A 115343-nucleotide genomic window follows, 5' to 3' on the forward strand; every position below is an offset into this window, starting at 1 on the left:
ACCCAGGGCCTGGACGCCACCCGGCTGGCCGTGGCCGGTGACTCGGTCGGCGGCAACATGAGCGCCGCCCTCACCCTCATGGCCAAGGAACGCGGCGACGTGCCCCTCGTCCAGCAGGTGCTGTTCTACCCCGTCACCGACGCGAGCTTCGACACGCCGTCCTACCACCAGTTCGCCACCGGCTACTTCCTGCGCCGCGACGCCATGCAGTGGTTCTGGGACCAGTACACCACCGACGAGGCCGAACGCGCCGAGATCACCGCCTCCCCGCTGCGCGCCACCGTCGAGCAGCTCACCGGCCTGCCCCCGGCCCTGGTCATCACCGGCGAGGCCGACGTCCTGCGCGACGAGGGCGAGGCCTACGCCAACAAGCTCCGCACAGCCGGCGTCCCCGTCACCGCCGTCCGCTACCAGGGCGTCATCCACGACTTCGTCATGCTCAACGCCCTGCGCGAGACCCACGCCGCCGAAGCCGCCATCACCCAGGCCGTCACCACCCTGCGCACCGCGCTCCACGGCTGATCCCACAAGGAGAACCGCACATGTCCACCACTCCCACCGTCCTCCTCGTACATGGCGCCTTCGCGGACGCCGGCAGCTGGTCCGGGGTCATCGAGGAACTCCAGAAGCACGGCGTCCCCGTGCTCGCGCCGCCCAACCCGCTGCGCGGCCTCGCCTCGGACGCCGCGTACATCGCCTCCGTGGCGGCACAGATCGACGGCCCCGTCGTCCTCGTCGGCCACTCCTACGGCGGTGCGCTGATCACCGTGGCCGGGGTCACGGAGAACGTGGTCGGTCTGGTCTACGTGGCGGCCTACGCCCTCGAACAGGGCGAGAGCCTCGGTGAGTTGCAGGGACGCTTCCCGCTCTCCCCGCTCGTCAGCAACCTGAAGGAGTGGACGTACCCGATCCCGGGTGCCGAGCCGGGCGTCGAGGTCACCATCGCCGAGGACGCCTTCCCGTCGGTGTTCGCCGCCGACGTGCCCGCGGAGGTCACGAAGGTCCTCGCGGCGGCCCAACGCCCGCTCGCCGCCTCGGCGTTCGAGGAGACGGCGCAGGCCGCCGCGTGGCGGACCAAGCCGTCCTGGGCGCTGGTCGCCGGCGCGGACGAGGCGATCAACCCCGAGGTCGAGCGCTTCGGCGCCGAGCGGGCCGGCGCGACGATCGTCGAACTCGCAGGCGCCTCGCACGCGGTGGCGGTCTCCCGCCCCCGGGAGGTCGCCGACCTCATCCGTGACGCGGTCCGCGCCACGAGCTGACCCGGCACGAACGAGGCACGGCGTGGCCTGGCACCCGTACGGGGGTCAGGCCACGCCGTCGTCCGTCCAGCGTCCGAACCGCTCAGGTGCAGGAGGCGGTCGGGCAGCGGCCGCGCGCTAACGCTTGACCCGGTGGCGGAGGTAGACGACGCCCGAACCGAAGGTACGGGTCTCGACGAGCTCGAGATCCACCCGGCGCTCCTCCCGGGGGAAGTACGGGGTACCGCCGCCGACCAGGACCGGGTGGACCACCATCCGGTACTCGTCGATCAGGTCCGCCGCGGCCGCCTCGGCGGCGAGCATCGCACCGCCGATCGCGATGTCGCCCTCCCCCGGCTCTGCCCGCAGCCGCTCGATCTCCTCCGCCACACTGCCGGAGGCCAGGCGGGCACGACCGCGCACCTCCGACAGCGTGGTCGAGAACACCACCTTGGGCAGCGGGTTCCAGAGGGCGATCCACTCGAGCTCCGCGTCGTCGGGCTCGCCCTCATCCTCGGCCGTCTCCCAGTACAGCATCGTCTCGTACAGGCGCCGCCCCAGCAGGTGGACGTCGACCTTCCGGATCTCCTCGATCCAGAATCGGAAGACCTCCTTGTCCGGTGCGGACCAGTTGAACCCGCCGTCCGGCCCGACGATGTATCCGTCGAGGGAACAGCCCATCGAATAGGTCACGCTGCGCATCAGAAAGCCTCCTCGGTACCGGGTTCGACAGTAGGACCGCCGAGGTCCACGGAAGTCATCGCGACGCGCGCAGACGGATCGCTTCTTCCGCGGATTGCTGCCGACTGGCGGATCAGACTCTCACCGAGCTGAGCGGGCCGTCAGGAGTCCTGCACGCCCCGGGGGCTGTCGAGTGCCTGGACCCAAGCCAGCAGTTCGGGAGCGTCCAGCGCCTGGGCCCAGCCGTCGGCCCGGGTGGCGCCGTCCCCCGGTGGCCGGGGACCGACGCCCAGGACCCGTAGGCCGGCCCGGCGCGCCGCTTCCACACCGGTCAGGGTGTCCTCCACCGCCAGCGCCCGGTGCGGGGGTACACCGCAGAGCCGTGCCGCGACGGCGTACACGTCCGGGTGCGGTTTGGGGCGCACTCCGTCCCCGGGGTCGGGGACGACGAGGTGCTGGAAGTGCCCGAGCAGTCCGGCCCGTTCCAGGCTGCCTTCGACGACGACCCTCGGGCAGTTGCTGGCCACCGCCAGGGGTAACCGGCCGGAGAGCTGTCGGACGAGCCGGACGGCGCCCGGCATGGTCACCGGTTCCTCGGTGACGAGTTCCAGGAAGTGGTCGAGAAGCGCGGCCGTCAGGTCCTCGGCCAGTTCGGGTTTCTGCACGGTCTGCGCCATGAGCCGGCCGCAGTCCTCGTAATGCCGGCCCAGGGCCTGCTCCGCGAACCCGGGCGGTGGCTGGAGGCCGTACTCCTGGAAGGCGCGGCTGCGCGCCTCCTGCCAGTGGCGTTCGCTGTCCACGAGGGTGCCGTCGCAGTCGAAGACGACGGCGTCGGGCGACCAGTTGAGCACATTGCGGTCCGAGGTGGTCATGGGAGCCTCTCCTGCCTCTGCCTGTACGCATGCGCCACTTCCGACAGGAAGTGGAAAGGTGGATTCCGCTACGTTATTCCGCCCGGGCAATTCGGCCAATTCCCCTTTTCGGTGACTCGACAGGCGCTCACAGCAGGCGTATGCCGAGCAGCCGGACGAACGAGAACCGGCCCGCCTCCCCGGCCACCCCACCCGGACGGCCCAGCACGGCATGCCCCGCTCAGCAGGACAGTCCACGCTGAAGCGGTGACCATGTGCTTCCACACGCCGAGAGGAACCTCAGGGCCGACCGCGCCGGTGACGGTGCGGTCCTCTCCCCGGTGAAGCCCATGTGAGCGGGTAGCCACCGGACGACGAGAGGCTGATCGATGACTGACACGGACGTACTGGTGGTCGGCGCAGGACCCGTGGGGCTGACACTCGCGGCCGAACTGCGCAGGCACGGCGTGGACTGCCGCATCGTCGACCGGCTGGCCGTTCCCCAGCCCCACGCCAAGGCGATCGGCATCGTGCCCCGCACCCTGGAGGTGTGGGACAGCATGGGTCTGGTGGACAGGGTGCTGGACGAGGCCGTGCCGCACCTGGGCCAGATCGTCCACGTCGACGGCAAGGCACGCCCCCCGGTCGAGCTGGCCCTGCCGCCCGAGGTCCCCTACCCCTTCGCGACGCTGCCCCAGTGCACGACGGAGCGTCTGCTCACCGAGCACCTCGCCCGTCACGGAACGGAAGTCGAACGGCCCGTCGAGCTGCAAGCAGTGGACGTACGTCCGGACGCGGTCGACGCCGTCCTCGCGCACCCCGACGGCCGGACCGAGCGAGTGTCCGCCCGCTACGTCGTGGGCTGCGACGGCGCGCACAGCTTCGTCCGCAAGGCAGCCGGTCTCACCTTCGACGGCGACGCCCTCCCCGAGCTCTACATGATCGGCGACGTCGAACTCGACTGGGAACTGCCCGCCGGCTACAGCGTGCGCTCGGTCAGCCTGGACCGGAACGGCGAGATGGACGACATGCTCGTCTGCATCCCGATGGGCGCGAGACGCTACTGGCTGTCCATGCTGCGCCCCGACTCCCCGGTCGCCCCCGCAGCCACGGCCACCGGCACAGCGCCCACCGCCGTCCCCGCCGTCGCCGCCCTCGATGACGACCCCACCACGCCGGACGACACCGCCCTGGGCTCGGGCAGCGGGAAGGGACCCGACCTCGAGCAGATCCAGGCCGTGCTCGACCGGTTGGCGCCGGAGGTGACGACCGCCTCCACCTTGCGCTGGTCGTCCGCCTTCCGTACCAGTCACCGGCTGGTGGACCGCTACCGCAACGGCCGCCTCTTCGTCGCCGGGGACGCCGCGCACATCAACCCGCCGATCGGCGGCCAGGGCCTCAACACCGGTGTGCAGGACGCGCACAACCTCGCCTGGAAGCTGGCCCTGGTCGTTCGCGGTCTCGCCGAGGAAGGCCTGCTCGACACCTACCACGCCGAACGCCACCCGGTCGCGCAGGAGATGGTCGACCGCACCGTCCAACACGCCCGCAACGTCCGGCAGGTCGGTTCCGGTCCCCTCAACGGCGGGGACCAGGCGCAGACGATGCTGTGGCGTCAGGCCCAGCTGCTCGTCTCCTACCCGGACAGCCCGTTGACCACGGCGGAGGTGGGGAACCTCGGCGCGGAAGCCGGTCCCGCCGCCGGTCACCGCGCGCCGGACTGCCGCGGTCTGGTCAGCGACCTCGCCGCCTACCCGCGACGGCTGTTCGACCTGCTCCGTACGCCGCGGCACGTGCTGCTGTTGTTCGCGGGGCCCGAGCACGCCTCGGGCCAGGGGGCCGCACAGTTCGAGGCGTGCGCCTCCGCGGCGCAGCGGGCCGCGCACGGTCTGCTCGACGCCTACTTCGTCACCGCCGCCGACGTACCGCAGGACGCCCGTCCGGTCGGTCTGCGCCCGTCGCGCGTGCGGGACACGGCCGGCGAGTTCCGTGACGCCTACGCCCCGCGGGACGGCGAGGCCATCCTCATCCGCCCGGACGGCTACGTCTCCGGGCGCTTCCACCCTGCCACACCCGAGCGTCTCGTGGCACACCTGGGTCGCACCTTCGTCTGACCGGACCTGCGGCGACGGCCCGGCGGGCGTTCGGCCGCCGGGCGCAGGCCATACGGGGGAGGTAGCGGTGTCGGCGGGCAGGCCGGCGACGTGGGTGGTTATGCATCCCTCGTCCACGTCCCCCGTCGGAGGTCGCAGTGAACCGCAGAAGGGCCCTGGCCGCGTTGGCCTGCGCGGCCGTGGGTGTCGGAGTGCTGGGTACCGCCGGGTGCGAGCGGGAGGCGGCGGACCCGGCCGTACCCGCCGCGCCGGGGTCCCCGGCCCGCCCCGCTCCCCCGCGCCCCGTCGTCCGTACGCTGCCGGGCATCGGGCCGGCCGTGCTCGGCCGTATCCCGGCGACCGCCCGTCAGGTGCTGGTCGTCACCGGCCGGACGGCCGACACCAACGAGGCCCGGGTCATGCTGTACCAGTGGGAGCCGGACGCGGGCTGGATGCCCGTCGCGGGTCCGTGGCCGGCCCGCAACGGACTGCGCGGGTGGACCGACGACCACGACGAGAACGACCTGCGCACCCCCATCGGCGTCTTCCCGCTCAGCGACGCCGGGGGGCTGCTGCCCGACCCGGGCACCCGGCTGCCGTACCACCAGGACGAGGGCTTCACCGCCTCCGGCACCGGACACCTGGGCGAGCCGCTGGACGGTGCCTTCGACTACGTCATCGCCATCGACTACAACCGGGTGCCGGGCAGCAGCCCGTTGGACGAGACCCGGCCGCTGGGCGACGGCGAGGGCGGCGGCGTGTGGCTCCACGTGGACCACGGCGGGCCGACCAACGCCTGCATCGCCCTGAACAAGGCGCACATGCTCGCGCTGCTGCGGGTCCTGGACGCGGCCCGTCACCCGGTCGTGGTGATGGGGCCCGAGGCGGCACTCCGGGCGTGATCGCGGGGAGTGCCAGGGCCGGTGCCCCGCCGAACGGCAGGGGCGTTCAGGTCACAGGGCCCCGGCGCGTCGCAGTTCGCCGAGGCGGTCGTCGACCTCGATGACCTCGTCGCGGGTGAGGGGCCGGGCCGTCCACTGGCGGGCGGCGCCGTGGGTGAGGAACTCCTCGGGCAGCGCGACCCCGTAGTGTTCGACGTAGTCGGCGGCGTCGAGCCGCCAGAAGAAGCGGCCGTCGCTCATGATGGCCGTGCCGCCGGAGCGGGTGAACTTCTTTCCCAGAATGTCCTCCGAGAAGCCCATCAGAGCGATGACGGGCGTGCCGGAGCGGAGGTATTCGGCGATCCTTCCGCGCTCCTCCTCGGGAATCACGCCGGCCTGCCGGCGGAGTTCTTCCGCGTTCTGCGCGAAGGCCGACTGGCTCGCGATCCTGCCGAATATTCCGAGGGGGACGACGTTCGTCATGGGAGGCTTTTCCAGACAGTAGGCGCGACCCGCGTGGCGGGGGGGGGGGACGGGAGGTGGGTGTGTCCCGGCTCTCCGATTTTCCCTCAGAAGCGGTGGCGGTTGACGTCCCTTTTCGCTCGGTGACCGCTTGGCCCCGGCCTTGAGACCCGTGGTACCAACTAGGTACCATCACGGCTATGCCGTCACTCAACGTGTCCTTCTCCGACGAGGAAATGGAAGGCGTCCGCGCCGCCGCCGCCGCCGAGGGCAAGAGTCTCAAGCAGTACCTGCACGACCTGGGCGTGCGCGAGATGCACCGCAAGCAGTTCGTCGCCGGGGCCACGGCGTGGGCCGACCGGCTGCGCCAGGAGTTCGACGAGGCCTTTCCCGACGAGGTGCCGTCGGCCCGGCGCGGCGGGGTCGCGGCCGCCTGATGGTCCTGCACATCGACGTCTCCTGGCTGCTCGACGTCCAGGAGGCCGCCCTCGGGCACGAGGACGTCTCCGTCACCGACTACTCCGCGCTGGTCGCGGCCGTCGCCCGGCACAAGACCCGGATGCCGACGCTGGAGGCCTCCGACCCGGACACCGCCTGGCGCGCGGCCGCGCTCCTGCACACGGTCGTCCGGCTGGAGCCCCTCCCCCACCGCAACAGCCTGTTCGCCGCCTTCGTGGCCGCCCAGTACATGGACCAGTGCGGTGAGGGCATCGACCCGCCGTACGGGGCCCTGTCGGATCTCGTCAGGAAGGTGCGCGACAGTCGGCTGGGCATCTACGCCGTCGCGGAGGCGCTGCGGTCCTGGCGCATCTGAGCGACGGGCGTCTCCGGTTCCGGCCGGCGGGGCGCACGCCTGGTCAGGGCCGCCCGCGGCGCACCGCGGCCCGTCTGCGAGGATGTCCGGCGGCCGTCCGCACCGGGTCCGCCGTGCTGCGCGGGACCCGGGGACGCGCAGGCGGCGACAGGCGGGCGGGGGCGGGTCCAGCGGCCCCGCGGGTGGGAGAGCGGAGTGGTGCGGGACGTGCCGGCATATCCGGAGTACCTTGCCGCGGCGGTGTTCGCCGCGGGCGGCCTCGTGCATGCCGTGCTGGCGCCGCACCGGTTCTCCACCGCGGTCCTGTTCTGCCTCGCGGTGACCTCTGCCGGACTCGGCGTATCCGCCCGCAGCGCGGAAGCCCACCACACCGTCGCCGCCGTGCTCGCCGTCCTCGCCCTCCTTGGGGCGCTCGCGCTGGGCCTGCTCCTGCTGGTCGACGCCGTCCTCCTGGTCCGGCGCTACGGGCCGCAGACGCCGTTGCTCGCCACCGGCGCCGCCGGCTGCGCGGTGCTGGCGGTGCTCGGCCTCGACGCTGTCCTCTACGCGGTCGGCGGGGAGGTGGCGGGTGGGCTCATGGTCGCGGTGAGCGCGGCCGCGGGGTACCTCTCGCTGCTCTTCCTCGTCTTCACCGGTTACGTGGTCGTCCGGGGTCGCAGCAGCCCGCCGCCGGGGACCACCCACGTCGTCGTGCTGGGCGCCGGGCTCGACGGGGACCGGCCCGGACCGTTGCTGCGGCGCAGGCTGGAGCGGGCCCTCGCGGTCGACGCCCCCGACGTACCGGACACGGATTCCCTGACGTTCGTCGTCTCGGGCGGGCAGGGTGACGACGAGGTCGTCTCCGAAGCGGACGCCATGGCCGACTACCTGCGCGCCCGCGGCGTGCCCTCCGACCGGATCGTGCGGGAGGACCGCTCCGTCAACACCCGGCAGAACCTGCGCTTCAGCGGGGCCCTCATGGAGCGCGCCGGTCCCGGTCACCGGGCCACGGTGGTCACCAGCGGCTTCCACGTCTACCGCACCACCCTGCTGGCCCGTCGCGCCGGCGTCCCCGTCGACGTCATCGGCGCGCCGACCTCCCCCGCGTACTGGCTCTCCGCGACCCTGCGCGAGTTCGCCGCCGTGCTGTGGCTGGACCGGCTCCCGCTGGTCGGGCTCAGCCTGCTGCTGGCCGTGCCGGTGGCGACGGCGGTCTTCGCGCACTGAGCGAGTCCTCGCGCCCTTCGCCGACGCTCTTCTCGGCGTGCCGGTGCGATGAGTTGGCCGGTCGTCGGCAGTCTCCCCCTACACGCACCTGGCGTCGGCCGAGCAGGGCCGCGGAACCGGTGGCGAGGCGGAGCGAGGGAGTCCACGATGTCCCACCCGATTCGGCTGTACATGTCGATGTCGCTCGACGGGTTCATCGCCGGGCCGGACGACCGGCCAGGCCAGGAGCTGGGGCGGGGCGGCGGACGGCTCTTCGACTGGCTCGACGACCGGGAGTCCGACGGGCCGAGCGGCCAGGTCTACCGCGAGGCGCTGGCGACGGGCGCGCTGATCTCCGGCCGGCGGACCTTCGAGCTCGCCCGGCGCTGGCAGGGCGACCATCACGACGGCGTGCTCATCCTGGTCCTGACCCACCACGCGGACGACGGGGACGAGCCACCCGGCCATGCGCGGTTCGTCACCGACGTCGACGAGTGTGCCCGGCTGGCGCGCGCCGCCGCCGGGGACCGGCCGGTCATGGTGCACGGCGCGGGGGCGGCCCAGGCGCTGCTGCGGGCCGGGCAGCTGGACGAGATGGAGATCCACCTGGTGCCGGTCCTCCTCGGGGGCGGCCGACGGCTGTTCGACCACCTCGGTGGTGAGCGCACCGAGCTCGAACTCGTCCGACGGCTCGACGACCGGGGCGTCACCCACCTCCGCTACCGGGTGCTCCGGACCGGGGAGGCGGCATGAGGACGCTCTTCGTCTCGTACCGCGTCACCGGTCTGGAGCGCTCCCTGCGCTTCTACACCGCCCTTGGCTACGGCGTGCTGGGCCGGGTCGGGACGGGCGACGGGAGCCGCCTCGTCGTCCTGAAGTTCCCCGAGGAGACGGCGGCTTCGCTGGAGCTGGTCCACCGTCCCGCCGACGGACCCGTCGACGTGGGCAGCGGGGTCGACCACCTCGCGATCCAGGTGGACGGCCTGGCCGGCACCCTGGAGGCGCTGGCCGAGGCCGGTCTGGACCCGGGGCCCGTCCAGCGTCCGGGCGGCCCCGCGGGTCCGAGGACCGCTGGCTCACGGACCCGGACGGGTACCGGATCGAACTGGTGGAGTGGCCGGCCGGACACGCCGACGGGATGACCGCGGCGGACTTCTCCTGATGAGGTGGGCGGTCCCGCCCCGGCCCTGGCGGCCGTCGCGGCCGGGTCCGCCGCCGCACCGCCGCCCCGGTCAGTCCGGTTCCGTCGTCGCGATCACCAACAGCTTCGTCACCTTGCCGTCGTCGTCGACCACGTCGCGCACGGGGCGGAAGCCCAGGCGGCGGCACATGGCCAGGCTGGCGGCGTTGTCGGCACCGACCATGCCGTAGGCCTCCTTCAGGCCGAGGTTGTCGGCGGCGTGGCGCAGCAGGCCGCGGACCACCTCGGTGCCCAGGCCGCGGCCCCAGTAGGGCGGGGCGAGCGCGGCGACCAGTTCGTGTCCGTCGACGTTGCCGGTCTTCTTGACCTCCGCGTGGCCGACGAACTGCTCCTCCTGCCATAGCCCCCACACGTCGAACAGCTGCTGGGGGTAGACGTCGGTGAGGATGGCGCGGAACAGGGTGCGGATGTCCGGCTCGGGCACGCGGTCCTGGCCCATCCAGCGGCAGACCTCCTCGTCGCGCAGGAGCTGCACGAAGTGGTCCTCGTCCTCAGGTCGGTAGGGGCGGAAGGTGAGTCGTTCGGTGTGCAGGACGGGTGTCATGCGGGCTCCTCGGGTGGTGCGGGCCAGGCGGGCGGCACCGGGCCGGGGCGCGTCGTCGCTGGGTGCGCCCCGGCCCGGTCCCGCGCAGGTGCGTCAGGCTTCGGCGTTCTCCATGCGCTCCCGCAGGCTGCGCGGGCGCATGTCGGTCCAGACCTCGTCGACGTAGGCGGAGCACTCGGTCTCGGTGCCCTCCTTGCCGACGGGCTGCCAGCCGGCGGGCACCTCGATGTCGGCGGGCCACAGCGAGTACTGGTCCTCGTCGTTGCGCAGCACCTGGTAGCGGGTGTTCTCGTCCATGTCTGTCGGTCTCGCTCTCTGGGTCGTGACGGGTGGGTGGTTCCGGTGTGCCGTGGGTCGGGTCGTGCGGTGCGGTGGTGGGGCGCGGCCCACGGGGCGGCGGGTCACCGGCGCTCGCGGGCGTGGTGGGCGATGTGGCGCAGGGCCCGGGCGAAGTCCTCGGCGGCCCGGCGCACGGTGTCGGTGGCGTGCAGGGCGGGCCGGTGGTGCCAGGTGAAGGACAGCCGGCCGCGCTGGACGGCGCCGACGATCTCCAGCGGGTGGGAGCCGCTGTCGCGCGGGTCGTGGTGGCGGCCGAACGAGCCGTGTTCGGCGCGGACCAGGCCGTCCCCGGGGTTCTCGGGGCGGGAGTCCCACTGTCCGAGGTAGTTGAAGACGACCTGTCCGTGGGCGGCGCGTCCCAGGCGCTCGCGCACCTCGGGGGGTCCGAAGGTGCGCAGGGCGCCGAAGCCGAGGCCGTTGCCGGGTACGGCGCGCAGCTGGCGGCGTACGGACTTCACCAGGGTGCGCCAGTCGCGGTCGGGGCCGAGGTCGGCGGGTTCGGGGACCTGGAGGGCGACGGGGTGGACGGTGGTGAACCAGCCGACCGTGCGGGTCAGGTCGACGTCGTCGAGGACGTCCTCGCGGCCGTGTCCCTCCAGGTCCAGGCGGACGTCCTCGTGGCCGGTCCAGCGCGCCAGGGCGAGGGCGAGGGCGGCGAGGAGCACGTCGTTGACGCGGGTGCGGTAGGCGGTCGGTGCGGCGCGCAGCAACGCCTCGGTGTCGGCCTCGTCCAGTTCGACGGTGAGCGTGTCGACGGTGCCGGTGTCGGCGCCCTCCGGTGTCTCGGACGGGAGCGGCTCGGTGTCCACGGCGCGTTCCCAGTAGGGCAGTTCGTGGTCGAGGGCGCCGGAGGCGACGTGTGCGGCGAGGCCGCGGGCCCAGTCGCGGAAGGAGGTGCTGCGTTCGCCGAGCGCCACGGGTTCGCCCTGGGCCGCCTGCCGGTAGGCGGCCTCCAGGTCGTCGCGCAGGATGCGCCAGGAGACGGCGTCCACGACCAGGTGGTGGCCGATCAGGAGGAGGAAGTCGGGCCGGTCGGCGGCGCCGGTGAACAGGGCCGCCCGCAGCAGCGGGCCGCGTGCGAGGTCGAAGCCGGTGTGCAGGTCGTCGGCGGCCTTCTCCATCGCCGTGTCGGCGTCGGTGGCGGTGAGGCCGCCGAGGTCGTGGCGGGTCAGGAGCCCGTCGCGGTCGGTGTCGTCCGCGGGCGGGTTGTACTGGCGCCAGCCGTCCCGGTCGGCGGTGAAGCGCATGCGCAGGGCGTCGTGGTGGTCGAGCAGGGCGTTGAGGGCGGTCTCCAGGGCGCCGGCGTCGACGCCGGGGGCGAGTTCCACCAGCAGGGACTGGTTGAAGTGGGCGTGGCTGGCGCGCTGTCCGGTCAGGAACCACTCCTGGATCGGGGTGAGGGGCACGTCCCCGCTCACCGCTTCCTCCCCGGTGTGCCGGGGGGCGGTGGTGACGACGCCGGCCAGCTCGGCGACGGTCTGGTGGGTGAACAGGTCGCGGGTGGTCACGTGCAGCCCGTCGCGCCGCAGCCGGGAGACGACCTGCATGCTGAGGACGGAGTCGCCGCCGAGGTGGAAGAAGTTGTCGTGCGCCCCGACGTCGGCGACGCCGAGGACGTCGCCCCAGATGCGGGCGACGCGGCGTTCGGTGTCGGTGCGCGGCGGCGTGTGCGGGCCGGTGGCGGTGTGCGCGGGCCCGGGTTCGGGGAGCGCGTTGCGGTCGGTCTTGCCGTTCGGGGTGAGCGGCAGCCGGTCCAGCGGCACGAACGCCGAGGGGATCATGTGCGCCGGGAGCAGTCCGGCGAGGTGGTCGCGCAGTTCGGGTACGGGCAGGGTGTCCGGGGCGCCGTCGGCGGGGACGACGTGGGCGACGAGCCGTGCGCCGGAGCGGCCGTCCGGGTCGCCGGCGCCGGCGCGTACGGTGACCACCGCGTCGCGCACCAGGGGGCTGCCGCGCAGCGCGCTCTCGATCTCTCCGGGTTCGATGCGGAAGCCGCGCAGTTTGAGCTGGGCGTCGGCGCGTCCGGCGAAGCGCAGGTCGCCGTTCGCGTCCCAGCGGGCGCGGTCGCCGGTGCGGTACATGCGCTCCCCGGGGGCGCCGAACGGGTCGGCGACGAAGCGGGACGCGGTCAGTCCCGGCCGGTGGAGGTAGCCGCGGGCGAGGCCGGGTCCGGAGACGTAGAGGTCGCCGGTGACGCCGGGCGGGACGGGGCGCAGGGCGGCGTCGAGGACGTGGACGCGGGTCGCGCCGGCCGGGCGTCCGATGGGCGGGGCGCCCGCGGCCGGGGTGAGCGGGCCGGTCCAGGTGGCGACGACGGTGGCCTCGGTCGGGCCGTACGAGTTGATCATCCGCCGGCCGGGGGCCCACCGTTCGACGAGGTGGGCGGGGCAGGCCTCGGCGCCGACGATGAGGGTGCGCAGGTGCGGCAGGGCGTCGGCGGTGCCCGGGTCGACCGTGGCCAGGGCGGCCGGCGGGATGAGGGTGTGGCTGACGCGCCGACCGGCGAGGACCTCGGCGAGGCGCTCGCCGACGAGGGGTCCTTCCTCCCCGGTGAGCAGGGTGGCGCCGCTGAGCAGCGACACGCACAGTTCCAGCACCGAGGCGTCGAAGCTGGGTGAGGCGAACTGCAGGACGCGGTCGCCGGGGCCCGCGTCGTAGCGGTCGGCGGCTCCCGCCGCGAAGGCGGCGAGGCCGCGGTGCGTCACGGTGACGCCCTTGGGGGTGCCGGTGGAGCCGGACGTGTAGATCACGTACGCCGGGTGGTCGACGGTCAGCGGCGAGGTGCGGTCGGCGTCCGTGGGCGCGGTGTCCGGGCCGTCGGCGTCCCACACGGCGGCGGGGTCGTCCAGGACGAGCCAGGCGCCGGCGTCGCGGAGCATGAACTCCCGGCGCTGCTCGGGGTAGTCGGGGTCGACGGGGAGGAAGGCGCCGCCGGCCTTGGTGACGGCGAGCTGCGCCACGACCGTCGCGGCGCCGCGGGGCAGGGCCAGCGCCACGATCCGCTCGGGGCCCACGCCCCGGGCGATGAGGCGGTGCGCCAGCCGGTTGGCGGCGCGTTCGACGTGGGCGTACGTCAGCTCCCGGCCGTCCGCGTCGGCCAGGGCGACGGTGTCGGGGGTGCGGGCGGCCTGCCGTTCGAACAGCTCGGGCAGGGTGGCCGGCGGGACCGGGCGGGCGGTGGCGCGGCCCTGGTCGAGTACGGCCTTGAGCGTCTCGTCGGTGGCCAGGGGCAGGGCGCCGAGCGGCCGGTCGGGGTCCTCGGCGACGGCGGTCAGGAGGGTGCCGAGCTGGTCGGCCATGCGTTCGGCGGTGGCCGCGTCGAAGAGGTCGGTGTTGTAGGTGAGGACGCCGTGCAGTTCGCCGGTGCCGGTCTCGGCGAACTCGAGGGTGAGGTCGAACGCGGCGTGCCGCAGCTCGGTGTCGACGTCGCTGACCTCGAGGCCGGGCAGGTCGAGGGCGCCGGCCGGGGCGTTCTGGAGGACCACCATGACCTGGAACAGCGGGGTGCGGCTGGTGTCGCGGACCGGCTGGACCTCGTCCACGACCTGCTCGAACGGCGCCTCCTGGTGGGCGAAGGCGTCCAGGACGGTCTCGCGGACGTCGCCGAGGAACTCGGGGAACGGGCGGTCGGGTGCGACGCGGGAGCGCAGCACGAGGGTGTTGACGAAGAACCCGACGAGGTGCTGGACCTCGGCGCGGTCACGGCCGGAGGTGACCGTGCCGACGGTGATGTCCTCGCCGCCGGTCAGGCGGGCCAGGTAGGCCTGGGCGGCGGCGACCAGGGTGGTGAACAGGGTGGCCTGCCGGTCGCGGCCCACCCGGGCGAGGCGACGGGTCGTCTCGCGGGGCAGGGAGAGCCGTACGGAGGCGCCGTGGTGGGTGCGCACCGCGGGGCGGGGCCGGTCGGTGGGCAGGTCCAGCGTCTCCAGCCCGGCCAGGTGCTCCTTCCAGTACGCGAGGTGGTCGTCGGTGCCGCGCCCGCGCTGCCAGTGGGCGTAGTCGGCGTACTGCACCGGCAGCGGCGGCAACGTGCCGGTCTCCGTGCCGAGTTCGGTGCGGTAGTAGTGGGCGAGGTCGCCGGTGAGCACGCCGGTGGACCAGCCGTCGGTGACGATGTGGTGCAGGGTCAGCGTCAAGATGTGCTCGTCGTCCGCGAGCCTGATCAGGCCCGTGTGCAGGAGGGGGCCGCGCCGCAGGTCGAAGGTGCGGGCGCGTTCGGCGTCCAGCAGGTCCGCGAGCCGGGCGTCGCGTGCGCCGCCGGAGAGCTGCGACAGGTCGTGCAGGGTCAGCGGCACGTCCCCGGCCGGGTGGACGACCTGCACGCCGTGGCCGTCGACGGCGTCGAAAGTGGTGCGCAGCGCCTCGTGCCGCTCGACCAGGGCGCGCAGGGCCGCGGTGAGGGCGGGCACGTCGAGCCGGCCGCGCAGCCGCAGGGCCAGCGCGGTGACGTACTCGCCGCTGCCGGGCGCGAACTCCTCGAGGAACCACAGGCGTTGCTGGGCGTACGACATCGGGGCGGGCGTGTCGCGGGTGACCGGGGCGATCGTCGCGGGCGCGGTGTCGCCGGGGCGTTCCTCGGTGAGGAGGGCGGCGAGGGCCTCGGGGGTGGGGTGGGTGAACACCGCGCGCGGGGAGAGCTCGGTGCCGAACGCCTCGGAGAGGCGGACGGCGAGGCGGATGCTGAGGATGGAGTCGCCGCCGAGCTGGAAGAAGTCGTCCCGTACGCCGGGGCGCGGCACGGACAGGACGTCGGCGAAGACCTCCAGGGTGCGGCGCTCGGCGTCGGTGCGCGGCTCGGCCGGCGTGTCCTGTGCGCCGCTGGCGGGTTCCGGCGCGGGCAGGGCAGCCCGGTCGACCTTGCCGTTGCGGCTGAGCGGCAGCGAGGGCAGGACGACGAACGCCGACGGCACGAGGTAGTCGGGCAGGGCGGTGCGGGCGAACTCCCGCAGGGAGGTGACGTCTTCGGCGCCGACCACGTAGGCCACCAGGCGGCGGCTGCCGGGCCGGTCCTCGCGGGCGAGCACGGTCACGTCGGTGACGCCGGGGTGGCCCGCGAGGACCGCCTCGACCTCGCCGGGTTCGACGCGGAAGCCGCGGATCTTCACCTGGTCGTCGGCGCGGCCCAGGAACTCCACGGTGCCGTCGGGGCGGCGGCGGGCCAGGTCGCCGGTGCGGTACATGCGGCTGCCGGGCGGGCCGGCCGGGTCGGCCAGGAAGCGGGCCGCGGTGTCGCCGGGGCGGCCGAGGTAGCCGCGGGCGACGCCCTCGCCGGCGAGGTACAGCTCGCCCGGGCAGCCCGGCGGCACGGGCCGCAGCCGGCCGTCGAGGACGTGGACGCGCATCTCGTCGAGCGGGTGGCCGATGGGCACGGTGTCGGGGACGGTGGCCGCGTCGGTGAGCGGGAACGACGTGGCGAACGTCGTCGTCTCGGTGGGGCCGTAGCCGTCGACGACGGCCAGCCCCGGGCAGGCGGCCAGGACGCGGCGCACGGCCGCGGCGGGCACGACGTCGCCGCCGGTCCACACCTGGCGCAGGCCGGTGAAGCAGTCCGGCGCGTCCTGCGCGAGCAGCCGGAACAGGCCGGCGGTCAGCCACAGCGCGCTCAGGCCGGTGTCGCGGACCAGCTGCCGCAGCAGCGCGGCGTCCAGCGGCCGTTCGGGAGCGACGACGACGCAGCCGCCGGTGAGCAGCGGCGCCCACACCTCGAAGGTGGCGGCGTCGAAGGCCACCGGGGAGTGCAGCAGCACCCGGTCGCACACGCCGCCGGTGAAGCGGCCGTCGGTGGCGAGGGCGGCCACGTCGCGGTGGCGTACGGCGACCGCCTTCGGCTCGCCCGTCGATCCGGAGGTGAACATCACGTAGGCGAGCCGGTCGGGGTCCGCGGGTGCGGCGGCGGGCGCGTCCGGCACGGGGGTGCGGGCGGCGGTGACGTCCTCGGCGGACAACTGGACGGTCGCACCGGCGCGTTCGATCAGCGTGCGGCGCCGGTCCTCGGGGGCGCGGGCGTCCACGGGCACGTAGGCGCCGCCCGCCTTGAGGACGGCGAGCTGGGCGACGACGAGGGCGGCGCAGCGGTCCATCAGCAGGGCCACCCGGTCCTCGGCGCGCAGTCCGCCGCCGAGCAGCCGGGAGGCCACCGCGTCGGACCACTCGTTGAGCTGACGGTACGTCAGGTACGTGTCGCCGTCGCGCAGGGCGGGCGCCTCGGGGGTGCGGTGGGCCTGCTCGGCGAACAGGGCGACGGGGCTGCTCGGTGCGGTCCGGCGGGCGGTGGTGTTCCACCGCTCCAGCAGGGCAAGGTCGTCCTCGGTCAGCGCCTCCAGGCCGGTGACGTCCGCGTCGGACTCCAGGGCGTCGGCGAGGGCGCGCAGGACGACGGTGAGGCGGTTCGCGAGGCGGTCGGCGGTGTCCGCGTCGAACAGGCCGGCGTCGTAGGCGAGGTCGAGGCCGAGGCGGTCGCCGAGGTGGGCGCGCAGGCACAGCGGGAAGGTGGGCGCGTCCTCGGCGCGCACCTCCTCGACCTGGACGCCCGTGCGGGCGGTGGCGGACTCGTCGACGGGGTAGTTCTCGAACACCACCATGCTGTCGAACAGCGCCTCGCCGGCCGGGACCTCGCTCAGCGCCTGGATGCGGGGCAGCGCGAGGTGGTCGTAGCGCCGGGTGTCGCTCTGGTGCTCCTGCACCGCGCGCAACCAGGACGCCGCTCCCCCGCCCGCGACCCGGACGCGAGTGGGCACGGTGTTGATGAACATGCCGATCATCGACTCCACGCCGGGCAGTTCGGCCGGGCGCCCGGAGACGGTGGTGCCGAACACGACGTCGTCGCGGCCGCTGTGGCGGGCCAGGAGCAGGGCCCAGGCGCCCTCGATGACGGTGTTCACCGTGAGCCCGGCCCGGGCGGCGCCCTGCCGCAGCCGCGCCGAGAGGTCCTCGTCCAGCCGCCGGCTGGTGAGGGCGGCGGCGCGGGCGCGGTGCTCCTCGGCCGGCGTGCGGTCGTAGGGCAGCGGGGTGCGGGCCGGGAACCCGGCGAGGGTGTCGGTCCAGTGGGCCTCGGCGGCGGCCTCGTCCTGGTCGTGCAGCCAGCGCAGGAAGTCGGCGTAGGGGCGCCTGACCGGTGCGGGGGCCGCCCGGCCGCCGGTGAGGGCGGCGTAGCGCTCGCACACCTCGGTGAGGAGCTGTCCGGAGCTCCAGCCGTCCAGGATCAGGTGGTGGGAGGACCACAGCAGCAGGACCTCGTCGCCGGGCAGTGCGGCCAGGGTGATGCGGGTGAGGGGTGCGGTGGTCAGGTCCATGCCGGTGGCGCGGTCGGCGGCCAGCAGGTCCTCGGTGGACGCCGTACGTTCCTCGGGCGTGAGCCGGCGCCAGTCCAGGTGGGTGACGGGCAGCTCCACGTGCCGGTGCACGACCTGGACGGGGTGCGGCAGGCCCTGCCAGTGGACGCTGGTGCGCAGGGCCTCGGTGCGGTCGGCGACCTGCTGCCAGGCGGCGGCGAAGCGCCGCGGGTCGCTCACCCCGGACAGGCGGACGGCCACGCGGTCGGAGTAGGCGCCCGCCGTGTCGACGAGGCCGTGGAAGAGCATGCCGGCCTGCAGCGGGGTCAGCGGCAGGACGTCGGCCACGTGCCGGCCGTCGCCGACGAGGCGGTCCAGCTCCGGCTGGCCGAGCCCGGCCAGCGGGAAGTCGGACGGGGTGCGGCCGCCCGCGTCGGGGCGGGCGCAGTGGGCCGCGATCTCGCGCAGCGCCGCGCACATCTCCTCGGCGAGGGTGCGGACGGTGGCCTCGTCGTAGACGGCCGGCGGGTAGGTCCACCCCAGTTCGAGCCGGCCGTCCTGCACCACGCCGGTGATGTCCAGCAGGTAGGGCCGGGGGGCGTCCGGGTCGGTGTCGGAGCCGGCCGGGGGCAGGGCGGCGGCGTACAGGCCGCTGCCGCTCGCGTCGGCGTCCCACCGGCCGTGGTAGTTGAAGCCGACCCATGGTGCCGGGGCGCCGGCCAGCGGGCTGTCGGGCAGCAGGTGGCGCAGGGCGCCGTGGCTCAGGCCGTGCAGGGGCACCGCGCGCAGCTGTTCCTTGACCGAGCGGAGGGTGTCGTGCCAGCCGGCGTCGGGGGCGACGGTCAGCGCGAGCGGGAACTCGGCGGTGAACCAGCCGACCGTCCGGGACAGGTCCAGGTCGTCGAAGAGGTCCTCGCGGCCGTGGCCCTCGATGCCGACCAGCACGCCGTCACGTCCGCACCAGCGGGCCAGGGTGCGGCCGAGGGCGCTGAGCAGGACGTCGTTGACCTGGGTGCGGTAGACCTCGGGGACCTGGCGCAGCAGGGCCTCGGTGGTCTCCGGCTCCAGTTCCACGGTGACCGTGGCGGCGGTGCCGTGGGTGTTGGGGCCGGGGCGGCCCGCGGGCAGGTCGGCGGGGGCCTCGGCGGTGCGCCGCCAGTGGTCGAGGTCGCCGTCCAGGGCGCCGGAGCGGGTGTGGTCCTCCAGCCGGGCCGCCCAGTGGCCGTAGGCGGTGGTGGCCGGGGGCAGCTCGACGGGGTGTCCGGCGGCGGCCTGCCGGTGGGCGGTCTCCAGGTCGGCCAGCAGGATGCGCCAGGAGACGCCGTCGACGGCCAAGTGGTGGACGGTGAAGAGCAGTTGGGCGTGGGCGTGCGGGCCCCGGTCGAGGAGGAGGACGCGCGCCACCCGGCCCTCGGTGGGGTCGAGGGCGGCGCGGGCCTCGTCCGCGAGGCGGGCCGCCTCGGTCTCCAGGGCGGGGCCGTCGAGGCCGGTCACGTCGTGCAGGGTGACGGTGCCGTCCGGGGCGCCGGGCAGGACCTCCTGGCGCCAGCCGTCCTCGGTGCGGCGGAAGCGGGTGCGCAGCGCCGGGTGGTGGCCCACCAGGGCGTCCACGGCGGTGCGCAGGGCCGACAGGTCGGTGCCGGGGGCGAGTTCGAGGCGCTGCGACATGGTGAAGCGCAGCGGGTCGCCGGGGCCGCGGCCGTCGAGGTACCAGTGCTGGATGGGGGTGAGCGGGGCCTCGGCGGGGGCGGTGGTGTCGGTGGTGACCGGTGCCGACTCGGTGACGCGCAGGGCGAGTTCGGCGACGGTCTGGTGGCGGAAGACGTCCTTGGTGGTCAGTGCGAGACCGGCCTGGCGGGCCCGGGAGACGATCTGGATGCTGAGGATGGAGTCGCCGCCGAGCGCGAAGAAGTTGTCACGTGCGCCCACCCGTTCGACGCGCAGGACGTCGGCCCAGATCGTGGCCAGCGTCTGTTCGGTGCCGGGGCGGGGCGCCACGTGGCCGGCCGCGGTGTCGGGCTGCGCGGGCGGGGCGGGCAGGGCGCGCCGGTCGGTCTTGCCGCTGGTGGTGCGCGGGATCCGGGTCAGCGGCACGAAGGCGGCCGGCACCATGTGGTCCGGCAGGGTGCGGCGCAGCGCGAGGCGCAGCGCGTCGGCGTCCGGGGCGGTGTCCCCGGCGGGCACCAGGTACGCCACGAGCATGAGGCGGCCCGCGTGGTCGCGTGCCGTGACGACGGCGTCGGCGACGTCCGGGTGGGCGAGCAGCGCGGCCTCGATCTCGCCGGGTTCGATGCGGAAGCCGCGGATCTTGATCTGTTCGTCGGCGCGGCCCAGGAACTCCAGCAGCCCCTGTGCGTCGCGGCGGGCACGGTCGCCGGTGCGGTACATCCGCTCCCCCGGCGCGCCGAAGGGGTCGGCGAGGAACCGCGCGGCGGTCAGCCCGGGGCGGCCCAGGTAGCCGCGGGCGACCTGGGCGCCGGCGAGGTACAGCTCGCCGGGCGTGCCGGGCGGCACCGGGCGCAGGGCGCCGTCGAGGACGTAGGCGCGCAGGTTGGCGCCGGGCCGGCCGATGACCGGCCGGTCGGGGCGGTCGGTGACGCGGCCGTAGGTGGCGTCGACGGTGCACTCGGTGGGGCCGTACATGTTGTAGGCGGTGACGCCGAGTTCGGCGGCGGCGCACAGGTCGCGCCAGGTGTCGGGGCCGGTCGCCTCGCCGCCGACGAGCAGGACGCGGGGGTGGTGGCGGCCGGGGGCGAGGAGGCCGGCGGCGAGGAGTTCACGCAGGAAGGACGGAGTGACGTTGACCAGGTCCAGGTTCCGGTCGGCGATCTGCGCGCAGAACGCCTCGGGGTCCAGGCGCACGTCCTCGTCGATGAGGTGCACCTCCTGGCCGAGGGCGAGCAGCAGCGGGCCCTCCCAGGAGGTGTCGAAGGAGAACGAGGCGCTGAGCGCGGCGCGCAGCCGCCGCCCGTCCGCGGTGTGCGGGGCGACGAGCCCGTCGCGGTGGTCGTGGACGAGGTTGACCAGGTGGCGGTGTTCCACGACGACGCCCTTGGGGCGGCCGGTGGAGCCTGAGGTGTAGATCATGTAGGCGGCGTGCTGCGGGAGCAGCGGGGCCGGGCGGTCGCGGTCGGTGGGGTCGTGGGCGGGCAGCCGGTCCCAGGGGGTGGTGCGCAGCGCGTCGGCGGTGAGCACGACGCGCGGGGCGGCGTCCTCGAGGAGCCCGGCGGCGCGTTCGGCGGGCAGGTCGGGGTCGAGGTGGAGCAGGGTGCCGCCGGCCTTGGCGACGGCGAGCACCGCCACCACCAGCTCGGAGGTGCGCGGCAGCCGGACGGCCACCACCCGCTCGGGTCCGGCGCCCAGCGCCAGCAGGTGGTGGGCGAGCCGGTTCGCGCGGTCGTTCAGGGCGGCGAAGTCGAGGGTGGCGTCCCGGGCGACCAGCGCGGTGGCGTGCGGGGTGCGGGCGGCCTGCGCCTCGAAGAGGGCGGGGAAGGTGGTGCCCGGGACGGTGAGGCGAGTCCCCTGCCCGTCGTGCAGCACCCGCCGCCGTTCGTCGGCGGTCATCAGTTCCAGCGCCCGTACGTCGCGGTCCGGTTCCCGCACCGCCGCCTCCAGCAGCAGGCGCAGGCGGGCGGCCAGGCCGCGGACGGTGTCCTCGTCGAACAGGCCGGTGTCGTACTCCAGGTGACCGGTGACGCCGTCGTCGCCCTCGACGAAGTCGAAGGCCAGGTCGAAGGTGGCGTGCCGGACCGGCGGCAGGAGCGGCTCGGCGTCCAGGCCGGGCAGTTCGGGTGCCTCGACGCCCAGGTTGTGCAGGGCGACCATGACCTGGAACAGGGGGGTGCGGCTGGTGTCGCGTTCGGGCTGGAGGGCGTCCACCAGTCGCTCGAACGGCACGTCCTGGTGGGCGAAGGCGTCCAGGACGGTGCCGCGCACCTGCTCCAGCAGCGCACGGAACGACGTGCCGGGCCGTACCTGGTTGCGCAGCACCAGCGTGTTCACGAACATGCCGACGACGTCGTGCAGTTCGGGGCGCTCGCGGCCGGCGGTGACGGTGCCGACGGCGAAGTCGTCCTGGCCGGCCCAGCGGGACAGCAGGACCGTGCAGCCGGCGAGCAGGGTCATGTAGAGGGTGGCGTCGGCCTCCCGGCCCCGCTCGCGCAGCCGGTCGGTCAGTTCGGCGGGCAGCGTGAAGGTCACGAGCGCGCCGTCGCGGGTGCGGACGGCGGGACGCGGCCGGTCGGTCGGCAGCTCCAGCGGCGGTACGCCGGCCAGTCGCTCGCGCCAGTGGGCGAGTTGCCGCTCGACCTGGTCGGTGCGGGCGCGCTGCCAGGTGGCGTGGTCGGCGTAGCGCACGGGCAGGCCGGGGAGTTCGGGGTCGCGGCCCTCGTGGGCGGCCGCGTACAGCTCGCCGAGGTCGCGGCCGAGGACGCCGAGGGACCAGCCGTCGGTGACGATGTGGTGGACGGCGAGGGCCAGGACGTGCTCGTCGTCCGCGGTGCGGGCCAGGCGGGCGCGCAGCAGCGGCCCGATCGCCAGGTCGAAGGGAGTGGTGGCCTCGCGCTCCAGCAGGTCCTCCAGGGCGGCCGTCGGGTCGGCGGCGGTGGTGAGGTCGACCACGGTCAGGGCGGCCGGGTGCGGCGGGTGCACCACCTGCCGGGGCTGCCCGTCGTGTTCGGCGAAGGTGGTGCGCAGGGACTCGTGGCGGGCGACGAGGCCGTCCAGGGCGGTGCGCAGGGCTCGTTCGTCGAGCGGGCCGCGCAGGCGCAGCACAGACAGCGTCGTGTACTCGGTGCTGCCGGGCTCGAACCGGTCGAGGAACCACAGGCGTTGCTGGGCGTACGACAGCGGCGCCGGGGTCTCGGGGGCGGTCGCGGGGATCGCGTCGGCGGGCGCGGCGGAGGTGTCGCCCACGGGGTCGCCGAGTTCGGCGGCGAGCGCGGACACGGTGCTGTGGGTGAACAGCACGCGCGGGGACACGTCGGGGCCGAACGCGGCGCGCAGCCGGGCGGTGACGCGGACGGCGAGGATGGAGTCGCCGCCGAGGGCGAAGAAGTCGTCGCCGGCGGACACCTCCTGGACCCCGAGGACGTCCGACCAGGCGGCGGCGACGGCCCGTTCGGCGGGGGTGCGCGGTGCGGTGCGGTCGGTGTCGGCGGCGTAGCCGTCCGCCGTCGGGGCGGGCAGGGCGCGCCGGTCGAGCTTGCCGTTGACGGTGAGCGGGAGGGCGTCCATCGGGACGTAGGCGGCGGGCACCATGTGGGCGGGCAGCAGCCGCTCCAGGTGGGCGCGCAGCTCGGCCGCCGGGGGTGTCGCGCCGCCGGTGCCGACGACGTGGGCCACCAGGCGGCGGGTGCCGGAGGTGTCCTCGAACACGCCGACGGCGGTGTCGGCGACACCGGGGTGGGCGTGCAGGGCGGCCTCGATCTCGCCGGGCTCGATGCGGTAGCCGCGGATCTTCACCTGGGCGTCCGCGCGGCCGAGGTACTCCAGGGTGCCGTCGGGCCGCCACTTCGCGCGGTCGCCGGTGCGGTACATGCGGCTGCCGGCCGGTCCGAACGGGTCGGCGAGGAAGCGGGTCGCGGTCAGACCGGGGCGGCCCAGGTAGCCGCGGGCCAGGCCCTCCCCCGCGACGTACAGCTCGCCCGTCGCGCCCGGCGGCAGGGGGGCCAGGTCCGCGTCGAGCACGTAGACCCGGAGGTCGGGTATCGCGACGCCGATGGGGCTGGCGGGACCGTGCGCGGCGGCGGCGGGGTCCAGCGGGGCGTGGGTGACGTGCACGGTGGTCTCGGTGATGCCGTACATGTTGACCAGGCGGGGGGTGTCGGCCGGGTGGCGAGCCCACCAGTCGGTGAGCCTGCCGACGTCGAGGGCCTCACCGCCGAAGACCACCGTGCGCAGGGCGAGGCGGGCACCGGTGTCGGGGTGTTCGGCGTCCGCGCGCACCAGCGGGTAGAACGCGGACGGCGTCTGGTTGAGGACGGTGACCCCTTCGTCGGCCAGCAGCCGCAGGAAGTCCTCCGGGGAGCGGGCGGTCTCGTCGGGCACGACGACGAGCCGGCCGCCGTGCAGCAGCGGGCCCCACAGCTCCCACACGGAGAAGTCGAACGCGTAGGAGTGGAACAGCGTCCACACGTCGTCCGGGCCGAAGTCGAACCACGGGCGGGTTTGGGTGAACAGCCGCACCACGTTGGCGTGCGGGATCACCACGCCCTTGGGGCGGCCGGTGGAGCCGGAGGTGTAGATGGCGTAGGCGGGGCTCTCCGGCAGGGGACGGCGGGCCGGCTCGGGGCCGGTGGCCGGGCGCCGGGCGAGGCCGGCTCCCTCGTCCGGGGCGTCGAGCAGGACGACGGGCACACCGGTGCCGTCGACGCGGGCCGCGGTGCCGGTGGTGGTCACCAGGGTGACGGGGGTGGCGTCGGTGAGGAGGTCGGCGATGCGTTCGGCGGGCGAGTTCGGGTCGATCGGCAGGTAGGCGGCGCCGGCCTTCAGCACGGCCAGGACCGCGACGACCTGGTCGGTGGAGCGGGGCAGGGCGAGTGCGACGAACCGCTCGGGTCCGGCGCCGAGTTCGGCGAGCCGGTGGGCGAGGCGGCCGGCGCGGGCGTCCAGGGTCGCGTAGTCCAGGTGCTCGGTCCCGCAGGTGACGGCGACGGCGCCGGGGGTGCGGGCGGCCTGCGCCTCGAACAGGTCCACCAGGGTCTCGGCGGGGCGGCCGGACGCGGTGCCGTTCCAGTCGGTGAGGATGCGGTGGCGTTCCTCGGCCGTCGTCCAGGCCAGGGTGCGCAGCGGCCGGTCGGTGCCGTCGGCGAGCCCGGTCAGGAGCAGGCAGAGCCGGCCGGCGAGGGCATGGACGGTCGCCGCGTCGAACAGGTCCGGGTCGTAGGCGAGGTCGAAGCCGAGGCGTTCGCCGTGGTAGGCGCGCAGCACGAGCGGGTAGTTGGTGGCGTCGCGGGAGGAAACGTCGACCAGGCGGATCCCGGAGCCGGCCGTGCGGGCCTCGTCGAAGGGGTAGTTCTCGAAGGCGACCATGCTGTGGAAGAGCGGGCTGCCGGACGGCACGTCGCCGAGCTGGGTCAGCTCGGCGAGCGAGGCGGCGGCGAAGCGTCTCGACTCGGCCTGGGCGTCCTGGAGTTCGCGCAGCCAGTCCCCGGCGGGGCGGGCCTGGTCGACGCGGACGCGGGTGGGCACGGTGTTGATGAACATGCCGACCATCGACTCGACGCCGGGCAGGTCGTCGGGCCGTCCGGAGACGGTAGTGCCGAACAGCACGTCGTCCTGGGCGGCGTAGCGGGCGAGCAGCAGCGCCCAGGCGCCCTGGACGACCGTGTTGAGGGTGAGGCCGGCCTCACGGGCCGTGCGCGCGAGGCGGGCCGACGTCTCCGCGTCCAGACCGGCCGTGTGCAGGGCGGCGGAGCGGGCCTGGTGGGCCTCGCGCAGGGGGCGGTCGGCGGGCAGCGGGGTGGGTTCGGCGAACCCGGCGAGGACGCCCTGCCAGTGGGCGCGGGCGGCGTCGGGGTCCTGGTCGGCGAGCCAGCGCACGTAGTCGCCGAACGGGCGGCGCAGCGGCGGGCGGGACTCGGTGCCCGCGGTGAGCGCGGCGTACTCCTCGCACACCTCGGTCAGCACCTGGGCGAGGCTCCAGCCGTCGAGGATGAGGTGGTGGGAGGTCCACAGCAGGTGCAGCCGGGCGTCGGGCAGCCGGACCAGGGTGAGCCGCATCAGCGGTGCCGCGGCGAGGTCGATGCCCCGGGCCAGGTCGCCGGCGCGCAGCCGGGTCAGGCGCTCGGCGCGTTCCACCTCGTCCAGCTCGCGCCAGTCGAGGTGGGTGACCGGAACCCGGACGTCGCGGCGCACGACCTGGAGGGGGACGGGCACGTCCTCCCAGACGACGCAGGTGCGCAGGGCCGGCGTGCGGTCGGTGACGCGCTGCCAGGCGACGGCGAAGGCGTGCGGGTCGGCGACGCCGTCGAGGAGCAGGCCGGCCTGGTCGACGTAGACGTCGTCGGGGCCGCCGACCAGCCGGTGGAAGAGCATGCCCTCCTGGAGCGGGGTGAGCGGCAGCACGTCCTCCACGTCGCGGCCGTCACCCACGAGGCGGTCCAGGCGGTCCTGGTCGAGGCGGGCCAGCGGGAAGTCGGACGGGGTGCGGCCGCCCGCGCCGGGCCGGGCGCAGTGCTCGGTGATCGCGGCGAGCGCGGCGGTCATGCCGTCGGCGAGGGCGCGGACGGTGGCCTCGTCGTGCACCTGGTCGCTGTAGTGCCAGGTGAGGTGGAGTTCCCCGTCGGTGACCACGGCGGAGACGTCCAGCAGGTGGTCCAGGGGGGTGTCCGGGGCGATGTCGCGGCCGGGCGTCCGGCCCGCCGGGGCGAAGTCGCCGCCGTCGCCGGCCTCCCACTGGCCGTGGTAGTTGAAGCTGATCTGCGGCAGCGGTACGTCTCTGAGGGCACGGGCGGCCGGGTCGGGCGAGCCGAGGCGGGCCAGGGCCTCGTACGTCAGGCCGTGCCGGGGCACGGACCGCAGCCGCTCCTTGACCGCCTTGAGGGTGGCGCCCCAGTCGGGCGCACCGGACGGTCCGGCGGGCGCGAGGGTGACGGGGTACTGGGCGGTGAACCAGCCCACCGTGCGGGACAGGTCCAGCGTGTCGTCCTCGCGGCCGTGCCCCTCGAGGAGGACGGTCACCCGCTCGGCGCCGGTCCAGTCGGCGAGGACCCGGCTCAGCGCGCCGAGCAGCACGTCGTTGACCTGGGTGCGGTAGACGGCGGGCACGCGGCGCAGCAGCGCCTCGGTGGTGGCGCGGTCCACGCGGGCGTCGAGGGTGCGGACCGAGCCGGCCGTCGGGGTGCCGGGGCGGTCCACGGGCAGCGGGGTGCGGGGCTCGGCGGCCTCGGCCGTCCAGTGCGGCAGGTCGGCGTCGAGCTCGCCGTCGCGGACCCGGCGCGCCAGGTGCGCGGCCCAGTCGGTGAACGGTGTGGCGACGGGCTCCAGGCGGACCGCCCCTCCCCCGGCCGCCTGCCGGTAGGCCTCGGCGAGGTCGCCGAGCAGGATCCGCCACGAGACGCTGTCCACCGCCAAGTGGTGTGCGGTGACGAAGAGTTGCGGCCGCTCGCCGGAGCGGGTGAACAGGGCGGCGCGCAGCAGGGCGCCGGTCTCCGGGTCGAGGGCGGAGCGCGCGGCCCCGGCGGCCCGCTCGCGCTCCGCCGCCGGGTCGGCGGGCCCGGACAGGTCGTGGCGGGTGAGCAGCCCGGTGGCCGGGCCCTCGCCGGGGTGCTGGCGCCAGGTGTCGCCCGAGCGGGCGAACCGGGTGCGCAGCGCCGGGTGGTGGGCGGCCAGTGCCTCCAGGGCGCGCTCCAGCGCCGGGGCGTCGAGGTCGTACGGCAGGTCCAGCAGCATCGACATGCTGAAGTGCTCGAGCGGTCCGTGGGTGGCGAAGAACCACTCCTGCACGGGGGTCAGCGGTGCCGGGCCCTCCTCGGCGGTGCGCCGGGGCGCGGGCACCTGCGCGGTGCGCACGGACGCGGCGGCGGCGAGGTCGGCGACGGTCTGGTGGCGGAAGACGTCCCGTGAGGTCAGGTGCAGCCCGGCCGCGCGGGCGCGGGAGACGGCCTGGATGCTGAGGATGGAGTCGCCGCCCAGCTCGAAGAAGTTGTCCGTCACACCGACCCGGCGCGCGCCCAGCACCTCGGCCCAGATGCGGGCGAGGGTCTCCTCCTCGGGGGTGCGCGGGGCGACGAACTCCCGCTCCTGCTCGCCGCCTTCGAAGTCGGGCACGGGCAGGGCACGCCGGTCGACCTTGCCGCTGACGGTCATCGGCAGGGCGTCGAGCACGGTGAAGGAGGACGGCACCATGTGGTCGGGCAGCACCTGTCGCAGGGCGGCCCGCACCTCGCCCGCGGCGGGCGGGGCGCCCGGGTCGGCGGGGACGAGGTGGGCGGCGAGCCTGACGTGGCCGTGCGGGTCGGTGACGGCGACGACCGCGGCGGCGGCGACCTCGGGCAGGTCGGTGAGGGCCGCCTCGACCTCGCCGGGCTCGATGCGGTGGCCGCGCACCTTCACCTGGTCGTCGGCGCGGCCCAGGTAGTCCAGGCGTCCGTCGGCGCTCCAGCGGGCCAGGTCGCCGGTGCGGTACATACGGGCGCCGGGCGGGCCGAACGGGTCGGGCAGGAACCGCGCGGCCGTCAGTCCGGGCCGCCCGCTGTAGCCGCGGGCCAGTTGCACACCGGCCAGGTACAGCTCGCCGCCGACGCCGGGCGGCACGGGGCGCAGCCGGTCGTCGAGGACGTAGGCGCGCACGTTGGGCAGCGGCCGGCCCACGGTGGGCCGGCCGTCGCCGGCTATCCGGCAGGCCAGCGCGTCGACGGTGCACTCGGTGGGGCCGTAGAAGTTGTACGCGGCCACGTCGCGCCGCGCCGCCAGCTCCCGCCACAGGGCGGGTCCGACGGCCTCGCCGCCGAGCATGAGGACGCGCGGGTGGTGGCGGGGGTCGGTGAGCAGCCCGGCGGGCAGCAGCTGGCGCAGGTAGGTGGGGGTGAGGTCGAGGAAGTCGATGCGGTGCTCGACGACGTACTCGACCAGGGCGGCGGCGTCCAGCCGGGTCGTCTCGTCGACCAGGTGCAGCGGGTGGCCGTCGGCCATCAGCAGCACGCCCTCCAGGGAGGTGTCGAAGGAGAACGACGCCGTGAGCGCCACCCGCAGCGGCCCGCCGCCCGCCTCGGCGACGAAGCCCTCGCGGTGGCCGGCGAGGAGGTTCGCCAGCGACCGGTGGGCCACGGCGACGCCCTTGGGGCGGCCGGTGGAGCCGGAGGTGTAGATGACGTAGGCGGTGGTGTCGGGGTGCGGGGGCGCCAACGGGGCGTCGGCGACCGCGTCCTGAGCGTCGTCCCCCTCCCCCAGCGCGGTCTCGTCGGCGATGGCGCCTTGTGCGTCGTGCGCCTCCCGCAACGCGGCCTCGTCGAGGACGAGCGCGGGGCGGGCGTCGTCGAGCAGGAACCGCACCCGGTCCTCGGGCAGCGCCGGGTCCAGGGGCAGGTAGCCGGCGCCTGCCTTCCAGACGGCGAGGATCGCCACGATCATGTCGGCGGTGCGCGGGAGCCGGAGGGCGACCAGGCGTTCGGGGCCCGCACCGCGCGCCACGAGGTGACGGGCGACGCGGTCGGCGCGCGCGTCGAGCCTCGCGTAGTCCAGGCGGACGTCCCCGGCGACGAGGGCGGTGGCGTCCGGGGTGCGGGCCGCCTGCTGAGCGAACAGCTCGGGCAGGGTCTCCTCGGGGACCGCGAGCGCGGTGGCGTTCCAGTCGTGCGTGACCTGCCGCTCCTGCTCGGGCGAGAGCAGGGGCAGGGCGCCGAGCGGACGGTCGGGCTCGGCGGCGGCGCCGTCCAGGGTGCGCAGCAGCTGGTCCGCCATGCGTGCGGCGGTGCCCGCGTCGAACAGGTCGGTGCGGTACTCCAGCAGGCCGGTCAGCCCGTCGCCATCGGGCACGAACTCGACGCTCAGGTCGAAGGTGGCGGCCCGCCGGGGCACGGCGACCGGGGAGGCGGACAGGCCGTGCGGGTCGGGCGCGGTGGGCGGTGCCGGGTGCAGCAGGACCATCACGTCGAACAAGGGGTTGCGGCCGGCTTCGCGGGTCGCGCCGACGGCCTCGACCAGCCGCTCGAACGGCGTGTCACCGTGCGCGAAGGCGTCGTTGACGGTGTCGGCGGCCGCGGTGAGCAGGTCCCGGAAGGAGCCGCCGGTCTCGACGCGGGTGCGCAGCGCGACGGTGTTCACGAAGAACCCGACGGCCCGCTCCAGGTCGGTGCGGCCGCGCCCGGGGGTGAGCGAGCCGACGGTGATGTCGTCCTGCCCGGACCAGCGGGCCAGCAGGGTCTGGCAGGCGGCGACCAGGGCGGTGAACAGGGTGGTGTGCCGGTCGGCCGCGAGCTGCTTCAGCCGGGCGGTGGTGGCGGCGGGGACGGTGAAGGTGTGCACGGCGCCCGCGCCGGACTCCTCGCCGCGGCGGGGCCGGTCCAGCGGCAGTTCGGGGGCGACCGCCCCGGACAGCTGCTCCTTCCAGTACGCCAGGTGGCGTTCCAGCCGGGCGCCGGACAGCTGCTCGCGCTGCCAGACGGCGAAGTCCGGGTACTGGGTGGCCACCGGCGCCGGGGCGGGGCTCTCGCCCCGGGCGAGGGCGTCGTAGGCGGTGATCAGCTCGTCGAGCACGACGCCCATGGACCAGCCGTCGGTGACGATGTGGTGGGCCGTCAGCAGCAGGACGTGCGCCTCGGGGGCCTCGCGCAGGAGCAGGGCGCGCAGCAGCGGCCCGGCCTCCAGGTCGAAGGGGCGCTCGTACTCGGCCAGCAGCGCCGCCTCCAGGCCGTCGCCGGTCCCTTCCGTGAGGTCGTGGACGGGCAGCGGGAGCGGCCCGGCGGGGTGCACCCGCTGCGCGGGGGTGCCGTCGTGCTCCTCGAACGTGGTGCGCAGCGCCTCGTGCCGCGCCACCACGTGCTCCAGTGCGGCGGCCAGGGCGGTGTGGTCGAGGACGCCGGTCAGGCGCAGCGCGACGGCGCTGTTGTAGCGCGGGTCGCCGGGGCGCAGCCGGTCCAGGAACCACAGGCGCTGCTGGGCGAAGGACAGCGGCAGCGGGCGGGTGCGGTCGGCGCGCGGGATGGCCTGCCGGGCGGTGCCGGGGGCGCCGGCGGCGGCCCGTCCGGCCAGGCGGCGGCGGAGTGCTTCCTGGAGGTCCTGCGGGAGGGCCTCGGCACGGTTTCGCTTCGAAGACGTCATGGTCGTCCGGTCCTCACCGTTCTTCGTGGTCGCTGTCGCCGCGTGCGGCGTCTTCGAGTTCGCTCAGCACCTGTTCCTCCACCAGGTCCGCCAGGGCGGCGACGGTGCGGCCCACCAGGACGTCCCGGGGCGTGAGGTGCACGCCGAAGGTGTCGTTGGCGCGGGAGGCGATGAGCAGGGCGCGCAGGGAGTCGCCGCCCAGGGCGAAGAAGTCGTCCTCGGCGCCCACGGTGGTCTCCAGGGCCTCCTCCCACAGGGCGGCGACGGCCTCCTCGGTGGGGGTGCGGGGCGGTACGTGCGCGGCGTCGGGCTGCCGCGTCTCCGGGCCGGGGGCGGGCAGCGCGGCCCGGTCGGTCTTGCCGTTCTCCGTGAGCGGGAAGCGGTCCATCGTCACGAACGCCGAGGGCACCATGGGCGCGGGCAGGGTGCGGGCGGCCAGGGCCCGCAGCTCGGCGGCGGCGGGTGGTTCGGCGCCGGGGGCGACGAGCACGTGGGCGACCAGGCGCGGCAGTCCCGGTTCGTCCTCCCGCACGCTCACCACGGCGTCCAGGACCGCGGGGTGGCGCACCAGGGTCGCCTCCACCTCGCCGGCCTCGATGCGGTGGCCGCGCAGCTTGAGCTGGTGGTCGGTGCGGCCCAGGTAGTGCAGTTCGCCGCGGGCGTCGCGGCGGACCAGGTCGCCGGTGCGGTACATGCGGGCGCCGGGCGGGCCGAACGGGTCGGCGGTGAAGCGCGTCGCCGTCAGGCCGGGGCGACCCAGGTAGCCGCGGGCCAGGGCCGGTCCGGCGAGCCACAGTTCGCCGGGCACGCCGTCGGGGACGGGGCGCAGGTGGGCGTCGAGGACGTAGGTGGCGGTGACGGGCAGGGCGCGGCCGATGGGCGGTGCCCCGCCGTCCGGTGCGAGCGGGTCGGACCAGGTGGCGACGACGGTGGCCTCGGTGGGCCCGTAGGAGTTGATCATGCGGTGGTGGGGGGCCCAGCGGGCGACCAGTTCGGCTCGGCAGGCGTCCGCGCCGACGATCAGGGTGTGCAGGTCGGGCAGGGTGCCGGGGGTGTCCGGCGGGAGGGTGGCGAGCGCGGCGGGCGGCAGCAGGGTGTGCGTGATGCGCGCGTCGCGCAGGACGCGGGCGAGTTCGTCGCCGAGCAGCGGTCCGGGCGGTGGTACGACGAGGGCCGCGCCGTGCGGCAGGGACATGCACAGCTCCAGTACGGAGGCGTCGAAGCTGGGCGTGGCGAAGGCCAGGACGCGGTCCCCGGCGCCCACCTGGTAGTGCGCGGCCTCGGCGGCGGCGAACGCGGCGAGGCCCCGGTGGGTGACGACGACGCCCTTGGGGGTGCCGGTGGAGCCGGAGGTGTAGATGACGTACGCCGGGTCGTCGAGGTGCAGCGGGCGGACGCGGTCGGGGTCGGCGGGCCGGTGGCCCGGCGTGCCGTCGGGCGGTGCGGCGAGCAGGTCGGCGACCTCCTCGGCGGTCAGGGTGACGGCGGGGCGCGCGTCGCGCAGCATCAGCGCGACCCGCTCGGCCGGGTAGCCGGGGTCCACCGGGAGGAACGCGGCGCCCGCCTTGGCGACGGCGAGCTGGGCGAGGACCATGTCCGCCGAGCGCGGCAGGACCAGCGCGACGATGTCGCCGGGCCCCGCTCCGCGGGCGATGAGCCGGTGCGCCAGCCGGTTGGCGCGGGCCTCCGCCTGCGCGAAGGTGAGGGTCGACTCCCCCGCTTCGAGGGCGGGTTCGCCGGGCCGACGGTCGACGGCGGCCTCGATCAGCGCGGGCAGCATCGCCGGGGGCGGCGGTGCCTGGTGCGGGCGGGCGGGTCCGTGCAGCAGCCGGTGGCGTTCGGCCGGCGGCAGTACGTCCACCGTCCGCAGCGGCGCCTCGTCGCCGGAGGCGGCCAGGGCGGTCAGGGTGTGCATCAGCCGCGCGGCCAGGGCGTCGGCGGTGGACTCGTCGAAGTACCGCGGGTCGTAGCCGAGTTCCACGGTCAGCTCGTCGCCGGGCGAGATCACCACGGTGAGCGGGTAGTTGGTCGCCTCGCGGGCGTCCAGTCCGTGCACGTGCACGCCGTGCGCTCCGGCGGTGGCGTCGCCGACCGGATAGTTCTCGAACACCAGCAGGCTGTCGAACAGGGCCGTGCCGGCGGGCAGTTCGCTCCACTGGTGGAGGTCGGTGAGCGGTACGTGGTCGAAGCGCCGGTCCTCGGCGCGGGCGGCCTGCACCTCCCGGAGCCAGGCGGGGCACGGCGTGGACTCGTCCACGGCGACCCGCGCGGGCAGGGTGGTGATGAACAGGCCGGTGATGGTGTCCGCGCCCGGCAGGTCGGCGGGCCGCCCGGAGACCGTGGTGCCGAAGCACACGTCCCGCCCGCCGCCGGAGCGCGCCAGCAGCAACGCCCAGGCGCCCTGGACGAGGGTGTTGAGGGTGAGCCGGTGGCGGCGGGCGAAGTCGGTCAGGCGGGCGGTGCCGGCCGCGTCGAGCCGCTGCGACAGCCAGGTGCCCGACCGGGCGGCGGCGCCCGGGGCGGGCCTGCGGTCGTACGGCAGCGGGGTCGGTGCGGCGTACCCGGCGAGGGCGGCCTTCCAGTGTTCCTCGGCGGCGGCGTCGTCCCGGTCGGCCAGCCAGGCGGCGTAGTCCGCGAACGGACGCCGGGCCGGGAGGCGGGGCTCGGTGCCGGCGGCGAGCGCGGCGTGCACCTGGAGGACGTCCGACAGGACGTGGAAGACGCTCCAGCCGTCCAGCAGGACGTGGTGGAAGGTCCACACCACGCGCACCTCGTCCGGGCCGAGCCGGATCAGGGTGACGCGCAGCAGCGGGGCGCGGCCCAGGTCGATGCCGCGGGCGCGGTCCTCGTCGAGCAGCCGGCGCAGTGCGTCCTCCTGCTCCGCCGCGCCGAGGCCGCTCCAGTCGAGCCGGGTGACGGGCAGCGGGACGTGGCGGTGCACGGTCTGCAGCGGCACCGGGACCCCGGTGAGGGCGACGGCGGTGCGCAGCACGGGCGTGGCGTCCACGACGTGCTGCCAGGCCCGCGCGAGCAGCGCGGGGTCGCGCACGCCGTCGGCGACGAAGGTGATCTGCTCGACGTAGAGGCCCTCGCCGGGCTCGTCCATGCCGTGCACGACCATGCCGGTCTGGGTGGGGGTGAGCGGGTAGACGTCCGTCACGTCCCGGCCGTCGCCGACGAGCCGGTCGACGGCGGCCTGGTCCAGGGCGGCCAGCGGGAAGTCGGACGGGGTCCGGCCACCCGCGCCGGGCCCGGCGCAGTGCGCGACGATCCGGCGCAGTTCCTCCGCCGTCTCCTCGGCGAGGCGGGCGACGGTCTCCGCACGGTGCACCGCGCGGGAGTACGACCAGGTGAACTCCAGGCGCCGGTCGGTGACCCGGCCGAGCACGTCGATGAGGTGGGGCCGCTCCGCCGAGCGGTCCATGCCGCCGGTCAGGCCCTCGTGGGGCGCCCGCAGCAGGCCGTCCCCGCCGGCGTCGCGGTCCTGCTGGCCGAGGTAGTTGAAGGCGATCTGCGGCAGGGCGGGCAGCCCGGCCCCCGCCGTCGGGTGCAGGTGGCGCAGCGCGCCGTAGCCCACTCCCCCGCGCGGTACGGCGCGCAGGTTCTCCTTGACGGTCTTGAGCGCGGTGCCGAGGTCGGCGTCGCGCGGCACGTCGAGGCCGACGGGGAACATGGTGGTGAACCAGCCGACGGTGCGGGAAAGGTCCACGCCGTCGAAGAGGTCCTCGCGGCCGTGGCCCTCCAGGGCGACCACCACCCGGTCCTCCCGCGTCCAGCGGGCGAGGACCCGGCCGAGGGCGGTCAGCAGCACGTCGTTGACGCGGGTGCGGTAGGCGTCGGGGACCTCCGTCAGCAGGCGCCGGGTCTCCTCGGCACCGAGCCCGACGGTGACGGTCCCCTCGTCGGCGGCGGTGTTGCCGCCGGGGAGGTCGGCCGGCAGGCCGGTGGGGTGCAGGGCGCTCCAGTGGGCGACCTCGTCGTCGAAGCCGCCGTCGGCGGTGTGCGCGGCCAGGCGCCGGGCCCAGTCCCGGAACGACGTGGTCTTCGCGCCCAGGCCGGGGGTCTCGCCGGCGCTCAGCGCCCGGTGGGCGGCCTCGAGGTCTTCGAGGATCACCCGCCAGGACACCGCGTCGACGACCAGGTGGTGGGCGGCCAGCAGCAGCACGGGCGGCCGGTCGCCGTCCCGGTGACACAGGGCGGCCTTCAGCAGGGGGCCGTCCGCGAGGTCGAACCCGGAGCACAACCCGGCGGCCACGTCGGCCGGTTCCTCGGGGGCGCGGTGCACCTCCAGGTGCGGTGCGGCGCCGGGCGCGGTGCCCACCTGCCGCCACCGGCCGTCGCCCGCGCGCTCGTACCGCATGCGCAGCGCGTCGTGCTGCTCCAGGACGGCGGCGAGGGCGGCGCGCAGCAGCGCCTCGTCGGTGTCGGGCGCGACCTCGAAGGAGACCGCCTGGGTGAAGCGGGCCGGGTCGCCGGTGAGGACGTCGAACAGCCAGTGCTGCACGGGCGTGAGGGGGACGTCGCCGACGACCGGACCCTGGTCGGCCGTGGCGGTCGCGGGGCCGGCCGGTGCGGTGTCCACCGCGGCGGCGAGCTCGGCGATCGTCTGGTGGGCGAAGAGATGACGGGGCGTCAGGGTCAGTCCGGCGCGGCGGGCCGCGGAGACGATCTGGATGCCGAGGATGGAGTCGCCGCCGAGCGCGAAGTAGTTGTCGGTGGCGCCCACGTCGGGCACGCCGAGCACCTGCGCCCAGATCGCGGCGAGGGTCCGCTCGGTCGCGGTGCTCGGCGGACGGGTGTCCTGCGGGGTGGCGGCGGACCACACCGGTTCGGGCAGGGCGCGCCGGTCCAGCTTGCCGGTGGCGCCCAGCGGCAGCCGCTCCAGGGGCACCACGGCCGCCGGGACCAGGTGGTCGGGCAGGGTGCGGGCGAGGAACGCGCGCAGTTCGGCCGGCGCCGGGAGGTCGCCGGCGCGGGGCACGGCGTAGCCGACGAGGCGCTTGTGGCCGTCGTGCTCCACGACCCGGGCGGCGGCCGCGGCGACCTGCGGGTGCCGGGCCAACGCGGCCTCCAGCTCGCCGAGTTCGATGCGGAAGCCGCGCACCTTCACCTGGTCGTCGCTGCGGCCCAGGTACAGCAGGTCGCCGTCGGCGCTCCAGCGGACCAGGTCGCCGGTGCGGTACATGCGGCTGCCGGGCGGGCCGAAGGGGTCGGCGAGGAAGCGACCGGCGGTCAGGCCGGGCCGGTTGAGGTAGCCGCGGGCCACCCCGGTCCCGGCGAGGTACAGCTCGCCGGGCGCCCCGACGGGCACGGGCCGCATGCGGGCGTCGAGGACGTAGGCGCGGGCGCCGCCGACGGGCCGGCCGATGGGCGGTACCCGGTCGGGGTCGGCCGGGTCGCAGGTGAAGGCGGTGGCGTAGACGGTGGCCTCGGTGGGGCCGTAGATGTTCATCACCCGGCAGCCGGGGACCGCCGCGCGCACCTGCCGCACGGCGCGGGCGGGCAGCGCCTCGCCGGCCAGGACGACGGTGTCGGCGCCCACGCGCACGGTGTCCTCGGCCAGCAGCCGGCCGAGGGCGGACGGGACCGCGCTGAGCAGCCCGGCCCGCCACGGTTCGGACCGCTCGGCGAGGGCCAGCAGGTCGCGGACGACCTCCACCCGGCCGCCGGCCAGCAGCGGCGAGAAGATCTCGAACACCGACACGTCGAAGTTGAGCGAGGTGGACGCCACGACGTGGGCGAGCCCGCGGCCGGTGAACTCGGCGGCGGCCCAGTCGGTCAGCGCCACCACGGAGGCGTGCGGGACGACGACGCCCTTGGGCCGGCCGGTGGAGCCGGAGGTGTGGATGACGTAGGCCGGGTGCTCCGGCAGCAGCCTGCCGCGCCGCTCACCGTCGCCGACGGGCGCGGCGGAGGCGTCGGCGAGCCGGGCGGTGCAGTCGGGGTCGTCCAGGGTGATCCGTGTGTACGGGCCCTTCGGCAGCCGTGCGGAGGTCTCCGCGCTGGTGATGACCGCGTCGGGGCGTACGTCCTCGAAGAGGAACGCGATGCGCTCCGCCGGATGGCCGGGGTCGACCGGCAGGTAGGCGGCGCCGCTCTTGAGGACCGCGAGGAGCGCCACGACGAGGTCGGCGGTGCGGGGCAGGGCCAGGGCGACGAACCGCTCCGGTCCGGCTCCGGCCTCGATCAGGAGGCGGGCGACGCGGTTGGCGCGCTCGTCGAGCTGACGGTACGTCAACTCCTCGCCGCCGTGGCGGACGGCGGGCGCGTCGGGGGTGCGGGCGACCTGGTCCGCGAAGGCGTCCGGGAGGGTGCGCCGCGGGAGGCGCGCCCCGGGTCCGGCGAGGCGGTCCAGCAGGCGCCGCCCTTCGCCCGGTTCGAGGGGGCTCAGGTCGGCGAGGCAGCGGTCGGCGTCGGCGGCGAACTGCGCCAGCAGGGTGCGCAGGCTGGCGCCGATCCCCTCGACGGTGGCCGCGTCGAAGGCGGCCGGGTCGTAGTCGAGGCTCACGGTGACGTCGTCACCGGGGGCGACGACCACGCTGAGCGCGTAGCTGGTCGGCTCGACGTCGCGTTCCTGCTCGACGGCGAGTCCGTGCCGGGCCAGGGCGCCCGCGTCGAACGGGTAGTTCTCGAAGACGACGATGCTGTCGAACAGGCCGGTGCCGCCGGGTACTTCGCTCCATGACTGGAGCTGGGCGAGGGACACGAAGTCGTGGCGGCGCGACTCGGACTGGGCGGCCTGCAGTTCGCGCAGCCACTCCAGCAGGGGGCGGCGCCGGTCGACGCGCAGCCGGGTGGGCAGGGTGTTGATGAACAGGCCCACCATCGAGGTGACGCCGGGCAGTTCGGCCGGGCGGCCGGACACGGTCGTGCCGAAGACGACGTCGTCGCCGCCGCCGTAGTGATGCAGCAGCAGGCCCCAGGCGCCCTGGAGCACGGTGTTGACGGTCAGGCCGGCCCGCTGGGCGGTGTCCCTGAGCCGGGCCGAGACCTCCTTGCCGAGGGCCACCCGCACGGTGCCCGACGAGGACGCGCCGTGGGTGTCGGCGGCGCGCCGGTCGCGGGGCAGCTCGGTGGGCACGGCGAATCCGGCCAGGGTGTCGCGCCAGTGCCTTTCCGCGCGGGCGGTGTCCTGGCCGGCCAGCCACTCCAGGTAGCGGGCGAAGGGGGCCCGGTCGGGCACCTGCGGGCGGCGGCCACCGGTGCGGGCCGCGTACCGCTCGCAGACCTCGTCGAAGACCTGGGCCGCGCTCCAGCCGTCGAGCAGCACGTGGTGGAACGTCCACACCATGCGCACCCGGTCGGGGGCCAGCCGGATCAGCGCGAGCCGCATCAGCGGCGCCGCGCCGAGGTCGATGCCGGCCTCACGGTCCGCGGCAAGCAGGGCGTCCGTCTCCTGCGCGCGGCGCTCGGCGCTCCAGCCGGTCCAGTCGTGGTGGGTGACGGGCACGGCGGCCCGCTTCTCCACCACCTGGAGGGGTTCGGCGGTCTCCTGCCAGACCAGGCGGGTGCGCAGGATCGCGTTGGCGTCCGCCGTGTCCTGCCAGGCCGCGGCGAGGGCGTGCGGGTCGGTGACGCCGTGCAGGACGACCTGCACCTGGTTGACGTAGGTGCGGCCCTGCGGGTCCATCAGGCTGTGGAACAGCATGCCCGCCTGCATCGGGGTCAGCGGGTACACGTCCTCGACGCCGCGGCCGTCGCCCACGACCCGGTCCACGGCCGCCTGGTCGAGCCGGGCGAGCGGGAAGTCCGAGGGGGTGCGGCCGCCGGCCCGCGGGGCGGCGCAGTGCGCGACGATCTCCTCCAGGGCGCGCAGCATGCCCCCGGCGAGGGAGGCGACGGTCTCCTCGCGGTGGCGGCCGCCGCTGTAGTGCCAGGTGATCTCCAGCCGGTCGTCCTCGACGCGGGCCACCACGTCCAGCAGGTGCGGCCGGGGCGCGCCGGGGTCCTCCGCGCCGTCCAGGCCGCCGGGCACGGCCCGGACCAGCTCGGCGTCGGCGGTGGACCAGTCGAACCGGCCGAGGTAGTTGAAGCTGATGCCGGGCAGGGGTGCCCCGGTGAGGTGTCCGTCGCCCGCGAGGTGGCGCAGGGCGCCGTAGCCGATCCCGCGGTCGGGCACGGCCCGCAGCTGTTCCTTCACGGCCTTCAGCGCCGCGCCCCAGTCGCCGTCGGGCAGGTCGAGGGCGACCGGGAAGAGGCTGGTGAACCAGCCGACGGTGCGGGACAGGTCGAGGTCGTCGAAGTGCTGGTCCTCGCGCCCGTGGCCCTCCAGCCCCACGGCGACGGTGTGCCAGCCGGTCCAGTCGGCCAGGACGCGGCCGAGGGCGGTCAGCAGGACGTCGTCGACGCGGGTGCGGTACACGCCGGGGACCTTGCGCAGGAGGTCCTCGGTGCGCTGCCGGTCCAGGCGTACGGTCACGGCGCGCAGGTCGGCGGCGGTGTTGCCGCCGTCCAGGTCCACCGGCAGGGGTGCGGCGCAGTGCCGGGAGACCTCTGCCCAGTGGGCGCGCTGCGCGGCGAGGTCCGCGTCGCCGGTGCGGGCGGTGAGGCGCCGCACCCATTCCCGCACGGAGGTGGTGCGCTGCGGCAGCCGGACCGGCTCGCCGCTCCTGGCCTGCCGGTAGGCGGTCTCCAGGTCCTCCAGGAGGACGCGCCAGGAGACGCCGTCGACGATCAGGTGGTGGGCCGTGAGCAGCAGGCGCGGGGGCCGGCCGTCGCCGGTGAAGAGGCGTGCGGCGATCAGCGGTCCGGTGTCCAGCCGGAAGCCGGTGTGGGCCTCGTGGGTGAGGCGGGCCTCGGCCCGTGCGGCGGCCTCGGTGTCCTGGCCGCCCAGGTCGTGTGTGCGCAGCAGCTCCGGTACGTCGGTGTCCGCGGCGGTGTACTCCTGGTGCCAGGTGCCGTCGGACGCGCGGGTGAAGCGGGCGCGCAGGGCGTCGTGGTGGGTCCACAGCGCGGCCAGGGCGGTGTGCAGGGCGGCGGGGTCGACGTCCTCGCCGGTCTCGACGACCACCGACTGGTTGAAGTACTCCGGGCGCGGCGGCTCGGCGTCGAGGAACCAGTGCTGGATCGGGGTGAGGGGCACCTCGCCGGTGACCGTGCCGGTGCCCGCGACGGTCGCGGCCGCGCCGGTCGAGGCGGCGGCCAGGTCGGCGAGCGTGGGGTGGCGGAACAGGTCCCTGGGGGTCAGCGCGAGCCCGGCGGTGCGGGCCCGGGAGACGACCTGGATGCTGACGATCGAGTCGCCGCCGAGCATGAAGAAGTGGTCGTCGAGGCCGACGCGTTCGACGCCCAGCAGGTCGGCCCAGATGCCGGCGAGCACCTGCTCGGCCTCGGTGCGCGGCGCGCGGTAGGCGCTGTCGGCGGCCGCCGACCACTCGGGGGCGGGCAGCCGGCGCCGGTCGACCTTGCCGTTCGCGGTCAGGGGCAGCTCGGCGAGGGGCACGAACGCGGCCGGGACCATGTAGTCGGGCAGTTCCGCGGCCACGTGGGCGCGCAGCTCGGCCGTCTGCGGCACGGTGGCGCCGGGGGCCGGCACCAGGTGGGCGACCAGGCGCTTGCGGCCCTCGTGCCGGGACACCGACACCACCGCCTCGGCGACCGCCGGGTGCGCGGTGAGCCGGGCCTCGATCTCGGCGGGCTCGACGCGGAAGCCGCGGATCTTGATCTGGTCGTCGGCGCGGCCCACGAAGTGCAGGTCGCCGTCGGCGCTCCAGCGCACGATGTCGCCGGTGCGGTACATCCGTCCGCCGGGCGGTCCGTAGGGGTCGGGCAGGTAGCGGGCGGCGGTGGCGCCGGGGCGGCCGGTGTAGCCGCGGGCCAGTCCTGCGCCGGCGAGGTACAACTCGCCGGGCACACCCGGTGGTTGGGGCTGGAGGGCGCCGTCCAGGACGTAGGCGCGCGTGTCGTCGAGGGGGCGGCCGATGGGGAGCGCCGCGGACAGGGTGTCACCGGCGCGGAAGGGCCGGCGGGTGGCGAAGGTGGTGGTCTCGGTGGGGCCGTAGACGTCGACGACGGTGAGGTCGGGGCAGGCGTCCAGCACGCGCCGTACGGCGGCGCCGGGCACGGCCTCGCCGCCGGTCCACACCTCGCGGGCGCCGCGCAGGCAGGCGGGGTCCTCCTGGGCGAACAGGCGGAACAGACCGATCGTCAGGAACACGCAGCTGACGCCCTGTTCGGTGATGGCGTGGCGTACGGCGGCGGCGTCCAGCTCCCCGGGCGGGGCGAGGACGGCCGTGCCGCCGCGCAGCAGGGGCACCCACAGCTCGTAGGTGGACGCGTCGAAGGCGTGCGGGGAGTGCACGAGGACGCGGTCGTGGTGCGCGAAGGCGCGGTCGAGGGCGAGCGCGGCGACGTCCCGCTGCCGGGCGGCCACGCCCTTGGGGTTGCCGGTGGAGCCGGAGGTGAACATGAGGTACTGGACGTTGTCCGGGTGCACGCGCGGCACGGTGGCGAGGTCCGCGGTGGGCCCGTCGGTGTCCAGGTCCGGGCGCAGGACGTGTCCTGCGGGGAGGAGGTCCGCGGCCGTCGTGTGCCACTCGGCGTCCGTGAGGAGCAGGTCGGCGCCGGCCTCGGTGAGCATGGTGCGCAGCCGGTCCGCCGGGGCCCGCCCGTCGAGCGGGACGTACACGCCGCCGAGGCGGGCGAGGGCGAGCTGGGCGACGACGAGGGCGGGCGAGCGGTCCATGAGCACGCCGACGGCGACCTCCGGGCGCACCCCGAGCGCGGCCAGGCGGCCGGCCAGGGCACTCGCCCGGGCGTCGAGGTCGCGGTAGGTCAGCCGCTCGTCGCCGGCCAGCAGGGCGACGGCGTCCGGGGTGCGTTCCACCTGGGCGGCGAAGAGGTCCGCGGTGGTGGTGACGGGCGCGTCGGTGGCCGTGTCGTTCCAGGTGTGCAGCACCTGCTCGCGGCGGGCGGCCGTCAGCAGGGACAGCCGGGCGGGGGTGGACCGCGGGGTGGCGGCGAAGCCCTCCAGCAGGACGGTGAGGTACTCGGCCAGCCGCTCGACGGTGGCGGTGTCGAACAGGTCCGGGTCGTAGCCGAGGCGCAGGGTGAGCTCCGGGCCGGGGTAGGCGACCAGGCTGAGCGGGTAGTTGGTGGTCTCGATCCCCTCCAGGCCGCTCAGCCCGAGGCCGTGGGCGGCGGCGAGGTCGTCGTCCACGGGGTAGTTCTCGAACACGACGATGCTGTCGAACAGGGCGGCCCGCTCGGGCAGGTCGGTGTACGCCGTCATCCGGTGCAGCGGCACGTGGTCGTGGCGGCGGTCCTCGCTCTGCTCCTGCTGGAGCCGGGCCAGCCAGGTGAGCAGCGGTTCGTCGCGCGGCACCCGCACCCGGGTGGGCAGGGTGGCGATGAACAGGCCGGTGATGGCGTCGGATCCGGGCAGCTCGGGCGGCCGCCCGGAGACGGTGGTGCCGAACACCACTTCTTCGCGGCCCGCCTGACGGCTCATCAGCAGCGCCCAGGCGCCCTGGACGAGGGTGTTGACCGTCAGGCCCGCCGTCCTGGCCACGTCCAGCAGAGACTTGGTGACGGCCTCGGGCACCGTGACGCGCACCGCCGCCGTGGACTCCGCGCGGTGGCTCTCGCGGGGCTCGCGGTCGAAGGGCAGCGCGGTGGTCTCGGCCAGGCCGTCCAGGCGGGCACGCCAGTGCCGTTCGCCCTCGGTGCCGTCGGTGTGCTCACGCAGCCAGGCGACGTAGTCGCGGAACGGGCGGCGCTCGGGCAGCGTCATCGGGGCGGTGCCGGACAGGCCCGCGTGGCAGGCGAAGACGTCGGACAGCACCTGGAACAGGCTCCAGCCGTCCAGGACCAGGTGGTCGAAGGACCACACGACGCGCACCGCGGCGTCGGAGACCCGGGCGAGGACCAGGCGCTGGAGCGGGGCGCGGGTCAGGTCGACGCCCCGGGCGCGGTCGCGGTCGAGCAGGTCGCGCAGCCGCTCGTCCTGCTCGGCGGCGGTCAGGCCGCGCCAGTCGGCGGTCTCCACCGGTACGGCGGCCCGGCGCTGCACCACGAGCAGCGGCTCGGGCACGTCCTCCCACACCACCCGCGCGCGCAGCACCGGGGTGCGGTCGGTGACCCGCTGCCAGGCGTCGGCCAGCACGGCCGGGTCGGGCACGCCGTCCAGGACGAACGTCAACTGCTGGAAGTACACGCCGCGGTCGGCCTGGGAGAGCCGGTGGAAGAGCATGCCGGCCTGGGTGGGCGTGAGCGGGTGGACGTCCTCCAGACCAGCCGGGTCCTCCCCCGCGATCCGGTCGACGTGGCTCTGGTCGAGCCGGGCCAGCGGGAAGTCCGAGGGGGTGCGTCCGGCGGCGCCGGGACGGGCCGCGTGCCGGGCGAGGCCGGCCAGCGCGTCGGCGTAGCGTTCCGCGAGGTCCGCGACGGTCTCCGGGCGGTGCAGCCGGTCGGAGTAGAACCAGGTGAACTCCAGGCTGTCGCCGTCGAGCCGCCCCACCACCTCCAGGGGGTGGGGGCGCGTCGAGGCGGGGTCGGCGTCCAGCTCCAGCGGGCGGGCCAGCCCGCGGAACAGGCCCTCCTCGGACGTCTCGGACAGGCCGAACCGGCCGAGGTAGTTGAAGCTGATGTGCGCGCTGGTCGCCGGGAGCGGTGCGCGGTCGTGGCCCGGCAGGGTCAGCGCGCCGTGGCCGATGCCGTGCCGGGGCACCGCGCGCAGATGTTCCTTGACCTGCTTGAGCACGCCGTCCCAGCCGACCCCGGGCGGGACGGCCAGGGCGACGGGGTGGCGGGTGGTGAACCAGCCGACGGTGCGGCTGGTGTCGACGTCGGCGAACAGGTCCTCGCGGCCGTGCCCTTCGACGTCGACCAGGACCCGCTCGTGCCCGCTCCAGCCGCACAGCACCCGGCCGAGCGCGGCGAGCAGGACGTCGTTGACCCGGGTGCGGTACGTCTCCGGCAGGGTCCGCAGCAGCAGGTCGGTGTCCTCGGGACCGATCCGCACCGTCACCGAGCGCTGGGAGGCGTAGGTGTTGGTGCCCTCCCGGTCCGCGGGCAGCGCCGCCCGGGCGCCTTCGGTCTCCCGGGTCCAGTAGGCCTTCTCGGCGGCGAAGCCGCCGGCGGCGGTGTGCGCGGCCAGCCGCTCGGCCCACTGCCGCAGCGGGGAGGACTTGCGGGGCAGCGCGGCCGCGCCGTCGCGGCCCTCGCGGCGGGCGTGGTAGGCGAGTTCGAGGTCCTCCAGGAGCAGGCGCCAGGAGACACCGTCCACGACGAGGTGGTGCACCGACAGGTGCAGGACCGGCGGCCGTCCGTCGCCCCGGTCGTGCAGGACGGCGCGCAGCAGGGGGCCGTGGTCCAGGTCGTACGGGCCGAGGTGCGGGGCGTCGGTGTCCGGGCCGGTGTGGCGGGTGAGGCGGCAGCGCGCGGCCGGCCGGTCGATCAGCCACCGTACGCCCGCTCCGTCGGCGAGGAACCGGGACCGCAGTGCGTCGTGGTGGGCGACCACGTCGTCCAGGGCGGCCTGGAGGGCGCCCTCGTCGACGTCGGCGGGCAGGTCCAGCGACAGCGTCTGGGCGAAGTGCCCGGCCCGCTCGGCGGCGCTGTCGAACAGCCAGTGCTGGATGGGGGTCAGCGGCGCGGTGCCGGTGGCCTCGACGGGGGCGGCCGGGGCCGTCCCGCTCCGGCGGCCGGCCTCGTCGGCGCGGCGGGCCAGGGCGGCGAGCGTCTGGTGCTGGTAGAGGTCCCGCGAGCTGATCGTCAGGCCCGCCTGCCGGGCCTGGGCCACGACCTGGATGCTGAGGATGGAGTCGCCGCCCAGCGCGAAGAAGTTGTCGTCCGCGCCGACCCGCTCCACGTGCAGGACGCCGGCCCAGATGGCGGCGAGGGTCCGTTCGGTGGCGGTGCGGGGCGCGACGTGACGGGCGGCGCGTTCGGCGGGCGCCGGGTCGGGGAGCCGGCCGCGGTCCAGCTTGCCGTTGGGGTTGAGCGGCAGGGCGGGCAGCACCACCACGGCCGAGGGGACCATGTAGTCGGGCAGGGTGCGCCCGAGGGCGCGGCGCACGGCCTCGGGCTCCACGGTGGCGCCGGGGGCGGGCACGACGTACCCGGCGAGGCGGCGGTGGCCGTCGGCGTCGCGGACGGTGGCGGCGGCCTCGGCGACGCCCGCGCAGCCGCGCAGGGCCTCCTCGACCTCGCCGAGCTCGATGCGGAAGCCGCGCACCTTGACCTGCTGGTCGACGCGGCCCAGGTACTCCAGCTGGCCGTCGGCGCTCCAGCGCACCAGGTCGCCCGTGCGGTACATGCGCTCCCCGGGGACGCCGAACGGGTCGGCGACGAAGCGGGCGGCGGTCAGGCCGGGCCGGTGCAGGTACCCGCGTGCGAGTCCGCCGCCGCCGAGGTACAGCTCGCCGGTGACACCGGGCGGCTGGGGACGCAGCAGGTGGTCGAGGACGTAGGCGCGGGTGCGGGCGACGGGGCGCCCTATGGGCGGGGCCTGGTCGGGGACGGTGCCGCCGGAGAACCAGGCGGTGGCGTAGACGGTGGCCTCGGTGGGGCCGTAGATGTTCGCCACCTCGGCCGCGGGCATCGCGTCCTTGAGGTCCCGGACGGTGCGGGCGGGCAGGGCCTCGCCGGCCAGGACGACGGTGTCCGCCTCCAGGGCGCCGGCGCCGCCGAACACCCGGGACAGCGCGGAGGGCACACCGCTGAGCAGCCCGGCCCGGCGCGGGCCGGAGCCGTCGGCGGGGGCGGGGAGGTCGGCGAGGGCGGTCAGGTCGGCGACGAGGTCGACGCTGCCGCCGGCCAGCAGCGGGCACAGCAGCTCGAAGACGGACACGTCGAAGTTCAGGGAGGTGGAGGCGACGACGTGGGAGAAGCCGCGCTCGCCGAACGTCTCCCGGGCCCAGGCGGCCAGCGCGGCCACGCTGCGGTGCGGGACGACCACGCCCTTGGGCCGGCCGGTGGAGCCGGAGGTGTAGATGACGTAGGCGGGGTGGGACGGGTGCAGGGGGGCCGTGCGGTCGGCGTCGGTGAGGTCGGCGTCCGCCGGGGAGGCGTCGGCACCGGCCGGGTCCGCGGGGTCGGCTGCGGCGTCGGCCGGGTCCGCAGGGCCGGCTGCGGCGTCGGCCGGGGCCTCGCCTGTGGTGTCCGCTGTGGCGTGGGCGGTCGTGTCGGTTCTCGTCTCGGTGACGAAGGGCGCCACGTCCTCCAGCAGCAGCGGCTCGCAGCCCTCGGGCAGCGCGTGCGCGGTCTCCCGGGTGGCGAGGACGAGGGCGGGGGCCGCGTCGGTGAGCATGAAGCGGATCCGCTCGGCCGGGTAGGCGGGGTCGACGGGCAGGTAGCCGGCGCCCGACTTCAGGACGGCCCACAGCACCGGCAGCAGGCCGGCGGTGCGCGGCAGGCACAGCGCGACCAGGGACTCCGGTCCCGCGCCGCGTGCCGCGAGCAGGCGGGCGAGCCGGTTGGCGCGCCGGTTCAGGCCGGCGTAGTCCAGCCGGTCGTCGCCGCAGGTGACGGCGGTCCGGTCGGGCGTCCTGGCCACCTGCTCCTCGAACAGCGCGGGGAGCGTGGTGCCGGCGGCCGGGTCGGCGGCCGACGCGGGCGGGTTCCAGGAGTCCAGGAGCACGCGCCGCTCGTCGTCGGACAGCAGCGGGAGGTCGGCCAGCGTCCGCTGGGGGCCGTCCGCCATCCCCTCGAGCAGGTGGTGCAGTTGCCGGGCCATCCGGGCCACGGTCGCCGCGTCGAACAGGTCGGTGTTGTACTCGACCGTCAGGTCGTGTCCGCCGTCGGCGCGCGGCGCGAACTCCAGCACCAGGTCGAAGCGGGCGGCCGGGCGGGGCAGCGGGTGGTCCTCGATGCGCAGTCCGGCGGCGACCGGCGGCCGGGCGGGGGCGGCCTGCTGCACCACCAGTGCCTGCACCAGCGGGGTGCGGCTGGGGTCGCGCGTCGGGGCCAGTTCCTCGACCACCCGGTCGAAGGGCACGCCGTCGTGGGCGAACGCGTCCAGCACGGTCGCGCGCATGCTCTGCACGAACCGGTCGACCGTGGCGGCGTCGTCGACCTCGCCGCGCAGCACGACGGTGTTGGCGAAGAAGCCGGTCACGTCCTCGAGTTCGCGGCGCTCCCGGCCGTTGGTGACGGTGCCGAAGGCGACGTCCCGCTGGCCCGAGTAGCGGGCGAACAGCACGGCCGCCGCGGCGGCGAACACCGTGAAGACGGTGGTGTCGCGGCCCGCGGCCAACTGCCGCAGCCGGTCCACCAGGTGGGGCGGTACGTCCTGGTGGTGGGCGGCGCCCGCGGTGGTGCGCACCGCGGGGCGCGGGCGGTCGGTGGGCAGGTCGAGCTGCTGGAGGCCGGCGAGGTGGCGTCTCCAGTAGGCGAGGTCGTCGGCGTGGGCGTCGGCGGTCTGCCGCTCGCGCTCCCACAGGGCGAAGTCCGGGTACTGCACCGCCTGTTCGGGCAGCCCGTCGGGTTCGCCGGCGGCCTCCGCGCGGTAGAGCGCGGCCAGGTCCCGGGTGAGGACGCCGACCGACCAGCCGTCGGTGACGATGTGGTGCTGGGCCAGCAGCAGCACGTGGTCCTCGGGTGCCGTGCGGACGAGCAGCGCCCGCGTCAGGGGTCCGGTCGTCAGGTCGTGGGGGCGCCGCAGTTCGTCGGTCAGCAGGCGTTCGACGGCACCGTCCCGCCGGTCGGCGGGCACGTGCCCGACATCGGCGGTGCGCAGCGGCAGGTCCGCCTCGGGGGCGACGAGTTGGACGCCCTGTCCGTCGACCGTGGCGAAGGTGGTGCGCAAGGAGGCGTGGCGGGCGGCGAGCCGGTGCAGGGCGCGTTCCAGGGACGGCGGGTCGAGGGGGCCGCGCAGGCGCAGGGCGACGCCGGTGTTGTACTCGGTGCCGCCGTCGGTGAGGTCGTCGAGGAACCACAGGCGCCGCTGGGCGCTGGAGAGCGGTACGGGTTCCGAGCGCGGGGCGGCGGGGATCGGCTCGAGCGGGGCGGCGGACGGCTCGGCGGTCAGCGGGGCGAGCGCGCCGACGGTCCGCGCGGTGAACACGTCGCGCAGGGTCAGCCGGGCGCCGGACGCCTCCCGGACGCGGGTCAGCACGCGGGCCGCGAGGATCGAGTCGCCGCCGAGGTCGAAGAAGTCGTCGTCGACGCCGACGGTGTCGACGCCGAGGACGTCGGCCCAGATCGCGGCCAGGGTGCGTTCGCCGTCGGTGCGCGGTGCGACGTGCCGCTCGGCCGGCGCCGCGCCGGGGGCGGGCAGCGCCCTGAGGTCGATCTTGTTCTGCGGGGTGAGCGGCAGCGCGTCCAGCACGACGATCGCGGAGGGCACCATGTGTGCGGGCAGCGCGGCGGCGAGGGCGGCGCGCAGCCGGGCCGACCCGGGTCTGCGGGCGGGGTCGGCGGGGGTGACGTAGCCGAGGAGCCGGCCGCGGCCCGGGTCCTGGTCGCGGACCACGACGACGGCCTCGCGGACCTGCGGGTCCCGGGTCAGGGCGGCCTCGATCTCGCCGGGTTCGATGCGGAAGCCGCGCACCTTGACCTGTCGGTCGGCGCGGCCGAGGAACTCCAGCTCGCCGTCGTCGCGCCGGCGCACCCGGTCGCCGGTGCGGTAGAGGCGGGCGCCGGCCGGCCCGGAGGGGTGGGCGACGAACCGTGAGGCGGTCAGTCCGGGGCGGTCGAGGTAGCCGCGGGCCAGGCCGTCGCCGCCCACGTACAGCTCGCCCTCGCCGCCGGGCGGCACCGGGCGCAGTGCCGCGTCCAGGACGTGGGCCTCGGTGCCGGGCAGCGGGCCGCCGATGGTGGGGGTGCCGGTGCCGGCGGTCAGGGGTCCGGTCCAGGTGGCGACGATGGTGGCCTCGGTGGGCCCGTACGAGTTGATCATGCGGCGGCCGGGGGCCCACCGGTCGACGAGGGCGGCCGGGCACGCCTCCGCGCCGACGATCAGGGTGCGCAGTGACGGCAGCCCGCCGAGGTCCGCCGGGTCGGGCAGGGTGGCGAGGGCCGCCGGCGGTATGAGGGTGTGGGTGATGCGGTGTTCGGCGAGGACGGTGGCCAGTTCGTCGCCCAGCCAGGGCCCGTGCGGCGGGACGACCAGGGCGGCGCCGGACAGCACGGAGATGAACAGCTCCAGCACGGAGGCGTCGAAGCTGGGTGAGGAGAACTGCAGCACGCGGTCGCCGGGGCCGACGGCGTAGCGCTCGGCGGCCGCCGCGGCGAAACCGGCGATGCCCCGGTGGGTGACGGTGACGCCCTTGGGGGTGCCGGTGGAGCCGGAGGTGAAGATGACGTACGCGGCGTGGTCGGGGTGCACGCGGCTCGCGGGGAGATCGGCCTCTCCGTCCTCCCCGTCCTCTCCGGCCTCGCCGTCCAGCAGTGCGCGGACCCGCTCCGGGTCGTCCAGGACGACGGCGGGCACGGCGTCGGCGAGCATCAACGCCCGTCGCTCGGCGGGGTAGTCGGGGTCGACGGGGAGGAAGGCGGCCCCGGCGAGGGCCACGGCCAGCTCGGCGGCGATCAGTTCGATCGAGCGCGGCAGGACCAGGGCCACGGTCCGGTCCGGTCCGGCGCCGTGCGCGGCGAGGTGGGCGGCGAGCCGGGCCGCCCTGCGGGCGAGTTCCCCGTACGACCAGGTGCGCCGGCCGTCGGTGACCGCGGGGGCGTCCGGGTCGCGCGTCACCTGCCGGGCGAACAGCTCACCGAGCGGCACGAGACGGGCGGTGACGTGAGCGGGGGCCGGCGGGACGGAGCCGGCCGGCGGGGGCGTGGCGGGGCGCTGGGCGTGCAGGTCCGTCATCGGGGTGCAGTCCTTCGAGCGGTGGGGCGCGCGGGCCCGCCGCTCCGCTTCCGGGCGGCCCGTGGGCACACCGGAGCGGGGCGGGAGTCCTTGCGTACGGGGCGGGTGCGGGTGCGGGACACGACGGGGCCGTACCGGTGCCGCGCGGGCGGACGGTGCCGGTCCGGCCGCGGGGGTGGACGGTGCCGATCGGGCAGGCGGTCGGTCGACGTCCTTCGGCACTGGCCGGCCGGCGCCCGTGGGGGCGCCGTCCTATCGGCGACCTGGGGCACCGGCCTGTCGGCGCCGGTCGCGCGCACGGTCAGTCGGCGTAGATCGCGCGCGCGGTCGGACGTCGCGGGTGCGGCGCTCGGCCCGTCGGCACCCGTCCGCGCGCGGCGGGTCGGCGCCTGGACGGCGCGCGATCAGCCGGTGCCGGTGCGACGGGTGACCAGCGGAGTGCCGGTGCGACGGGGTGACCGGCCGGGGCCGGTGCGCCGTGCCGTCAGCCGGTGCCTATTCGGCGCGCGGTGCGCCCGGATATCTGCAGCCGGTCGATGACCCCGGTGACCGGGTCGCGGTGGAAGCGGCCGCCCGGTTCGAGCCGGTCGGTGGACGGGTCCACCAGGTCGCAGGACAGGTCCGCGTAGCACACCATCGGGATCGGGTAGTCGCCGTCGACGGACAGGGTCGGCTTGCCCTCCCCGTCGAGCTTGACCGTGTACTCGATGCCGCCGTTGCGGTACGTCCCGGCGCAGTCGGTGAGGGTCACGGCGGGTCCGCGGCGGGTGTCGGCGGACGGGCCGGTGGGCACGCGGATGCCGGTGAGCCGGGTGAGTTCCGCGGCGATGTCGCGCCACAGGGCGGTGGCGGCACCGGCGTTGCCGGTGAAGGCGACGACGACGCCCGTCTCGGCGTCGGCCCGCAGGTGGCAGGAGGTGCCCTGGGCGTTGCCGTCGTGGCCCCACCACGCCCGGCCGTCCTGCTGGAAGAGGGCGAGGCCCAGGCCCCAGGAGGCCGCCAGCGCGCCGGCGTCGGCGGCCGGTTCGGGGCGGCGCATCCGGTCGGCGACGGCGGCCGGCAGCGCGGACGATCTGCCGATGAGAGCTCTGCCCAGGGTGACCAGGTCCTCGGCGCTGGCCAGCAGGGCTCCGGCCGGGGCCTCCACCGGGGCGAGGTTCTGGTGGGCCGGGCGCACCAGGCCCGTGGCCGTGTTGAGGGCGTGGCCGCTGGCGAGCGGCCGCGCGGGGACGGCGTCGCCGAGGAAGGCGGGGACGATGCCCAGGGGTTCCAGGACGAGCGCGGTCACCGCTTCCTGCCAGGTCATGCCCGTCACTTCGGACAGGATGCGGCCGGCGGCGACGTAGCCGGCGTTGGAGTACGAGAATCCGGTGCCCGGTGCGAACAGGGTGTTGCGGGCGGTCCAGACGGTCGAGAGGTAGCGGGAGGCGGTGCTGCCGACGGCACTGTCCGAGTCGGGTCCGGTGGGGAGGCCGGCGGTGTGACTCAGCAGGTGACGGACCGTCACATCGGGGAGTCCGCCGGGTAAGTCGGGCAGGAGGTCGCTGACAGGCTCGTCCAGGTCGATGTCGCCGTCGTCGGCGAGGAGCAGGACGGCTGTGGCGGTGGCGACCTTGGTGACGGAACCCAGGGGGACGGCCGTCCGCGCGGTGAACGCGGTGTTCGTCAGGGCGTCGGCGGTGCCGGTGTGCAGGCTGACGAGGTGGGTTCCCGTGTGGACGGCGAGCTGGGCGCCGGGCACGCGGTGGATGCGCGCGAGGGAGTCGAGGTGACTGCGCAACTCGTGGTGTGAGGGGGCCGATGGCCGGTCGGTGGCCGGCGCGGCGGTCGAGTAGGGCATGGGGACGTGACTCCTGGTGAGAGCGGGTGCGGGAGAGCGGACGCGCCGGCCCGCGGTGAGCGGTGCGGGGGTGCGCGTCGACGTGCTTTACGGCCTGGTGACGGCGATCGGCAGGTGGCGTACGCCGACGATGACGGCCGGGTTCTGGTACGTGACGTCGTCGTACGAGGGCACCGCGACGTCGGGGAAGCGATCCATCATCATCTGCAGGGCGATACGGGCTTCCAGCCGGGCCAGGGGGGCGCCGAAACAGAAGTGGATGCCGTGCCCGAAGGTCAGATGGGGGTTGGGATCGCGGGCCGGGTCGAAGACGTCCGGCGAGGTGAAGCGGGAGGGGTCGCGGTTGGCGGCCCCCAGGTGCACCATCAGCAGGGTGTCGGCCGGGATCTCGTGGCCGCCGAGCTCCACGGCTCGGGTGGTGCGCCGGCCCAGCTCGGGGAAGGGCGGGAGCCAGCGCAGGACTTCCTCCACCGCGGCGGGCACCCGGTCCGGGTCCTTGCGCAGCGCGGCGAGCGTGCCGGGGTGCCGGTCGAAGGTGACCACGGCGTTGCCGAGCAGCGCGGTGGTGGTGATGTGTCCGGCGACCAGCAGCAGGGCGACGAAGCCGACGATCTCCTGGTCCTCCAGCCGGGTCCCGTCGACCTCGGCGGAGAGGAGTCTGCTGGTCAGGTCGTCACCGGGGTCGGCGCGGCGGCGGCGTATGTGGTCCAGCACGTAGCCGTTCATCTCGCGCACGGTCGGGGCTATGGCCTCCAGCGCGCGTTCCAGGTCGGCCATGTCGAGGCTGTCGCCGAGCTGGTCGCCGCCGAAGAGGGTCGCGGCCCACTCCTGGAACAGCCGGTGGTCCTCGGTGGGGACTCCGAGGAGTTCGGCTATGACGATGATCGGCAGGGGGTAGGCGAGGGTGTCGACGAGGTCGAAGCGGTCGCGGTCGGCGACGCCGTCGAAGAGCCGCGCGCAGATGGCCTCGATGCGCGGCGCGAGTCCGTGGACCACGCGTGGGGTGAAGGCCTGGCTGACCAGGGTGCGGAGCTTGCGGTGCTCCGGCGGGTCCATGCCGACGAAGTTGCCCTGGGTGAAGGTCTCGAAGTCCTCCTGGGTGGGGGCGATCGGCGTCATGTCGGAGGAGTACGTCGCCGGGTCGGACAGGACCGCCGCGACGCCCTGGTGGTCCACGACGTGCCACTGCCGCCGCTCCTCGTCGTACGTCACGGGACCCGCGCCGCGTAAGGACCGCCATCTCTCGGGTAACGCGTCAAGGGGCGAGTCGGCCCCGGTCAGTTGTGTGCTTGTCACCGTTTCTCCTTGGGTGAGGACGCGCGGGCACGGCGGTGGGTGACCGGCGGTGCCGCGTGGCCGGCCGCGGGCAGCGGTGGCCGTCGGGGCGCGGGCGTCGAGCGGTGGTCCCGCGGGGTGGTGTCCGCGTGCCGGGGGCCGGTGCGTGGTCCGGCCGGGTCGGCCGGCTGCGGGCGGCGGTCGGTCCGCCGTCCGGACGTGGCCGGTCAGGCTGGTCAGCTGACCCGTTGGCGGAACGGGGACGGCGGGGCGGCGGTTCCGAGCGGACCGGACGCCCGCCGGGCAACGGACAGACCCGCCCGAGCGCAGCCTGGCGACCCGCGGCCAGGACACCTTGCAGACACCACCACGTCCCCCCAGTGATCTCTCACGCGCAGCGGCCCTGCGCGAGTCCCCTATTCCACGATGTACGTGTCAAGAATGCGCTTCGACACAGTTCGTCCGGGCCGATGCGCTCACAGTTTTCACGTTGGGTCATCGGATGGCAACCCCCCGAAATCGAAGGGGGTGGCCGTGCGGCAACCCGCCAATGACCGCGTGTATCCCGGGGTTTCACACTCAAACCCGGGGTGTGGAAGAAAAATTCGCGCGCGTCCCGACACCCCGCGTACCACCCTCGATTCCGCCGTCCCGGCCCCACGGCACCCGCTCGACCGCCCACCGACTCGGCCGGATCGAGGAATTGACAGCGGCCCCGCGCCCACCGACTGCCCTGCACCAGCAGGTCACGCGCCACCGGAACGCCGGCCGCGTACCTCCGCTCGGCGGCCCCGGAAGGTGACGCGCAGGCCCGGCCCGGACCAGCGCACGGCGGGCAACACACCGTGTGATGTGCGGTGCTGACCATCCGTCACCGGCAACGGCAGGATCTCCGGCCCCGAACGGCCGGCGCTCCCCCAACGACAGCTCACCGACTCAGCTCAATACACCTATTTCCCCATCCGACAACCTTCGCCCGCTTCATGACCGCGCAAGGGCGGCGACCGGCGCGCATTTTTTGCGCCAGATGATGTAGACACGGACCGCACCACCCTGCGAACGGCATGATGCGGTCCGTCCAACACCAGGTAGCACAAGGCGGTGAAGCCGGGCCCACCCCGGTGGAGTAGGCGCTGCTGGTCGGCATGAAGGCCGATGCGAACGCTGTCAACCACCGCCCGGGAACCGATCCGAATGCCCCTCTGGACGATCAGACGCGATGCGAAGTTGTCGGGCTCGGTCGCAGCGCAGGGCTCGCCAGGGGTAAAGGCTTGGCAAGCGGGGGCAGGCGCCAACACCCCGATGATCCGCAGCAGTTGGTCGGCGTGATCCGGAGCCGTTGGTCAGAAGGGCTGGGCCGCCCGCAGGAGAGCCTGCGGCAGGTACGGGGAGTCGACGCGGATGGCCCAGCCACGGCGGCGGGCGTGGCAGGCCAGACCGAGGACGTCGAGGTCGATGCCGGCGTCGGGATCGTCGGCGCGGTCGGCGACCTGGTAGTGGGCGCGGTGTGCCTCGAGGGCGTCGGCGAGGGCCAGGTTGAAGCTCACCTCGTCGCCCTCCACGAGCTGGGACAGCAGCACGGCGGGCGGCATGGCGAAGCCCCAGCCCTTCGCCCTCTCTTCCTGGTCCAGCGCCCGCTGGGCGGCCTGCTCGGGATCGGTGCCCCTCAGGTAGGCGTGCAGCGCCTGGCGGTACGCGGCGAACGCGGAGCCGTCCGGGCCGGCCAAGAGGGGCCCGGCGACGACGAGGGGCGCCAGGTCCTCACGTACGCCCGTGATCAGGGCGAGGGACGTGGCCGTGTGCCAGGTGCCGGCACCGGCGGCTGAGCCCCGCTGGGCCGGGTAGCGCAGCGGGCGGCCGTCCAGGGTCACCTCCACCTCGCTCCCGGGCTCCGCCAGGGCGATCCGGAAGACGGCCGTCTGCATCCGGGAGGCGAGCCGGAGGTGGGCGAGGACGGCGTCCGTGGCGCCGCCGGGGGCACCCACGCGCCACTTGAACAGGCGCTCCTGGTCGGCCATGGCCCACACCAGTCGCGAGAAGGACGGCGGCGTCCCGTCCTCTGCGGTGAGCGCCTCGTGGAGCTGCTCCTCGTACAGGGCCAGCATGTCCGGGTGCACCGTCCGGTCGCGGTCCGGCCGCTCTACCACCAAGGGGCCCGCGGCGAGCGCGGCGACGGCGTCCGGCCGCCGGTTCCGGCCGAACCCCCCGACCCGGGGGCCGTGGGCCTCGAAGCCGGTGACCAGGGCGTGCGGGAGGTAGTCGGTGCGCACGGCAGGCGCCCAGCCCCACGTCCGATAGGCCAGCGCCGCCAGGGCGAGGGGGACGAGCGGAAGGAGGCTGCTCGGTGCGGCCGACGGGCCACCGTGCAGGCGTGAGTGCCCCACCAGCAGCTCGGACAGCCCGGCGTCGAAGGCCGGGCGGTCCCCGGCGGTCAGGGCGCGCAGCGTGCGCAGGGCCGTGGTGTCCGGCTGGTCGAGCAACGGCTCGCCGGTCCCGTCGGCGCGGGCACGGACCCGCTGGAGGGCCGCGTCGACGGCGGCGAGCTTGGCCTGCGCGGTCGGCGGATACTCCGCCATGTCGCCCGTGTCGTCCAGCACCACCGCCATCAGCCCGGTGGCGAGTTCCCCGGTGGGCGTTCCCTCCGCCTCCCCGACGAACTTCTCCCGCGCGAAGTGGAAGGCCTCGCCGTGCTCCTCGGCCTTGTCCCGGAGAGCGGACAGACAGAGCGCGTCCACCCATTCCCCGGGCCTGACGCTCTCCGCGGGGGCGTCGTCACCCCGGTCGTAGCGCAGGCCGAAGTCCACGTACTCCAGGAAGACGTGGAAGGGCGCGTGCGGGACGTAGGCCGCGTAGGCGACGGCACCGGCCGCCGCCTCGGCCGCGTCCTTGAGCGCCGCCCGGGCCTCCGGGGTGTCCAGGTCGGGCGTGTCGACGGACAGCGCGCCCAGGTAGTCGAGGAACTCCCCGGCGATCGACTGCCATGCATGGGCCCCGATCCGGCCGCCCCGCGACATGGACCGCACCGTGCGCCCGATCCGGTTCGTGAAGTCCTCACGCGCCGCCGACACGACTGCCCCGGCCACCTGGTGACGCTCTATCCGCACGGTCCCACTCCTTGATCGAATACTGCCGACAGCGTAGGTGCCGGCTCTGACAGGGAGACGCGCGGTCGCCCGCTCCCCAGCCCGTGCACAGCACCAAGACCCGGTTGTAGGGTTTTTGTGCGAACGGGGGCTGGGGGGCGCATCGGCATGGCGGAACGCAAGGGCATCTGTTTACGGGGGACCGAGTCGTTCGAGGCAGTGGCGTCAGGGTTGTTCGCCCCGCTCCGGGTGACGGATCCCGACCCGCGGGGGTTCCAGGCGGTGGTCGACCACACGGTCGTCGGGCCCATGGTCGTCGCCCGCGTACGGGCGACCGGCGCGGTGGTGACGCGGGACGACCGCAGCATCACCTCGACCGACCGGGAGTGGATGCACTTCAACCTGCACCACCAGGGCCCGCTCATCGCGGCCCAGGCCGACCGGACGACGAGGGTGGGGCCGGGTGAGCTGTTCGCCTGCGACAACACCCGGCCCTACCGGCTCATCGGCGCCGACCGCATCGACATGACCGTGCTCTGCGTCCCGCGGGCGAGTCTCGGCGGGTACGTGAGCTCGATCGGCCGGCGTACGGCGCTGCCGGTGCCGACGGGGGGCGGGATCGGCCGGCTCCTCGGCCACGCGCTGTCCACGACCGACGAGGGCCTCCCCCGGCGGGGTGCGGCGGGCACGCACCTGGCCGACGCCCTCACCGCGCTGCTGCTCGCCGCCTTCGCGGACACCTCACCCGAGCGCGTTCCGGTCACCAGCGGCCTCGTGGACCGCATCCGCGCCTACGTCCTGGCCCACCTCGGCGACCCCCGGCTCTGTGCGGAGCAGGTCGCCCGTCGACACCACATCTCCGTCCGGCACCTGCACGCGCTGTTCCAGGGGTGCGACCTGACCTTCGCCGCTTGGGTACGGCACGAACGCCTGGTGCGCATCCGCCGGGACCTCCTCGACCCGTCCTCGGCGCACGTCTCGACGGCCGTCATCGCGGCCCGCTGGGGGGTGCCCGACCCCAAGCACCTCGGCAGGGCCATGAAGCGCGAATTCGGTGAGAACGTCAGCGAGTTGCGCCACGGCTGACGGAGGAACGGTCACGTCGGCGGGGCGGCCCGGCAACACGACGCCCGCTTGACGCCCGTCACCGTGTGCAGCCACTCGTCACGCTATGCTTCCGGTGGTTCCACCCCTGATCCTTGAGGACACGGACGGAGAGACGTCCTTGAAGACAGCCCTGCGCCTGGCCCTCGCCACCGTGCTCTCCGCCGCCGCCCTGTCGGTCACGGCACCGCACGCGTCCGCCTCGGCCACCCCCTCCCCTCCCCCGCGCTACGTCGCGCTGGGCGACTCCTTCGCGGCCGAGCCGCTGGTGCCGCCCGCCGACCCGACGGACCCCGCGTGCCTGCGCTCCCTGGCCGGGTACCCGCACGTCGCCGCCCGGGCCCTCGGCGCCGACCTCACCGACGTCAGCTGCTCGGCCGCGACCACCGGCGACCTGAGCGCCTCCCAGCACGCGGGTGTCCCGCCCCAGTACGCCGCCCTCTCCCCCGGCACCGACCTCGTCAGCGTCACCATCGGCGCGAACGACGTCCGGCTCTTCTCCGAGGCGCTGAAGTGTGTCAACCTCCTTCCGCAGCCCCTGGGCACCAGTTGCGCGGAGCGGAACACCGCCGACGGCACCGACCGGCTCGCGGCGCGCATCGACGCGTGGGCGCCGACGTTCGCCTCCGTCCTGGACGAGATCGCCCGACGGGCGCCGTACGCCGAGGTCTTCGTCGTCGGTTACGGCAACTTCGTGCGCACCGGCGGCTGTTACCCGACGCAGCCCCTCTGGTCCCAGGACGCCACCCATCTCCAGCGGACGATCGACCGCCTCACCGCCGTCCTGCGGCGGACCGCCGAGGAGCACCACGCCACCTTCGTGGACACCTACGGCCCGGGGATCGGCCACGACATCTGCGCCGCCCCGGGCGACCGCTACATCGAAGGCATGGCGCCCGACCGTCCCGCCGCCGCACTGCACCCCAACGAGGCCGGCGCCCGGGTCATCGGCGAGGCCCTCACGGCAGCCGTCCGGGCGCAGCGGGCCCGGACCGACGGGGCGTCGTGACGGTCAGCTCCCCTCCCGGTGAGCACGGCGTGGCCGCGAGCCCAGTGCCGGTCAGCGAGGGTCGCCCGGCACGCCGCGCAGGTAGGCGCCGAGGCGGGCGATCGCCGAGGGGTTGCGCGGGCTCTCGACCAGGTCGGCGTAGTCCAGGGAGATGATCCGCCGGTGCCGGACCGCCGAGACGCCGCGCAGCGGGGCGTAGGAGAGCAGGAACTGCTCCTTCTGTTCGGCGCTGACGTCGCCGTAGTCGCAGATCACGATGACGTCCGGGTCGCGCCGCACCACGCTCTCCCAGCCGACCGTGGTCCAGGAGTCCGCCACGTCGTGCATGACGTTGACCCCTCCGGCTTCGGTGATGATCTGTTCCGGGGCGGCGTAGCGGCCGGAGGTGAAGGGGGTGTCCTGGCCGCTGTCGTAGAGGAAGACCGAGGGGCGGTCGGCGCCGGCGGGCGCCTTGGCCCGTACGTCCGCGATCGTCTCCCTGAACCCGGCGATCAGGGTCGCGGCCCGCTGTTCCACGCCGAAGAGCCGGCCGAGGTTGGTGAGGTCGGTGTAGAGGGCGTCCAGGGGCGGCATGATGCCGCGTGCGGTCTTCGAGCGGCCGTTGCGGCAGGACTCGGTGAGGACGTACGAGGGGATGCCGAGCTCCTCCAGGGCGTCGGGGGTGAAGCCGCTGTCCTCGCGGAAGCCGTAGTTCCAGCCGGCGAGGACGAGGTCGGCGCGGGCGTCGAGGACGTTCTCCTTGGTGAGCTGGTCCTTGGACAGCCAGGTGACCTTGTCGTAGCCGTCCTTCCAGGGGACGCCGCGCAGGTCCCCCTTGTCGTCGGGCATGGCGAAGCCCGCCATGCGGTCCTCCAGGTCCAGGGCGAACATCAGCTCCGTGATGCCCACGTCGTTGGTGACGACCCGCTCGGGGACCTTGTCGTAGGTCACCTCGCGGCCGCAGTTGGTGAGCGTGACCGCCGGGGACGTCGCGTCCGGGGACGACTCGACCGTGGCGCCGCACCCGGTGGCGGTCGCGGTGAGGCAGAGGACGGTGGCGAGGAGCCGCTTGCGCATGGGGGTCCTTCAGGTGGTGGGCGGGAGCAGGTCGAAGAGGAGCTGGACGGCGCCCGTCACCGGGTGCCGGACGGGATGGGCCCGGACACCGAACACCTGGGCCAGCAGCGGAGGTTGCAGGACGTCGTGCGGTGGCCCGTGGGCGACGATCCGGCCGCTGTCGAGGACGTACAGGACGTCGCAGTGGGCGGCGGCCAGGTTGAGGTCGTGGAGTGCGGCCAGCACGGTCGGGCCGCTGTCGCGGACCAGGGACAGGACGTCCAACTGGTGGGCGACGTCGAGGTGGTTGGTGGGTTCGTCGAGGACCAGGACGCCGGGCTGCTGTGCCAGGGCCCGGGCGATCAGGACGCGTTGCTTCTCGCCGCCGGACAGGCCGAGGAAGCCGCGGTCGGCGAGGTGGACGACACCGGTGCGTTCCATCGCCCCGGCGACGATCTCCCGGTCCGAGGCGGCGGTGCGGCCGCGGTGCGGCAGCCGACCCATGGCGACCACCTCGGCGGCGGTGAAGTCGAACTCGGCCGAGGACTCCTGCGGCAGCGCCGCGAGCTTCCGGGCGGCGGCCCGCGCGTCCATGGCGTGCAGGTCGTCGCCGTCCAGCCGCACCACTCCCCCGGCCGGCCGCAGCGCCCGGTACAGCGCGCGCAACAGGGTCGACTTGCCGCTGCCGTTGGGGCCGACGAGTCCGGCGAACGCCCCGCTGCCCACGGTGAGGTCGATGTGCTCGACCAGGCGGGTCCCGGCCACCTCGAGGGTGACGTCCTCGATGTCGAGTCGCATGCTCAGCGCCCTCCGAAGGCGTAGCCGCCGCCCCGCCGCATCAGCAGCAGGAACGCCGGGACCCCGACCACGGCGGTGATGACCCCGACCGGCAGCTCGGCGGGGGCGAACAGCAGCCGGGACAGCACGTCCGCCCAGACCAGGAGCACGGCTCCGGCGAGCGGGGCGACCGTCAGCACCCGGCGGTGGTCGGCGCCCACCAGCATCCGCACGACGTGCGGCACCATCAGCCCGACGAATCCGATGGCGCCGCTGACGGCCACCACCGTCCCGGTCACGGCCGCGGTGAGGAGGAACAGCTCCCGGCGCAGCCGGGCCGGCCGGACACCCAGCGCCGACGCGGTCTCGTCGCCCATGGCGAGCGCGTCCAGCGCCCCCGCACGCCCGTACAGCCAGGCCCACCCGGCGGCCACGGTGGCCGCTGCGAACGGGAGTTGGGCCCAGGTGGCGCCTCCCAGGCTGCCCAGCAGCCACATCATCGCCGACCGGGCCGCCTCGCCCCGGGCCGCGCCGAACACCATGACCGTGGTGACCGCCTCGAAGCCGTACGCCAGCGCCGTGCCGGTGAGGACCAGCCGCAGCGGCGTCAGCCCGTGCGGCGAGCGGGCCACCGCGTGGACGAGGGTCATGGCGGCGAGCGCGGAGGCGAACGCCGACGCGGACAGCGCCCAGACGCCCAGCCCGGCGAACGCCCCCAGGAGGATCACGGCGTTAGCGCCCACCGCCGCGCCCGAGGAGATGCCGAGGACGAAGGGGTCGGCCAGCGCGTTGCGCACCATCGCCTGCACGGCCACGCCGACGGCGGCGAGGCCCGCTCCGACCACGGCGCCGAGCAGTACGCGCGGCAGCCGGACCTCCCAGACGATGGTGTACGAGGCCGCGTCCGCCGCGTGCACCGTCCCACCGCTGAGCCCGGCCCACAGGAACCGCGCCACCTCGCCCCGGCCCACGCCGGCGGCACCGAGGCCCACCCCGCCGACGAGGGACAGCAGGAGCAGCAGGAGCAGGGCCAGGGCGAGCGGCAGCACGGGTATCCGGCTGGGGGCCGTACGTCGGCGCACGGGGCCGTCCTTCACACGGGCCGCCTGCTGGACGTCGAGCAGGAGCAGCCCGTACGGCGCGTGCGGCCGTGCACGGCCCCTCTCGCAGTCCACGGCGAGCAGTCAACGGGTCGACACGCTCCCCACGGGCGATCGGGCTCGCACGAGGACCGAACTCGCGGTCCCGTGCACACCGTTGCGGGTCAGCGCCGGGTTCTCACCGGACTTCCCCCGCGGGAGGCAAGGGGAGCCTAACAAACCCCGGAGCGGGTGATCACCGGCGCCCGACCGGGCTTCACAAGCGGACGGACTTCATTGCACACTACTCGCAATAACAATTTTTGTGCGAAAGGTCCGGGCGTGGGGTCTGCGGTGACCGAGGCGGAGACGATGCGGCGCGTGGTCGCGATCCTGACCCAGGCCACGGAGATGGCGGCGGCCCCGGTCGACGAGATCGGCGGCGAACGGTACGCGGCCCAGGCGGAGCTGGTCGCCGAGTTCGTCGTCGAGGCGATGCGGCCGGGCACCGTCGCACCGGCCGGCACGAGCCCGCAGGCCGTCGCCGCCGCCGTGGCCGCGTCCTTCCAGGACCGGCTCGGCGCGCTCGTGGCCTGCTTCAGCGCCGCCTTCGCGAGCCTGGCCCACCACCACGACAACGGCGACACCGGCACCTCCTCGGCCGACGTCCTGCGCCGGCTCGCCCTCCAGGTCGAGTCGAACGACCCGGCCTGACGCGCCGGCCGTCCCGGTCGGGCGGGGCCTCCGGGACGCATCCCGTTCCGTGGACGGTGCCTTGACGGGTCCGGGTGGCTCCTGGCAGCGTGCGCGATCATGAAGAGGCCCGCCGACCACTGCCGCGCGCGCGTCGTGCTCGTGGAGCGGCGGCACGTCGACCTGTGCCGGCAGTCCAGCGCCCTCTGTCGCTGAGCCGTAGCACGTTCCCCGGGTCGCTCCCTTCCCCTTCCTCCTCCACCTCCCCTCTCCTTCCCTTCGTGTGTCCGCGTGCGGGCACACCGGACACGAGGACTCGCCATGCCCGAAATATCCCGTCGTTCCTTCGGTGGTCTCGTCGGCGGCGGCGCCGTGACCGCGGTCGCCGGTGCGTCCGGCAGCGCCGAGGCGGCCCCCGCATCCGCACCCACCGCCCCCTCCGCCGCCGAGCGTCCGTTCCGGGCACGCCGCTCCGGGGGATCTGGAAAGCGGCCCAACTTCCTGTTCATCCTGGGGGACGACCTGGGCTGGGCGGACCTGTCGTCGTACGGCGCGCCGCACATCAGGACGCCGCACCTGGACCGGCTCGCCGCGCAGGGCGTGCGGTTCACCCAGGCCTACTCCGGCTCGGCGACCTGCTCCCCCACCCGCTTCAGCCTGTACACCGGGCGCTATCCGGGGCGCACCCCGGGCGGGCTCGCCGAGCCCATCGGCAACCGCACGCAGGGACTCGACCCGAACCACCCGACCCTGGCCTCCCTGCTGAAGCAGGCCGGCTACGCCACCGCCCTGATCGGCAAGTGGCACTGCGGCTGGCTGCCCGACCACAGCCCCACCAAGTCGGGTTGGGACGAGTTCTTCGGCAACTTCGGCGGCGCGCTGGAGTACTTCTCCAAGCTCGGCCAGCTCGGCGACTACGACCTGTACGAGGGCGACGCCGAGTACAAGGACCTGCGGTACTACACGACCGTCCTGACCGAGCGGGCCGTGGAGTACGTCGGGCGCGAACACCACCAGCCGTGGCTGCTCAACCTGAACTTCACCACTCCGCACTGGCCGTGGCTCGGCGAGGACGACGAGGAGACCGGCGCCGAGATCGCCGCGAAGGTCCGCTCCGGCAACGTCCTGGGCGCCCTGCTGCACAACGACGGCGGTTCGGTGCGGAAGTACCAGGAGATGGTCGAGAACCTCGACGCCTCCGTCGGCAAGGTGCTCGACGCGCTCAGGCGCTCCGGCCAGGAGCACAACACGGTGGTCGTGTTCGCCAGCGACAACGGCGGCGAGCGCTTCTCCTACCTGTGGCCGCTCAGGGGCGGCAAGTCGGAGCTGCTGGAGGGCGGCATCCGGGTCCCGACCGTCCTGCGCTGGCCCGCCCGGGTGGACGGCCACCAGGTGAGCCACGAGCCGGTCTTCTCCCCGGACTGGACGGCCACCCTGCTGGAGCTGGGAGGCGCCCGCCCCGCCCCCACCCACCCGCTCGACGGACACAGCCTGGCCGGCTACCTGCTGCGCGGCGAGGAACTGCCCGAACGCGACCTGTTCTGGCGGGTGCGCGGCAACCGGGCCCTGCGGCGGGGCGACTGGAAGTACTACCAGGACTCGGCCGGCAAGGACCACCTGTACGACCTGTCCCGGGACCAGCGCGAACAGGCCGACCACGCGACGGGCCGGCCCGAGCTCCTCGCCGAGCTGAAGGCCGCGTGGGAGCGGACCGCGGGGAGCCTGCTGCCGTACCCCGCCAGCTGACCGGCTGACCCCCTGGGGCCTCAGCGCGGGCTCCCTGCGACCAACATCGAGTTTTCCCTGTTCCCGGTCCCCGTCACGTCCTGCTGACGTACAGTGAACGGTACGTCAGCAAGGGTTCGGTAGAAGCGAGTTGCGCGGGAGCCGCAGGTGAACGTGAGTGACGAGTGTCCGCGGCAGGGCAGCGGCGAAATGGAGCCGATCCCGCGGACCATCGCCGCTGTCGCCGACGCGCTTCCCCCCGCCCGGCGCCACGAGTTCCACGCCGCGGTGAGCAGCGCCCGACAAGGACCCGAACGGGACGCTGCACTGACGACGTGGTGGCTCGAAGCACTGTTCGAGAGGGTGCCGGGACGGGACCAGCGCTTGGACGACACCGTCGCAGGCGTGGGACTCGTCGAGCTCGAACCGGAGACGCAGGAGCGGTGAATCCGGGATCCAAGGGCTGGACCGCGGTCACGCAGGTCACCGCGTCCAAAGTACTCAGTCAGATGCGCGCATCCGGATTCGTGGACCTGCACGACAATGTCGTTCGCTTCCTGCGCGCCCTGGCCCTGGAGGTCGGCAGTGCGGTCGCGTCCGGGAAGCCGCCGCCCGGGCTGCCCATGACCATCCGGGGGGTCACTTGGTACAGCATGGCGGTGTCCAACGATCCCGTGTTCTTCAACTACAGCATTTATCCCGGTGACTTGCAGATCAGAGTGTGCGATCTGATCTGGGTGACCACGATCGAATAGCTGTCATCGATCGAATAGCTGTCATCGATCGAAGAGCTGTCGTCGGGAGGGACACGCCCGCCCTCACGAGGTGAACGCTCGCCGGCAGTGCGCGAGCAGTTCACGCATCCCCGGGCTGAGTGTCTTCTTCCAGACCAGGGCGAGCAGTGCGGGTGTCTCGACGTCCTCGATGGTGCGGGCGGTGAGACGGTCGCGGTGCTGCGCGGCCATGGAGTCGGTGAGGACGGCGACGGCGAGCCCGCGGGCGGCGAGGCCGGCGATGGCGTCCGCGGCGCTGGCCTGCAGCGTGATCGCGGGGCGAAGGCTCCCCGCGGCGCAGGCCTGGTCGAGTACCGTGCGCAGGCCGGTGCCTGGCGGCATGCACACGATCGGGTAGGCGATCAGGTCGCGCAGGGTGACCCGCCGACGGGTCGCCAAGGGATGCCCGGCCGGGACCGCCGCGACGAGCCGCTCGCTGATGAGGGTGAGCGCGTCCAGCCCGTCGGGGGTGTCGGCTGCCGCCCCGACGAGTGCCAGGTCGACGGCGCCGGTGCGGACCCCGTCGACGAGCCGGTCGGAGCTGTCCTCCAGCAGCGAGATCTCCACACCGGGATGTGCCCGGTGGAACGCGGCGAGGGCGTCGAACAGCGGGGCGACGGTGCAGCCGATGACCATCCCGACGGTGAGGTGCCCCCGGATCAGGTCGGTCACCTCGCCCACCGCCTGGCCGACCGCCCCAGCGGCGGCGAGTGCGGCGCGGGCGTGGGCGAGTGCGGCCTTTCCCGCGACGGTGAGGGTGACGGTGCGGGCCGACCGGTCGAACAGCTCTGCCCCGAGTTCCCGCTCCAGTTGGCGGATCTGGGCGCTGACGCCGGACTGGCTGATGTGCACCCGCTCGGCCGCCCGGGTGAAGTTCCGCTCCTCGGCGACCGCGACGAAGTACTCCAGCTGCCTCAGCTCCATGACTGCGGATTCTAGTTTCCAGAAGATCCATCTGTTGGAGTTCTGACCGGGCGCCGGCCACGCTGGGAGACGTCGATGCCCGATGTCAGGAGGAACTCATGCCGGAGCACGAGAAGTACGAGAAGGCCATGCGGCCCGAGGACATCACCCGCTTGTTCGTCGAACGGTCCAACGCCGGTGACGCGGCCGGGGTCGCCGCTCTGTACGAAGAGGGTGCGGTGATGGCCTACCCGCCCGGCGCACAGACGGTGGGCCGGGAGGCGATCCGCGCGCTGTGGGAGAAGGTGCTGGCCCACCGTCCCCGTTTCGAGCAGGAACAGCCCCTGCCCACGCTGATCAGCGGCGACATCGCCCTCACCTCGACCCCTCCGGTGGACGGGGCCGGCGCCCGGGCGCAGGTCGTCCGGCGCCAGCCCGACGGAAGCTGGCTCCGCCTGCTCGACCAGCCCGAGTTCGTCCCGCCCGCCCACGGGTTGGCCTGACCGGGTGGTGCGGGCCCCGCACTCCCCCGTCACACCGCTCCCCAGCGGTGCCCCCTGCTAGCTTCACGAGCTGATCATGAGCCTCGTACCGCGTCGGCGCGGGCGGGGCGCGGAGCGTGAGCCAAGGCGAGGACGGCGGGCATGACCGAGGACGCGAAGAGGCCGACCGTGGCGGAGCCCAAGCGCAGGACCCTGCTGGCCACCGCCGCCGCGGCGGCCGGGGCGTCCGCCGCCGTCGCGGCGGCCGCCCCCGCGTCGGCGGGCACCGGGGCACCGGCCCGGGCACGGCAGTCCACCGCGGTGGCCCGTCTCCTGGCCGTGCCCGCGGCCGGCCGCGGGGTCGCGTGGCTCCGGTCCGCCCTCCAGGTCGCCGTGGAGCTGGAGCTGTCCACCATCCCGCCATACCTGTGCGGCTGGTGGTCGGTGAAGGACCGCCGCTCGGACGCCGCGCGCCTGATCCGGCGCATCATCGACGACGAGATGTACCACCTGGGCATCGCGTGCAACCTCCTCGTGGCCGTGGGCGGGCGGCCCCGGATCAGGGCGGGGGCACCCACCTACCCCGGTCCCCTGCCCGGCGGCGTGCACCCGGGTGTCACCGTGTACCTGTCGGGGCTCACCCGGTCCTTCGTGCACGACGTGATGATGGCCATCGAGGCACCCGACGCGGCGCTCACGCGCGACCGTGGCACCTCCCCCTCCGTGGGCGACTTCTACACGGCCGTGCTGGAGGGCTTCTGGCTGGTGGCCCCGCACCTGTCCACCCACGGGCAGCTGGAGGCGCGCATCGGCTCGGACGAACTGCGGCCGGTCAGGACGCTCCTCGACGTGCAGCGTGCCATCGACGTCGTCAGGGAGCAGGGCGAGGGCACCGGCAGTTCACCGGACGACTCCTTCGCCGACGACCACCCGGCCCACTACTACGCGTTCAGCGAGATCTACCACGGCCGGCAGCTGCGGGTGACCGACCGGGGCTGGACCTTCAGCGGGCCGCAGGTCCCCTTCCCCGACACCCGCCCCATGGCCCGCGTCCCGGCCGGCGGCTGGTCCCGGCCGCCGGAGCCGGTACGGCGGCTCCTCCACCGGTTCGACACCACGTACACCACCGTGCTGACCTCCCTCGACGCCGCCTGGTCGGACGGCGGCCCCCGCTCCCTGGGCGCTGCCGTCCACGCCATGCGCGGCCTGGAGGAACCGGCCCTGCACCTGATGGAGACCCGCATCCCCGGCAGGCGGAGCACCTACGGCCCGCAGTTCCGCGCTCTGTCCTGACGCCGGCGAGTGCCGGCGTGACCCACGTGACGGATGTGGAGTGCGTGGTTTCCGGGTGGTGGGGGAGACGCGTCGTATGTCCTCGGTCCAGAACGCGCAGCCGGACACCGCCTCCGGCACCGGCCTCAAGAGAGCCCTCACCACCCCGCTGCTGTACTTCTTCATCCTCGGCGACGTCCTGGGCGCCGGGGTCTACGTCCTCGTGGGGCAGGTCGCCGCGGACGCCGGTGGGGCCGTGTGGGTGCCGCTGCTCGTCGCCCTCCTGCTCGCCCTGCTCACCGCCTCGTCGTACGCGGAGCTGGCCACGAAGTATCCCCGGGCGGGCGGCGCCTCCCACTACGCGACGAAGGCGTTCGGGCCATTCGCCGGCTTCATCGCCGGTTTCTGCATGCTCGCCGCCGGCGTCGTCTCGGTGGCCGCGCTCGCCCGGGGGTTCGGCGGCGACTACCTGTCGGCGTTCGTCGACCTGCCCGTGGCCGCGGTCGCCGTGGTCTTCCTCGCCCTGCTCGCCGCCCTGAACGCGCGGGGCATCCAGGAGTCGACGCGGGCGAACGTCGTCGCCACCGTGATCGAGGTCGGCGGGCTGCTGATCATCGTCGCGCTCGGCGGCTGGCTGCTGCTGCGGGGCGACGGCGACGTCGGCCGGCTCACCCAGCTCGGCTCGCCCGGCGAGAACGCGGCGCGTGCCGTGCTCAGCGGGTCCGTCCTCGCCTACTACTCGTTCGTCGGGTTCGAGACGTCCGTGAACGTCGCCGAGGAGACCCGCGACCCGCGGCGTTCCTACCCGCGCGCGCTGTTCGGCGCGCTGGCCACCGCCGGTGCCGTGTACGTCCTGGTGGGCATCGCCGCGTCGGCCGCCGTGCCCACCAGCCGCCTCGCCGCGTCCAGCGGGCCCCTGCTCGAGGTGGTCCACGCGGCGGGCGGCGTGCCTCCGCGGCTGTTCAGCGCGATCGCGCTGGTGGCCGTCGCCAACGGCGCGCTGCTGACGGGGATCATGTCCTCGCGGCTGGCCTTCGGCATGGCCCGCGACGGGCTGCTGCCCTCGGTGCTGACGCGCGTGCTGCCCGCCCGCCGGACGCCCTGGGTCGCGATCGCGGCCACCACGATCCTCGCGATGGTCCTCGCGGTGACCGGTAGCGTGGCCGAGCTGGCCTCGACGCTGGTCCTGCTGCTGCTCGTCGTCTTCCTCATGGTCAACGTCGCGGTCCTGGTCCTGCGCCGTGACACCGGTACGGCGGACCACTTCCGCACGCCCACCGTGCTGCCCGTGCTGGGAGCGGTCTCCTGCGTGGTGCTCGCCACCCAGGTCGAGGCCGAGGTCTGGTGGCGGGGGCTGGTGGTGCTCGCGGTCGGCGCCGTGCTCGGCGCGATCAGCCACCGCGCGGCCCAGCGCAAGGCCGCCTCGACGGCGTGACGGCCGGCCCGGCACCTGTTCCGCCCAGCCGCAACTCCTGCATCCAGTAAGCGTTGGGCAGGGCACGCGTGCACATCCGGCCCCCGCGGATACGCGAGTGAGCCCCGGTCTCCCCTGGTCCGGGGCTCACGGTGTCTTCGGCGCCGTCGCGCTCGGAGCGACCTGTGGCAACGGAGACTTGCCGAATGCGGTTGTAACAGGTTCTGTTACGATCAAGCCCGAGGGTACGGGAGGTGGAGTCCGACATGAGTGCCAACAGCAGGCTGACCATCGCGGCGCACGCCCTGACCTGGATCGGGTTGTATCAACGACGTGGTCACGAGGTCGCCACCTCCGAGCAGATCGCGACGAGCGTCAACACCAACGCCGTGGTGATCCGCCGCCTGCTGGGTGAGCTGCGCAAGGCCGGCCTGGCCGAGTCACGCCGAGGTGCGGGGGCGGGCTGGATGCTCACGCGGGACCTGGCGGCGATCACTCTGCTCGACGTCTATCAGGCCATCGAAGCGGGGCCGGTATTCGCCCTGCATCGCGCGACGCCGGACCCCGAGTGCGTCGTGGGCCACGGCATCGGGCCGGCACTGACCGCCGTGTACGACGACGTGGAGGCCGCTCTGCGCAGGGAGCTGGCGAAGACCACGCTGGAGGACGTACTGCGGGACGTCTTGAAAGCCGCCTGACCTCGGGCCGCGCACTTCCCCTGACCGAGGGGAGCCGCCTTCCGCACCCAAGAACGTAACCAAAATGGTTACATCGATGAAGAGAGGGAAGCAAGGACGATGACAACAGACACCCAGAGCTCGCGGACCGTGGTCGAGAGGTTCCTGGAGCGCCTCGGCCGGCAGGACCCCGACGGCATCCAGGAACTGTTCTCCCAGGACGTCGACTGGCATGTCCCCGGCAGTGGCGCGCTGCCCTGGACCGGTCGTCGCACCCGTCGGGAGGAGATCGCACCCTACTTCTCCACGATGTGGCAGTACTTCGCGCCCGGCGAGAGCAAGGTCGTGCTGGAGCGCTTCATCGTCGACGGTTCTGACGTGGTGCTGCTGGCGGTCTTCACACACACCGCCGCACCCACCGGCAAGAGGTTCACCACACCGGTGGCCATGCACCTCACGATCGAGGACGGCCGGATCGGTCGCATGCACCTGTACGAGGACACGCTGACCGTCGCCGAGGCGTTCGACGCCGGCTGAGCGCAGGGACTCCTTACTGATCGTTTCAGAATGAGTTGAGCTGCGGTCGGCAGGGTGTCCGAGGTGCGTGCTGATCTCGCTTCTGACGACCTGTGGGAGGGGGTTGCCCCGTTGCTGCCGCCCGCTCCCTCGGTCTCCTCACCCTTCCGGACGAGGACCACGGGACGAGTGGCCCTGGCGACCACGCCTTGGGCGACGGAGCCGACGAGGAACCCGGTGAAGCCGCTGAGGCCGCGCGAACCCAGCACCAGCAGGTCGGCCCGCTCGGCGGCCTTCAGCAAGGCCGCGGTAGCCGGGCCGTCGACCTGCTCGCCGGTGACGAGCACGTCGGGTACGACACTGCGCATACGCTCCACCGCCTGCCGCAGGGCGCGGGGCGCCGGCTGCCGCTGCGCGGCGTTCGCGGGCTCGCCGCTGTGTCCGCGCGGGTGCCGGTCCCGGACGTGCACCAGTCGCAGCGGCCGGTCACGACGCAGTGCCTCGCGGGCGGCCCACTCCGCGGCGGCGAGGCTCTCGGCCGATCCGTCCACTCCGGCGATGACGGGCGACAGCATGATGCGCACCTCCTGTGCTGGATCTGCTCCTTACCGCCGGCGTCGTCCCGGGGTGACCTGTGCTGTGACGCCGGCCGACGTCGACGGTGACTTCACACCGTCGAACTCACTTTCCCGCGTACAGGTCGAAGACGATCCGGGCCTTGATGTCGCCACGCAGTACGGCGTCGATGGACTCGTTGACGGAGGCGAGCGGACGGGTCTCGTAGATGACCTTGGTCCGGCCGGCGGCGTGGAGCTGGAAGACCTCGGTGAGGTCCTGCCGCGTGCCCACGATCGAGCCGATGACGGACGTGCCGTTGAGGACCGTGTCGAAGATCGGGACCTGGATCGTGCCGTGTGCGGGCAGCGCCACCATGACGAGCCTGCCGCCGCGCCGCAGGCCGGCGCTCGCGGCCTCGAACGCGGCCGGGTTCACCGCGAGGGCGATCGCGGCGTGGGCGCCGCCGTGCTTCTTCAACTCCTTGCCGACGTCCTGTTTGCGGGCGTCGATGACGAGGTCGGCTCCGAGTTCGCGGGCGAGTGCGAGCTTGTCGTCGGTGACGTCGATGGCAGCGACGGTGGCTCCGGCGATCTTGGCGTACTGCAGGGCGAGGTGTCCGAGGCCGCCGACGCCCGAGATCGCGACGAGCTGGGCGGGCCGGACGTCCGCGACCTTGAGTGCCTTGTACGTGGTGACGCCGGCGCAGGTGAGGGGGGCGGCGTCGAACGGGGTGACGCCCTCGGGCACCGGCTGGGCGAAGTCGGCCCAGGCCAGCATCTTCTCCGCGTATCCACCGTCGCAGCCGTACCCGGTGTTGATCTGCTGCTCGCACAGCGTCTCCCAGCCGGACAGGCAGTGCTCGCACCGCCCACAGGCCTTGCCGAGCCACGGCACGGCGACCCTGTCCCCCACGCCCAGGTGGGTGACGCCGTCGCCGAGCTCCTCGACGAGGCCCACTCCTTCGTGGCCGGGCACGAACGGCGGAGTGGGCTTGACGGGCCAGTCGCCGTGAGCGGCGTGGATGTCGGTGTGGCACAGGCCGGAGGCCTCGACGCGGATGCGGACCTGACCGGGGCCCGGCTCGGGGTCGGGGCGCTCCTCGATGACCAGGGGCTCGCCGAAGGCTCGTACGACTGCTGCCTTCATGATCTGTTCTCTCCTCCGGAAGGGTGCGTCAGTCGTGGGTGACGACGGCGACGGGGGCGGTGGAGTGGTGCAGGACGGCGTGGGTGACAGTGCCGATGTGGGCGCCGACGGCAGAGCTGCGGATGCGGCGTCCGACGACGACCAGGGAGGCTTCGAGGGAAGCGTCGATCAGCAGGAGCGAGGGGCTGCCGTAGTGCGACTGCTCCACGACGTCGACGTGGGGATACTTCTGCCTCCAGAGGCCCAGCACCTCGCTCAGGATCACGGCGTCGCCCCTCGCCATCTCCCGCTCGACGGCGGGCTCCAGGGCCATGCCGTAGGCGTAGTAGGGCGGCGGGTTCCAGGCGTGCACGACCCGCAGCGGCACCGAGCGCCGCGCCGCGGCCTCGAAGGCGAACCCGATCAGCGTCTCGTCGGGATCGGCGACGTCGAGGCCGAGGACGACGGGACGGAGTGCCGTGGCCGTGGAGGGAGTTCCGGTCGGGTGCGTCCGGTGCTCAGCCGCGGTCTGCTCGCCGGCCCGGACCAGGACGACGGGCCGTTCGGTGTGCGCCACGACCGCGAGCCCGACGGAGCCGACCAGGAAGCCACCGATCCCGCCCAGGCCACGGGAGCCGAGGACGAGCATCTCGGCATCCTTCGCCGCATCGACCAGGGACTGAGCCGGTCGTCCGGTGAGTTGCTCGGTGCTCACCTCGATTCCGGGGTGGCGCCGTCGCAGGCCCTCGGCGGACTCGCGGGGGATCCGCTCGGTCCAGTGCCGGTGCGTCTCGGGGCCGAGGAGCGGTGCCTGGGCGATGGACTCGGGGACGGGCTCCCAGACGTGGACGAGTCTCACCGTCAGTCCGCGCAGTTCCGCCTCACGGGCCGCCCATTCCGCGGCGGCGCGGCTCTCGGGTGAGCCGTCGAGGCCGACGGTGATGGTGCGGGGCATGTTCTCCACCTCCTGATCCGGGACCCCGACGGGGTCCCGGATCCAGCGTCGTGTCCAGGGGTTCTTCATGGCAGGGGCCGCTGGTCCTTCACCGGGGACCAAGAGCCCCTCACAGGCCGCCGGGACGGGCCCGGGGCGATGTGCCCGTCTCGCCGGGTGCGGGGGTCAGCGCAGCCAGAGGTGGTCGCGGACGATCGGCAGCCGCGCCCACGGCCGGCCCAGGCCCCAGGTGGCTCCCGCTCCCGCTGCCGCCAGGGCGATCAGCGCGACGGCGTAGATCACGTGGTAGTCGGTGAACGGGTTCGTCGACATGCTGGGCGCGCCGTTCGGCAGGTGCTTGGCCGGCGGCCACTCGGCGAGCCACATCAGCGCCATCATCGCCGTGCCCGCCACCGCGGCCGGCCGCAGCGCCACACCTGCCATGACGGCCACGCCGATGCCGAGCAGGCCGAGCATGAACAGCCAGTCCGCCCAGGGGTCGCCGGCCCAGGAGTGGAACGTCGACTCCATCGGTCCGGCGGCGACGGAGCTCAGGAAGCCCTTCGTCGGTGATCCGCCGTCGATCCAGCCCTTGCCGGAGGCGGTCGCGTAGCCGAGTCCGCAGGTCTTGTCCAGGAAGGCCCACAGGAAGACGAATCCGGTCAGGATGCGCAGGGAAGCCAGGGCGTACGCCTGCGCGGTGTGCGAGCCGAGACGTGTCGAAGCGGCGGACCGGGTGCCGGAGCCGGCTCGGTTCCAGCGGAGGGCGGCCGGCAGGTGGAAGCCCGGGTCCCGGTGGGGGTGCTCGTGCACGGCCATGATGGTGATCCCTTCGGGGAGGGGTGAATCGTCGTCCTTTTGACGTGTCCCACTCTCGTCCGATGCCCGGCACCGCGCCCGATGCCGAAGGTCTCCGGCCGTTGGGCTGAACGTCCCTGCAGGCGGCGCCAGTTGGCTTTCGGGTGTCGAACCGGCAGGCCACCGGGACGACTTGCGTCCGCTCCTTGCCCACACCAACTCCGTCGCCAGGCGCCGGACTTCGCCGCGGTCGAGGAACTGTGGCGGGAAGTCACCAGCCGTGGCTCGGTGTTCGCTCTGGTGCGGCGAGCAGGAGGCGCGCCGCCACGGCGGAGCGCCACGCTCCACGGGCCGTCAGCCGGCAGTGAGGTCCTGCCGGACCAGGGTGCCCGACCTGCCGTGGACGGTCTCGTAGGCCGCGTCCAGGGCACCGATCGCCGCCAGGAATCACCGTTGTGCGGCTCACCGTCGACGACGAGGCCGGCGGCGCCACCTGATCGCGGTCCTCCGCAAAGCCACGCGGCTTCTCACGCCGCGTTCGGCACGAGCCGCCGCTGCCGGCCGGGGCGCCCGTCAAAGGTGCGGGACCACCGCGACCGGTGCGGTGGCATGGTGCAGCACCGCGTGGGTGACCGGGCCGATCGCCGCCCCGATCGCCGCGCGGCGCCGACGGCGGCCGACAACGAGCAGGGACGCGTCGCGCGAGGCCTCCACGAGGTGCGAGCCGGCCCTGCCGATCACGGCCTGCTCGGTCACCTGCACGCCGGGGAACTCGTGCCGCCAGGGTTCCAGCGCCTTGGACAGGGCACGGTGCATGTCGCCGGTGAGTTCGTCGTGCAGTTCGGCGTTGAGGTCGCCGCCGTGGTCGTAGTAGGGCAGGTCCGGGCACCGGCCATGGACGACGCGCAGTCCCGCGGCACGCTGCGAGGCGGCCTGGAAGGCGAACTCGATCACAGTGTCGTCCGGAGCCGCGGTGTCGAGGCCCAGGACGACGTCGCGGAACGGTGCGGCCCCGGATGCGAAGGCGCCGGTATGGTGTTCGTCCTCCGGGCGCAGGCCGCCCCTGACGAGGACGACGGGCTGAGAGCTGCCCGCCACGACCGCCTGGGCGACGGAGCCGGCCAGGAAGCCGGTCACGCTGCTCAGGCCGCGAGAGCCCAGCACCAACAGGTCCGCTCGGCCGGCCGCGCCGAGCAAGGCGGGTACGGGTTCTTCGGCAAGACGGTCGGTGATGATCCGCAGACCCGGATGACGCCGCGCGACGGTCGCCTCGGCCTCGCGCAGCATGTGGTCCGCCCAGCGCATCTGCGGATCCTGGCTCAGGGACGTCCGGGGTACTCCGTCCGCGGATACGTGCACGTACGGCTTCGGACCGACGGCGTGGACCAGGCGCAGTGGGACGTCGCGGAACAGGGCTTCCCTGGCTGCCCAGTCGGCGGCGGTCAGGCTCTCCGGGGACCCGTCCAGGCCTGCGGTGATGGTGCGGGGCATCTCGGTCTCCTTCGACGTCACTAAGTCAGGAAGTCAGTCTTGGGACAGTGCACTTGGGACAGGAGAGGCCCGACGTCCCCGTGCAGGGGTCCTCGCCGGCGGTCAGGCGGAGAGGTGCACGCCGTACACGGTGCGGCCCGCGACGAGTTCGCGCCCGGTGACCAGTTCTGGCTCGATGCGCACGAAGACCTCCTCGGGCGAGGGAGCGTAGGAGTTCGGGGTGACCCGCTCCAGGCGTGTCGCCTCGGCCGGATCCGTCACGATGCCGGCCCGGCCGGTGACGACGACGCTCCAGCCGGAGTGCGTGTCCGCGTCGACCTCGTCCGCCTCGAAGGCGACGACAGCGCCGTCGACCGCGTGGGCCAGCTCCGATGCCGTCGACGTGCGCAGGAGCACCGCTCCGTCGGCGTCCAGGCCGAAGTTGACCGGCGTGACCGCGGGCAGCGCCTGATGCGTGTAGACGATCCGGCCGACAGGAGCCATCACCAGCAGGCGCAGGCACTCCTGACGGCCGAGTTCACGGAAACCATCGTTCGGGTACATGGGTCAGCCCGTCTTTCGCCCGGTGGAGGAGGTCACACTCCAGGCTGAGCCCGTCGGCGGCCGCGGGTGAGGGCCACGGGTCCCGCCCTGGCCGGAGAGCGGCCCGAGGAGGTGGGGCGGCGGAGGGCCGGACGGCCTTTCCGGCACACATCCCAACCGGATAGTCCATCCGCATGCATGCTACCGTTGGGAACCAAGCGGATGACCTATCCGCTTTTTGCCGGAGTGGAGGGGCACATGAAGAAGACAGCGGTGGTCACGGCTGGCACAGGGGGCATTGGCTTGGAGACGGCGCTGGGGCTGGCCGGTGCAGGGTTCGCGGTCATGGTGATCGGGCGCGACCCCGGGCGGGGAGCCGAGGCCGTCGAGCGCATCAACGCGACGCGACCGGAGCACCCGGCCCGGTTCCTGGCCGCGGACCTCGCCTCGCTCGACCAGGTGCGTGCGCTCGCCCGGACGATCGCGGACGGTCACGCCGCCTCCGGGGAACCGCTCACCGTGCTGGTCAACAACGTCGGGGCAATGTTCGCCGAGCGCCAGGACCGGAACGGTGTCGAGGCGTCGTTCGTCGTCAACCACCTCTCGCCCTACCTGCTGACCGAGCTGCTGCTGCCCACACTGACGGCCGGTGTGCCGAGCAGGATCGTGAACGTGACGTCGGGCGCGGTCACCGTGGCCAAGCGCGTGTTCGACGAAGTCGAGCCGCCGGGCGGCTACTACGGCTTCCACTGGTACGGTCGCGCGAAGCTCGCCAACCTGGCTTACACCTTGGACCTGGCTGACCGGCTGGACGGCACCGGCGTCTCGGTCTTCGCCGCCGATCCCGGAGGGGCCGCGACGGGCATGACCAACGGCACCATGACCGACCCGAAGATCGTCTCACCCGCCCTACGACTGCTGTGGCCCCTGGTGCGCCGCACGTTCGAGCGCTCGACCTCGGGTCCGGCGTCCGCGGCGGCCAGGTCCTCCATCGTGGCCGCCACCGACGAGACGCTGACGGGCCGGACCGGCCTCGTCATCGGCGCCCAGGCGCACCCGGTCGCCCCGCACCGGGCGGCGGCCGACCCCCGCGTCGCCGAAGCCGTACGCCGACTCAGCGAACGGAACGCGCCGCTGTTTCCCGCCTGAGCGTCGTACGCGCGGCGCGGCGCTGTGAGCATTGGGCGGGCGGCGCACCCATCCGGATGAACCATCCGATTAACATGGGCTGATGACGACGCCCCTACGCAAGGACGCGGCCCGCAACTGGCAGCGGATCGTCTCCGTCGCCCGCGACCTGGTCGACGAGGGCACACCGTTGCAGCTCAACGACGTCGCACGCCGGGCCGGCCTCGGGGTCGGCACCGTCTACCGCCACTTCGCCACGCCCGAGGCGCTGCTGGAGACCGTAGCCGCACCCTGCATGGAGGCCCTGGCCGCCCACGGGCGGCAGGCGCTGACCGACACCGACCCCTGGCGCAGTCTGACGGGCTTCCTCTTCCACGTCGTCGAAGCACAGGTGACCGACGCGGCCCTGCCCCCCGTCGTCGCCGCGCCCACGGACGCCGTACCGCGCACCACCGAGCTCAAGCAGTCACTGGCGTCGGTCGGCGCCACCCTCCTCGCTCGGGCCCGCGATGCCGACGTGGTCCGCCCCGACCTCACCGCCGTCGACCTCGTCCCGCTCATGTGCGGCATCGCCCACGCCGTGAGCGTCCACGGCGGTAGCCACGCCGACCGGGTCGACACCGCACACCGCTACCTCGCGGCCCTCCTCGAGGGCTTGCGCACGACACCACCCGGCGCGTGAGCCACCCGCCCCGCAGTGCACCGACACCCTCCAGGCGCGCCCACCCAGCACCGGTCCTGCACGGAGGGAAGCCTCGGGGGCGCTGCGGGCGCACGGTGTGCCACCCTGCGCCCGCAGCGTTCACGCATCAGTCGATGACGTCAACGACCTCGCCGAGGTCGACGAACTTGAAGCCGGTGGCTTCGCGGTCGCCGTCACCGGGGGTCTCCTGGCCGTCCTGGACGACGAGCAGTCCGTCGGGGTAACGCGCGCCGAGCGGGGCGTTGAGAGCGGCGGCGCCGTCGCAGACCTCGGAGCCGTCGAGGGTGGCGGAGGCCGCGGCGATGCGGAAGGCGTTCTCGTACTCGTTGTCCTCGTCGCGTTCGCGGTCGTAGGCGACGAAGGTGTTGTCGCCCTGGCTGGAGGCGAGCAGGTAGCCGTCGCCGTCCGGCTCGGTGACCAGGGTCAGGCCCTCGACGTCGGCCGTCAGGTGCGTACCGCCGAAGCCGGGGTCGGCGCCGGGCGTGCATTCCTCGGTCTGCTCGTCGTACGTGCCCGGGACGCCGTACTCCCGCACCTTGTCGATCAGGGTCGGCGTGCCGGTCAGGCCGGCGTCGATGCGCCAGATACCGACGTCCTCCTGCCCCGCGTACAGAGTTCCGTCCACCGGGTCGACGACCATGCCCTCGACCTGCGGCAGCTCGCCCGGCTCGGCGCACGGCGTCCAGGAGGCGCCGTTCGGCATCCGGAAGGACGACGGCAGGTCCAGGGCGCGGACCTGCCGGTAGTCGACCGTGCCGGCCGGAGTGGCGATCAGCTCCAGCAGGGCGATCCGGGTGCGGTTGCGCCGGCTGACCAGGGCGTAGGAGCGGCCGGTGGTGCGATCGGTCCAGGTGGCCAGGCCGTACGCGGTCTGCTGCTTGTGGATCTCGGTCTGGTCGGCGGAGAACACGGGCCGCACGCCCGGGTCGGTGACGTCGGTGAGCGGGCCACCGGACTTGTTCCGGTCGATGCGGTAGATCCGCAGCCGGTCGTTGCCGCGGTCGCTGACCACCGCGACGTCCGCGCGCACGCCCCCCAGACGCAGGCCCTGCACCAGGTCGACGTTGTTGAAGCGACCGGGCTTGCCGTCGGCGCCCGGACCGGCCGGGGCGGGGACCGACTGCACCTGGCGCGCGTCCAGGTCGTAGACCCGCAGGCCGCCCTGCTTGGCGGTCGCGATCACCAGGCTGCGGTCCGGGTCGGCGGCGTTGCGCCAGATCGCCGGGTCGTCCGCATTGGCGTTGCCGCCGGCCTCGTCGTCGAACAACGGCGCGGTCTCGGCCTTCGGCCGGACACTGTCCGGCCCGGAGGCCTGTGCCGTGGGAGCGAAGCAGGTCGCCAGTGCCGTGCAGAGAGCGATCGCGGAGGCGCGAGGTGCCAGACGTGTCGTCACGTTATTCCCTGTATGAGGTGGTTTGTTCCGTCGAGGGAGACACTCTCGGTCCCCGTTGTCATGCGCCTGACTGAAAGGTGACGAGTTGTCGAACACCTCGCGAAGACCAGCAGAGCGAGGACCAGGCCGCCCTCGCCGGCCCTCTCAGACCTGCGGCCGCCCCCGCGGTCGCGGCCTCACCGTGAGGACCGACCAGGGCCGGGCACCGCGTCTTTCCTCAGGCTAGGGAAGGAGGGCGGAGGCCGACATCAGGGGAAGCCCTTGCCCTCATGCGGGTGGTCACCGCGAGCCCGGCACCGAGACGCGGATGGGGTCGGACAGGGTGCGCCTGCCCGCCCGCGCTTGACGGTGGGAAGTCCGCGCTGGTCCACTGCCTGCCAGGATGCGACGTCCGGTCCGGATCTCCCTGGCGGGAGCGGGGACCGAAGCGAAGGGGTGCGGCAAATGTCAGCCGAAGCGATCGTCCGCCAGTCCGTCGTCGACGTGCTGGAGGAGCGCCTGCGGACGAGCATCCTGGAGGGCGCGCTGCAACCCGGCTCCCTGCTCCCGCCCGAGCGTGAGCTCGCCGCGTCCTACGGCGTCACCCGGACCACCCTGAAGCACGCCCTGTCCCGGCTGGAGCAGGCGGGTCTGCTCCGCACCCGGCACGGCGTCGGCACCCGGGTGCTGGACTTCCTCAAGTCCGGCGGTGCCGACCTGCTGCCGCTGCTGGTGGGCCAGGACGGGCGCTGGCTGGCGGACGTGTTCGAGGCCCGGCGGGCGATCGGTGCGCTCATCGCCCGCAAGGCCGCCGCGGAGTGCGGCACCGCGCAGGCGGCCCGGCTCCGCGCCGCCGTCGACGCGGTGGCCGGTGCCCCGGACCCGGCCGGCGCGCAGCTGGCCGAGCTCGAGGTGCACCGGGAACTCGCCCGCACCACCGGCAACCGCGTCTACGTCCTGCTCACGAACACGCTGCTGAACGCCTACCTGCCCGTCCGCCACCTCATGACCACGTCCTTCCCGGACCCCGCGACCGTCGCGGACCGCATCCGCGGGGTGGTGGAACCCGTGACGGACGGCACGGCCGACGAGGCCGGACGCGCGGCCGAGGAGTACTTCCGGCTGACCGCGGAGGAGATGACCGCCGACCTCGCCTCGCACGGCCGGCGCACGTAACGACGGGTCGGCGCACGCCGGTCGGGGGTCTTGACCCGGCGGCAGTGGGCTGATTCCCTTCCGGCAGTGGATGAGCCACTGAGCCAGTCAGCCACTGGGGCCACCGGTCTGCTGGGGTTCCCTTCGGAGAGGAACGGTGTCGCACGTGGGAGACGGCCGGACGACGCACTTCGCGGAGACGATGGAAGGAACGCTGCGGCTCGACCCCGGCGGGAGCCGGGAGCGAGGACTGCGGCTCGACCTGCGGGTGGACGCCCCTCACGTGGTCCGGCCGTTCGGCTCGACCGCCGCGGACGTCACGGGCCGCGTGCGGGTCAGCGGCTGGGCCGACGACCCGCACGCCTCGGGGCGCATGCTCATCGCCCCGCTGGCCCGGGGCCGGATCGACTACCAGGTGCGGTTCACGGCCCGGGACGGCCGCGCCTACGTGCTGGAGGGCCACAAGTCCCCCACCTGGCGGAACCCGGTGCGGTCCATGACCTTCCTGCCCGTCCGCCTGCGGCCCGCGGAGGCGGACGGCACCGGCGGTGCCCCGGGGCCGTCCGGTGGCGAGGGCGTCCTGCGGTTCCGCCTGCGCGGCTTGCCGGGCTTCCTGACGAGCTGGCGGTTTCCGGCAGCGTCCGATGCCGTGGGGGCCTACAACTCGGCGCGCCCGGGCCGGCTGAACGTCTGGTACAGCACCTTCTCCGATCCGGTCACCGGCACCGGGTACTGGTTCCACCACGAGCTCGTGCGCCCGGTCGACGGCACTCCCTACACCCATGGCTGGGCGGCCGTGTACCCGCCCGACACGCCCCCCGTCATCGAGTACTTCGGCCCCCACCCCCTCAGCGGGGACCCGTGGTCCCGGGTCGACGCGGCCGCCGCCGAAGAGCCCGGGTTCCACTCCCCCTCGGCCGTGGCGACCGCCCGTCACCTGCGCGGTAGGGCCGGCCGATTGGCCTGGGACCTGGAGGTGAGCGCCGGGTCCGCGCCCCTGCACACCTTCCCCCGCCTCGCCTGGCGGCGCCGGCTGCTGCCCGCCGTGCACGTCGTCCCCCAGGTGCGGGCGCGCTGCTCCGGCTCCGTGCGCCTCGACGGGACCTCGTTGCCGGTGGCCGACGCCGTCGGGGCCGGTGCCCGGATCGTGGGCCGCGGCAACGCCCACCGCTGGGCCTGGTTGCACGCCGACCTGGACGACGACACCGTCCTGGAGGTGGTGGCGGCCGTGTCCACCCTGCCCCTGCTGCGGCGCCTCCCGCCGCTGGTGTTCCTGCGGCTGCGCCGCTCCGGACGCGACTGGCCGCGGGGCGACTGGCGCAGCGCCCTGGGCGTGTGGGGTGCCGGACGGTTCACGGCCAGGCCCGAGCTGCCGACCTGGAGCGTGCAGGGCCGCGCGGGAGGACACCGCATCACGGTGCGAGTGCACCTGCCCGCGGAGCGCAGGACCGCGGTCGCCTACACCGACCCGGACGGGTCCGGGGCCACCTGCCACAACAGCGAGCGGGCCGACGTCCACGTCCGTCTGGAACGGCGGAGCGCCGGCCGGTGGCGGACCGAGCGGGTCTGGGACGTGCGGGGCACCGCACACGCCGAAGTGGGGCTGCGGTGACCTCGGACCGCGGCCGGGCACTGGCCGCCGTACTGCTGGACATCGGCGAGGACTCCGACGGGGCGCCCTGGGAACGGCGAGTGCCGGAACGCCTCGCGGCCTTCACGTCGTCCCTGCCGCGAGGCGTCAGGGCCGGCCTGGACGCGGCGGACCTGGCGCTGGACGCCTTCTCCCTGCTGACCACCGCGCGGCGCGCCCACCGGTTGCCGCCCGAGGCCCGGGCGCGGCTCCTGCGGCGGCTGGTCCGCCTGCCCGGCTGCGAGGCGCTGCTCGACAGCGTGAAGGTCCCGGTGCTCCTGGCCGCGGGATCGAGCCGCCACGGCGCACGCGCCGTTCGGCCCTTCGAGCGCGCCGATCCTCCCCTGGACCTGTGCCCCTCGTCCGACTGGCCGGACACCCACCGCGCCGACGCGGTGGTGATCGGCTCGGGCGCGGGAGGGGCCGTGGCGGCGCTGACCCTCGCGGCGTCCGGGCGCTCGGTCGTCGTCCTGGAGGAGGGGCGGCACTTCCCGACCCGGGAACTCGCCTCCCGGCCGCCCCTGGACCGCTTCGCCGACGCCTACCGCGACGGCGGCGCCACGTTCGCCTGGGGCCTGCCGCCGGTGCTGCTGCCGCTCGGGCGGGCCGTCGGCGGCACCACCCTGGTCAACTCCGGCACCTGCTTCCGCACCCCCGACCGCGTCCTGCGGCACTGGCACCGTGAGCACGGCGTCGAACTGGCCGACCCCGCGCACTTCGCGCGACACCTGGATCACGTCGAGGAGCTCCTGGGCGTCGCCGTGCCCGATCCGGCGGTGCTCGGCCGCAACGGCGCGCTGGCCCTGCTCGGTGCCGACCGCCTGGGGTGGTCCGCCACCGCCCTGCGCCGCAACGCCCGGGGGTGCGGGGGGTGTTGTGAGTGCGTCGCCGGTTGCCCCAGCGGTGCCAAGAAGGCCGTGCACCTGTCCGTGCTGCCCGGGGCCTGTGCGGCAGGGGCGCGGATCGTCACCCGCGCCCGCGCCACCCGGATCGTCACCGAGCACCGTGCGGGTGCCCGCCGGGCCGTCGCGGTGGAGGCGGTACGCCCGGACAGCTCGGTCCTCACTCTCACCACCGGCCTCGTGGTCGTGGCGGCGGGAGCCCTCCACACTCCGGCCCTGCTGCGGCGCTCGGGCCTGGCGGGTCACCCCCGGCTGGGGCGGAACCTGGCGATCCACCCGGCGGTCAGCGTCGCCGGACGCTTCGACGAACCCGTCACCGGTCCGGGGGCCGGCCCCAACGTCCTGCAGAGCGTCGGCGTCGACCAGTGGCACGCCGACGGGATCCTCATCGAGGCGACCGCCGCACCGCCGGGGATGACCTCGTTCGTCCTCCCGCACCTCGGGGCCGCGCTCAAACGCGAGGTGGACGACGCGCCCCGCCTCGCCTTCCTCGGCGCGATGGTCTCGGACCGCCCCTCGGGGCGGGTACGCGGAGCGCACCGGCCGCTCGCCTCGTACGCCCTGCACGCCGAGGACGGCCGCCGCCTGCTGCGCGCCGTCGGCCACATGGGGCGCGTCCTGTTCGCCGCGGGCGCTCGCGAGGTGCTCACCGGCCTCCCGGCGCACCCCGCGGTCACCTCGCCCGACGCCCTCGACGACCTGGTCGGGCGCACCGGTTACCGCCGTCTCCACCTGTCGGCCTTCCACCCGACCGGGACAGCGGCCCTGGGGGCGGACGGCGGGCACTCCCCCGTGCGCCCCGACGGACGGCTGCGCGGGACGGAGGGGGTCCTGGTCGCCGACGCGTGCCTGCTGCCCTCCTCCCCCGGTGTGAACCCCCAGGTCACGATCATGGCGTTGGCGCACGCCGTCAGCGTGGAGGCCGTCCGTCGCGACGGCGGGTGACCCGGGCAGCGTCTTGTCGACCATGCCTGGAGCCAGATGGGTGTGCCGGCCAGGGTGATGACGGCGAGGTAGCGACCGGGCTGCCGGTCCCGCCCGTCGCAGGCCAGGCAGACCTGCCGGTCAGCCCGCCACGGGAGCGTCGGAGCCCGCGCTCTACAAGCCCCCTTGGGCAGCCGTGTGCTATCGCAACAACGGCTCGGGCACCGCCCGGGTAGCGTCAGTCAACTCCCCATCCCTCACGACCCGCCCAACGATCGGATGATCGGAAGCACACGGGCTGGCGCGGACCGGGTGGCGGAGCCGTCCGGCCGCGTCCCGGGCGACATCGACCGCCACACCCCCAGCACCACCGCGGGCTGATAGCGGCCGGTGCCGACTGGACGCTCGCCGCAGGCCCGAAGGCGCAGTGCAGCCCCCTTGGGATTCACGGGGACGCCGGCACCCGCTGCGCGAGGTCCACCGCGGTGCGGACACCTGCGACGTACTCCAAGGGGCGCTCCCAGGCCGGGAAGTGCCCCCCGGCGGGCTCCTCCGTCCAGGAGCGGACGTCGAAGAAGCGTGCCGCGAAGGCGCGGGGCGCGTTGACGAGGTCCTTCGGGAAGATGGTGAACGCCGTGGGGACGTCGAGGCGTCCGGCTGGTTTCGCCGCGTTCTCGGCGTAGGGGGTGAAGGAGGTGCCGATCGCGCCACTGACCCAGTAGGCAGTGATCCACGTGAGCAACTCGTCCCGGGTGAACACCGTTTCCACGTCGCCGCCGCAGTCGGTCCACGCCCGCAGCTTCTCCAGGATCCAGGCGGCCAGACCCGCGGGCGAGTCGCCGAGCGCCACCGCAAGCGTGTGGGGCCTGGTGGCCTGTTCGTGCATGTACCCGCCCTCTGCGGCCTGCCACTGATGACCGTGCTGGAGGTATGCCCGCTCCGCGTCGGACAGGTCCTCAGGCGGGTCCACCAGGAAGCGGTACTGCGACACGTCCGTCAGGTGCAGGGCGGCGACGCGGTCGGGGTGCGCCGCGGCCAGTGCCTCGGCGACGTCGCAGCCCACGTCGCCGGCGGACACGACGTAGCGCTCGTGGCCGAGGTCGGTCATCGCGTTCGCGACCGCTTCGGCCATGTCCCGGGACGACATGCCGCGGCCGGCGACCGGTGCGGCGAACGGGAAGCCGGGCAACGCCGGCACGACCACGTGGAGGTCGGTCAGCAAGGGCCAGACCCTCTCGAAGCGCAGGACGGAGTCCGGCCAGCCGTGGAGCAGTACCACCGCCACGGCGTCGGTGCGCGCTGCCCGCAGGTGGATGGCCCGCACCGGTGCGTCGGGGCGGCCGACGAGGGCCCAGGGCAGGGCACGCAGCCGGGCCTCGTGCTCGCGCCAGTCGTAGGAGCTGGCCCAGTAGGAGAGGAGGTCGGCGAGGTAGTCACCGTCGACTCCGCGCGCCCAGCCGAACCCGTCGGGCACGTCGACTCGGCGGTAGCCGGCAAGGCGCCGTCGCAGGTCGTCGAGCACCGTCTGCTCCACGACGGGGGGAGTAGCGGCCTGCTCCGTGCTGATCATGTTGGGTTCCACCTCTCGTCCCTCCGGAACGTCTCCCACGTCCGCGTCCCGGCGATGCCCCGGAACGCGCCGTGAGCGGCGTCTGCCCCGAAAGGTGTACCCGGTACCGCAGGCGTCGACAGCTAGCCGCAGTACTCGTCGGCCCCAGGGCTCCGGGTGTGACGCGGAGGTGCTGCCACAGGTCGGCGACCCGCCGGACCGGTCCCGACGTGGAGGGTGCTGAGGTGCTCCTGCGCGTCGTCCGCCCTACGAGCCCTATGGCGCGGCACCTTCACCTTCATGCTGCCCGGCCATCGGTACGCCCGGGCGTAGAGGAGGCGGAGCGTGGACGCTGCGGGGTGGACGCTGCCCATGACAATTCGGCGTAGTGGGGGGCGCACGAAGGTGTGGGCAGAGCTTTTTTCGTGCTACAGGCGACCACGTTCACACCGCTGCATTCCCGACAGCGAGCCAGGACAGTCGAGTCTGCCAGCGGACAGGCCGCCGTTCAGCGAAGCCGCGGCATCGGAACGGCGTGCGCCCTGCCACCACCCCGCCGAACGGAGAAAGCCACCCAGCACCGCAGCCGCCCTGCCGCCACAGCCGCGAAGTCGTTGGCGCTTGCCCCACCGAACCCACCTCGCACCACGAAAGAGAAGGTGTCCTGCCATGCCTACCCTCACAAGGTCCCGGCGCTTAGGCGCTCTGCTCACCTGCGCGGCCGCGTTGAGCGCGTTGCTCATACCTGCCGCCCAGGCCGCACCCGCCGGCGCGGCGGGCACCCGGACCGCCCTGCTGGAGTGCCCCGGCTACGAGACCACCACCTACAACCCCGGTCTGACCCTGACTACCCGTCAGGTCGCGTTGTCGGCCGACGGTGCCGTCGGCCCCTGTGTGGGACTGCCGCTGGACCACACCAACGGCACCATCCACTTCACCGGCAACGGGCAGCTGTCCTGCATCGCGGGCAACTCGTCCGGCAGCGGACGCATCAACTGGCAGAACGACCAAGCCAGTACGACCACCTTCGACTTCACGGCCGGCGTCGGCCTGCGGCCCGGCGGAGTCTCGGTCCTCGTCCTCACCGGCACGGTCAAGTCCGGCGACTTCCAGGGCTCGACCGTCATCATCGAGATCGTCCTGGCCCCCGCCCCCGCCCAGACCCTGCAGTGCCTGACAGCCAACGGCCTGGACACCTCCTCCGGCGCGGTCGACCTCCAGATCACCTGAGCACCACGGCGCGGCACATCCGGCAGCGGAAACCGCCGCTGCCGGGACCACCATGCCGGAACGAGAAGGACCCCACCATGCGCACACGCCCCTTACCCCCCGCCAGTCGCCGGAAGGCCTGGTCCTCACCGAGCACTTCAGCTGCGTCATCTCCGTGCAGAGCCCGCTGACCCTCCCGGCCCGCACCTTCACCATCGGCTGGAACACCGGGGAGTCCAGCACCGTCACCTACCCCGCCACGACCGCAGTGAGGGCCGCGGACGGCACCGTGACGATCACCTCCGTCGGCGCGGTGACCGACGGGCTGGGCGAGGGCCAGGTGGCGACACAGGTGACCGTCGAACCCAACCTCGACGTCACCGCCTGCGCCACGACCGGCCTCAGCGCCACCGACAGCCTGACCAACACCCTCGTCATCGCGCCCGCCTGAAGGTGCGGGGCCGGCCGTGGTCGCTGCTGCCGGCCGATCGGGTGCTGATGGTCGCGGCGCACCACCCCACTGGTGACGAGTCCCGAGACACGGCCTAGCAGGCGGCGACGAGCGCGGCCAGCACGCCGGCCGGGTCGTGCAGGACACGGGCGCCGTCGGCGACGACCCGTCGCGTCCCGGGGTCCACGGGACCGGTCCTCGCCCACTCCGGGGGGCCGACGGCCAGCTCGACCTCCAGGCCGGAGGCCGTACGGCAGCGCCGTTCCGTGACCGGCCCCCACGACCGGGTACGGATCACCTCCCCCAGCCGCAGGTCCGCGACCCAGGCGTCCTCCAGCAGGTAGCGGGAGGGGGCCGTGGTGAGCAGGACGAGGTCGACGTCGGAGTCGGGCCGCGCCGCCCCGCGGGCGCAGGATCCCACCAGGAGGAGTCCTACGACGTCCTCCCGGTCCCCGCACCACGCGGTGACCCGGTCGATGACGTCGTCGATCTCGGCCGCGCGCTGCGGTGGCAGGGCGGCCGGGGGGTGCGCTGACCGGTCGTGGTGGGTCATGTGGGCATTCCCTTTCGCTTCGCACAGTGGTCGTCGCACGGCAGGTTCCCAGGCCACCCACGATGACGGGCCGGCCGCGGGAGCCTCACTCCGCGACCGGCCCGTCCTCCCCGCCCGACGGTCTCCCTACGCCGTCATGGCGGTGTCCTCCTCGAACAGCGCGTGGAAGCGCCGGGTGTGGTCGACGTGGTGCTCCGGACCCTCCAGCGTGACGCGTGCGGTGAGCCGGGGGTCGCCGCTGGACGCGGACAGCCGCAGCTCCAGCTCACCCGGCTCGACCACGCGCCGGCCGTCGCGGCCGGTGAACGAGGCGACGTCGGCCGGGACGGTCACCCGCAGCCGCCGGGACTCGCCGGCCCGCAGGGGCACCCGGGTGAAGCCCACGAGCCGTTGCACCGGCTGGACCACGGACGCCACCGGGTCGTGCAGGTACAGCTGGACCACCTCGGTGCCGGGCCGCTCACCGGCGTTGCGGACGGTGAACGCGAGGGTCACCTCGCCGTCCGTGGCGGCGGTGTCGGTGTCGACGGCCAGGTCGCTCCACACGAACCGCGTGTAGGACAGGCCGTGCCCGAAGGGGAACGCGGCCGTCGGGTCGACGTTGGAGACCTCGCTGGCCTGCGCGAGCCGCGCGCCGAGGTAGGTGGAGGGCTGGGTGCCGGAGCCGCGGGGCACGCTGACCGGCAGCCGTCCGGACGGGTTGACCCGCCCGCTCAGCACCCCCGCGAGGGCCGGGGTGCCCTCCGCGCCGGGGAAGAACGACTGCACGACGGCCGCCGACTCCTCCACGGCCCGGCCGAGCGCGTAGGGGCGCCCGGCGAGCAGCACGGTCACCACGGGCGTGCCCGAGTCGAGCAGCGCGTCGAGGAGGTGCTGCTGGGCGCCGGGCAGGGCCAGCGACTCCACGTCGCAGCCCTCGCCGCTGGTACCGCGCCCGAACAGGCCGGCGCGGTCGCCGAGGACGGCCACCACCACGTCGGCGTCGCGCGCCGCCGCCACCGCGTCCGCGAGGGAGGAGGTGTCGCCGTCGTCGACGCCGGTGCCGCGCACCACGGTCACTTCCGCGTCGGGGAACTCGCGCTCCAGGCTCTCGCGCAGGGTGGGCAGTTCGATGCCCACGGGCTGGTCGGGGTGGTGCACGCCGACGTGCTGCGGGAACGAGTAGCAGCCCAGGACGGCCGTGGCCTCCTCGGCGTTGGGGCCGACCAGGGCGATGCGGCGCGGTGCGGCGAGGGGCAGAACGCCGTCGTTGCTGAGCAGCACCACCGCCTCCTCGGCGACCGTGCGGGCCAGTTCGCGGTTGGCGGGGCTGTCCAGGTCGACGGTGCCGCGCAGTGCGTCGGGGTCGGCCGGGTCGGCTGCGGCCAGGGCCGGCGGCACCGGGCTCCAGTCCGGGTCGAGCAGGCCGAGCCGTGCCTTCTGGGCGAGGACGCGGCGCAGGGCGCGGTCGATGAGGGCCTCGGGCACGCGTCCGGCGCGCACGGCCTCGGTCAGGGGTGCCCCGAAGGTCTTGACGGTGGGCAGTTCCACGTCGACGCCCGCCCGCAGGGCGGTGCCCGCCGCGTCGGCCCAGTCGCCGGCCAGGCCGTGCAGGATCCTGAGGAAGGCGATGCCGAAGTAGTCGGCGACGACCGTGCCGTCGAAGCCCCAGGTGTCCCGCAGGAGTTCGGTCAGCAAGGCTTCGTCCGCCACGGACGGCAGCCCGTCGGTGTCGGTGTAGGCGTGCATGACCGAGCGGGCGCCGCCCTCGCGCAGGGCCATCTCGAACGGCGGCAGCAGCACGTCGGCGCGTTCGCGGGGGCCCGCGCTCACCGGGGCGAGGTTGCGTCCGGCGCGGGAGGCGGAGTAGCCGACGAAGTGCTTGAGCGTGGCGACGATCCCGGCGGACTCCAGACCCCGCACGTACGCGGTGCCGATGGTGCCGACCAGGTAGGGGTCCTCGCCGATGGTCTCCTCGACGCGGCCCCAGCGGGCGTCGCGCACCACGTCGAGGACGGGTGCGAGGCCCTGGTGGACGCCGACCGCGCGCATGTCGCGGCCGATCGCGGCGGCCATCTCGCGGATCAGGTCAGGGTCGAAGGAAGCGCCCCAGGACAGCGGCACGGGGTAGGCGGTGGCCTGCCAGGTGGCGAAGCCGGCCAGGCACTCCTCGTGGGCCACGGCCGGGATGCCGAAGCGGTTGGCGGCGGTGATCCGCGCCTGGGTGCGCATCAGGGACAGCGCGCCGAGCGCCGGGTCGACGGGCGCGGTGCCGAACGGCCGGGTCAACTGGCCGAGCCCGGCCGGGAGCAGGGCGTCGAGGTCGACGGCGTCGTCCATCTCGTGCTGGTGCGGGGCGACTTCACCGCCCTCGGCGGACGCGCCGACCCACACGCCGTACAGCTGGGCGATCTTCTCGTCGAGGGTCATGGCCTCGATCAGCGCCGAGACCCGCGTGTCGATGTCGTGGGCGGGATCGTTCCACAAGGGAATCTGAGGGGTTTCGGGGGTGGTCTCAACGGCCACGTTGGGGGTCACTTTCCTCCGACGCCCATCAGGCCCTGGACCAGGGCGCGACGGGCGAACAGGTAGACGAGAAGGACGGGCACCATGGACAGCGTCACCGCGCCCAGCAGGCCGGGGATGTCGACGCCGTGTTCGGTCTGGAAGTTGTACAGACCGAGCGTCACGACCTTGGTGGAGTCGGACTGGGTCAGGACGAGCGGGAACAGGAAGCCGTTCCACGCCTGCAGGGCGGAGAACACCACGATGGTGGACAGCCCGCCGCGGGACAGCGGCACCACCAGCTGGAAGAACATCCGCCGCGGGCTCGCCCCGTCCATCGCCATCGCCTCGAACAGCTCGGACGAGATGTCACGCATGGCGCCGCTGAGGATCAGCGCCGACATCGGCAGGCAGAAGGCCGCCGTCGGCAGGATCACGCCCAGCAGGTTGTCGTACAGCCCGGCCTCGCTGATCAGGTAGAACATCGGGACGATGACGGCCTGCGCGGGGATTGCGAGGCCCAGCAGGAACAGGCGGAAGATCTGCGAGGTGACCCGGCTGCGGCTGCGCACGATGGCGTACGCGAGCGGCGGCACCAGGGCGAGCACGATGCCCACCACGCACACGGTGACCAGCAGGGTATTGAAGAAGTACTGACCGAAGCCCGAGTCGAAGGCGCCGGTGTAGTTGTGCAGGGTGAAGGTGTCCGGCCAGGACACCGGGCCGTTCTTCGCGTAGTCCTCGCGGGTGCGCAGGGTCGCGGCGAGCAGCACGTACAGCGGCAGGCCGACGAACAGCAGCCAGACCAACGAGCCCGCTCCGGCGAGGTAGTTGGGGCGGCGCCTCATGACACACCCTCCATGTCGCTGCGCATCTTGTCGTAGCCGGAGACGCGCACGACGATCAGCGAGATGATGGTGGCGGCCACGACCAGGCAGAGCGCGATCGCCGAGCCGGCGCCGAAGTCGAAGCTCTTGAATGCCTTCTGGTACATGTAGTAGGCGCTGATGGTGGTGTCGGTGCCCGGGCCGCCCTGAGTCAGGATCAGCACGGTCTCGAAGGTGGTGAGTCCGCCGACGATCATCAGGATCATCGAGGTGATCATCGAGTTGCGCAGCTGCGGCAGGGTGATGTGGAAGAACTGCCGGTAGCGCCCGGCGCCGTCGATCTCCGCGGCCTGGTAGAGGACGTCGGGTATGGCGCGTGCGGCGCCCTGGTAGATCAGGGTGTGGAAGGGCGTGAACTGCCAGGTGCTGACGAACGCCAGCACGCCGATGGCGGTGGCCTGCTTGCCGAACAGGTTGCCGTCGCCGAACAGCCAGGTGGCGCGTGCGGGGATGCCGAAGTTGGGGTCGAGCAGCGCCCGCCACAGCACGGAGACCGCGGTGGAGGACAGCAGCAGCGGGATGAAGTAGATGGCGGACAGGACGGCGCGGTTGCGCTGGTGGCCGGCGGCCCACACCCCGAGCACGATGCTCAGCGGGGTCTGGATGGCGACGCCGAGTGCGGTCAGCAGCAGGGTGAGCCAGATGCTGTTGATCATCACCGGGTCGTCGAGGATCCGGTTCCAGTTGTCGGTGCCGACCCACTGGGGCGAGCCGAGGCCGTTCCAGCTCATGAAGGACAGCACCGCCACCATGATCAGCGGTGCGATGGCGAACAGGGCGAAGAACAGGGTGGCGGGCAGCGCCCAGACGAAGCCCGGGCGCCCCACGAGGACGGCGGAGGAGCCCTCCGGCCGCCGCCGGACCTTCTTGGGGGTCTCGGCGGCGGTGGGAGCACTCGTGGTCTGAGTGGTCATGAGTGTCATTCGGTGGGCAGGGCCTGCATGGCCTTGATGAATCCGTCGGCGTCCAGCTGGCCGTTGAAGAACTGCTGCACGGCCTGGTGCATCGGGGTGCTCGCGGCCGGCGGGTAGGCCTGGTCCCACGAGAGCTGGAACGACGGGGCGGCGGCGACCAGGTCGTACTGGAAGCGCGAGTACTCGGGGCTCGCCGACGTGGTGAGGAACTTCGGCACGTTCGTCGTGGTGGGCAGGTTGCCGATGGACATCTGCGCCTTGACGAACTCGTCGGAGTACATGAGCTTCAGGAACTGCGCGACGGCCTCGGGGTGCTTGGTCTTCTTCAGCACCGAGTAGAAGTTGTTGGTGTTGCCGACCACGTTGGCCGGGTCGCCCTTGCCGCCGGGGACCGTCGGGAAGGTGGTGTAGCCGAGGCCCTTGGCGGCGAACTCCTTGGCGTCCGTCTGCTGCTGGGAGTAGTACCAGGAGCCCATCAGCTCGAAGGCGGCCTTGCCGGAGGCGACCAGCGCCGGGGAGGCGCCGTTGGTGTACTTCACCGAGTCGTAGTTGGTGCCGAAGGCGCCGGCGTCCACCAGCTCCTTGATCTGGCCGAGGGCCTTCTTGCTGTCGGCGCTCGCCCAGGCGTCCTTGTCGCCCTCCAGGGCCTTCTGGAACAGCTCTGGGCCGGCGATGCGGTCGTAGAGGTACTCGAACCACATCAGCGTCGGCCACTGGTCGCCGCCACCGAGGGCTATCGGGGTGACGTTCTTCTTCTTCAGCGTCTTGACCGCGGCGAGCAGGTCGTCCCAGGTCTTGGGCGGCTGGACGCCCGCCTTGTCGAGGACGTTCTTGTTGTGGAAGAGCAGCACCGGCTGGGTGCCGCGCATCGGGATGCCGTAGGACTTGCCGTTGACCACGGCACTGTTGAACACCGAGGGCAGGAACTTGTCCTTGAGGTTCGGGTCCTTGGCGATGAAGTCGTCCAGCGGCATCAGCAGGTCGGCCTTGACGAACGGCTGGATGCTGCCGCCGCCCCAGTTGAAGAAGACGTCCGGCGCCTGGGGCGTGCTGATGATCGTCTGCAGCTTCTGCTGGTAGTCGGCACCGGGGATGGTGTCGAGCACGGCCTTCACGTCCGACGTCTTGTTGAAGGTCTCGACGATCTGCTTCTCGACCTTGTTGCTGGCGTCGCCGTAGACCAGGACGTGGATCTTCCCGTCGTTCGACGAACCGCCGCTGCCGTTCCCCCCACAGGCCGTCAGGCTCACGGCCATGGCGAGGGTGGCGCCACAGGCGAGCAGTCCGTGCAAGCGCGTGCGTGTCTTCATCGTCCGCCTCTCGAAAGTTTCGGCATCATTGCCGAAAGTCCATGCGGACGGACAGTAGGGGCCGATCCGATATCTGGTCAATGACCTTGCAGCCACGCGACCAAAGCGTTACCCCGGCCGTGACCCCGGTGACCTATCCTGCGCTGCATGGACGATGACGACGACGCGACGGACGAGGGGCGAGTGACCCTTGCGACCGTGGCCCGAAAGGCCGGGGTGTCGCTGCCGACTGTTTCGAAGGTGCTCAACGGGCGTGCCGACGTCTCCCACCGGACGCGTGCCAAGGTGGAACGCCTGCTCGCGGCCCAGGGCTACCGGCGCCGCCCACCCGGCGCCGCCCGGGCGCCCCTCGTCGAGCTGGTCTTCCACGAACTCGAGAGCGTGTGGGCGGTCGAGCTCATCCTCGGCGTCGAGAACGTCGCGAAAGCGAACGGTGCGACGGTCGTCCTCACCGAGAGCGGTACCCGGCACGCGCCCGCCGAGGACTGGGTCGAGGGGGTGCTGCGACGGCGGCCGCTCGGCGTCGTGCTGGTCTTCTCCACGCTCCCCGAGCCCGTGAAGCGCCGACTGCGTTCCTTCGGCATCCCGTTCGTCATCATCGACCCCGCAGGCGACCCTGACCCCGACGTCCCCTCGGTCGGCTCGGCCAACTGGGCGGGCGGCCTCGCCGCGACCCGTCACCTCACCGACCTGGGTCACCGGCGCGTCGCCGTGATCACCGGCCCCGAGGACCTGATGTGCTCCCTGGCGCGTCTCGACGGCTACCGCTCCGCGATGGCCATGGCGGGCCTGGCCGTCGACCCCGCTCTCGTCCGGTACGGCGACTTCCACGTCCAGAGCGGCTACCGGCACGCCATGGAGCTGCTCGCGCTGCCCGACCCGCCGACGGCGCTCTTCGCCGGCAGCGACCTGCAGGCCCTGGGCGTCCTGCAGGCGGCGCGCGTACGCGGGCTGAGCGTCCCGCGGGACCTGTCCGTGGTCGGCTACGACGACGTCTCGCTCGCCCAGTGGACGAGCCCGCCCCTCACCACGGTCCACCAGCCCCTGCGCCACATGGCCGAGGAAGCGACCCGCATGCTGCTGGAGCAGGCGGACCCGGACGGCACGGCCCGGCGGATCGAACTGGCGACCCGGCTGGTGGTGCGTCAGACGACCGCGGGGCCGGCGATGGGGTGAGGGAGCGAACTACGGCTCCGTGGTGGGGCGTTGGGGTGGCGGGTCGGCTCGATCACCGGGTGTCCTGGAGGGAAACGCAGAGAGCCCCGTCCCGCCCGGTGGCCCGCGCAGGAGGCGGGTCGTACCGGACGGGGCGGGGCGCAACGTGCGTCGGCGGTTACCGCGTCGTCGACTTCGCGCGGGCGTGGCCGGAGAGCGCCTTCTGGACCGCGCGGAAGGCCGGCTTCACGCCGTAGTCCTCGTCCAGGAGGTTCGCCGCACCCTCCCCCTCGAACACGCCGGGCACCCAGGAGTACCGGTCGGTGAAGCCCCAGACGGTGAACGAGATGCAGTGCCGGGTGCGCAGGCAGGCGTCCAGCAGCAGCCGGTAGCCCTCGGCCTGCGTGGCCAGCTTCTCGTCGTCCGCCGGGAGGACCATGCGGACGTCCGCCTCGGTGACCGCGGTGTCCAGGCCGAGCTTCTCGAAGCGGGCGAAGTTCTCGGGCACTCCGCCGGGCAGCCCGTACTGGATGCCCAAGTGCCCCTGGAAGCCGACCCCGTCGATCGGGACGCCCTCGGCCTTCAGCCGGCCGACCAGGTCGAGCACGGCGTCGCTCTTGGGGCCGGACCACTCGATGTTGTAGTCGTTGTAGAACAACTTGGCGTGCGGGTCCGCCTCGTGCGCCCAGCGGAACGCGTCGGCGATGTACCCCGGGCCCAGCTTGCGCAGCCAGATCGAGTCGCGCAGGGTGCCGTCGTCGTTGACCGCCTCGTTGACGACGTCCCACTGCCAGATGCGGCCCTTGAAGTGCCGCACGGTGTCGGTGATGTGGCGGTGCAGGATCTGGCGCAGCTCCTGCCCGGTGAAGTCGCCGGTGGTCAGCCAGGAAGGCAACTGGCTGTGCCAGACGAGCGTGTGGCCCCGCACCTTCTGCCCGTGCCGCGCGGCGAACGCGACCAGCTGGTCGGCCGCGGCGTAGTCGTACACGCCCCGCTGCGGCTCGGTCACCTCCCACTTCATGACGTTCTCCGGGGTGACGGTGGAGAACTGCTCCCCCGTGAGGCGGCGGTAGTCGGTGTCGTCGGCGAGTGCCGACATGTCGACGGCCGTGCCGATGCGCAGCCGGTCGTCGGCCGCCAGCTGGCGGAGCGTGCGCTCCTTGCCGCCGTGGGCCGGGGCCTGTGCCGCGGCGGCCGAGCCGGCGGCGGCGAGGGGGACGAGAGCGAGGGACGACGTCATGGCGGCTGCCAGGACGAGGCGGGGCACCTTCACTAGCACTCCTCCTAGGGAGAGTGGAGTTCCGAATGTTTCGAGGCGCTTTCGGAAGAGCGCGGCGCAACGGTATGGGGCACCGCAGGGGACGTCAACCGGTGCGACAGCCGCGTTTTTGCAAGCTCCGTACGGGCTGTCGGACCTCCGCGTCAAGCGGGCAACTTTCACCCGTGAGTGCGTGATTGATTGACCTTCGAGCACGCAGGCCCTATGTTCTAGGCCGCCGTTCGGAAAGGTTATCGAAACATTCGGTTGCGCTTGCGGGGGTGGGTGCTCACCCGCGAGGCTCCAGCACCTCCAGGGTGCCGGTGTGGGTGTCGAAGCTGCGCAGGGTGGTGAGCAGGAAGGTCTGCGGCGGCGTGGGCAGCAGACCGGGGATCCGCCGGTCGGCGAAGGCGCCCGCACGCCGGGTGCGGCCGAGGGTGACGTGCGGGTTCCACCGTCCCGGCGCGTGCAGGGGGTTGAGGGTCTCGGGCGGGCTGTCGGACGCCACTGCCTCCCACACCCGGCGGTGCAGGGCGGTCAGCGCCGGGTCCGGGTCGAGGGCCCAGGCGAGCACGGAGGTGGGCCGCTCGAAACGGATGAGCCCCGTGCACCGCACCGGGAGCGGCAGGGCGGCCGCCACCTCGGCGAGCTCCCAGCGGATCGGGCCGGTCAGCTCCGGACAGGCGGCAAGGGTCAGGTGCGGGCTGTTGGTGGGCGAGCTGTGCCGGGCCTGACTGGGCAGCCCCGCGTCCGCCAGCCGCCGCCAGGCCTCCCGGACCGCCTGGTCCGCCGCGTCATCCACCAGGAGCTCGACCGTCCGCACCGACGCAGCCTACCGGCGGGGCGGCGTCGGCGCGGGACGGCACGTGCGGGTCAGCGCGGGTCGCGGATGCCGTCGATGACACGGGTCCAGTTGTCGCCGCCGTGGCCGGCCTCGATCGCACGCCGGTAGTGGGACTGCACGGCCAGGGGAAGGGCGAGGTCCAGGCCCAGTGTCCGGCTGGTCTCGACGATGTGGTCGGCCGTCGCGCCCATCATGGTGACCGTGCTGAGGTCGCCGGGGTGCCGCCCTTCGTCCAGGGCGGCTCCGGGGTGTTCCTCCCCCGCCCGGACGATGGCGCCGATCGAGTCGGCGGCGGCGAGCAGTTCCGGCAGGGCCTCGCGGGCCGTCATGCCCGCGCTGCCCAGCATCGCGGTGGCGTGCATCAGGGCGGACAACGTCGTCAGGAAGACCGCGAGGTGGGCCTGGTACATCATCTGGGCGAGGCCCGGGTCCCCGCCCAGGTACTTCGGTGCTCCCAGCAGGGTCAGCGTCTCGCGGTGGCTCTCCAGCACCTGGGCGCTGCCGCTGTAGTAGACGTGGGCGGACGGTGTGCCGACCAGCGGGGCGGGCACCATGACGCCCCCGGTGAGGAAGGCGGCGCCGTGGCCGGCCGCCCAGGTGGCCGCCTCGCGGGAGCGGTCGGGGGTGTCGGAACTGAGGTTGGCCAGGGTCTTGCCGGTGAGCGCGTCGGTGGCACCGTCGAGGATGTCGTACATCGCCCGGTAGTCGGTCAGGCTGAGGATCACGAGGTCGCCGGCCTCGACCGCCTCGCGGGCGGTCGCCGCGCGTCTCGCTCCGTCGGCGACGACGCCGTCGGCGCGGTGGGCGGTGCGGTTCCAGACGGTGACGGGACGGCCGGCGGCCAGGAGGGCGCGGGTCATCGCCCGGCCCATCGGGCCGAGTCCGATCACGGCGACGGTGCTGGTGGTGCGGTGGGATGGGGTCACGTCTCCATGCTGGGAGAATGCCGTCACGGTCGGAAGTACCGACTATTTACTGCGGTACTTACCTTTGGGTGAGGGGGCGGAGCGGGATGGCCAAGGCGCCCAGGCGCGGACCGTACGTCTGCGGGATAGACGCCGCGCTCGACGTGGTCAGCGGCAAGTGGAAGGGCCTGATCCTCTGGGAGCTGCACACCCATGGCGTGCGCCGTTTCGCCGAGTTGCGGCGGGGCCTGCCGGGAGTGAGCGAGAAGATGCTGACCCAGCACCTGCGGGAGATGGAGCAGGACGGCCTCGTGCACCGGGAGGTGTACGCCGAGGTGCCGCCCCGGGTGGAGTACTCCCTGACCGAGGACGGGCGCACGCTCAACGAGGCCCTCCGCTCGCTCGGGGCCTGGGGCACCGAACGGATCCGCCGGGAGGGCCTGCCGGCGGTGGACGTGACCGGGACGGCCGAGGTGTGACCGGCACGGTCGGGGTGTGACCGGGGCACCCGCTCCCGTGGGACTGGCCGCGGCAGGCGCTCCCGCGGGACGGACCGCAGCGGCAGGGCCGCCGGGGGCCGCACGCCCCGGAGTTCCTGCCGCTGCCGCCGCGGGGACCGTCGGTCCCGGTCAGGTCAGCTCCACGCGATGGAGGACACCTCGTCGTCCAGGGCACCTCCCGACCAGTCCCCACTGACCCGGGCGCCCTGGAAGTAGGAGTGCTCGTAGTAGACCGCCTCGCACTGGCCGTACTGGACGGCCGAGCCGATCTCGTCGTTCCAGTCGAACCCGGAGGCGTCCTTCACGCCCGACAGGTTGCTGTACGTCCAGTCGATGTCCGGGTCGGCGTCGCAGTCCGAGGAGCGGGTGATGGTCCAGGAGTGGCCCTTGCGGTTGGCGTCGTTGTAGAGCGTGCCGATCGCCACCGGGCTCAGGGCAGCGGCGTTGGCCTGGCGGAGCTGGGTCAGGTAGCGGCCCTCGACCTGGGTCGCCCCGGCCGGCAGCCGCACCTTGCCACCGGTCGCGTGGGCGATCGCGCCGCTGAAGGTGTCGAAGCAGCTGACGCGGGCGCGGCCGGTCAGGTCGAGCACGCAGTGCCCGCCGCGGTCGGCGGACCCGGTGGCGGCCTGCGCGGCACCCGCGGTGCCCGGCAGGGTGACGAGAGCCAGCGCGGTGACGGCGGTGACGCCGGCGAGTCGCACGTTCATGGTGTTCCCCCTTCGTGGTGCGCGCCGGTCCCCTTGACCGGCACGGCACTCACCCTGCCCGCCGGGCGCCGCGGTCTCTACGCGCGTTCCGCTGAGCGGAACCGCTCAGTGGCGCAGCACGGGCGGCAGCGGGGCGGTGCCCTTCGCGGCCCTGCCGAGGTTGGCGGTGATGGCGGCACCGGCCCGTGCGGTGTGCTCGGCGACCGTCTGGAGCCGTCGGTGGGGCGGCACCATCGCGGTGATGGCGGCGCGGAGTTGCCCGTCGGGCGAACACACCGGGAGGGCCGCGCAGCACACTCCGTCCATGACCTGCTCACGTTCCAGGACGGCGGCCTCCGGCCGGCCCGCCGTCCGGCGGGGCGGCCCGGCCGTGAGCACCTGGCCCGCCGCGGTGTCCAGGGTGAAGCCCATGCCGTCGCGGACGGGTGCGACCGGCTCGACCTCGCCGGGCACGGAGGCGATGGTCAGCGCGAGGTCCTCGTACAGGACGGTGACCACGACGCTGGCGCCGGTGGCGGCGCGCAGCCCGTGCAGGGGCTGGCGGGCGGCCAGGCGCAGTCCGGGATGGGGCTGCCAGGCCTGGCCGATCCGGTAGAGCTGGCCGCCCACGCGGTAGCGGCCGCGGTGGCGTTCGACGGCGCCGACGGTGAGCAGTTGGTGCAGCAGCCGGTGGGTGCTCGCCTTGGGCAGTCCGCAGGCGTTCGCGATCTGTGTGAGTCCGGCTTCACCGCCCTGCCGCCGTAACTCGTCCAGCAGCGCGAACGCCCCCTTCAACACTCCTCGGCCCATCGACGACGCGGACGTGGTGCGCTGCTGCGACGGTGACGGTGAGTGCGCCATGAGGTCCCCCCAACGGACGGCGTCGGCCGTGTCCCCCGTCGGCACGGCCACCGGACGCCGGTTAGCAGGATGCCCGCTGTGCCCGTGGATTGACGAGACGATCGACGTGAAACACGCGGGGCCGACTTCTCCTCGGTCACGCCCGGGGGGCCGGTCGCCGTGCCTTGTAGCCGCCCGGTCAGGCCTTCAGGCGTTCCCGGAGCAGGGCCAGCACAGCCGGCTGATGGTGCGTCAGGTAGAAGTGGCCGCCGTCGAACACGTGCAGGTCGAAGTCGTGGTCGGTGTGCTGCCGCCAGCCCTCGGCCTCGTCGGGCGTCACCTTGGGGTCGGCGTCGCCCAGCAGCGCGGTCACCGGGCAGGAGAGCCGGGGCGCGGGGCGGTGTCCGTACGTCTCGATGGCCTGGTAGTCGGCGCGCAGGGCCGGCAGGATCAGGGAGAGGAGGTCGTCGTCGGCGAGCAGCGCCGCGTCCGTCCCGGCGAGCGCCCTGAGCTCGCGGACCAGGCCCGCGTCGTCCCCCAGGTGCACGGTGCCGGTGCCCCGGCCGGCGGGGGCGCGTCGCCCGGACACGTACAGCGAGGCCGGGCCGGGACCCGGCAACTGCTCCAGGCGCAGAGCGACTTCGTAGGCGACGACGGCGCCCATGCTGTGTCCGAACAGGTGCAGGGGCCGGTCGCGCCAGGGGGCGAGTGCCTCGGTGACCTGGTCGGCGAGCAGGCGGAGGTCCGTGACCGGCTGCTCGCCCATGCGGTCCTGGCGGCCGGGGTACTGCACCGCCAGGACGTCGACGTCCGGGCTGAGCGCGTTCGCCACGGGGAAGTAGAAGCTGGCCGAACCCCCGGCGTGCGGGAAGCACACCAGACGGGGCGCCTCCGGCCCGGCCGTGCGGTACCGCCGTAACCACGCGCCGCTGCCCATGGGTGTGTTCAACCGGCCGCCCCCTCGTTCCGTGCGCCTGCTCCGTGCGCGTGCCTCGTGCGCCGGCCTCATGTGCCGGCCTCGTGCGCCGGCCTCGTGCGCTTGCTGACCTTCGTGGCGACCCTAGCCAAGGAACGGGTGCGCGGGTAAGCCCCGTTGTCCCGTGTGCGCCCGGTCGGCGACCGACGCACCGCTCCCCCGGTGGTGCTACGTACACCTCACTTTCGGGACCGTGCACCACTGCCCTTTCCCACGCACCACGGCATCGTTTTCCCTGCCATTTCCAAGCGAGAGGGAGAACCGGTGCAGAACGTATTTACTTCCAAAGTGCGCAAGGTCCTTCTGGCGGTCGCGGCGGCAGGAATGCTGAGCACCGCCGTCACGAGTGCGGCGGTGGCCGAGTCGCCGCGGAAGGAGGCCGCGCTGCAGAAGAGTCTCGACTCGCTCGTGCGGGACGAGAAGTTCCCGGCCGCGTTCGCCTGGACCAGCAAGAACGGCCGGACGACGTCCCTGGTCGCCGGCTCCTCCGAGCTGCGCCGGCAGGTGCCGGTCCCCCACGACGGCCAGGTCAGGGCGGGCAGCAACACGAAGAGCTTCACGGCGACGGTGGTGCTCCAGCTCGTGGCCGAGGGCAAGGTCCGGCTCGACGCGCCCATCGAGACCTACCTGCCCGGACTCGTGCGCGGAAAGGGCATCGACGGCCACCGGATCACCGTACGGCAGCTCTTGCAGCACACCAGCGGACTTCCCAACTACACCGAATACATCGGCATGGAGAACTTCGAGGGACTGCAGCACAGGTTCTTCCAGCCGCACGACCTGCTGTCCGCCGCACTGGCCCACCCCGCGCAATTCCCGCCCGGCTCGCGGTGGGAGTACAGCAACACCAATTACCTGCTGGCGGGCCTGCTGATCGAGCGGGTCACCGGGCGGCCGGTGCAGGAGGAGATGACCCGGCGCGTGATCAGGAAGGCCGGGCTGCGCCACACGTATTGGCCGCAGCCCGGCGACCAGTCCGTCCGGGGACCGCACCCGCACGGATACACGACCGGCAACCTGGAGAAGGGCAACGTCGTCGACGCCACCGTCATGGACCCGTCCTGGGGCGGGGCGGCCGGCCAGCTGATCTCGACCCCGAGCGACCTCGCGGCGTTCGCCCGTGCGCTGCTCGACGGACGGCTGCTGCCGCCCGCCCAGTTGGCCGAGATGCGCAAGACGGTCGACGCACCGCTGCTGCCGGGATGGCGCTACGGACTCGGCCTGTTCAGCGTCCCGTTGAGCTGCGGCGGCGTGTACTGGGGGCACGGCGGCGACATCGACGGCTTCGAGACCCGTGGCGGCGCCACGGACGACGGCCGCTCGGTCGGCCTCGCCGTGACCGCCCTGCCGGGGACCTTCGGAGACGCCGACGAGGCCGCGAAGGCCGTCATGGCGGCCGTGGACACGGCGTTCTGCACGTGACGGGGCCGTGGTGAGCGGGGGACGGTCGGAACGGGTCCGTTCACTCCTGGTGGGCCGCCACGTCGCCGTTGACGGTGCTCAGCGTCATCGCGGGGCCGTCGCCGGCGCCGCGTGTCGGTACGGCGATCCGTTGTAGGCCGTTGCGGGTGGCGGCCGTGACCCGGTAGGCGGGGGCGTCGTCCGGCACGGTGACGTCGACCGAGCCGTTGGTGGTGCGCCCGGAGACACGGCTCGCGGCCGTGGCGCAGGCGAGGACGACGTCCCCGTTGGACGTGACGCCGGACAGGCGGTCCGCGGACACGGCCGTGGCACGCACCGAGCCGTTGCGGGTGGTCAGTTCGACGGCCGCGTCGTCCCGGCCGGAACGGGCCACCGTGACATCGCCGTTGACGGTGGTCACGTCCAGGGCGGCCGCGATGCCGACGACGTCGACGCCCGCGTTGCGTGCGGTGACCGTGATCCGTACGTCGTCCGGGACCTCCACCGTGGGCATGCGCGGGCACGGGCGGCCCTCGCGGTCCTGTTCGACGCAGGAGAGGTCCAGCACCTCCATGCCGTCGCGGTGCGACCAGTGGGCGCCGACATCGCCGTCGACGGAGACGCTCCGGCCGTCGGCGGGGCGCAGCCTGACCCCGTTGTCGGTGGTGATGACGACCGTGCTGCCGGAGTCCACGGCGCCGAGCATCCCGTCGGCGCGCGGGCCACCGGAGCCGCCGTCCCCGCCGTGGCAGGCCACCGCGAGGGGCAGCACCGCCAGGGCAACGGTCAGACGGCGCAGGCGAGTTCCGGGGTTCGCAGTCATGCACCCCGCTTTCCCCGGCTCGGCCCCGGCATGACCGGTCACCCCGCTCCTCACGTCACCGACGCGGCAGACTGAGGAGATGGACCCCGATGTCGACCCCGATGCGTACCCCGACCTGGTCGCCGCGGGCGGCCTGGGCGCGGCACTGGAACAGCTGGCGGCCGTCCTCGGCGTCGGTCTCACCGTCGTCCCGCACGAAGGGCGGACGTCCCGGTCGGCGGGAATCGCCTCATCGGTCCCGGGACGCAGGCCGCTGTCGGTGTCCATCGCGGCCGAGCAGCGCTTCTTCATCGTCTCGGGCTGGAGTGAGGGCATCGAGAGCGTCACCGGAGGCACGACCGATCCGGCGGAGGTGGTCCTGGCCGGAGTGGCGTGGGGACGGGGCGCTCCACTCGGGGAGTTGGAGGCCCGGTTCCCCTTCCTGCGCGTCGGTGAGCGTGCGAAGGCCGCCGAACGCGGACCCGCGGCGGTGGTCGCGTTGCAGTGGCGGAGCCTGCGGAGACGGGCGGCCGGGGCGCCGGACGTCCCCGAGTTCGGCGACCTCGTGGAAGCGGCGCACGCCGAACCGCGGTTGAGACAGCTGTACGTGTTCTCCAGCCACTGGACGCTCGGCTTCAGCTCGTGCACCGGATACCCCTTCCGCACCGAGGTGGCCATCGCTCCGGCGCTCGGTGTGAGCCCGTACCGCGTGATGCGGCGCCCCTACCGGACGGCGATCGGTGAGGCCGCCACGGCCGGGGAAGCCGTGGCGTTCGCGGTGTCCCGGCTGCCGGCCGACCTGGGGCCGGCTGTCGCGGGAACGGCCGAGGATGATGGATGACGCGCGTGGGAGGCCGGACCACCAGTTCAGTCAGGTCAGGTCAGGTCAGGTCAGGTCAGGTCAGGTCAGGAACGGTAGGCCGCTCCCGCCGTGCGGACGAAGGACGGGATGAGCGGATTGGGGTCGTCCTGCCGCCAGGCCGCGACCACCACGCTCGGCGGGATGTCGGTCACCGGGACCGCGGTCAGCCCGGCGGGCAGGTCGTGGCCGAGGGGGGCCATGCCCACCGTGCCGTTCCAGAGAACCGTCTGGAGGCACTCCTGGACGGCGCGGACGACCGGGCCCTCACGGGGCCGGCCACCGTTCCAGTACGACCGCCAGGCCGGGTCGGTGCCCTCCGGGAACTGGAACCAGCGGCGGTCGGCGAGGTCGGCCAGGACCAGCGCGTCGTTCCGGGCCAGCGGATCGTCGGCGCGCAGCACCGCGCCCACCGGGTCGGCACGCAGCTCGCGCACGGCGAAACCCGTCTCATCGAAGGGCCTGCGGGTCAGGGCGACGTCGACCAGTCCGCCCCGCAGCCCGCAGGTCGGGTCGGTCAGGTCGGCGTCCCGGACGCGCACCTCGACGCCCGGGTACCGACGCCGGTGGGCCGCGGCCAGGCGGATCGCGCCGGGGTCGGTGCCGTCGCCGAGGATGCCGACGGTGAGGGTGGTGACGGCGGCGGCCTCGGTGACGCGGAGGCGTAGCCGCTCTGCCTGGGCGAGCAGGGCGCGCGCCTGCTCCAGGAGCACCGCCCCCGCCGGGGTGAGCGTGACGCCGGCCGCCGAGCGGTGCAGCAGCGTCGCCCCCAGCTCGGTCTCCAGCTGCCTGATGGCCCGGCTAAGTGGCGGCTGGCTCATGTGCAGGCGGCGGGCGGCCCGTCCGTAGTGCAGCTCCTCGGCGACCGCGACGAAGTACCGCAGCGTGCGCAGCTCCATGAACAGGCACGATACCCGCCGGGTATGGGCCGTGCCGAAACGGTCTTGGACGGCTGGGGGCGCCGGGCGGTGGGATCGGGGCATGAGCACAACCACCATGAAGGTCGCCTACTGGACGCTCGCCGGTCTGCTCGCGCTGTTCTACTTCTACAGCGGAGCGCTCAAACTGCTGCGCACACGCGAGGAGTTGCAGCCGATGATGGCCTGGGTGGACCGCACGCCGATGCCCGCCCTCCGGTCCCTCGGGGCGGTGGAGGTGCTCGGCGCGCTCGGTCTCGTCCTGCCGCCCCTCACCGGTGTCGCGCCCGGACTGGCCCTGGCCGCGGCCGTCGGGTTCGTGCTGCTGCAGCTCGGCGCCACCGGGGTCCACCTCAGCCGGGGCGACCGCCGGATCGAACTCAACCTCGGCCTCGTCGCCGCCGCGGCCGTGACGGTGTGGCTCGCGACCACGTGGCTCTGACCGGCCGTGCGTCGCCCGGGACCCGCCGCGACGAGCCCTGGGGTTCCGTCCCGCTCGGTGGCCTCAGGTCAGGTGAGGTGCCTGATGAGCATCCACGTCGCCACGGCGAGGAAGATCACGCCGCCGACCCTCGCCACCGTGTAGCCCGCCTTGGTGGGTTCCGTGGCGTCGTAGTCCTTCACGAACGGACGCTGCAGCGGGCGGTTGGCCTTCCACAGCAACTGGGGCCTGACCACCTGGACGAGTCCCATCACGATGAACACGCACAGCAGTACGACGACCATCTGATCCCCCTTTTCGGAACTGGGTCGAGGCCCGCTTCCCGGGCCACTTGAGGCGGGACGGACGCACGCTCCGTGCGCCGGAGAGCGTGCGGCCCGGTCATGGGTGCTCCGTCCGTCGGCGTCGGTTGGCCCGGTTGGCGATCAGGAGACAGCCGAACACGACCACCATTACTGCGGGATAGACGGCTTGGCCCGGGCGCCCCTCAGCCAGCCGCCACACCAGCAGGGCCAGGTTCAGGCACAGCACCGCCCAGCCCAGCCAGAAGACCCAACGGGCTCCCGGACGCGTCCAGTTCGGCACGTCGTACTCTCGGCGCAACGGACTCACGAGGGCACCTCCTGCCCAACCCAGTGCCCCCGGGTGACGCGGCCAAGCAGGGTCGTGGCGACCGGCGCACCGTGGAGTGCCGTAGCCGTGATCTAGAAGTGATTGACAGCGGCACCGGGCGCGGCGGACAGTGCTTGCCCGGACGACCGGGGTGGGGACGTGGAACAGCAGCAGTGGAGCGGGGTGGTGCGCTTCAGCATGTGGGGCTGGCTGTTGTGGATCCCGCTGCTCGCGGCCGAGGCCAAGCTCCGTCAGGCCAGGAGGCTGGGACAACAGCGCGTCGTCGCACGCATGCAGGCGCGCCACGAGGAGGCACGGGACCGCGCTTCTTCCGCTGGCTGACCGCCGGGCATCGAAGGCGGATCGGCACAAGGGTCGGCACGAGAGGTCCCCAGCAGGCTTCGGCCGCCACCGTCACCGCTCGCCGCGGGCGTCAGCCCCGGGCAGGGCGCGCAGCGCGATGTCGACCGTCGCGTGCAGTGCCTCCCGGCTCGCGCCGCTCGCCGCGTGCACGGCGTTGCCCTCGCTGACGACCATGACGTAGCGGGCGAGGGCGTCGGGGTCGGTGTCCGCGGGCAGGTCGCCCTCCTCGACGGCGTGGGCGAGGCGCTGGGCGAGGGCCCGTTCGCCCGCCAGACGGCTGTCCGCGAGGAACTGGGCGATGCGGCCGCCCTCGCCGCCCTCGGCCAGGCCGCCCTGCACGGACAGGCATCCCGAGGGACGGTCGGCCCGGGTGAGCGCGTCCGCGTTGGCGCGCAGGAAGGTCTCGACGACGGCGTGGGCGGTGGGCTGCGCGAGGGCTTCGCGGGCGTACGCCATGTCCGCCTCGGCGTAGCGGGCGACGGCGCGGTGGAAGAGTTCCTCCTTGTTGCCGAACGCGGCGTACATGCTGGTCCGGTTGATGCCCATGGCGTCGGTGAGGTCGGTCAGCGACGCGCCCTCGTAACCCTGGCGCCAGAAGACCTCCACCGCCCGGTCGAGCGCGGCGTCGGCGTCGAAGCCACGGGGTCTGCCGCGTACCGCCATCTCCGCCGCCCTCCTCGGTCCCCGCATCGCCTCCCGACGCCCCTCGAATTTTAACCGGGCGGTACGGAATAGGGCGGGGAGCGACGGGGTTCTCCCACCATCGACTTCAGTACCGAGCGGTACAGAAAAGGAGAGCACCGTCATGGGACAGCTCGACGGCAGGACCGCCCTCGTCACCGGCGCCACCTCCGGCATCGGCCTGGCAGCCGCCCGCCGGCTCGCCGCGGAGGGCGCCCACGTCTTCCTCACCGGCCGACGGCAGGAGGCGCTGGACGACGCGGTCGCCTCCATCGGCGCACGCGCGACCGGCGTCCGCGCCGACGTCGCGAACCTCGACGACCTCGACCGCCTCTTCGACGGCATCCGGCAGCACGGTCGTCTCGACATCGTGTTCGCCAACGCCGGCGGCGGGGAGTTCGCGGCCCTGCCCGACATCACCTGGGACCACTACGCCGACACGTTCCACACCAACGTCGGCGGCACCCTGTTCACCGTCCAGAAGGCGCTCCCGCTGCTCACGGAGGGCTCCTCGATCATCCTGACCGGCTCCAACATCGACACCAAGGGCGCCGCGTCGTTCAGCGTCTACGCCGCCACCAAGGCCGCCCTGCGCTCCCTGACCCGGAGCTGGGCCGCGGAACTCGTCACCCGCGGCATCCGTGTCAACGCCATCGCCCCCGGGCCGGTCGAGACGCCGGGCCTCACCGGCCTGGCCGACGGACCCGAGGCGGCCGAGCAGCTCCTGCAGGGGCTGGCGGCCGGGGTTCCCATGAAGCGGCTCGGCCGCCCCGAGGAGATCGCCGACACGGTGCTCTTCCTCGCGAGCGACGCCAGCAGCTACATGACCGGCGCGGAGATCTACGTCGACGGCGGGGCCAGCCAGATCTGACCGACCCGGCCGGCCTGAGGTCGCCCCGACCGGGCGTCACGCGGACGAGGACCGCGGCGGTCCGGGCGGGGAGCCCTTCGTCAGGGGCGTCCCACCTGGGACGCCCCTGACGGATGCGCGCACGGTCCCGGCCACGCGCGTGCGGCAGGGGCTGCCCGTCCGGCTCACCCCTGATGGCGCAATAGCCCGGCGTCGGTGACCGTGGAGGGTGCCGGACGGGTCCGCCCGTCCGTACCTCCCCCTCCCCCACTGAAGGAGCACCGCCATGTCCGAACGCAACACCGTCATCCGCAGCCTGCACGACCTGGGCCTGGCGGCCTGGTTCGGCGGATCGCTGATGGGCGCGGTCGGCCTCAACGGGGCGGCCAGGGACGAGGGCGGCACGGAGACCACCACCGACCGCATCTCGTCGTCGGGCTGGGCCAAGTGGACGCCGGTCAACGCCGCCGCGATCGGCGCGCACCTGTTCGGCGGGGGCGGGCTGCTGGCGGTGAACGCGCAGCGGGTCGCCACCCAGCAGGGCGTCGCCGGCTCCACCGCGGCGAAGACCGTCGTCACCGCCGCGGCCCTGGCCGCCACGGCGTACGCCCGCGTCCTGGGCAAGAAGGTGGAGCTCGCTTCCTCGACCGACCCCGACGACCTCGAGAAGGCGCGGCAGCACCCCGTGGACCTGCCCAAGGCGCGGCGGCAGCTGGCCTGCGCGCAGTGGGCGGTACCGGCACTGACCGGGTGCCTGGTGGTCCTCAACGCCCTGCACGGCGAGCAGCAGCGTCCCAGCCAGCAGGTCCCCGGCATGTGGGAGCGCGCCCTGTCCGCGACCCACCTCGGCGGGTAGGGCAGGTCCGGCTGATGCGCTCAGCCCTGTGCCACCGCCGGCTCCAGCAGGGTCAGCGTCCGCCGGTCGGCGTCCACGTCCGCGCGGACGCCGATGGGCAGGGGCAAGTTCGGTGAGGTGTGGCCGAAGTCGACCTGGGCGAGGACCGGGATGTCACGCTTCCCCAGGACGTCGAGCACCACGTCCCGCAGGCCCACGGGGGCGCCGCCGCCCTCGTGGGGCGTGACCTCGGTGGGGATGCCGACGACCATGCCCGCGATCCGGTCCAGCACTCCGGACAGCCGCAGGGTGTGCAGGTCGTTCCAGACGCGGGAGACCGGCCGCTGCAGCTCCTCCCAGAACAGGACGGCGCCGTCGAAGAGTTCGGCGGGCGGCGCGAACGGCGTCGCCTGGAGCAGGATCAGGCGGTTCAGCAGACCGCCGAACAGGCGGCCCTGCGCGCGGCCCGGCCGCCAGGTCTCCCAGGGGCCGTTCGCCGGCAGCGCGCCCGGCGCCTCGGCCCGGGTGAGGGCACGGGTGTAGAGGTCGACGAGCTCGGAGCGGCGGGCCTCGTCGGCCAGGGTGTACCAGTCGCTGCCGAAGCCGTGGGTGGCAATGTCCGCGTGGAAGCCGACGAGTCCGGTCCGCGCGTGCAGGGCCATGTGCAGCAGCGAGATGTCGCTGTAGCCGATGATCGGCTTCGGGTCGGCGCGGATGGCGTCCAGGTCGATCAGGTCGAGGTAGCCGATGGTCGCCTGCCCGCCGGTGTGCGCGACGACGGCCCGTACCTCCGGGTCGCGCAGCAGGGCGTTGAGCTCGTCCGCCTGTTCCGCGGGCGTTCCCGCCGCCCACCAGCGGGGCCGCGCCGGGTCGACCATCGGGCTCACCCGCACCCGGAACCCCATCCGCTCGAGGACCGCCACGCCACGGGCGAGCAGCGGCTCCTCCCCCGGCTCGAGCTGACCCGAGAGCGCGGTCACGACCACGAGGTCGCCGGAACGCAGGGCACGGGGCCGAAGTACGGCGGGCATGACGAGTCCTCCTCCTTGTTGATCAACACTGGCGACCAACAAGATCCGCGCCGCCGACATTCCGTTCCACCTGGCCCTTCACCCGCTCACTCGCGCAGCAGCCGTTCGACGAGCCGTTCCCTGGCCAGGGCCAGGTGGCGGCGGTAGGTGCCGTAGGGCACGCCCAGGCGTCGGGCGGCGCTCCGGTGGGTGCGGGAGGCCGTGATGTAGGTGGCGGTGAGCGCCTCGTGGGCCTTCACGCCCGCGGGGTCGGTCCGGATCGCGTCGAGGGCGGTGAGGACGGCGTCGCGCAGGTCCGCGGCCGGGTCGGGCGAACCGGGCGGCACGAGGCGGGAAGTGAGCAGGACGTTGGTGGCGAACGCGCGGGGGGTGTGCCAGGTGCGGAGCGCCTCCAGCACTCCCTCCGCGAACGCCGGGCGCGGCAGCCGGGCGGCGGGGTGGGGCCCGGCGGAGGCCGTGGGCCAGGTCGCCACGGGTGTGCTCGTGGCGCGGGCGCGGTGCTGCACCCACTCGTCCACCGTCTGCCGCCGCCAGTCCCGGCCGAAGACGTACTGCCGCCGCCCGCCGACCTCGACGGCCGCGAGCTGCGGCATCCCGGCGTCGGCGAGGTAGCGTCGCCAGCGGTCGGCGTCCTCGAAGACGGTGAAGGTCACCGCGCGCCCGTGGGCGCGCATCTCCTCGCCGATGGTGCGCCGGCTGATGAGCTCCATCAGGGGCGAGGGCCGCTGGTGCCCGCCGGGCTGCACCGCGAAGCGGCGGACGCCCAGGTGCTCGCCCGGTCCGAGGGGCGCGGCCGTCTCCACGAGGTCCCAGACCGCCGCGACCACCGGGTCCGCGGCGCGGTCCTCGGGCAGGGGCGTGTCCAGCCGCAGCACGGCCATGAACGACACCGGCGTGGCGGAGCCCGCACGGCGGTGGACGCGGAACGCCTCCGGCTGGCGGACCACCCAGTGCGCGACCGCAGCCGCCGATGCCGGGCCTTCCGTGTCCTCGGCCATGCGCACCAGACCGGACACGTCCTCGGGCCGGAGCGGAGTGTCCTCGAGGTGCGGGTGCGTGCGGTAGTCGTACGGGTGCTCGGGGCCCCCTTGGTGGCGGAAGAGGAACATCCACTCGGCGACCCGCAGCGGTGCGTCGGCGTCGCTCGCGCCGCGTACGGCGTGCAGGGCGGCGAGTGAGACGCGCACGCGGACGTCGTCGTAGCGCTCGGGGTCCCGCCAGCGCAGGTCGGCGGCGAGGGTCGCCCGTACCGCGTCGTGCGGGTGCAGCCCTTCGGGCGTGACCTCGATGTACGGCAGGTGCCGCAGCCAGGAGAACACCGCCGCGGCGTCCTCGTCGCCCAGGACCGCGCGCAGCAGGGGCTCGCGGGTGACGTACGCCTGGGCGACGACCTCGAGGGCACGCCGGTGGACCATGCCGGGCAGGTCGCCCACCAGCCGTTCGACCAGGGTCGTCAGGACGTCGCCGGTCGGCTCCCACGCTGTGCCGGGTGCCGCAGCGGGCACCGAGGCGGCCAGCGACAGGGCGAGGGGGCTGCCGCCGGCGAAGGCGGCGTAGGCGCCGCGCTGCTCGGCGGGGACGCCCCGGGCGGCGAGCAGTGCGTGGGACCGTTCGGCGTCGAGCGGCCGTACGGCCAGCGCGGTGAACAGGTGCGCCCAGCCGGGGTCCAGCGTCCACTCGACGTCGGGGGCGACCCGGCCCGCCAGGATGACGACCGCGTGGTCGGCGAGCCGTGGCAGGAACGCCTCGCGCAGCCACGCCTCCAGGGGCCGGCACTGCTCGAACGTGTCGATGAGCAGTACCGTTCCGGCCTCGGCGCACGCCGGGGCCGCGGCCTCCTCCAGCCGGCGCGGATCGCCGTCGAGGAACCGGCCGTCCAGGTGCACCACGCGGCGGCCGGCCAACTCTGCCCGCCCGGCGGCGTAGCGCAGCAGCGCGGACTTGCCGATGCCGCCGGGCCCGTGCAGGTGGGCGACGATCGGTGCGTCCGCCGCGCCCGACAGCATCCGGTCGAGGACGGCCGGCTCCGCCTCCCTGCCCACCAGCGCGCCGGCACGCGCCGCGGCCAGCCGGCCCGCGAGCCGTCCCACCGCCGATCCGCCCGCGTCCGACGGGGTCGCGGCCGGCCGGCCCGCCGGCCACACAACTGCCGGGCCACGACGCTCGCCCGACGTGACCGGTGCGGGGGAAAGCGGGTCGAGCGCGCCGGCGCCGCGGACTACAGGAACTCGCTTCGGTAGGTCGAGGCCAACTCGGCCGCGCGGCGGCGGCGTTCGGCGAGTTCCTCGTCCGTCAGCCGCGGCGGCGGCGCGTCCTTGCCCTCGACGACGTCGCCGATGCGCAGGAAGTACTCGTCCTGGCCGGCGGGGGTGCACATGCAGAGCATGCGGGCCGGTGCGCCGGAGACGTTGCGGAAGTGGTGCGGGGCGTTGGCCGGGACGTTGATCGTGGACCCGGCCCGCACGGTGTGCTTCTGCCCGCGGAAGGTGAACTCGATCTCGCCCTCGAGGAGGGTGAACATCTCCTCGAAGTCGTGCCGGTGCGGCGGCGGGCCACCACCGTCGGGCACGCGCATGTCGATCAGGCAGTACCGGCCGTCGGTCTGCTCGCCGGTGACCAGCAGGGCGTACGTGTTGCCCACGAGGGAGACGTACGTCGTGCCGGGGTCGTCCGGGTCGGCCACGGTCAGCGATCGGGACAGGTCGTCGTCGGGAAGCATCGCGGTCCTCGTCTCACGGGCAGGGGGGAAGATCGTTCACGTCGAAGTACGCCAAGACTAGGAACGGCCGTACGGAGAATGAAGGTACGTTGGCGACACCAGACGGGACACCGGCGACACGTTCGCCGGCGCGGAGGACACATGAGCAGCAGACCGCGCTTCCTCGGTCCGAGCGACAGGGTGGGCACGTTCACCGTCGACGCCGGCTCCACGGGCACCGGCCGGGAGGCGTGGGAGTCGTTCACCGACACCTGGACCGACCGCATGGGGGAGCTGTACCCGCTGCCGGAGTTCAGCGCCTCCACGGTCGAGGGCTTCCGGGGGACGATGCGCTCGGTGGCCCTGGAGGACACCGCGGTCAACGAGTTCCGGGGTTCCTCACCCCTGAGCACCCGGGCCGTCGGTACGCACGAGCACGACCACGTCAGGCTGTACGTCGGGCTGCGCGGCGCGTTGACCCTGGAGGACCCGCACGACCAGGGCGGCGACGCCCACGTGCCGGCCGGCACCTACTTCATGCACCACGTCGTGCGGGAGAACCACTTCCACTCCACGCCCGAGAGCGCCAACCGCATCTTCATCTTCCCGGGTGACGCCCTGCGCTCCCTGGTCTCCGGCAAACCCCGTGCGGGGCAGGCCACTTCGCCCGCGGCGCAGGTCCTCATGGCGCATGCCGGCATGGTCCAGCGGACCGTGGGCCACCTCGACCCGGCGGCGGCGCACGCGTCCCGCAACGCCCTGATCGAACTCGCCAAGGGACTGGTCCTCGACCACTTCGACGACCGCGAGCCCGTCTTCACCCCGGCACTGGCCCAGGCGGCCAGGGACCTGGCCGACACCCGTCTCGCCGACGCCGACCTCTCCCCGGCCACCGTCGCCGCGTCCCTGCACGTCGCCCCGCGCACCCTGCAGCGGGCCTTCGCGCGCCTGGAGGAGCCGTTCAGCGCGTACATACGCCGCCGGCGCCTGGAGGAGGCGGCCACGGCACTCACCGCTCCGACGTCACGCCTCACCGTCTCCGAGGCCGCCGCGCGCTGGCACTTCACCGACAGCAGCCACTTCATCCGCGCGTTCAGGAAGCAGTACGGGGTGACACCGGCGGCCTTCGCACGTGGACGGGGCTGACAGGGCGGGCATGGCTCACCGCGTCCCGACACCCCTGGGCTTCTACGCCTCTACGCCCCACCCTTGCGGCGGCGCGACGCGGCCGAGCGGGGCGGTGTCGCGCGCATGTGGTCGCGCACCGGCGCCAGCAGGCCGGCCAGGGACCTGACCTCGTCGTGCGAAAGCGGTGCGAACAGCAGGCCGCTGACCACCTCGACGTGCCCGGGCAGCACCTTCGCGAGCAGCTCACGCCCGGCACCGGTGAGGGTGACGGTGACGCTCCGCTCGTCGTCCGGTGAGGGCGCGCGGACGACCAGGCCCTCCTTCTCGAGCAGACCCACCTGGTACGTCAGCCCGCTGCGGCTGTAGACCACCCCGTCGGCCAGGTCGGTCATGCGGTGGCTGCCGGTCGGCGAGTCACCGAGGCGGGCCAGCAGCTGGAACTGCACGTAGCTGAGGTCGCCGCTCTCGCGCAGCTGCTGCTCGACGGCGTGGCGGAGCAGGCTGGTCACCTCGATGAGGTCGAAGTAGGCCCCGAGCTGCACGGGGTCGAGGGACGACGTCGCATCAGACATGGCCGGATTCTACTGCTTCGAATTCGAAGAGATGCAGTTCCGCAGTGACCCACCACCCGACTTGCTTCGAATTCGAAGCAGAGGTAGTCTCCTCATCAGTTGCTTCGAATTCGAAGTAACTGCGACCGCAGCACGAAGCAACACCCACCGCAACGAAGGTGAACCCCCATGAAGGCAGTGCGTTTCCACGAGTACGGCGACCCCGGCGTCCTGGTGCACGAGGACGTGGAGCAGCCCGTTCCCGGCCCCGGTCAGGTCCGCGTCCGCGTCGCGGCGACCTCGTTCAACCCCGTCGACGGCAACATCCGCGCCGGCTTCATGCAGGGCCCCATCCCGGTGGTGCTGCCCCACACCCCCGGCATCGACGTCGCCGGCACGGTCGACGCGCTCGGCGAGGGCGTCGAGGGCCTCGCGGTCGGCGACGACGTCGTCGGCTTCCTGCCGATGGACGGCCCCGGGGCCGCAGCCGAGTACGCCCTCGCACCGGCCGAGGTGCTGACCCCGGCGCCCAAGAGCGTCCCCCTGGCCGACGCGGCCGCGCTGCCCCTGGTGGGTCTGACCGCGTACCAGGCCCTGTTCGAGCACGGCGGGCTGGTGGCCGGACAGCGGGTGCTGGTCAACGGTGCCGGCGGCGCGGTGGGCGGTTACGCCGTGCAGCTGGCCAAGAACGCCGGTGCCCACGTCATCGCCACGGCCGGCCCGCGCAGCGGCGACGCGGTGCGGTCCGCCGGCGCCGACGAGGTCGTCGACCACACCACCACCGACCTGGCCGCGGCGGTGACCGAGCCGGTCGACCTCGCGCTCAACCTCGCCCCCGTCGACCCGGCCGAACTGGCCGCGCTGCTCACCCTGATCAAGCCCGGCGGGGTCCTCGTGAACACCACGGTGTGGATGCCCGCCCCCAGCGACGAGGAGCGCGGGGTGCGCGGCGTCGACCTGTTCGTCCGGAGCGACGCCGGCCTGCTGGCCGGGCTCGTGGCGTCGGTCGACCGCGGCGAGCTGCGCGTCGACGTCGCCGAGCGGGTGCCGCTGGCCGAGCTGCCCGCACTGCACGCACGGGCCGCCGAGGGCGGCGTGCACGGCAAGGTCGTCGTCGTCCCGTCCGCGGCCTGACACCGCTCCGCCCCACCGAAGGGACGGGGCCATGGCACTCGGTCTGAACCCCGAGATCGCCCTTGCGCCGGCCCCGACGGCCGGCGCGTCGGCGGACGCCACTCCCCCGGCCGTGGGCGACGGCGGCTCCAGCCCGTCTGGAGGACCCGACCGCTCTGCCGCCCGCCTGCATCGAGGTCGGCCAACTGGGCGTGTTCCGCGACGAGGACACGGCCTACCCGATGAAGCCCGGCCGGGTCGGGGTGCCGGTGGAGTTCCCCCTGCACCACCCCGGCGCACCGCACGAGTTCGACTCCCTCCCCTTCGACTCGGACGTCGCCCGGCGCGCCCCCGCATGCCGCGTCCGGGTGCTCAGGTCGATCCGACCTCCGCGCGGGTGGCCGTACGGGTCACGGGGATCCACAGGTGCGCGTCGGACCGGGCCGGGTCGTCCCGGCACGGCCGGACGCGCAGGATCTCCGGCCCCGGCCGGTACTCGTAGGGGTTGGAGGGCATCCAGTGGGCGGCGACATCGGCCCACATCTGCTGCAGTGCCTGCGGGAAGGGCCCGGTGTTCTCGAACACGGCCCAGGTGCCGGCCGGGCAGTCCAGCACGTCGAGGTCCACGGGCACGTCGTCCGCCCCGGTCACCACGGCGTGGTAGTGGTCCAGTGCGCTGCCCTCCTCGAAGTCGTCCGACAGCCGCACGGTCGCCGACACCACCCCCTCGGGCGCCTGGTCCGAGAGACCGGCGATCCGCTGCGTCGTCTCCGGGGGGATGCCGCGCACGAACTCGGCGATGTGCGGGTTGACCCCCTCGTACACCAGCGGGACGCGGGCCTTCTTCCCGACGACCCGGAAGGCTTCCTTCGTCACGATGCGGTAGCGCATGGAGCTGTTCCCTTCGACGGTGAGGCGGAAGGACAGCCGGGGTTGCGAGTGGAGCGCGGCACCGGTCCGCCGTGCCTCGCCGGGGCCGACACCGTGCACGGCGCGGAACGCCCGGGCGAACGCCTCCGCCGAGCCGTAGCCGTGGCGGAGCGCGACCGCCAGCAGGGTCTCCTCGCCGTCCAGCACGTCCGCCGCCGCCACGGTGAGCCGCCGACGCCGGACGTACTCCGAGAGCGGCATCCCGGCCAGTGCCGAGAAGAGCCGCCTGAAGTGGTAGTCGGACGTGAGCGTGATCCGCGCCAGCTCGGACACGTCGACGTGCCGGTCGAGGTGACGCTCGATGTGCTCCATGGCCTCGTTCAGCCGATCCAGCACCCCTGACCTCCTCTTTCCCCTCACCTTAGGAGGGGGCGGGGCGGCCGCACCCGACATCCTGTGCCCGCTCCGGTCGGGTGCGCGGGCACCACGGGCCGGCTTCCGTCCCGGCCGTGCCCGCCGGCGTTCGGGGGCACGAGGAAGACCGGCGGAGGCGTCAGCAGTGCCTGACCGGACTCCGTGCGCAAAGACCGGCGTCGCGCAGGGAACGGCCCACGCCCTGGACAGGCACGACACCACCCGCTCTACAACGTTGAAAACCGAGGACCGGCCCCATGACAGCACGCCCCCTGTGGCCGTGTCCAGATCCGTGCAGTACGTGCCCCTCCAAGGGCCTCGACACCCCCCGCAGCGGTCCGAACTTGTCCGTGCACAGGGTCTGGACAGGCTCCTGGGCCCCTGCTTTCATGCTGCCCGCGCCGATTTTTCCAACGTTATACAAGCCAGTTCCCGGTGCTCCCGGCGGTCCTGTCTGCTGTGGAGCCTCGTCCGGCGCACCAGGTTCAGGCGTGAGCGTTTCCCGTCGCGGAAAGGGTGAGCATGAGTCCAGGCAGAACCCGAATACCCCTCTTCGGCCGACTCGTCGTGCTGCTGCCGCTGTTGCTGGGAGCCGCGTTGCTGACGCCGGCCCCGGCCGGTGCCGCACCGACTGCGGCCTCCCCGGCCCCGGCCGCCGCCGGCGACCTCGGACTGCGCGGCGACTACTACCGGATGTCCGGCCCCACGGCGCTGGACTTCGCCTCGTACACCGGCACCCGCATCGACAACTCCCTCCACGTCGACGACCTGTTGCCCACTCTGCGCACGTACGCCGGCACCACCGACAACGTCGCCGTGCGCTGGACCGGCCGGCTCGAGGTGCCCGCGGACGGCGCCTACACCTTCTACATCAAGGGCGACAACGGCTTCCGGATGTCCCTCGACGGCACCAGTGTGATCAACCACTGGACCACCGACTGGGACGTCCAGACCACCTCCGAGGCGATCACCCTGACCGCCGGACTGCACGACCTGGTGGTCGACTACAACCAGGGCAACGGCGGCGCCTACCTGCACACCGAGTGGTCCGGCCCCGGCTTCGCCCGCCGGCCGCTGCCGGACTCGGCGCTGCACCTGCCGGCCGGCTTCGCCCCGGCCGACGCCAAGGCGACCGTGGGCAGGACCGGGCGGACCGCCACCGTCGAACTGCCCTCCGCCCTCACGTCCGTGCCCGCCGACGCGGCCCAGCACCTCGCCGTGCTCTCCGGGGGCACCCTGTGGCACCCCACGGTGGCCAAGGACGCCAAGAACCCGGCCGCGCT

80 protein-coding genes and 2 pseudogenes (1 of these 82 only partly in view) are annotated in these 115343 nt (G+C 73.9%); 39 read left to right on the top strand and 43 right to left on the bottom strand.

Annotated elements, in window-relative coordinates:
- Together AQJ30_RS34045 and AQJ30_RS34050 are read left to right on the top strand one after the other, a co-directional pair.
- A partial coding sequence (locus tag AQJ30_RS34045) for an alpha/beta hydrolase (protein WP_159052420.1) occupies positions 1 to 522 on the top strand: 522 nt, incomplete at its 5' end.
- A gap of 20 nt (positions 523 to 542) precedes the next feature.
- The gene (locus tag AQJ30_RS34050; protein WP_067241584.1) at positions 543 to 1259 is read left to right on the top strand and encodes an alpha/beta fold hydrolase; all 717 of its coding nucleotides are present in this window, start codon (positions 543 to 545) and stop codon (positions 1257 to 1259) included.
- A gap of 117 nt (positions 1260 to 1376) precedes the next feature.
- On the opposite strand, the gene AQJ30_RS34055 is transcribed toward AQJ30_RS34050, so the two are convergent.
- Complete coding sequence (locus AQJ30_RS34055; RefSeq protein WP_067241586.1) at positions 1377 to 1940, bottom strand: dihydrofolate reductase family protein; 564 nt, start codon at positions 1938 to 1940, stop codon at positions 1377 to 1379.
- Positions 1941 to 2080: 140 nt separating this feature from the next.
- A complete protein-coding gene (locus AQJ30_RS34060; RefSeq protein ID WP_067241587.1) occupies positions 2081 to 2791 on the bottom strand; it encodes an HAD family hydrolase in 711 nt (236 codons plus the stop codon).
- A 368-nt stretch (positions 2792 to 3159) separates the two neighbouring features.
- Here AQJ30_RS34060 and AQJ30_RS34065 point away from each other — a divergent pair, with 368 nt between their 5' ends.
- Positions 3160 to 4884 carry an FAD-dependent monooxygenase gene (locus tag AQJ30_RS34065; RefSeq protein WP_067241589.1) on the top strand — a complete coding sequence of 575 codons (1725 nt, stop codon included), beginning with the start codon at positions 3160 to 3162 and terminating at the stop codon, positions 4882 to 4884.
- Between the two features lie 137 nt (positions 4885 to 5021).
- Positions 5022 to 5765: a hypothetical protein gene (locus AQJ30_RS34070; protein ID WP_067241591.1), complete on the top strand. Its 744-nt coding sequence runs from the start codon at positions 5022 to 5024 to the stop codon at positions 5763 to 5765.
- 51 nt (positions 5766 to 5816) lie between these two features.
- On the opposite strand, the gene AQJ30_RS37545 is transcribed toward AQJ30_RS34070, so the two are convergent.
- A complete protein-coding gene (locus tag AQJ30_RS37545; RefSeq protein ID WP_079084489.1) occupies positions 5817 to 6227 on the bottom strand; it encodes a hypothetical protein in 411 nt (136 codons plus the stop codon).
- Positions 6228 to 6406: 179 nt separating this feature from the next.
- On the opposite strand from AQJ30_RS37545, the gene AQJ30_RS34080 reads away from it, so the two are divergent.
- The 5 genes and pseudogenes from AQJ30_RS34080 to AQJ30_RS34100 all read left to right on the top strand — a co-directional run bounded on the left by AQJ30_RS34080 (position 6407) and on the right by AQJ30_RS34100 (position 9367).
- Entirely contained in the window at positions 6407 to 6643 is a 237-nt protein-coding gene (locus tag AQJ30_RS34080; protein ID WP_067241593.1) for a hypothetical protein, read from the top strand.
- Complete coding sequence (locus AQJ30_RS34085; protein ID WP_067241594.1) at positions 6643 to 7020, top strand: toxin Doc; 378 nt, start codon at positions 6643 to 6645, stop codon at positions 7018 to 7020. The genes AQJ30_RS34080 and AQJ30_RS34085 overlap by 1 nt, the downstream gene beginning before the upstream one ends.
- Before the next feature lie 207 nt (positions 7021 to 7227).
- Entirely contained in the window at positions 7228 to 8226 is a 999-nt protein-coding gene (locus AQJ30_RS34090; RefSeq protein WP_159052421.1) for a YdcF family protein, read from the top strand.
- A 147-nt stretch (positions 8227 to 8373) separates the two neighbouring features.
- Positions 8374 to 8958, top strand: a complete 585-nt coding sequence (locus tag AQJ30_RS34095) for a dihydrofolate reductase family protein (RefSeq protein ID WP_067241597.1) — start codon at positions 8374 to 8376, stop codon at positions 8956 to 8958.
- Positions 8955 to 9367: pseudogene (locus AQJ30_RS34100) on the top strand (VOC family protein). Before AQJ30_RS34095 ends, AQJ30_RS34100 begins: the two are co-directional and overlap by 4 nt.
- Positions 9368 to 9437: 70 nt before the next feature.
- On the opposite strand, the gene AQJ30_RS34105 reads toward AQJ30_RS34100, so the two are convergent.
- From AQJ30_RS34105 to AQJ30_RS34135, 7 genes are all read right to left on the bottom strand, one after another.
- On the bottom strand, positions 9438 to 9950 hold the full coding sequence (locus tag AQJ30_RS34105; protein ID WP_067241599.1) for a GNAT family N-acetyltransferase: 513 nt from the start codon (positions 9948 to 9950) through the stop codon (positions 9438 to 9440).
- Between the two features lie 93 nt (positions 9951 to 10043).
- Positions 10044 to 10247 carry an MbtH family protein gene (locus AQJ30_RS34110; protein WP_067241601.1) on the bottom strand — a complete coding sequence of 68 codons (204 nt, stop codon included), beginning with the start codon at positions 10245 to 10247 and terminating at the stop codon, positions 10044 to 10046.
- A 104-nt stretch (positions 10248 to 10351) separates the two neighbouring features.
- Positions 10352 to 30322, bottom strand: coding sequence for a non-ribosomal peptide synthetase (locus AQJ30_RS34115; RefSeq protein WP_067241603.1), 19971 nt, complete (start codon positions 30320 to 30322; stop codon positions 10352 to 10354).
- A 13-nt stretch (positions 30323 to 30335) separates the two neighbouring features.
- A complete protein-coding gene (locus AQJ30_RS34120) occupies positions 30336 to 49073 on the bottom strand; it encodes a non-ribosomal peptide synthetase (protein WP_067241605.1) in 18738 nt (6245 codons plus the stop codon).
- A 484-nt stretch (positions 49074 to 49557) separates the two neighbouring features.
- Positions 49558 to 50913 (bottom strand): serine hydrolase domain-containing protein, encoded by a 1356-nt coding sequence (locus tag AQJ30_RS34125; protein ID WP_067241607.1) that lies wholly within the window; start codon positions 50911 to 50913, stop codon positions 49558 to 49560.
- An 87-nt stretch (positions 50914 to 51000) separates the two neighbouring features.
- On the bottom strand, positions 51001 to 52209 hold the full coding sequence (locus AQJ30_RS34130) for a cytochrome P450 (protein ID WP_067241609.1): 1209 nt from the start codon (positions 52207 to 52209) through the stop codon (positions 51001 to 51003).
- 1322 nt (positions 52210 to 53531) lie between these two features.
- On the bottom strand, positions 53532 to 55292 hold the full coding sequence (locus AQJ30_RS34135) for an immunity 49 family protein (protein ID WP_067241611.1): 1761 nt from the start codon (positions 55290 to 55292) through the stop codon (positions 53532 to 53534).
- Positions 55293 to 55439: 147 nt separating this feature from the next.
- Between AQJ30_RS34135 and AQJ30_RS34140 the strand changes: the two genes are divergently transcribed.
- Positions 55440 to 56357: an AraC-like ligand-binding domain-containing protein gene (locus tag AQJ30_RS34140; RefSeq protein ID WP_067241613.1), complete on the top strand. Its 918-nt coding sequence runs from the start codon at positions 55440 to 55442 to the stop codon at positions 56355 to 56357.
- A 139-nt stretch (positions 56358 to 56496) separates the two neighbouring features.
- Positions 56497 to 57384: an SGNH/GDSL hydrolase family protein gene (locus tag AQJ30_RS34145; protein ID WP_245727262.1), complete on the top strand. Its 888-nt coding sequence runs from the start codon at positions 56497 to 56499 to the stop codon at positions 57382 to 57384.
- 51 nt (positions 57385 to 57435) lie between these two features.
- Here the strand turns inward: AQJ30_RS34145 and AQJ30_RS34150 are convergent, their stop codons facing one another.
- The 3 genes from AQJ30_RS34150 to AQJ30_RS34160 are packed head-to-tail and all read right to left on the bottom strand — an operon-like array spanning position 57436 to position 60278.
- Complete coding sequence (locus AQJ30_RS34150) at positions 57436 to 58440, bottom strand: ABC transporter substrate-binding protein (RefSeq protein WP_067241615.1); 1005 nt, start codon at positions 58438 to 58440, stop codon at positions 57436 to 57438.
- Positions 58441 to 58449: 9 nt separating this feature from the next.
- The gene (locus tag AQJ30_RS34155) at positions 58450 to 59217 is read right to left on the bottom strand and encodes an ABC transporter ATP-binding protein (RefSeq protein ID WP_067241617.1); all 768 of its coding nucleotides are present in this window, start codon (positions 59215 to 59217) and stop codon (positions 58450 to 58452) included.
- 2 nt (positions 59218 to 59219) lie between these two features.
- Complete coding sequence (locus AQJ30_RS34160; RefSeq protein WP_067241785.1) at positions 59220 to 60278, bottom strand: FecCD family ABC transporter permease; 1059 nt, start codon at positions 60276 to 60278, stop codon at positions 59220 to 59222.
- Between the two features lie 339 nt (positions 60279 to 60617).
- On the opposite strand from AQJ30_RS34160, the gene AQJ30_RS34165 reads away from it, so the two are divergent.
- The 5 genes from AQJ30_RS34165 (at position 60618) to AQJ30_RS34180 (ending at position 63448) form a co-directional block, all read left to right on the top strand.
- Positions 60618 to 60989 (top strand): hypothetical protein, encoded by a 372-nt coding sequence (locus AQJ30_RS34165; RefSeq protein ID WP_159052422.1) that lies wholly within the window; start codon positions 60618 to 60620, stop codon positions 60987 to 60989.
- Between the two features lie 99 nt (positions 60990 to 61088).
- The gene (locus tag AQJ30_RS39995) at positions 61089 to 61184 is read left to right on the top strand and encodes a putative leader peptide (protein ID WP_342671651.1); all 96 of its coding nucleotides are present in this window, start codon (positions 61089 to 61091) and stop codon (positions 61182 to 61184) included.
- Positions 61185 to 61289: 105 nt separating this feature from the next.
- Positions 61290 to 62714 carry a sulfatase-like hydrolase/transferase gene (locus AQJ30_RS34170; RefSeq protein ID WP_067241619.1) on the top strand — a complete coding sequence of 475 codons (1425 nt, stop codon included), beginning with the start codon at positions 61290 to 61292 and terminating at the stop codon, positions 62712 to 62714.
- Positions 62715 to 62861: 147 nt separating this feature from the next.
- Positions 62862 to 63140 (top strand): hypothetical protein, encoded by a 279-nt coding sequence (locus AQJ30_RS34175; RefSeq protein WP_067241621.1) that lies wholly within the window; start codon positions 62862 to 62864, stop codon positions 63138 to 63140.
- A complete protein-coding gene (locus AQJ30_RS34180; protein ID WP_067241623.1) occupies positions 63137 to 63448 on the top strand; it encodes a hypothetical protein in 312 nt (103 codons plus the stop codon). The genes AQJ30_RS34175 and AQJ30_RS34180 overlap by 4 nt, the downstream gene beginning before the upstream one ends.
- Before the next feature lie 63 nt (positions 63449 to 63511).
- Here the strand turns inward: AQJ30_RS34180 and AQJ30_RS34185 are convergent, their stop codons facing one another.
- Entirely contained in the window at positions 63512 to 64390 is an 879-nt protein-coding gene (locus AQJ30_RS34185; RefSeq protein WP_067241625.1) for a LysR family transcriptional regulator, read from the bottom strand.
- Between the two features lie 98 nt (positions 64391 to 64488).
- Between AQJ30_RS34185 and AQJ30_RS34190 the strand changes: the two genes are divergently transcribed.
- The 5 genes from AQJ30_RS34190 (at position 64489) to AQJ30_RS34210 (ending at position 68751) form a co-directional block, all read left to right on the top strand.
- The gene (locus AQJ30_RS34190) at positions 64489 to 64872 is read left to right on the top strand and encodes a YybH family protein (protein ID WP_067241627.1); all 384 of its coding nucleotides are present in this window, start codon (positions 64489 to 64491) and stop codon (positions 64870 to 64872) included.
- A 141-nt stretch (positions 64873 to 65013) separates the two neighbouring features.
- Positions 65014 to 66144, top strand: coding sequence for a ferritin-like domain-containing protein (locus AQJ30_RS34195; protein ID WP_067241629.1), 1131 nt, complete (start codon positions 65014 to 65016; stop codon positions 66142 to 66144).
- Between the two features lie 76 nt (positions 66145 to 66220).
- Positions 66221 to 67558 (top strand): APC family permease, encoded by a 1338-nt coding sequence (locus AQJ30_RS34200; RefSeq protein WP_067241631.1) that lies wholly within the window; start codon positions 66221 to 66223, stop codon positions 67556 to 67558.
- Positions 67559 to 67803: 245 nt separating this feature from the next.
- Complete coding sequence (locus AQJ30_RS34205) at positions 67804 to 68235, top strand: Rrf2 family transcriptional regulator (RefSeq protein ID WP_067241789.1); 432 nt, start codon at positions 67804 to 67806, stop codon at positions 68233 to 68235.
- A gap of 99 nt (positions 68236 to 68334) precedes the next feature.
- Complete coding sequence (locus AQJ30_RS34210; RefSeq protein WP_067241632.1) at positions 68335 to 68751, top strand: nuclear transport factor 2 family protein; 417 nt, start codon at positions 68335 to 68337, stop codon at positions 68749 to 68751.
- A gap of 128 nt (positions 68752 to 68879) precedes the next feature.
- Here AQJ30_RS34210 and AQJ30_RS37550 read toward each other — a convergent pair.
- From AQJ30_RS37550 to AQJ30_RS34240, 6 genes and pseudogenes are all read right to left on the bottom strand, one after another.
- Positions 68880 to 69305, bottom strand: a pseudogene (locus AQJ30_RS37550) (universal stress protein); the annotation flags it as partial.
- A 106-nt stretch (positions 69306 to 69411) separates the two neighbouring features.
- Complete coding sequence (gene adhP / locus AQJ30_RS34220; RefSeq protein WP_067241636.1) at positions 69412 to 70434, bottom strand: alcohol dehydrogenase AdhP; 1023 nt, start codon at positions 70432 to 70434, stop codon at positions 69412 to 69414.
- A gap of 28 nt (positions 70435 to 70462) precedes the next feature.
- On the bottom strand, positions 70463 to 71368 hold the full coding sequence (locus AQJ30_RS34225) for a universal stress protein (RefSeq protein WP_067241792.1): 906 nt from the start codon (positions 71366 to 71368) through the stop codon (positions 70463 to 70465).
- A 165-nt stretch (positions 71369 to 71533) separates the two neighbouring features.
- Complete coding sequence (locus AQJ30_RS34230) at positions 71534 to 72166, bottom strand: hypothetical protein (RefSeq protein WP_067241638.1); 633 nt, start codon at positions 72164 to 72166, stop codon at positions 71534 to 71536.
- Between the two features lie 552 nt (positions 72167 to 72718).
- Positions 72719 to 73636, bottom strand: a complete 918-nt coding sequence (locus AQJ30_RS34235; RefSeq protein ID WP_067241639.1) for a universal stress protein — start codon at positions 73634 to 73636, stop codon at positions 72719 to 72721.
- Between the two features lie 102 nt (positions 73637 to 73738).
- A complete protein-coding gene (locus AQJ30_RS34240; RefSeq protein ID WP_067241641.1) occupies positions 73739 to 74179 on the bottom strand; it encodes a pyridoxamine 5'-phosphate oxidase family protein in 441 nt (146 codons plus the stop codon).
- 237 nt (positions 74180 to 74416) lie between these two features.
- On the opposite strand from AQJ30_RS34240, the gene AQJ30_RS34245 reads away from it, so the two are divergent.
- Positions 74417 to 75307, top strand: a complete 891-nt coding sequence (locus tag AQJ30_RS34245; protein ID WP_067241643.1) for an SDR family NAD(P)-dependent oxidoreductase — start codon at positions 74417 to 74419, stop codon at positions 75305 to 75307.
- A gap of 82 nt (positions 75308 to 75389) precedes the next feature.
- Positions 75390 to 75968: a TetR/AcrR family transcriptional regulator gene (locus AQJ30_RS34250; protein WP_211279160.1), complete on the top strand. Its 579-nt coding sequence runs from the start codon at positions 75390 to 75392 to the stop codon at positions 75966 to 75968.
- 127 nt (positions 75969 to 76095) lie between these two features.
- Here the strand turns inward: AQJ30_RS34250 and AQJ30_RS34255 are convergent, their stop codons facing one another.
- On the bottom strand, positions 76096 to 77382 hold the full coding sequence (locus AQJ30_RS34255) for a phytase (RefSeq protein ID WP_067241646.1): 1287 nt from the start codon (positions 77380 to 77382) through the stop codon (positions 76096 to 76098).
- A gap of 444 nt (positions 77383 to 77826) precedes the next feature.
- Here AQJ30_RS34255 and AQJ30_RS34260 point away from each other — a divergent pair, with 444 nt between their 5' ends.
- The 3 genes from AQJ30_RS34260 (at position 77827) to AQJ30_RS34270 (ending at position 81993) form a co-directional block, all read left to right on the top strand.
- Positions 77827 to 78537, top strand: coding sequence for a FadR/GntR family transcriptional regulator (locus AQJ30_RS34260; RefSeq protein WP_067241648.1), 711 nt, complete (start codon positions 77827 to 77829; stop codon positions 78535 to 78537).
- Between the two features lie 136 nt (positions 78538 to 78673).
- Entirely contained in the window at positions 78674 to 80128 is a 1455-nt protein-coding gene (locus tag AQJ30_RS34265; protein ID WP_245727264.1) for a hypothetical protein, read from the top strand.
- Positions 80125 to 81993 carry a GMC family oxidoreductase gene (locus AQJ30_RS34270; RefSeq protein ID WP_067241650.1) on the top strand — a complete coding sequence of 623 codons (1869 nt, stop codon included), beginning with the start codon at positions 80125 to 80127 and terminating at the stop codon, positions 81991 to 81993. Before AQJ30_RS34265 ends, AQJ30_RS34270 begins: the two co-directional genes overlap by 4 nt.
- Before the next feature lie 424 nt (positions 81994 to 82417).
- Here AQJ30_RS34270 and AQJ30_RS34275 read toward each other — a convergent pair whose 3' ends face one another.
- Complete coding sequence (locus AQJ30_RS34275; protein ID WP_067241796.1) at positions 82418 to 83542, bottom strand: epoxide hydrolase family protein; 1125 nt, start codon at positions 83540 to 83542, stop codon at positions 82418 to 82420.
- 648 nt (positions 83543 to 84190) lie between these two features.
- On the opposite strand from AQJ30_RS34275, the gene AQJ30_RS34280 reads away from it, so the two are divergent.
- Both AQJ30_RS34280 and AQJ30_RS34285 read left to right on the top strand, forming a co-directional pair.
- The gene (locus AQJ30_RS34280) at positions 84191 to 84751 is read left to right on the top strand and encodes a hypothetical protein (RefSeq protein WP_159052423.1); all 561 of its coding nucleotides are present in this window, start codon (positions 84191 to 84193) and stop codon (positions 84749 to 84751) included.
- A gap of 52 nt (positions 84752 to 84803) precedes the next feature.
- Positions 84804 to 85181 carry a hypothetical protein gene (locus AQJ30_RS34285; RefSeq protein WP_067241653.1) on the top strand — a complete coding sequence of 126 codons (378 nt, stop codon included), beginning with the start codon at positions 84804 to 84806 and terminating at the stop codon, positions 85179 to 85181.
- Between the two features lie 94 nt (positions 85182 to 85275).
- Here AQJ30_RS34285 and AQJ30_RS34290 read toward each other — a convergent pair whose 3' ends face one another.
- From AQJ30_RS34290 to AQJ30_RS34310, 5 genes are all read right to left on the bottom strand, one after another.
- The gene (locus tag AQJ30_RS34290) at positions 85276 to 85734 is read right to left on the bottom strand and encodes a nucleotidyltransferase domain-containing protein (RefSeq protein WP_067241655.1); all 459 of its coding nucleotides are present in this window, start codon (positions 85732 to 85734) and stop codon (positions 85276 to 85278) included.
- Between the two features lie 126 nt (positions 85735 to 85860).
- Complete coding sequence (locus AQJ30_RS34295) at positions 85861 to 88251, bottom strand: beta-xylosidase/alpha-l-arabinosidase (protein ID WP_107119773.1); 2391 nt, start codon at positions 88249 to 88251, stop codon at positions 85861 to 85863.
- Positions 88248 to 89066, bottom strand: a complete 819-nt coding sequence (locus AQJ30_RS34300) for a carbohydrate ABC transporter permease (RefSeq protein ID WP_067241656.1) — start codon at positions 89064 to 89066, stop codon at positions 88248 to 88250. Before AQJ30_RS34300 ends, AQJ30_RS34295 begins: the two co-directional genes overlap by 4 nt.
- A complete protein-coding gene (locus AQJ30_RS34305) occupies positions 89063 to 90019 on the bottom strand; it encodes a carbohydrate ABC transporter permease (RefSeq protein ID WP_067241658.1) in 957 nt (318 codons plus the stop codon). Before AQJ30_RS34305 ends, AQJ30_RS34300 begins: the two co-directional genes overlap by 4 nt.
- Positions 90020 to 90024: 5 nt before the next feature.
- The gene (locus AQJ30_RS34310; protein WP_067241660.1) at positions 90025 to 91329 is read right to left on the bottom strand and encodes an ABC transporter substrate-binding protein; all 1305 of its coding nucleotides are present in this window, start codon (positions 91327 to 91329) and stop codon (positions 90025 to 90027) included.
- Positions 91330 to 91476: 147 nt separating this feature from the next.
- Here AQJ30_RS34310 and AQJ30_RS34315 point away from each other — a divergent pair, with 147 nt between their 5' ends.
- A complete protein-coding gene (locus AQJ30_RS34315; RefSeq protein WP_169808514.1) occupies positions 91477 to 92505 on the top strand; it encodes a LacI family DNA-binding transcriptional regulator in 1029 nt (342 codons plus the stop codon).
- 157 nt (positions 92506 to 92662) lie between these two features.
- On the opposite strand, the gene AQJ30_RS34320 is transcribed toward AQJ30_RS34315, so the two are convergent.
- The 3 genes from AQJ30_RS34320 to AQJ30_RS34330 form a co-directional block, all read right to left on the bottom strand.
- Positions 92663 to 93724: an endo-1,4-beta-xylanase gene (locus AQJ30_RS34320; RefSeq protein ID WP_107119778.1), complete on the bottom strand. Its 1062-nt coding sequence runs from the start codon at positions 93722 to 93724 to the stop codon at positions 92663 to 92665.
- Between the two features lie 307 nt (positions 93725 to 94031).
- On the bottom strand, positions 94032 to 94565 hold the full coding sequence (locus AQJ30_RS34325) for a 2'-5' RNA ligase family protein (protein ID WP_067241665.1): 534 nt from the start codon (positions 94563 to 94565) through the stop codon (positions 94032 to 94034).
- Between the two features lie 50 nt (positions 94566 to 94615).
- A complete protein-coding gene (locus AQJ30_RS34330) occupies positions 94616 to 95512 on the bottom strand; it encodes an NAD(P)-dependent oxidoreductase (RefSeq protein WP_067241667.1) in 897 nt (298 codons plus the stop codon).
- Between the two features lie 86 nt (positions 95513 to 95598).
- Between AQJ30_RS34330 and AQJ30_RS34335 the strand changes: the two genes are divergently transcribed.
- Positions 95599 to 95970, top strand: coding sequence for a winged helix-turn-helix transcriptional regulator (locus AQJ30_RS34335; protein ID WP_067241668.1), 372 nt, complete (start codon positions 95599 to 95601; stop codon positions 95968 to 95970).
- A gap of 155 nt (positions 95971 to 96125) precedes the next feature.
- On the opposite strand, the gene AQJ30_RS34340 is transcribed toward AQJ30_RS34335, so the two are convergent.
- The 3 genes from AQJ30_RS34340 to AQJ30_RS34350 form a co-directional block, all read right to left on the bottom strand.
- A complete protein-coding gene (locus AQJ30_RS34340) occupies positions 96126 to 96698 on the bottom strand; it encodes a hypothetical protein (RefSeq protein ID WP_067241670.1) in 573 nt (190 codons plus the stop codon).
- A 105-nt stretch (positions 96699 to 96803) separates the two neighbouring features.
- Positions 96804 to 97538: an IclR family transcriptional regulator gene (locus tag AQJ30_RS34345; protein WP_067241672.1), complete on the bottom strand. Its 735-nt coding sequence runs from the start codon at positions 97536 to 97538 to the stop codon at positions 96804 to 96806.
- 178 nt (positions 97539 to 97716) lie between these two features.
- Positions 97717 to 98466 carry a thioesterase II family protein gene (locus AQJ30_RS34350; protein WP_245727266.1) on the bottom strand — a complete coding sequence of 250 codons (750 nt, stop codon included), beginning with the start codon at positions 98464 to 98466 and terminating at the stop codon, positions 97717 to 97719.
- A 351-nt stretch (positions 98467 to 98817) separates the two neighbouring features.
- On the opposite strand from AQJ30_RS34350, the gene AQJ30_RS34355 reads away from it, so the two are divergent.
- Positions 98818 to 99915 (top strand): serine hydrolase domain-containing protein, encoded by a 1098-nt coding sequence (locus AQJ30_RS34355; RefSeq protein WP_067241675.1) that lies wholly within the window; start codon positions 98818 to 98820, stop codon positions 99913 to 99915.
- A gap of 40 nt (positions 99916 to 99955) precedes the next feature.
- Here the strand turns inward: AQJ30_RS34355 and AQJ30_RS34360 are convergent, their stop codons facing one another.
- Positions 99956 to 100717, bottom strand: a complete 762-nt coding sequence (locus AQJ30_RS34360) for a DUF4097 family beta strand repeat-containing protein (protein ID WP_067241677.1) — start codon at positions 100715 to 100717, stop codon at positions 99956 to 99958.
- Between the two features lie 79 nt (positions 100718 to 100796).
- Between AQJ30_RS34360 and AQJ30_RS34365 the strand changes: the two genes are divergently transcribed.
- Positions 100797 to 101537: a DUF6193 family natural product biosynthesis protein gene (locus AQJ30_RS34365; RefSeq protein ID WP_067241678.1), complete on the top strand. Its 741-nt coding sequence runs from the start codon at positions 100797 to 100799 to the stop codon at positions 101535 to 101537.
- Between the two features lie 65 nt (positions 101538 to 101602).
- Here AQJ30_RS34365 and AQJ30_RS34370 read toward each other — a convergent pair whose 3' ends face one another.
- The gene (locus AQJ30_RS34370) at positions 101603 to 102454 is read right to left on the bottom strand and encodes a LysR family transcriptional regulator (RefSeq protein ID WP_067241680.1); all 852 of its coding nucleotides are present in this window, start codon (positions 102452 to 102454) and stop codon (positions 101603 to 101605) included.
- 97 nt (positions 102455 to 102551) lie between these two features.
- Here AQJ30_RS34370 and AQJ30_RS34375 point away from each other — a divergent pair, with 97 nt between their 5' ends.
- Positions 102552 to 102914 carry a DoxX family protein gene (locus AQJ30_RS34375; RefSeq protein ID WP_067241682.1) on the top strand — a complete coding sequence of 121 codons (363 nt, stop codon included), beginning with the start codon at positions 102552 to 102554 and terminating at the stop codon, positions 102912 to 102914.
- 68 nt (positions 102915 to 102982) lie between these two features.
- Here AQJ30_RS34375 and AQJ30_RS34380 read toward each other — a convergent pair whose 3' ends face one another.
- On the bottom strand, positions 102983 to 103198 hold the full coding sequence (locus tag AQJ30_RS34380; protein ID WP_067241684.1) for a DUF6199 family natural product biosynthesis protein: 216 nt from the start codon (positions 103196 to 103198) through the stop codon (positions 102983 to 102985).
- A gap of 97 nt (positions 103199 to 103295) precedes the next feature.
- Entirely contained in the window at positions 103296 to 103526 is a 231-nt protein-coding gene (locus AQJ30_RS38590; RefSeq protein WP_159052424.1) for a hypothetical protein, read from the bottom strand.
- 159 nt (positions 103527 to 103685) lie between these two features.
- Here AQJ30_RS38590 and AQJ30_RS34385 point away from each other — a divergent pair, with 159 nt between their 5' ends.
- The gene (locus tag AQJ30_RS34385) at positions 103686 to 103868 is read left to right on the top strand and encodes a hypothetical protein (RefSeq protein ID WP_067241686.1); all 183 of its coding nucleotides are present in this window, start codon (positions 103686 to 103688) and stop codon (positions 103866 to 103868) included.
- 72 nt (positions 103869 to 103940) lie between these two features.
- Here AQJ30_RS34385 and AQJ30_RS34390 read toward each other — a convergent pair whose 3' ends face one another.
- Positions 103941 to 104552 carry a TetR/AcrR family transcriptional regulator gene (locus tag AQJ30_RS34390; protein ID WP_067241687.1) on the bottom strand — a complete coding sequence of 204 codons (612 nt, stop codon included), beginning with the start codon at positions 104550 to 104552 and terminating at the stop codon, positions 103941 to 103943.
- A 142-nt stretch (positions 104553 to 104694) separates the two neighbouring features.
- Between AQJ30_RS34390 and AQJ30_RS34395 the strand changes: the two genes are divergently transcribed.
- Positions 104695 to 105441 (top strand): SDR family NAD(P)-dependent oxidoreductase, encoded by a 747-nt coding sequence (locus AQJ30_RS34395; protein WP_067241689.1) that lies wholly within the window; start codon positions 104695 to 104697, stop codon positions 105439 to 105441.
- Between the two features lie 265 nt (positions 105442 to 105706).
- Complete coding sequence (locus AQJ30_RS34400; RefSeq protein WP_067241690.1) at positions 105707 to 106276, top strand: hypothetical protein; 570 nt, start codon at positions 105707 to 105709, stop codon at positions 106274 to 106276.
- A gap of 20 nt (positions 106277 to 106296) precedes the next feature.
- On the opposite strand, the gene AQJ30_RS34405 is transcribed toward AQJ30_RS34400, so the two are convergent.
- The 3 genes from AQJ30_RS34405 to AQJ30_RS34415 all read right to left on the bottom strand — a co-directional run bounded on the left by AQJ30_RS34405 (position 106297) and on the right by AQJ30_RS34415 (position 110005).
- On the bottom strand, positions 106297 to 107286 hold the full coding sequence (locus tag AQJ30_RS34405) for a S66 peptidase family protein (RefSeq protein ID WP_067241692.1): 990 nt from the start codon (positions 107284 to 107286) through the stop codon (positions 106297 to 106299).
- Between the two features lie 86 nt (positions 107287 to 107372).
- Positions 107373 to 109376, bottom strand: coding sequence for an ATP-binding protein (locus AQJ30_RS34410; protein ID WP_079084505.1), 2004 nt, complete (start codon positions 109374 to 109376; stop codon positions 107373 to 107375).
- Positions 109377 to 109504: 128 nt separating this feature from the next.
- Positions 109505 to 110005 carry a cupin domain-containing protein gene (locus AQJ30_RS34415; protein WP_067241694.1) on the bottom strand — a complete coding sequence of 167 codons (501 nt, stop codon included), beginning with the start codon at positions 110003 to 110005 and terminating at the stop codon, positions 109505 to 109507.
- 141 nt (positions 110006 to 110146) lie between these two features.
- On the opposite strand from AQJ30_RS34415, the gene AQJ30_RS34420 reads away from it, so the two are divergent.
- Positions 110147 to 111130 (top strand): helix-turn-helix domain-containing protein, encoded by a 984-nt coding sequence (locus AQJ30_RS34420; protein ID WP_245727268.1) that lies wholly within the window; start codon positions 110147 to 110149, stop codon positions 111128 to 111130.
- A gap of 50 nt (positions 111131 to 111180) precedes the next feature.
- On the opposite strand, the gene AQJ30_RS34425 is transcribed toward AQJ30_RS34420, so the two are convergent.
- Positions 111181 to 111684: a MarR family winged helix-turn-helix transcriptional regulator gene (locus AQJ30_RS34425; RefSeq protein WP_067241697.1), complete on the bottom strand. Its 504-nt coding sequence runs from the start codon at positions 111682 to 111684 to the stop codon at positions 111181 to 111183.
- A 168-nt stretch (positions 111685 to 111852) separates the two neighbouring features.
- Here AQJ30_RS34425 and AQJ30_RS34430 point away from each other — a divergent pair, with 168 nt between their 5' ends.
- Positions 111853 to 112797 carry an NADP-dependent oxidoreductase gene (locus tag AQJ30_RS34430; RefSeq protein WP_067241699.1) on the top strand — a complete coding sequence of 315 codons (945 nt, stop codon included), beginning with the start codon at positions 111853 to 111855 and terminating at the stop codon, positions 112795 to 112797.
- 351 nt (positions 112798 to 113148) lie between these two features.
- On the opposite strand, the gene AQJ30_RS34435 is transcribed toward AQJ30_RS34430, so the two are convergent.
- On the bottom strand, positions 113149 to 114042 hold the full coding sequence (locus tag AQJ30_RS34435) for an AraC family transcriptional regulator (RefSeq protein WP_067241700.1): 894 nt from the start codon (positions 114040 to 114042) through the stop codon (positions 113149 to 113151).
- 540 nt (positions 114043 to 114582) lie between these two features.
- Here AQJ30_RS34435 and AQJ30_RS34440 point away from each other — a divergent pair.
- Positions 114583 to 115343 carry the 5' portion of a glycoside hydrolase family 2 gene (locus tag AQJ30_RS34440; RefSeq protein ID WP_067241702.1) on the top strand. 2539 nt of this gene lie beyond the right edge of the window, so 761 of the gene's 3300 nt are visible here — the first part of the coding sequence; its start codon is at positions 114583 to 114585; its stop codon lies off the right edge, out of view.

The sequence above is a fragment of the Streptomyces longwoodensis genome, assembly GCF_001514125.1.
Classification (GTDB): Bacteria; Actinomycetota; Actinomycetes; order Streptomycetales; family Streptomycetaceae; genus Streptomyces; species Streptomyces longwoodensis.

Coding starts and splice junctions, on each gene's coding strand:
- AQJ30_RS34395 (WP_067241689.1), top strand. CDS start 104,695: ATGGGACAGCTCGACGGCAGGACCGCCCTCGTCACCGGCGCCACCTCC.
- AQJ30_RS34400 (WP_067241690.1), top strand. CDS start 105,707: ATGTCCGAACGCAACACCGTCATCCGCAGCCTGCACGACCTGGGCCTG.
- AQJ30_RS34055 (WP_067241586.1), bottom strand. CDS start 1,940: ATGCGCAGCGTGACCTATTCGATGGGCTGTTCCCTCGACGGATACATC.
- AQJ30_RS34365 (WP_067241678.1), top strand. CDS start 100,797: ATGGACCCCGATGTCGACCCCGATGCGTACCCCGACCTGGTCGCCGCG.
- AQJ30_RS34170 (WP_067241619.1), top strand. CDS start 61,290: ATGCCCGAAATATCCCGTCGTTCCTTCGGTGGTCTCGTCGGCGGCGGC.
- AQJ30_RS34190 (WP_067241627.1), top strand. CDS start 64,489: ATGCCGGAGCACGAGAAGTACGAGAAGGCCATGCGGCCCGAGGACATC.
- AQJ30_RS34065 (WP_067241589.1), top strand. CDS start 3,160: ATGACTGACACGGACGTACTGGTGGTCGGCGCAGGACCCGTGGGGCTG.
- AQJ30_RS34195 (WP_067241629.1), top strand. CDS start 65,014: ATGACCGAGGACGCGAAGAGGCCGACCGTGGCGGAGCCCAAGCGCAGG.
- AQJ30_RS34060 (WP_067241587.1), bottom strand. CDS start 2,791: ATGACCACCTCGGACCGCAATGTGCTCAACTGGTCGCCCGACGCCGTC.
- AQJ30_RS34335 (WP_067241668.1), top strand. CDS start 95,599: ATGGCCAAGGCGCCCAGGCGCGGACCGTACGTCTGCGGGATAGACGCC.
- AQJ30_RS34280 (WP_159052423.1), top strand. CDS start 84,191: ATGCCTACCCTCACAAGGTCCCGGCGCTTAGGCGCTCTGCTCACCTGC.
- AQJ30_RS34095 (WP_067241597.1), top strand. CDS start 8,374: ATGTCCCACCCGATTCGGCTGTACATGTCGATGTCGCTCGACGGGTTC.
- AQJ30_RS34125 (WP_067241607.1), bottom strand. CDS start 50,913: ATGCCCTACTCGACCGCCGCGCCGGCCACCGACCGGCCATCGGCCCCC.
- AQJ30_RS34310 (WP_067241660.1), bottom strand. CDS start 91,329: ATGAAGACACGCACGCGCTTGCACGGACTGCTCGCCTGTGGCGCCACC.
- AQJ30_RS34320 (WP_107119778.1), bottom strand. CDS start 93,724: ATGACGTCGTCCCTCGCTCTCGTCCCCCTCGCCGCCGCCGGCTCGGCC.
- AQJ30_RS34230 (WP_067241638.1), bottom strand. CDS start 72,166: ATGGCCGTGCACGAGCACCCCCACCGGGACCCGGGCTTCCACCTGCCG.
- AQJ30_RS34360 (WP_067241677.1), bottom strand. CDS start 100,717: ATGACTGCGAACCCCGGAACTCGCCTGCGCCGTCTGACCGTTGCCCTG.
- AQJ30_RS34105 (WP_067241599.1), bottom strand. CDS start 9,950: ATGACACCCGTCCTGCACACCGAACGACTCACCTTCCGCCCCTACCGA.
- adhP (WP_067241636.1), bottom strand. CDS start 70,434: ATGAAGGCAGCAGTCGTACGAGCCTTCGGCGAGCCCCTGGTCATCGAG.
- AQJ30_RS34390 (WP_067241687.1), bottom strand. CDS start 104,552: ATGGCGGTACGCGGCAGACCCCGTGGCTTCGACGCCGACGCCGCGCTC.
- AQJ30_RS34085 (WP_067241594.1), top strand. CDS start 6,643: ATGGTCCTGCACATCGACGTCTCCTGGCTGCTCGACGTCCAGGAGGCC.
- AQJ30_RS34240 (WP_067241641.1), bottom strand. CDS start 74,179: ATGTACCCGAACGATGGTTTCCGTGAACTCGGCCGTCAGGAGTGCCTG.
- AQJ30_RS34225 (WP_067241792.1), bottom strand. CDS start 71,368: ATGCCCCGCACCATCACCGTCGGCCTCGACGGCTCACCCGAGAGCCGC.
- AQJ30_RS37545 (WP_079084489.1), bottom strand. CDS start 6,227: ATGACGAACGTCGTCCCCCTCGGAATATTCGGCAGGATCGCGAGCCAG.
- AQJ30_RS34205 (WP_067241789.1), top strand. CDS start 67,804: ATGAGTGCCAACAGCAGGCTGACCATCGCGGCGCACGCCCTGACCTGG.
- AQJ30_RS34285 (WP_067241653.1), top strand. CDS start 84,804: ATGCCGGAACGAGAAGGACCCCACCATGCGCACACGCCCCTTACCCCC.
- AQJ30_RS34155 (WP_067241617.1), bottom strand. CDS start 59,217: ATGCGACTCGACATCGAGGACGTCACCCTCGAGGTGGCCGGGACCCGC.
- AQJ30_RS34405 (WP_067241692.1), bottom strand. CDS start 107,286: ATGCCCGCCGTACTTCGGCCCCGTGCCCTGCGTTCCGGCGACCTCGTG.
- AQJ30_RS34300 (WP_067241656.1), bottom strand. CDS start 89,066: ATGAGGCGCCGCCCCAACTACCTCGCCGGAGCGGGCTCGTTGGTCTGG.
- AQJ30_RS34200 (WP_067241631.1), top strand. CDS start 66,221: ATGTCCTCGGTCCAGAACGCGCAGCCGGACACCGCCTCCGGCACCGGC.
- AQJ30_RS34430 (WP_067241699.1), top strand. CDS start 111,853: ATGAAGGCAGTGCGTTTCCACGAGTACGGCGACCCCGGCGTCCTGGTG.
- AQJ30_RS34345 (WP_067241672.1), bottom strand. CDS start 97,538: ATGGCGCACTCACCGTCACCGTCGCAGCAGCGCACCACGTCCGCGTCG.
- AQJ30_RS34245 (WP_067241643.1), top strand. CDS start 74,417: ATGAAGAAGACAGCGGTGGTCACGGCTGGCACAGGGGGCATTGGCTTG.
- AQJ30_RS34315 (WP_169808514.1), top strand. CDS start 91,477: ATGGACGATGACGACGACGCGACGGACGAGGGGCGAGTGACCCTTGCG.
- AQJ30_RS34380 (WP_067241684.1), bottom strand. CDS start 103,198: ATGGTCGTCGTACTGCTGTGCGTGTTCATCGTGATGGGACTCGTCCAG.
- AQJ30_RS34340 (WP_067241670.1), bottom strand. CDS start 96,698: ATGAACGTGCGACTCGCCGGCGTCACCGCCGTCACCGCGCTGGCTCTC.
- AQJ30_RS34260 (WP_067241648.1), top strand. CDS start 77,827: ATGTCAGCCGAAGCGATCGTCCGCCAGTCCGTCGTCGACGTGCTGGAG.
- AQJ30_RS34185 (WP_067241625.1), bottom strand. CDS start 64,390: ATGGAGCTGAGGCAGCTGGAGTACTTCGTCGCGGTCGCCGAGGAGCGG.
- AQJ30_RS34115 (WP_067241603.1), bottom strand. CDS start 30,322: ATGACGTCTTCGAAGCGAAACCGTGCCGAGGCCCTCCCGCAGGACCTC.
- AQJ30_RS34370 (WP_067241680.1), bottom strand. CDS start 102,454: ATGGAGCTGCGCACGCTGCGGTACTTCGTCGCGGTCGCCGAGGAGCTG.
- AQJ30_RS34375 (WP_067241682.1), top strand. CDS start 102,552: ATGAAGGTCGCCTACTGGACGCTCGCCGGTCTGCTCGCGCTGTTCTAC.
- AQJ30_RS34140 (WP_067241613.1), top strand. CDS start 55,440: ATGGCGGAACGCAAGGGCATCTGTTTACGGGGGACCGAGTCGTTCGAG.
- AQJ30_RS34210 (WP_067241632.1), top strand. CDS start 68,335: ATGACAACAGACACCCAGAGCTCGCGGACCGTGGTCGAGAGGTTCCTG.
- AQJ30_RS34290 (WP_067241655.1), bottom strand. CDS start 85,734: ATGACCCACCACGACCGGTCAGCGCACCCCCCGGCCGCCCTGCCACCG.
- AQJ30_RS34275 (WP_067241796.1), bottom strand. CDS start 83,542: ATGATCAGCACGGAGCAGGCCGCTACTCCCCCCGTCGTGGAGCAGACG.
- AQJ30_RS34415 (WP_067241694.1), bottom strand. CDS start 110,005: ATGCTTCCCGACGACGACCTGTCCCGATCGCTGACCGTGGCCGACCCG.
- AQJ30_RS39995 (WP_342671651.1), top strand. CDS start 61,089: ATGAAGAGGCCCGCCGACCACTGCCGCGCGCGCGTCGTGCTCGTGGAG.
- AQJ30_RS34355 (WP_067241675.1), top strand. CDS start 98,818: ATGCTGAGCACCGCCGTCACGAGTGCGGCGGTGGCCGAGTCGCCGCGG.
- AQJ30_RS34305 (WP_067241658.1), bottom strand. CDS start 90,019: ATGACCACTCAGACCACGAGTGCTCCCACCGCCGCCGAGACCCCCAAG.
- AQJ30_RS34110 (WP_067241601.1), bottom strand. CDS start 10,247: ATGGACGAGAACACCCGCTACCAGGTGCTGCGCAACGACGAGGACCAG.
- AQJ30_RS34050 (WP_067241584.1), top strand. CDS start 543: ATGTCCACCACTCCCACCGTCCTCCTCGTACATGGCGCCTTCGCGGAC.
- AQJ30_RS34425 (WP_067241697.1), bottom strand. CDS start 111,684: ATGTCTGATGCGACGTCGTCCCTCGACCCCGTGCAGCTCGGGGCCTAC.
- AQJ30_RS34120 (WP_067241605.1), bottom strand. CDS start 49,073: ATGACGGACCTGCACGCCCAGCGCCCCGCCACGCCCCCGCCGGCCGGC.
- AQJ30_RS34420 (WP_245727268.1), top strand. CDS start 110,147: ATGAGCAGCAGACCGCGCTTCCTCGGTCCGAGCGACAGGGTGGGCACG.
- AQJ30_RS34080 (WP_067241593.1), top strand. CDS start 6,407: ATGCCGTCACTCAACGTGTCCTTCTCCGACGAGGAAATGGAAGGCGTC.
- AQJ30_RS34250 (WP_211279160.1), top strand. CDS start 75,390: ATGACGACGCCCCTACGCAAGGACGCGGCCCGCAACTGGCAGCGGATC.
- AQJ30_RS34150 (WP_067241615.1), bottom strand. CDS start 58,440: ATGCGCAAGCGGCTCCTCGCCACCGTCCTCTGCCTCACCGCGACCGCC.
- AQJ30_RS34235 (WP_067241639.1), bottom strand. CDS start 73,636: ATGCCCCGCACCATCACCGCAGGCCTGGACGGGTCCCCGGAGAGCCTG.